81 protein-coding genes are annotated in these 86,267 nt (G+C 61.8%); 24 read left to right on the forward strand and 57 right to left on the reverse strand.

All coding sequences use genetic code 11. From position 1 onward, the window contains the following. Positions 1-150: 150 nt before the first annotated feature. The 3 genes from sppA to rluC are packed head-to-tail and all read right to left on the reverse strand — an operon-like array spanning position 151 to position 2,759. Complete coding sequence (gene sppA / locus EGJ86_RS16385) at positions 151-1,128, reverse strand: signal peptide peptidase SppA (protein ID WP_125835819.1); 978 nt, start codon at positions 1,126-1,128, stop codon at positions 151-153. Then, positions 1,118-1,813 carry an HAD-IA family hydrolase gene (locus EGJ86_RS16390; protein WP_003461958.1) on the reverse strand — a complete coding sequence of 232 codons (696 nt, stop codon included), beginning with the start codon at positions 1,811-1,813 and terminating at the stop codon, positions 1,118-1,120. The genes sppA and EGJ86_RS16390 overlap by 11 nt, the downstream gene beginning before the upstream one ends. Then, positions 1,806-2,759, reverse strand: coding sequence for a 23S rRNA pseudouridine(955/2504/2580) synthase RluC (rluC, locus tag EGJ86_RS16395; RefSeq protein WP_039964819.1), 954 nt, complete (start codon positions 2,757-2,759; stop codon positions 1,806-1,808). The genes EGJ86_RS16390 and rluC overlap by 8 nt, the downstream gene beginning before the upstream one ends. A 579-nt stretch (positions 2,760-3,338) precedes the next feature. Between rluC and rne the strand changes: the two genes are divergently transcribed. Beyond that, positions 3,339-6,407 (forward strand): ribonuclease E, encoded by a 3,069-nt coding sequence (gene rne / locus EGJ86_RS16400; protein ID WP_125835820.1) that lies wholly within the window; start codon positions 3,339-3,341, stop codon positions 6,405-6,407. A 127-nt stretch (positions 6,408-6,534) separates the two neighbouring features. Here the strand turns inward: rne and murB are convergent, their stop codons facing one another. From murB to EGJ86_RS16440, 8 genes are all read right to left on the reverse strand, one after another. Continuing rightward, the gene (gene murB / locus EGJ86_RS16405; protein ID WP_003461965.1) at positions 6,535-7,554 is read right to left on the reverse strand and encodes a UDP-N-acetylmuramate dehydrogenase; all 1,020 of its coding nucleotides are present in this window, start codon (positions 7,552-7,554) and stop codon (positions 6,535-6,537) included. After that, positions 7,551-8,015, reverse strand: a complete 465-nt coding sequence (locus EGJ86_RS16410; protein ID WP_003461968.1) for a low molecular weight protein-tyrosine-phosphatase — start codon at positions 8,013-8,015, stop codon at positions 7,551-7,553. Before EGJ86_RS16410 ends, murB begins: the two co-directional genes overlap by 4 nt. Continuing rightward, the gene (gene kdsB / locus EGJ86_RS16415) at positions 8,015-8,779 is read right to left on the reverse strand and encodes a 3-deoxy-manno-octulosonate cytidylyltransferase (RefSeq protein WP_003461969.1); all 765 of its coding nucleotides are present in this window, start codon (positions 8,777-8,779) and stop codon (positions 8,015-8,017) included. The genes EGJ86_RS16410 and kdsB overlap by 1 nt, the downstream gene beginning before the upstream one ends. Continuing rightward, entirely contained in the window at positions 8,780-8,965 is a 186-nt protein-coding gene (locus EGJ86_RS16420) for a Trm112 family protein (protein WP_003461970.1), read from the reverse strand. Between the two features lie 22 nt (positions 8,966-8,987). Further along, positions 8,988-9,989, reverse strand: a complete 1,002-nt coding sequence (gene lpxK / locus EGJ86_RS16425; protein WP_125835821.1) for a tetraacyldisaccharide 4'-kinase — start codon at positions 9,987-9,989, stop codon at positions 8,988-8,990. Between the two features lies 1 nt (position 9,990). After that, a complete protein-coding gene (locus EGJ86_RS16430) occupies positions 9,991-10,419 on the reverse strand; it encodes a biopolymer transporter ExbD (RefSeq protein WP_003461976.1) in 429 nt (142 codons plus the stop codon). Next, positions 10,416-11,048: a MotA/TolQ/ExbB proton channel family protein gene (locus EGJ86_RS16435; RefSeq protein WP_039964821.1), complete on the reverse strand. Its 633-nt coding sequence runs from the start codon at positions 11,046-11,048 to the stop codon at positions 10,416-10,418. Before EGJ86_RS16435 ends, EGJ86_RS16430 begins: the two co-directional genes overlap by 4 nt. Positions 11,049-11,120: 72 nt before the next feature. Continuing rightward, positions 11,121-13,346 carry a DNA internalization-related competence protein ComEC/Rec2 gene (locus EGJ86_RS16440; protein ID WP_256672460.1) on the reverse strand — a complete coding sequence of 742 codons (2,226 nt, stop codon included), beginning with the start codon at positions 13,344-13,346 and terminating at the stop codon, positions 11,121-11,123. 128 nt (positions 13,347-13,474) lie between these two features. On the opposite strand from EGJ86_RS16440, the gene EGJ86_RS16445 reads away from it, so the two are divergent. Continuing rightward, on the forward strand, positions 13,475-14,002 hold the full coding sequence (locus EGJ86_RS16445; RefSeq protein ID WP_125835822.1) for a DUF2062 domain-containing protein: 528 nt from the start codon (positions 13,475-13,477) through the stop codon (positions 14,000-14,002). 37 nt (positions 14,003-14,039) lie between these two features. Here the strand turns inward: EGJ86_RS16445 and EGJ86_RS16450 are convergent, their stop codons facing one another. From EGJ86_RS16450 to EGJ86_RS16460, 3 genes are read right to left on the reverse strand one after another with little or no spacing between them, the layout of a single operon-like run. After that, positions 14,040-15,284, reverse strand: a complete 1,245-nt coding sequence (locus EGJ86_RS16450; RefSeq protein WP_099526428.1) for a lipoprotein-releasing ABC transporter permease subunit — start codon at positions 15,282-15,284, stop codon at positions 14,040-14,042. Next, positions 15,284-15,970 carry a lipoprotein-releasing ABC transporter ATP-binding protein LolD gene (lolD, locus tag EGJ86_RS16455; protein ID WP_371919635.1) on the reverse strand — a complete coding sequence of 229 codons (687 nt, stop codon included), beginning with the start codon at positions 15,968-15,970 and terminating at the stop codon, positions 15,284-15,286. The genes EGJ86_RS16450 and lolD overlap by 1 nt, the downstream gene beginning before the upstream one ends. Positions 15,971-15,989: 19 nt before the next feature. Beyond that, positions 15,990-17,237, reverse strand: coding sequence for a lipoprotein-releasing ABC transporter permease subunit (locus EGJ86_RS16460; RefSeq protein ID WP_125835824.1), 1,248 nt, complete (start codon positions 17,235-17,237; stop codon positions 15,990-15,992). 278 nt (positions 17,238-17,515) lie between these two features. Here EGJ86_RS16460 and EGJ86_RS16465 point away from each other — a divergent pair, with 278 nt between their 5' ends. The 3 genes from EGJ86_RS16465 to EGJ86_RS16475 are packed head-to-tail and all read left to right on the forward strand — an operon-like array spanning position 17,516 to position 19,126. Continuing rightward, a complete protein-coding gene (locus EGJ86_RS16465; RefSeq protein ID WP_003461983.1) occupies positions 17,516-18,082 on the forward strand; it encodes a PilZ domain-containing protein in 567 nt (188 codons plus the stop codon). A gap of 19 nt (positions 18,083-18,101) precedes the next feature. Further along, positions 18,102-18,410, forward strand: a complete 309-nt coding sequence (locus EGJ86_RS16470; protein WP_125835825.1) for a phosphodiesterase — start codon at positions 18,102-18,104, stop codon at positions 18,408-18,410. Beyond that, positions 18,407-19,126, forward strand: coding sequence for a glycerophosphodiester phosphodiesterase (locus EGJ86_RS16475; RefSeq protein WP_125835826.1), 720 nt, complete (start codon positions 18,407-18,409; stop codon positions 19,124-19,126). The genes EGJ86_RS16470 and EGJ86_RS16475 overlap by 4 nt, the downstream gene beginning before the upstream one ends. Positions 19,127-19,357: 231 nt before the next feature. On the opposite strand, the gene sthA is transcribed toward EGJ86_RS16475, so the two are convergent. From sthA to EGJ86_RS16525, 10 genes are all read right to left on the reverse strand, one after another. Beyond that, complete coding sequence (gene sthA / locus EGJ86_RS16480) at positions 19,358-20,752, reverse strand: Si-specific NAD(P)(+) transhydrogenase (protein ID WP_125835827.1); 1,395 nt, start codon at positions 20,750-20,752, stop codon at positions 19,358-19,360. Positions 20,753-20,848: 96 nt separating this feature from the next. Next, the gene (nqrM, locus tag EGJ86_RS16485; RefSeq protein WP_017677630.1) at positions 20,849-21,079 is read right to left on the reverse strand and encodes a (Na+)-NQR maturation NqrM; all 231 of its coding nucleotides are present in this window, start codon (positions 21,077-21,079) and stop codon (positions 20,849-20,851) included. Continuing rightward, on the reverse strand, positions 21,076-22,101 hold the full coding sequence (locus tag EGJ86_RS16490) for an FAD:protein FMN transferase (RefSeq protein WP_372237973.1): 1,026 nt from the start codon (positions 22,099-22,101) through the stop codon (positions 21,076-21,078). The genes nqrM and EGJ86_RS16490 overlap by 4 nt, the downstream gene beginning before the upstream one ends. 2 nt (positions 22,102-22,103) lie before the next feature. Continuing rightward, a complete protein-coding gene (gene nqrF, locus EGJ86_RS16495; protein WP_106734878.1) occupies positions 22,104-23,327 on the reverse strand; it encodes an NADH:ubiquinone reductase (Na(+)-transporting) subunit F in 1,224 nt (407 codons plus the stop codon). A 15-nt stretch (positions 23,328-23,342) separates the two neighbouring features. Next, positions 23,343-23,951, reverse strand: coding sequence for an NADH:ubiquinone reductase (Na(+)-transporting) subunit E (gene nqrE, locus EGJ86_RS16500; RefSeq protein WP_013714786.1), 609 nt, complete (start codon positions 23,949-23,951; stop codon positions 23,343-23,345). Continuing rightward, positions 23,951-24,625, reverse strand: coding sequence for an NADH:ubiquinone reductase (Na(+)-transporting) subunit D (locus EGJ86_RS16505; RefSeq protein WP_174447350.1), 675 nt, complete (start codon positions 24,623-24,625; stop codon positions 23,951-23,953). Before EGJ86_RS16505 ends, nqrE begins: the two co-directional genes overlap by 1 nt. Beyond that, entirely contained in the window at positions 24,622-25,410 is a 789-nt protein-coding gene (locus tag EGJ86_RS16510; protein WP_125835828.1) for a Na(+)-translocating NADH-quinone reductase subunit C, read from the reverse strand. Before EGJ86_RS16510 ends, EGJ86_RS16505 begins: the two co-directional genes overlap by 4 nt. Further along, positions 25,403-26,614: an NADH:ubiquinone reductase (Na(+)-transporting) subunit B gene (locus EGJ86_RS16515; protein ID WP_125835829.1), complete on the reverse strand. Its 1,212-nt coding sequence runs from the start codon at positions 26,612-26,614 to the stop codon at positions 25,403-25,405. The genes EGJ86_RS16510 and EGJ86_RS16515 overlap by 8 nt, the downstream gene beginning before the upstream one ends. 3 nt (positions 26,615-26,617) lie before the next feature. Further along, complete coding sequence (locus EGJ86_RS16520; RefSeq protein WP_125835830.1) at positions 26,618-27,955, reverse strand: Na(+)-translocating NADH-quinone reductase subunit A; 1,338 nt, start codon at positions 27,953-27,955, stop codon at positions 26,618-26,620. A 305-nt stretch (positions 27,956-28,260) separates the two neighbouring features. Beyond that, the gene (locus EGJ86_RS16525; RefSeq protein WP_106734873.1) at positions 28,261-29,727 is read right to left on the reverse strand and encodes a glyceraldehyde-3-phosphate dehydrogenase; all 1,467 of its coding nucleotides are present in this window, start codon (positions 29,725-29,727) and stop codon (positions 28,261-28,263) included. A gap of 131 nt (positions 29,728-29,858) precedes the next feature. Here EGJ86_RS16525 and mfd point away from each other — a divergent pair, with 131 nt between their 5' ends. Further along, positions 29,859-33,296: a transcription-repair coupling factor gene (mfd, locus tag EGJ86_RS16530; protein WP_125835831.1), complete on the forward strand. Its 3,438-nt coding sequence runs from the start codon at positions 29,859-29,861 to the stop codon at positions 33,294-33,296. A gap of 11 nt (positions 33,297-33,307) precedes the next feature. Further along, a complete protein-coding gene (locus EGJ86_RS16535; protein ID WP_125835832.1) occupies positions 33,308-33,829 on the forward strand; it encodes a CsiV family protein in 522 nt (173 codons plus the stop codon). A gap of 53 nt (positions 33,830-33,882) precedes the next feature. Here the strand turns inward: EGJ86_RS16535 and EGJ86_RS16540 are convergent, their stop codons facing one another. Genes EGJ86_RS16540 through EGJ86_RS16555 form a run of 4 tightly spaced genes read right to left on the reverse strand, consistent with a single transcriptional unit; the run spans position 33,883 to position 36,924 of the window. Then, the gene (locus EGJ86_RS16540) at positions 33,883-34,620 is read right to left on the reverse strand and encodes an S-methyl-5'-thioinosine phosphorylase (RefSeq protein ID WP_125835833.1); all 738 of its coding nucleotides are present in this window, start codon (positions 34,618-34,620) and stop codon (positions 33,883-33,885) included. 9 nt (positions 34,621-34,629) lie between these two features. After that, a complete protein-coding gene (nagZ, locus tag EGJ86_RS16545) occupies positions 34,630-35,628 on the reverse strand; it encodes a beta-N-acetylhexosaminidase (RefSeq protein WP_125835834.1) in 999 nt (332 codons plus the stop codon). Between the two features lie 11 nt (positions 35,629-35,639). Next, positions 35,640-36,167 (reverse strand): L,D-transpeptidase, encoded by a 528-nt coding sequence (locus tag EGJ86_RS16550; protein WP_125835835.1) that lies wholly within the window; start codon positions 36,165-36,167, stop codon positions 35,640-35,642. A gap of 49 nt (positions 36,168-36,216) precedes the next feature. Beyond that, positions 36,217-36,924: a TetR/AcrR family transcriptional regulator gene (locus EGJ86_RS16555; protein ID WP_013714776.1), complete on the reverse strand. Its 708-nt coding sequence runs from the start codon at positions 36,922-36,924 to the stop codon at positions 36,217-36,219. Positions 36,925-37,152: 228 nt separating this feature from the next. Here EGJ86_RS16555 and lexA point away from each other — a divergent pair, with 228 nt between their 5' ends. Next, a complete protein-coding gene (gene lexA / locus EGJ86_RS16560) occupies positions 37,153-37,767 on the forward strand; it encodes a transcriptional repressor LexA (RefSeq protein WP_099526447.1) in 615 nt (204 codons plus the stop codon). A 9-nt stretch (positions 37,768-37,776) separates the two neighbouring features. After that, complete coding sequence (sulA, locus tag EGJ86_RS16565) at positions 37,777-38,250, forward strand: SOS-induced cell division inhibitor SulA (RefSeq protein WP_125835836.1); 474 nt, start codon at positions 37,777-37,779, stop codon at positions 38,248-38,250. A 74-nt stretch (positions 38,251-38,324) separates the two neighbouring features. Here the strand turns inward: sulA and EGJ86_RS16570 are convergent, their stop codons facing one another. From EGJ86_RS16570 to fadB, 6 genes are all read right to left on the reverse strand, one after another. Continuing rightward, complete coding sequence (locus EGJ86_RS16570) at positions 38,325-38,561, reverse strand: hypothetical protein (protein WP_003462072.1); 237 nt, start codon at positions 38,559-38,561, stop codon at positions 38,325-38,327. 80 nt (positions 38,562-38,641) lie between these two features. Next, positions 38,642-39,160 carry a DUF6586 family protein gene (locus tag EGJ86_RS16575; protein WP_125835837.1) on the reverse strand — a complete coding sequence of 173 codons (519 nt, stop codon included), beginning with the start codon at positions 39,158-39,160 and terminating at the stop codon, positions 38,642-38,644. 80 nt (positions 39,161-39,240) lie between these two features. After that, positions 39,241-41,850, reverse strand: a complete 2,610-nt coding sequence (gene topA, locus EGJ86_RS16580) for a type I DNA topoisomerase (RefSeq protein ID WP_125835838.1) — start codon at positions 41,848-41,850, stop codon at positions 39,241-39,243. A gap of 247 nt (positions 41,851-42,097) precedes the next feature. After that, a complete protein-coding gene (locus tag EGJ86_RS16585; protein ID WP_099526451.1) occupies positions 42,098-42,340 on the reverse strand; it encodes a DUF1653 domain-containing protein in 243 nt (80 codons plus the stop codon). 73 nt (positions 42,341-42,413) lie between these two features. Continuing rightward, positions 42,414-43,589 carry an acetyl-CoA C-acyltransferase FadA gene (gene fadA / locus EGJ86_RS16590; protein WP_099526452.1) on the reverse strand — a complete coding sequence of 392 codons (1,176 nt, stop codon included), beginning with the start codon at positions 43,587-43,589 and terminating at the stop codon, positions 42,414-42,416. Between the two features lie 30 nt (positions 43,590-43,619). After that, positions 43,620-45,767, reverse strand: coding sequence for a fatty acid oxidation complex subunit alpha FadB (gene fadB / locus EGJ86_RS16595; RefSeq protein WP_125835839.1), 2,148 nt, complete (start codon positions 45,765-45,767; stop codon positions 43,620-43,622). Between the two features lie 468 nt (positions 45,768-46,235). Here fadB and EGJ86_RS16600 point away from each other — a divergent pair, with 468 nt between their 5' ends. Both EGJ86_RS16600 and EGJ86_RS16605 read left to right on the forward strand, forming a co-directional pair. After that, entirely contained in the window at positions 46,236-47,057 is an 822-nt protein-coding gene (locus EGJ86_RS16600) for a hypothetical protein (RefSeq protein WP_099526454.1), read from the forward strand. Positions 47,058-47,206: 149 nt separating this feature from the next. Beyond that, on the forward strand, positions 47,207-47,656 hold the full coding sequence (locus tag EGJ86_RS16605; protein ID WP_017361528.1) for a universal stress protein: 450 nt from the start codon (positions 47,207-47,209) through the stop codon (positions 47,654-47,656). 97 nt (positions 47,657-47,753) lie between these two features. Here the strand turns inward: EGJ86_RS16605 and EGJ86_RS16610 are convergent, their stop codons facing one another. Together EGJ86_RS16610 and EGJ86_RS16615 are read right to left on the reverse strand one after the other, a co-directional pair. Next, entirely contained in the window at positions 47,754-48,440 is a 687-nt protein-coding gene (locus tag EGJ86_RS16610) for a hypothetical protein (RefSeq protein ID WP_125835840.1), read from the reverse strand. Between the two features lie 18 nt (positions 48,441-48,458). Then, positions 48,459-50,384: an ATP-binding cassette domain-containing protein gene (locus tag EGJ86_RS16615; protein WP_125835841.1), complete on the reverse strand. Its 1,926-nt coding sequence runs from the start codon at positions 50,382-50,384 to the stop codon at positions 48,459-48,461. Positions 50,385-50,623: 239 nt separating this feature from the next. On the opposite strand from EGJ86_RS16615, the gene EGJ86_RS16620 reads away from it, so the two are divergent. After that, on the forward strand, positions 50,624-52,555 hold the full coding sequence (locus EGJ86_RS16620) for a transglycosylase SLT domain-containing protein (protein WP_125835842.1): 1,932 nt from the start codon (positions 50,624-50,626) through the stop codon (positions 52,553-52,555). A 139-nt stretch (positions 52,556-52,694) separates the two neighbouring features. Here EGJ86_RS16620 and EGJ86_RS16625 read toward each other — a convergent pair whose 3' ends face one another. The 3 genes from EGJ86_RS16625 to yegS all read right to left on the reverse strand — a co-directional run bounded on the left by EGJ86_RS16625 (position 52,695) and on the right by yegS (position 55,595). Beyond that, positions 52,695-53,501 (reverse strand): MOSC domain-containing protein, encoded by an 807-nt coding sequence (locus tag EGJ86_RS16625; protein ID WP_125835843.1) that lies wholly within the window; start codon positions 53,499-53,501, stop codon positions 52,695-52,697. A 151-nt stretch (positions 53,502-53,652) separates the two neighbouring features. After that, entirely contained in the window at positions 53,653-54,585 is a 933-nt protein-coding gene (locus tag EGJ86_RS16630; RefSeq protein ID WP_099526458.1) for a chemotaxis protein CheV, read from the reverse strand. Positions 54,586-54,677: 92 nt separating this feature from the next. Next, positions 54,678-55,595 carry a lipid kinase YegS gene (yegS, locus tag EGJ86_RS16635; RefSeq protein ID WP_106734862.1) on the reverse strand — a complete coding sequence of 306 codons (918 nt, stop codon included), beginning with the start codon at positions 55,593-55,595 and terminating at the stop codon, positions 54,678-54,680. Positions 55,596-55,771: 176 nt separating this feature from the next. On the opposite strand from yegS, the gene EGJ86_RS16640 reads away from it, so the two are divergent. Further along, a complete protein-coding gene (locus EGJ86_RS16640; RefSeq protein ID WP_125835844.1) occupies positions 55,772-56,470 on the forward strand; it encodes a pirin family protein in 699 nt (232 codons plus the stop codon). A 136-nt stretch (positions 56,471-56,606) separates the two neighbouring features. On the opposite strand, the gene EGJ86_RS16645 is transcribed toward EGJ86_RS16640, so the two are convergent. From EGJ86_RS16645 to EGJ86_RS16655, 3 genes are all read right to left on the reverse strand, one after another. After that, on the reverse strand, positions 56,607-58,166 hold the full coding sequence (locus EGJ86_RS16645) for an FGGY-family carbohydrate kinase (protein ID WP_125835845.1): 1,560 nt from the start codon (positions 58,164-58,166) through the stop codon (positions 56,607-56,609). Between the two features lie 118 nt (positions 58,167-58,284). Beyond that, positions 58,285-59,865, reverse strand: coding sequence for a glycerol-3-phosphate dehydrogenase/oxidase (locus EGJ86_RS16650; protein ID WP_125835846.1), 1,581 nt, complete (start codon positions 59,863-59,865; stop codon positions 58,285-58,287). A 2-nt stretch (positions 59,866-59,867) separates the two neighbouring features. Next, positions 59,868-61,463: an FAD-binding oxidoreductase gene (locus EGJ86_RS16655; RefSeq protein ID WP_125835847.1), complete on the reverse strand. Its 1,596-nt coding sequence runs from the start codon at positions 61,461-61,463 to the stop codon at positions 59,868-59,870. 125 nt (positions 61,464-61,588) lie between these two features. Here EGJ86_RS16655 and EGJ86_RS16660 point away from each other — a divergent pair, with 125 nt between their 5' ends. Continuing rightward, entirely contained in the window at positions 61,589-62,623 is a 1,035-nt protein-coding gene (locus EGJ86_RS16660; RefSeq protein WP_125835848.1) for an AraC family transcriptional regulator, read from the forward strand. Here EGJ86_RS16660 and EGJ86_RS16665 read toward each other — a convergent pair. The 4 genes from EGJ86_RS16665 to EGJ86_RS16680 are packed head-to-tail and all read right to left on the reverse strand — an operon-like array spanning position 62,620 to position 65,088. After that, the gene (locus tag EGJ86_RS16665) at positions 62,620-63,219 is read right to left on the reverse strand and encodes a DoxX family protein (RefSeq protein WP_125835849.1); all 600 of its coding nucleotides are present in this window, start codon (positions 63,217-63,219) and stop codon (positions 62,620-62,622) included. The genes EGJ86_RS16660 and EGJ86_RS16665 overlap by 4 nt on opposite strands. A gap of 4 nt (positions 63,220-63,223) precedes the next feature. After that, the gene (locus EGJ86_RS16670) at positions 63,224-63,934 is read right to left on the reverse strand and encodes a DUF2063 domain-containing protein (RefSeq protein WP_125835850.1); all 711 of its coding nucleotides are present in this window, start codon (positions 63,932-63,934) and stop codon (positions 63,224-63,226) included. Then, positions 63,931-64,773, reverse strand: coding sequence for a DUF692 domain-containing protein (locus EGJ86_RS16675; RefSeq protein WP_125835851.1), 843 nt, complete (start codon positions 64,771-64,773; stop codon positions 63,931-63,933). The genes EGJ86_RS16670 and EGJ86_RS16675 overlap by 4 nt, the downstream gene beginning before the upstream one ends. Positions 64,774-64,794: 21 nt before the next feature. Further along, positions 64,795-65,088 carry a hypothetical protein gene (locus EGJ86_RS16680; RefSeq protein WP_112210593.1) on the reverse strand — a complete coding sequence of 98 codons (294 nt, stop codon included), beginning with the start codon at positions 65,086-65,088 and terminating at the stop codon, positions 64,795-64,797. A gap of 602 nt (positions 65,089-65,690) precedes the next feature. Here EGJ86_RS16680 and EGJ86_RS16685 point away from each other — a divergent pair. Then, a complete protein-coding gene (locus EGJ86_RS16685; RefSeq protein ID WP_256672461.1) occupies positions 65,691-66,278 on the forward strand; it encodes a hypothetical protein in 588 nt (195 codons plus the stop codon). A gap of 194 nt (positions 66,279-66,472) precedes the next feature. After that, positions 66,473-68,650, forward strand: a complete 2,178-nt coding sequence (locus EGJ86_RS16690) for an SEC-C metal-binding domain-containing protein (RefSeq protein WP_125835853.1) — start codon at positions 66,473-66,475, stop codon at positions 68,648-68,650. 255 nt (positions 68,651-68,905) lie between these two features. On the opposite strand, the gene EGJ86_RS16695 is transcribed toward EGJ86_RS16690, so the two are convergent. The 3 genes from EGJ86_RS16695 to EGJ86_RS16705 form a co-directional block, all read right to left on the reverse strand. Next, positions 68,906-69,139, reverse strand: a complete 234-nt coding sequence (locus EGJ86_RS16695; RefSeq protein ID WP_125835854.1) for an anti-sigma factor — start codon at positions 69,137-69,139, stop codon at positions 68,906-68,908. Then, complete coding sequence (locus EGJ86_RS16700; RefSeq protein ID WP_125835855.1) at positions 69,133-69,735, reverse strand: RNA polymerase sigma factor; 603 nt, start codon at positions 69,733-69,735, stop codon at positions 69,133-69,135. Before EGJ86_RS16700 ends, EGJ86_RS16695 begins: the two co-directional genes overlap by 7 nt. A 215-nt stretch (positions 69,736-69,950) precedes the next feature. Next, on the reverse strand, positions 69,951-71,072 hold the full coding sequence (locus tag EGJ86_RS16705) for a beta-ketoacyl-ACP synthase III (protein WP_125835856.1): 1,122 nt from the start codon (positions 71,070-71,072) through the stop codon (positions 69,951-69,953). 237 nt (positions 71,073-71,309) lie between these two features. Between EGJ86_RS16705 and EGJ86_RS16710 the strand changes: the two genes are divergently transcribed. Beyond that, a complete protein-coding gene (locus EGJ86_RS16710) occupies positions 71,310-72,920 on the forward strand; it encodes an FMN-binding glutamate synthase family protein (RefSeq protein WP_125835857.1) in 1,611 nt (536 codons plus the stop codon). 70 nt (positions 72,921-72,990) lie between these two features. Then, positions 72,991-73,722 carry an ABC transporter substrate-binding protein gene (locus tag EGJ86_RS16715; protein ID WP_125835858.1) on the forward strand — a complete coding sequence of 244 codons (732 nt, stop codon included), beginning with the start codon at positions 72,991-72,993 and terminating at the stop codon, positions 73,720-73,722. A gap of 18 nt (positions 73,723-73,740) precedes the next feature. Here the strand turns inward: EGJ86_RS16715 and EGJ86_RS16720 are convergent, their stop codons facing one another. The 3 genes from EGJ86_RS16720 to EGJ86_RS25375 are packed head-to-tail and all read right to left on the reverse strand — an operon-like array spanning position 73,741 to position 75,337. Beyond that, on the reverse strand, positions 73,741-74,769 hold the full coding sequence (locus EGJ86_RS16720) for an AAA family ATPase (RefSeq protein WP_125835859.1): 1,029 nt from the start codon (positions 74,767-74,769) through the stop codon (positions 73,741-73,743). Position 74,770: 1 nt separating this feature from the next. Then, positions 74,771-75,205, reverse strand: a complete 435-nt coding sequence (gene pnuC / locus EGJ86_RS16725) for a nicotinamide riboside transporter PnuC (RefSeq protein ID WP_256672462.1) — start codon at positions 75,203-75,205, stop codon at positions 74,771-74,773. A 12-nt stretch (positions 75,206-75,217) separates the two neighbouring features. Then, positions 75,218-75,337, reverse strand: coding sequence for a nicotinamide mononucleotide transporter (locus tag EGJ86_RS25375; protein ID WP_256672463.1), 120 nt, complete (start codon positions 75,335-75,337; stop codon positions 75,218-75,220). A gap of 141 nt (positions 75,338-75,478) precedes the next feature. Between EGJ86_RS25375 and EGJ86_RS16730 the strand changes: the two genes are divergently transcribed. Continuing rightward, entirely contained in the window at positions 75,479-76,231 is a 753-nt protein-coding gene (locus EGJ86_RS16730; protein ID WP_125835860.1) for a tetratricopeptide repeat protein, read from the forward strand. Positions 76,232-76,237: 6 nt separating this feature from the next. On the opposite strand, the gene EGJ86_RS16735 is transcribed toward EGJ86_RS16730, so the two are convergent. Both EGJ86_RS16735 and EGJ86_RS16740 read right to left on the reverse strand, forming a co-directional pair. Further along, positions 76,238-77,521 carry an NAD(P)/FAD-dependent oxidoreductase gene (locus EGJ86_RS16735; protein WP_125835861.1) on the reverse strand — a complete coding sequence of 428 codons (1,284 nt, stop codon included), beginning with the start codon at positions 77,519-77,521 and terminating at the stop codon, positions 76,238-76,240. 83 nt (positions 77,522-77,604) lie between these two features. After that, on the reverse strand, positions 77,605-78,030 hold the full coding sequence (locus tag EGJ86_RS16740; RefSeq protein ID WP_125835862.1) for a 3-isopropylmalate dehydratase: 426 nt from the start codon (positions 78,028-78,030) through the stop codon (positions 77,605-77,607). A 184-nt stretch (positions 78,031-78,214) separates the two neighbouring features. On the opposite strand from EGJ86_RS16740, the gene EGJ86_RS16745 reads away from it, so the two are divergent. Beyond that, positions 78,215-78,481: a DUF2790 domain-containing protein gene (locus EGJ86_RS16745; RefSeq protein WP_106734845.1), complete on the forward strand. Its 267-nt coding sequence runs from the start codon at positions 78,215-78,217 to the stop codon at positions 78,479-78,481. A 53-nt stretch (positions 78,482-78,534) separates the two neighbouring features. Here EGJ86_RS16745 and EGJ86_RS16750 read toward each other — a convergent pair whose 3' ends face one another. Beyond that, positions 78,535-78,972: an HIT family protein gene (locus EGJ86_RS16750; RefSeq protein ID WP_125835863.1), complete on the reverse strand. Its 438-nt coding sequence runs from the start codon at positions 78,970-78,972 to the stop codon at positions 78,535-78,537. Positions 78,973-79,308: 336 nt separating this feature from the next. On the opposite strand from EGJ86_RS16750, the gene EGJ86_RS16755 reads away from it, so the two are divergent. Beyond that, complete coding sequence (locus tag EGJ86_RS16755) at positions 79,309-80,010, forward strand: glutathione S-transferase N-terminal domain-containing protein (protein WP_125835864.1); 702 nt, start codon at positions 79,309-79,311, stop codon at positions 80,008-80,010. Between the two features lie 53 nt (positions 80,011-80,063). On the opposite strand, the gene EGJ86_RS16760 is transcribed toward EGJ86_RS16755, so the two are convergent. Next, positions 80,064-81,374, reverse strand: a complete 1,311-nt coding sequence (locus EGJ86_RS16760; protein ID WP_125835865.1) for an NTP/NDP exchange transporter — start codon at positions 81,372-81,374, stop codon at positions 80,064-80,066. A gap of 46 nt (positions 81,375-81,420) precedes the next feature. Then, positions 81,421-82,470: an SDR family oxidoreductase gene (locus EGJ86_RS16765; protein WP_125835866.1), complete on the reverse strand. Its 1,050-nt coding sequence runs from the start codon at positions 82,468-82,470 to the stop codon at positions 81,421-81,423. A 294-nt stretch (positions 82,471-82,764) separates the two neighbouring features. Here EGJ86_RS16765 and EGJ86_RS16770 point away from each other — a divergent pair, with 294 nt between their 5' ends. The 3 genes from EGJ86_RS16770 to EGJ86_RS16780 all read left to right on the forward strand — a co-directional run bounded on the left by EGJ86_RS16770 (position 82,765) and on the right by EGJ86_RS16780 (position 85,585). Next, positions 82,765-83,688: a LysR family transcriptional regulator gene (locus EGJ86_RS16770; protein ID WP_125835867.1), complete on the forward strand. Its 924-nt coding sequence runs from the start codon at positions 82,765-82,767 to the stop codon at positions 83,686-83,688. Between the two features lie 74 nt (positions 83,689-83,762). Then, entirely contained in the window at positions 83,763-84,962 is a 1,200-nt protein-coding gene (locus EGJ86_RS16775) for an MFS transporter (RefSeq protein WP_125835868.1), read from the forward strand. 65 nt (positions 84,963-85,027) lie between these two features. Further along, positions 85,028-85,585, forward strand: a complete 558-nt coding sequence (locus EGJ86_RS16780) for a hypothetical protein (protein WP_106734839.1) — start codon at positions 85,028-85,030, stop codon at positions 85,583-85,585. The last annotated feature ends 682 nt before the right edge of the window (positions 85,586-86,267 follow it).

An 86,267-nucleotide genomic window follows, 5' to 3' on the forward strand; every position in this document is an offset into this window, starting at 1 on the left:
CCCCTCCTCCCTCCTCGTCGTGCCGCCTCGTGTCTCTTTATCTTAAAACACCCCCCCCCACCCCCCCCCCCCCCCCCCCCCCCCCCCCCCGGGCCCCCCCCCCCCCCCCCCGGGGGCGCCCCCCCCCCCCCCCGCCCTACGGGGTACGCCCTAACGCAGCGTCGGCCCCTGAAAGCCCATCCACAACGCGATTCGATCCGCCACACTGGTACCCAGACGCTTGGCGAAGCGATCAAATGGCGTATCACGCTGAGTGAAGTCGACCATCTCTTTCTGGCCAATCACCTCGCGCGCCACATAGCTGGCACTGCCCAACGCATCGACCAACCCCAGCTGCAGCGCCTGCTCGCCCGACCAGACCAAACCCGAGAACAGTTCGGGATACTCGTCCGCCTTGAGACGCTCACCGCGCCCCTGCCTCACGCTTTCGATGAATTGGCGATGCGTGGTCTCCAGCACCCCTTTCCAGAAGCGGGTTTCCTCTTCCTTCTGCGGCTGGAACGGATCGAGAAACGCCTTGTGCTCACCCGAGGTGTAGACGCGACGCTCCACACCAAGCTTCTCCATGGCTTCGACGAAACCGAAGCTGGCCGCCGTGACACCAATAGAGCCGACCAGACTGGCCTTGTCGGCATAGATCTCATCAGCCGCACTGGCAATGTAGTAGGCACCGGAGGCACCCAGATCACTGATTACCGCATAGACCTTGGTCTGCGGATATTCGCCGCGCAAACGACGGATCTCGTCATAGATGTAGCCGGACTGCACCGGGCTGCCGCCCGGGCTATTGATGCGCAGGATCACACCTTTGGTATTGGTGTCCTCGAAGGCGGCGCGCAGACTGCCCACCACCTTGTCAGCACTGGCCTCTTCACGATCAGCGATCATGCCGCGAATGTCGATCAATGCCGTATGCGCAGTGGTGGTCGAGGCCGACTTCAGGTTGAGCGCTGGCAACACCAACGCCAGCGCACCAAACAGGTAAATGAAGGTCAGCAGCTTGAAAAAGATGCCCCAGCGCCGCGAGCGACGCTGCTCCTGAACGCTGGACAACAGCGCCTTCTCCAGCAACTTCCAGCTTTTGGCATCCTCACCAGACGAAGACGATGACTTCCACTCATCCGACATGCTCACTCACCTCTGCAGGACGCTGCGCCTGACGGCCTTCCAGCCATGCACGCAGCTCATTGAATTCATTGATCGTCAAACGCGGCGAGCACTCGCGCAGCACCGACAACGGCTGTGCACCGAAACCTACCGCCACGGCATCCATCCCGGCATTGCGCGCCATCAGCAGGTCGAAGGTCGAATCCCCCACCATCAGCGCGCGCTCGGGCTGCACCCGGCAATGTGCAAGAATCTCATGCAGCATCAGCGGATCGGGCTTGCTCGCCGTCTCGTCGGCGCAACGGGTGATATCGAAGTAATCCAGCCAACCCTTGTCAGCCAGCACCCGATGCAACCCCTTGCGCCCCTTGCCAGTGGCCACGGCAAGACGATAACCCTGATCTCGAAAGACCTCGAGCGACTCGCGCACACCCTCGAACAGTGGCGACGGCTCGGTTTCCAGCGCCAGATACTGCTCGCTGTAGGCACGCCGGATGGTTTCGATTCGCAGCGGCTCATCGAGTTCCGGGTAAAGCGTGCGAATCGCCACACCCAGCTCCAGACCAATGATCCCGCGCACCGCAACATCCGTGCAGCGCGGCACGCACGCCACATCGGCAGCACGGTGCATGGCCTCGACGATACGGCCGATGGAATCCACCAGCGTGCCGTCCCAATCGAAAATCAGTAGCTGATAATCAGACACTCAGACGCTCCAGGGTCTTCGCCCACATCTCATCCACCGGAGCCTCGAGCTTCAGCACGCCACCATCGGGCAGCGGCACGTGCAACTCATAGGCATGCAGGAACAGGCGCTTACCGCCCAGCTCGCGAATCTCGCGGGAGAAGTCGTCGTCGCCGTATTTGCTGTCGCCGGCGATACCATGACCCGCATATTGGGCATGCACACGAATCTGATGGGTACGACCAGTGATCGGCCTGGCTTCGACCAGCGTGGCGAACTCACCGAAACGGCGCAGCACGCGAAATACCGTGAGCGCCTCCTTGCCCTCGGGATTCACCTCGACCATACGCTCGCCGGAGCGCAGGTTGCTTTTCAGCAGCGGCGCGGCGATCTGCTTCTTGGCAGTCGCCCAGTGGCCACGCACCAACGCCATATAGCGCTTGTCCACGCCATCGCCGCGCAGCGCTTCGTGCAGGTGGCGCAGCATGCTGCGCTTCTTGGCGATCATCAGTAGACCGGACGTATCGCGATCGAGACGATGCACCAGTTCCAGATCCTTGGCATCGGGACGCAACTGGCGAAACGCCTCGATCACTCCGTAATTCAAACCGCTGCCGCCATGCACGGCGATACCGGCCGGCTTGTTCAGCACGATCAGCGCCTTGTCCTCATAAACGATGGCGGCTTCGAGGCGCTGCAGCAGCCCCTGCGCCAGCGGCTCGGGCTCATCGCGCTCAGCCAGGCGCAGCGGCGGCACGCGCACCACGTCACCAGCCTGGAGTTTGTATTCGGGCTTGATCCGCCCCTTGTTAACCCGCACTTCGCCCTTGCGCAGAATGCGGTAAATCAGGGTCTTGGGCACGCCCTTGAGCTGTGTCCTGAGGAAGTTGTCGATGCGTTGGCCGGCGAGATCCGGTGCAACCTCGATCAGCTGAACGCCGGAGGTTGGAGAGGCGGGAGTAGTCATTGCGCAATCATAACAATTTTTTATGGAATTGAAGCACTTAATCATTGCTGCTATAGTCGCGAACGCCGCCAAAAGCGGCCTGGCTTGCGGATGAATGCCAAACTTGCCATCCCCTGCCCGCGCAAACGTATTTGGACGTGAGGCCGTCCGACGGATTCTTCAGGTTAGAAAGGCCGCAAAAGGCCACGAAGACTTCGGAAATAAAGCCTTGAGTATGATGCGCGATTCGCCCACCGGGCGGTCGCGGTAACTGACAACCGCTGCGGAATCCGCGCGCGGCACCCGATTTTCAGCGATACGTGTAGGGTGGAGATGTACAACTGTCGGACTGCGTAGCATATCGCTTGATCAAAGACGCCTCATCTCGTCCGCTACCGCCAGTTGATTCCTCTTCCTGACTGAGTGCTTTCTGTCACCACAGCAAGCAGGAGACGTCCGTCGCGACCGCGGCCCGATAATGGCTGACCGTCGCTAGACAGTGGAACGATTTACGACCGTTTCTGACGCGCCTGACACCGACCCTGAGAGTCGTGTGTGCCTAACGTGGCTTCCGCTAGCCCCGGAACCCATTGGTACCACATGAAAAGAATGCTAATTAACGCGACTCAGCCTGAAGAGTTGCGTGTTGCCCTGGTAGATGGCCAAAAACTCTACGACCTGGACATCGAGTCCGGCGCCCGTGAACAAAAAAAGGCCAACATCTACAAAGGCCGCATCACCCGCGTTGAACCCAGCCTCGAAGCCGCTTTCGTCGACTTCGGCTCCGAACGCCACGGCTTCCTCCCCCTCAAAGAAATCTCCCGCGAATATTTCTCCAAGTCTCCTGAAGGCGGCCGCGTCAACATCAAGGACGTGCTCAAGGAAGGCCAGGAAGTCATCGTCCAGGTCGAGAAAGAAGACCGCGGCAACAAGGGCGCAGCCCTGACCACGTTCATCAGCCTGGCCGGCCGTTACCTGGTGTTGATGCCGAATAACCCGCGTGCCGGTGGCATCTCCCGCCGCATCGAAGGCGAAGAGCGCAACGAATTGCGTGAAGCGCTGAATGGCCTCAACGCTCCGGCCGACATGGGTCTGATCGTGCGCACTGCCGGCCTGGGCCGCTCCAGCGAAGAAATGCAGTGGGACCTCGACTACCTGCTGCAACTGTGGAGCGCCATCAAGGAAGCCTCCACCAGCCGCCCTGCCCCGTTCCTGATCTATCAGGAATCCAACGTCATCATCCGCGCCATCCGCGACTACCTGCGCCAGGACATCGGCGAAGTGCTGGTCGACAGCGTCGAAGCCCAGGAAGAAGCGCTGTCCTTTATCCAGCAGGTGATGCCGCAGTACGCCAGCAAGATCAAGCTGTACGAAGACAGCGTGCCGCTGTTCAACCGCTTCCAGATCGAAAGCCAGATCGAAACCGCCTTCCAGCGTGAAGTGAAACTGCCGTCCGGTGGTTCCATCGTCATCGACCCGACCGAAGCCCTGGTTTCCATCGACATCAACTCGGCGCGCGCCACCAAGGGCAGCGACATCGAGGAAACCGCGCTGCAGACCAACCTGGAAGCGGCCGAGGAAATCGCCCGCCAGCTGCGCCTGCGCGACATCGGCGGCCTGATCGTCATCGACTTCATCGACATGACCCCGGCCAAGAACCAGCGCGCCGTCGAAGAGAAGGTGCGTGAAGCCCTGGAAGCCGACCGCGCCCGCGTCCAGGTCGGCCGCATCTCGCGCTTCGGCCTGCTGGAAATGTCCCGTCAGCGCCTGCGTCCGTCCCTCGGCGAGACCAGCGGCATCGTCTGCCCGCGTTGCAACGGTCAAGGCATCATCCGCGACGTCGAATCCCTGTCGCTGGCCATCCTGCGCCTGATCGAAGAAGAAGCGCTGAAGGATCGCACCGCCGAAGTCCGCGCTCAGGTACCGATCCCGGTCGCCGCCTTCCTGCTCAACGAGAAGCGCAACTCGATCACCAAGATCGAACTGCGCACCCGTGCGCGTATCGTGATCCTGCCGAACGATCACCTGGAAACCCCGCATTTCGAAGTGCAACGCCTGCGTGACGACAGCCCGGAAGCCCTGAGCGGCCAGACCAGCTACGAAATCGCCGCCACTGCGGAAACCGAAGAAACCGCCGCCCAGCCGGCCGCCGCCACGCGCACTCTGGTTCGCCAGGAAGCTGCGATCAAGGCCGCACCGCGCAGCAGCGCCCCGGTCGCTGCCGAGCCTCAAGCACCACTGGCTCCGACCAAGGCGCCTGAACCGAGCCTGTTCAAGGGCCTGGTGAAGTCTCTGGTCAGCCTGTTCGCCGGCAAGGAAGAAGAAGCCCAGCCCGCAGCAGTCGAGAAGAAGAGCAACGAGCGTCCGCCGCGCGAAGAGCGCCGCAACGGTCGTCAGCAGAGCCGTAACCGTGGCGGTCGCCGCGATGACGAGCGCAAACCTCGTGAAGAGCGCGCCCCGCGTGAAGAACGTCAGGCCCGTGAACCGCGTGAAGAACGCCAACCTCGCGAAGAGCGTCAACCGCGTGAAGAGCGCGCCCCCCGTGAGCCGCGCGAAGGTCAGGAAAATCGCCGTGAGCGCAAGCCGCGCGAAGAACGCGCCCCGCGTGAAGAGCGCGTGCGTGAACTGCGTGAACCTATCGCAGCCGATACCGATGCCGATGCTGGTAACGAGCAACGCGAAGAGCGTGCCGAGCGCCAGCCGCGTGGTGAACGTCAGGAGCGTCAGCGTCAACCGCGTGAAGAGCGTCAGCCGCGTGCCGAGCAAACCGAGGCCCTGCAGGACGAAGCACTGCCGAACGAAGAGCAACTGCAGGACGACGAGCAGGACAGCAACGATGGCGAGCGCCCACGTCGCCGTTCCCGCGGTCAGCGTCGTCGCAGCAATCGTCGCGAACGTCAGCGTGATGCCGATGGCAACCTGATCGAGAGCGCCGAGAACAGCGAAGCTGCCGGTAACGACGCTCAGACCGTCACCCCGGTCGCCGTGGCTACTGCCGCTGCCGTGGTTGCAGAAAGCGTCGACAGCAGCGAAGCCGTTGCCAGCGAGGCTCCGGTCAGCGAAGCCCCGGCCGTCGAAGCCCCGTCTGTTCAGGTTGAAGAAGCCCCTGCTGCTCAACCGGTCGAGGCGCAAACCGAGGCTGCTGTGAGTGAAGTGGCTGAAGCTGCTCCGGTCGCAGAGAAAGCGGTTGAGGCAGAACCGGCCGCAGTCGAAACCCCTGCTGCCGTTGAAGCGCCAGTTGCCGAGCCGGTCGCTCAAGCTGAGCCGACTGTCGAAGTTGCCCAGGAGCCTGCTCCGGCACCGGTCGAGCAAGCACCTGCTGCCGCAGCGGTTCCGGCCAATGCCACTGGCCGCGCACCGAACGACCCGCGTGAAGTGCGTCGTCGTCAGCGTGAAGCTGAGCGCCTGGCGCGCGAAGCTGCACAGGCCGCCGCTGCAGCCCCGGCTGTAGAAGCTGCCCCAGTAGTCGACGCCGCTCCGGTCGCTGAAGCAAGCGCCCCGGCAGAAGCCGAAGCCGCTGTAGTCGAAACAGCTCCTGTAGTCGAGCCGGTCGCTGAAGCCGAAGCCACCTCTGTCGTAAGCGAGCAACGCGTGAGCGATGCGGTAGAGCAAGCGCAGCCGGAAGAAGAAACGCCAGCCGACAAGGAGGAGGTCAAGCCCCAGGCTTGATCCTCCTGCGGTAAGTAAAAAGGGGATGCCTAGGCATCCCCTTTTTCATTTCCGTGTCTGGCGCTGCAGAAGCGTAGCCGGATGCAATCCGGGAGCGGCAGGCAGCGGATCACGCCCTGCCTACAGTTCAGAGCACGTTGGGCTCGATCTCCAACTCAACACCGAAGCGCTCGAATACATCGCTCTGGATACGCTGCGCCAGCTGCAGCAGTTGCGCGCCCGTGGCCTTGCCGTAATTGACCAGCACCAGCGCCTGCAAACGATGCACGCCGGCATCGCCCTCGCGAAAGCCTTTCCACCCTGCCCGCTCGATCAACCAGCCAGCCGCCAGTTTGACCAGGCCATCACCAGCCGGATAGCTGACCAGATCGGCACGCTCGGCGCGAATGCGCTCGGCCAGCTCGAACGAAACCAGCGGATTCTTGAAGAAGCTGCCGGCATTACCCAGCTCGGTGGGATCTGGCAGCTTTTCGCTGCGGATGGCGCAGATCGCTCGACTGACATCGGTGGCGGTCGGCACTTCGACGCCCATCTCCGCAAGGCGCTGGCGCACCGGGCCGTAGTCAAGGCGCAGTGCAGCCAGACGGCTCAAGCGGAAACGTACGCGCAGGATCAACCAGCGCCCGGCTTCGCGCTTGAACAGACTGTCGCGGTAGGCGAAGGCACAGTCTTCCAGCGCGAAGTCGCGCAGCTCGCCGCTGTGCCGATCCAGAGCGGTCAGGCCGGCAAACAGATCCTTGATCTCCACACCATAGGCGCCAATGTTCTGCATCGGCGCAGCGCCCACGGTACCGGGAATCAGGCTGAGGTTTTCCAGGCCATTGAGGCCCTGCGCCAGGCTCCATTGCACGAACGGATGCCAGGGCTCGCCGGCTTCGGCCTCCACCAGCACCTGCTCGCCGTCGTCCTCGAGGATACGAATGCCACGGCTGGCCATGCGCAGTACCAGCGCCTCGACATCGCGGGTCAGCAGCAGGTTGCTGCCACCGCCGATCACCAGCAGCGGCAAGCCCTGCTGCCCGGCCAGGCGTAGCGCCTCGCGCACTTCGTCATCGTTGTGGGCTGCGGCGAAATGCCGGGCACGCACCTCGACACCAAAGCTATTGAAGGCCTTGAGCGACACATCACTCTGCAGATTCAGGCTCACAGGCGCCCCTTGATTTCCACCAGCAGCGCATCACTGGCTTGCTCGATCAGATCCAGCACCTGCTCGAAGCCATCGTCGCCGCCGTAGTAGGGATCAGGCACCTCATCCAACGCCAGTTCATAGCGACGCAGATAAAGGTCGAGATCAGCCCGAGCAGCCGCCGGGCGCAGCGTCTTGAGATTGCGCAGATTGCTCTGGTCCATGGCCAGGATCAGGTCAAAACGTTGAAAGTCAGCAGCCTCGACTTGACGTGCACGCAGCGCCGACAAGTCATAACCCCGACGCAACGCGGCCTGACGGGTGCGACTGTCCGGCGCCTTGCCGACGTGCCAGTCACCAGTGCCGGCGGAATCCACCTGCACACGACCGTCCAGCCCTGCCGCACGCAGCTTGTGGCGCAGCACGCCTTCAGCCGTGGGCGAGCGGCAGATATTGCCCAGGCAAACGAACAGAACCTTCATCAGGCCCCCAGCAGGTGGCGCACCCGCTCCAGGTCTTCGGCGGTATCCACGCCAGCAGCCGGCGCTTCGAGCGCATCGGCGACATGGATGCGCACGCCGTTATACAACGCGCGCAACTGCTCCAGGCACTCGGTGTCTTCCAGCCAGCACGGGCCCCAGGCAACGAAGTCATGCAGAAAACCCGCGCGGTAGGCATAGATACCAATGTGGCGACGGTATGGCACACCTTGCGGCAGCACATCGCGGCACTTGGCAAAGGCATCGCGCGCCCAGGCCAGCGGTGCACGGCTGAAGGTCAGCGCCAGGCCACTCTTGTCGGCCACCACCTTGACCACATTGGGGTTGAATAGGGAGGTGACGTCCTCGATGGGCTCGGCCAGGGTGGCGATACCGGCCTGCGGATTGGCCGCCAGGTTGGCTGCCACCTGATCAATGATCACAGGCGGAATCAGCGGCTCGTCGCCCTGCACGTTGACCACAATGGCGTCGGCCGGCAAACCGAGCTGGGTGGCGACTTCGGCCAGGCGGTCGGTGCCGGAGTTGTGATCCTCGCGGGTCAGCAGCACCTCGGCGCCAAAGGCCTGGCAGGCTTCGACGATACGCGCATCGTCGGTGGCGATGACCACGCGCTGGGCCGAACTCTTCTTCGCCTGCTCCCAGACATGCTGCACCATGGGCTTGCCGGCGATGTCCTGCAGCGGCTTGCCGGGCAGGCGGGTGGAGGCGTAACGAGCAGGAATGACGACGGTGAAGGCTGCGCTCATTTACTTGTCCAGACGCTCATCGGGGGTCAGGGTGCGCGCTTCGCTTTCCAGCATCACCGGAATGCCGTCGCGGATCGGGTAGGCCACGCCAGCGCCCTTGCTGATCAGTTCAGTCTTGTCTTTGGAAAGCTGCAGCGGGCCCTTGCAGATCGGGCAGGCGAGAATGTCGAGCAGTTTAAGGTCCATGGTGGAATCCTTGCTGGGGTCATCAGGACCCCGGTATGAGGCGGGCCAGCTCTCCATCCAGCCAGTCGACGAACGCCGGCGTGGGCGCGGCGTCGACGGCCAGGTACCACCAGTCGGCGGCGGCGAAGGCCCGGCATTTCACCGCATCCTTCTCCGTCATCAGCAGCGGCAGCGACGGCTCGAAGCTGAGCAGCGTGGCATCGTACTGGGCATGGTCGGCGAAGGGATGCGGAACCGGCTGCCAGTTTAGCGCTTCGAGGGTATTGAAGAAACGTTGCGGATTACCGATACCGGCCACCGCATGCACCGCCTGACCGGGCGGGAAGTGCTCGAGGCCGACACGCTCACCACTGGCAACGTTGACCAGCGCGGTTGGCTGCAGGCGAAAGGCGTAGCCCTCGGCACTATCGGCTTCGGCGCCGTTGAACAACACGGCATCCACCTCACTGAGACGCTCGACCGGCTCGCGCAATGGCCCGGCGGGCAGGCAACGCCCATTGCCCAGACCACGGGCGGCGTCGATCAGTACCAGCTCCAGATCACGCGCCAACCGGTAGTGCTGCAGGCCATCGTCGCAGAGGATCAGGTCAACCGATTCTTCGGCCAGCAGCGCACGTACGGCGCGGCTGCGATCCGGGTCGATCATCAAGGGCACGCCTGTACGCTGGACGATCAGCAGCGGCTCGTCGCCGGCCTGTGCGGCCGATTGATCGGCACGCACCCGCCACGGCAGGCTCGACGGCGTGGCACCATAGCCACGGCTGACCACGCCGACCTTGAGGCCACGGGCGCGGCAATGTTCGATGAGAAAGAGGATCAGCGGCGTCTTGCCGGTACCGCCTACGGTGATGTTGCCCACCACCAGCACCGGCACTGGGGCGCGATAGATATCACCCTCACCGGCCAGGAAACGCGTGCGCTTGCTCTGCACCACGCGACGGTACAGCCACTCCAGCGGCCGCAGCAGCGTCAGCGCCGGGTGACCGCGGTACCAGGCCGCGAGCAAGCGATCAGCAGCGCTCACTTCAGGGGGCTTCCTGTGCTTCCACCGTGGTGATGCGCAGGTGCGAGAAGCCCAGCTTGCCGGCAGCGTCCATGGCGGTGATCACCGCCTGGTGCGGGGTCTTGCCGTCGGCACTGATGATTAGCGGCAGGCTGTTGTCGCCGTCGGACTCCTTCTGCAAGGCAGCCATGAGACTGCTCAGGTTGCTTTCCAGCAGTGCCTTGCCATTGAGCGAAAACGCGCCGTCGGCAGCGATCAACACTTCCAACTGTTTCAGCTCGGTCTGCTCGGGCGGCGTGCCGCTGGCGGCCTCCGGTAGGTCGACCTTGAGCTGGGTCTCGCGGGTGAAGGTGGTGGTGACCACGAAGAACAGCAGCAGGATAAATACCACGTCGATCAACGAGGCCAGGTTGATCTCGACGTTCTCCCGCGGTTTGCGCCGGAATTTCACGCCTTGCCCTCACCCAGGTCGACGTCGCGATCACCCTGCACCATTTCCACCAACTTGATCGCTTCCTGCTCCATGCCGACTACCAGTTCGTCGACACGACGCTGCAGATAGCGGTGGAAGAACAGTGCCGGGATCGCCACCATCAGGCCGGCTGCCGTGGTGATCAGCGCCTTGGCGATACCGCTGGCGAGCATGGAAGCGTTAGCCATGCCCGAGCCCATGAAGGAGCTGAAGATTTCGATCATGCCCAGCACGGTACCAAGCAGGCCCAGCAGCGGCGCGATGCCGGCAATGGTGCCGAGCGCATTGAGATAACGCTCCAGCTCGTGGATGACGCGCGCGGCAGCCTCCTCGATGCACTCCTTCATGATTTCGCGACCATGCTTGGAGTTGGCCAGGCCGGCAGCGAGTATCTGCCCCAGCGGCGAATGCTCGCGCAGCTCCTTGAGCTTCTGGTTGTTGAGTTTCTTGTCCTTGATCCAGCGCCATACCTGGGCCAGCAAATTGGCCGGAGTGACGCGGGCAGGCCGCAGGGTCCACAGGCGCTCGGCAACGATACCGGCAGCAGCGATGGAACAGAGAATGATCGGCAGCATCATCCAGCCGCCAGCTTTGACCAGTTCCCACACGGTAGAGAATCCCCCTCGAAAAAGTCGCGCCACTCTAGCACAGGGCGTAACGCCCGCCGACCGCCGCCGTTCTCATTTTTCCCGCCAGAAACGTGGCTCGCTTCGCAACCCGCGAGGCGCGACCTGTTCGCCCAGACGTAAATGCAGAGCACCGCTCAACGCCGTGTCATGCACCTCGACGCCTGCCGCCTGATAGCGCGCCAACACCTGCGGGTGAGGATGTCCGAAGGCATTGTGGCGACTGCGCGTGATCAGCACATGCTGCGCACCGACCGCATCGATAAAAGCCTGACTGGATGATGTGCGACTGCCGTGATGGGGTGCCAGCAGCCAACGCGAGGCCAGGGGAAAGTCGGCCTGCATCAGCGCGCGTTCGGCGCGGACATCGATATCACCAGTCAGCAACAGGCGCTCACCCGCCGCCTCGATCTGCAATACGCAAGAACGCTGATTGCCGGATACGGCCTTATCCCACTGCCACAACCTGAACGTCACGTCGTTCCATTGCCAGCGCTGTCCCGATTCGCAATCCTCAGCGCCGAGCGTTCTGGCCAGCCGGTGCGGCTCGCCACTGATGACCCGGCTCACCGGCATACCGGTTTTGATCGCGGCAGCCCCGCCGGCATGATCATTGTCGGCATGGCTGAGCAGCATCAGGTCGAGCCGCCTGAGGTTCATTGCCCGCAAGGAAGGCAGGACGATACGCTCCCCTGTATCGAAATCGCCGAACCGTGGGCCTGCGTCGTACAGCAGGCTGTGTTCCCGGGTCCGCACCAGCACCGCCAGCCCCTGCCCTACGTCCAGCACCCAGACATCGGCGCGGCCATCGCCCAGTTGTTTCGGCGGCAACAGCAATGCAGGCAATAACAGCGCAAGGCCGGGTAGACGCAACGGTATACCGGCCGGCAGCAGGAGCAACAAGGCACCTGCCGCCGCCAGTAACCAGGCCCACAGCGGCAGGTTGCTGGGCAACCAGGCAGGTAGCCAAGCAGCGATCACGCTCAGCAACTCGAACAACAGATACAATGCACCACCGGCCAGCCACAGCAAGCTCTCCCCGATCACCGGGACAGGCAGCAGCAAAGTGCCCAGCAAGGCCAGGGGTACGACTACCAGCCCCACCCAAGGCACGGCAACCAGATTGGCCAACGGCCCGCTGCTGCTAACGGGTAGACCGAGAATCAGCATCATCGGCAGCAGGCCGATGGCCATGGTCCACTGCGCGCGTGTCAGCCCGCGCCACCAACCCCAGACGCCTAGCCGACCGCCAAATACCAGAGCCAGAATCGCCACCGCCGAAAACGACAACCAGAATCCCGGCTGCAACGATGCCAGCGGCTCTAGCAGCAGAACCACGATCAAGGCCAGCAACAATGGCCACCAGGCGCCCAGATGACGAAAGCGCATGCGCCAGAGCAGCACCAGCGCAACCATCACGCAGGCCCTGCGCACCGGCACCTCAAAACCAGCCAACATCCCGTAGACCAGCGCCCCGCTCAAGGCCAACGCACAGGCGCAGGGCAACCAGGGCCAGCGCCTTGGCCAGGCACCGACTCTCGCCAGCAACGCCACCAGTCCGTAAAGAAAGCCGGCTAGCAGGGCAATATGCTGGCCGGAGATGACCATCAGATGCACCGTGCCCGTGTGCTGCAGCAGGCGCCAGTCGCTCGTACTCAGGCCGGAGCCATCACCGAGGACCAGAGCAGCAATGGCACCTTCGCGCCCAAAGGCCGGCACAGCCAGCAGATGCTGGCGAAGGCTGTCGCGCCAGCTACCAAAGCCCGTCGCGGAGGATAACCGTTCGCCAGACTTGATCGTGCCCGTGGCGCCGATACGCTGCGCCAGCAACCAGGCTTCGTAGTCGAAGCTCTGCGGATTGACCAGGCCATGCGGCCGCTTCAGGTTGACCGCCACCCGCCAGCGCTCGCCGCCTTGCACCGGCGGCCCGCCATACCAGGCCAAGCGCATTCTTTTCGGCAGCTCGGCGCGCCGCGAGTGCGCCTCTTCGAACTGGAAGCGCACGACACCATCGGCCACTTCAGGCAGGCCGACCACCCGCCCCTCCAGCCACAGGGTACGGCCATCGAGCGGTGGAGCAAGGCGGTCATCCAGTGCCGATTGCGCCGAGCTGCAGGCCCAGGCCAACCCCAGCAAAAAGAACCCAAGCGGATAGAGGCGCGAGAACAGCAAAGCCAGAGCGACGCAGACCGCCACCAGCAACAACCAACTCGGCGGCAGGCTTGGCAGAAAGCGCAGCGTCAATAGCCCCAAGGCCAGCGCCAACATCCCTGTTCGCATCCCCTTCCTCCCTGCTCATCGAACTGCAGCGAACGCGTCCGGCGCTCACCTTCGGTCACAATATGGAAACGCTGGCCAGACCGAATCCGTGCATAATGTCGGCGCTTTTGCCTGCCCAGAGACTCTTCATGCCGCGTCGTTTATTCAAGCGCTACATGCCCAACCCCGACAGCATCAAGGGTAACAAGTCCCTGCGCTTTCTCGGCAAACTCATTCATGATCCCAATCTCTGGCATCTCAACCGTCACTCGGTAGCTCGCGGCATGGCCATCGGCCTGTTCTGGGCGATGATCCCCATGCCGATGCAGATGCTGGCCGCCGCCGCCGTCGCCATCCCGATGCGCGCCAACCTGCCGATTTCCATCGGCCTGGTGTGGCTGACCAATCCCATCACCATGCCACCGATTTTCTACTGCACCTACAAACTGGGCGCATGGATCATGCAGACACCACCGGTGCGTATGCCGCAGACCCTGAGCCTGGAATGGATCACGGCTGAAGTGGCCATCCTGTGGAAGCCGCTGTACCTCGGCTCCTTTGTATCCGGCCTGGTTCTCGCCGCACTGGGGTATGTATTGACCATGCTCTACTGGCGCTGGTGGGTACAGCGTAGCTGGCGCAAGCGTCAGGAAAAGCGCCGCCTGGACCGTCAGTGAAAAGAAAAAGCCGTCTAAGTTGACGGCTTTTTCGTTCTTACTCGTAGCGCAGCGCTTCGGCCGGCTGCACCTGCGCCGCCCGCCATGAGGGGTAGAGCGTGGCGAGGAAGCTCAGGATCAGCGCCGCCGAACAGATCAGCGCCACATCCAGCCACTGCAGATCCGATGGCAGGCTGCTGATGAAGTACACATCGGAGCTCATCACCTGCTGCCCGGCGAACGATTCCAGCCAAGCCACCAGCGCGCTGACATTGAGCGCCGCCAACACACCCAACACCGTACCAATCAGCGTACCGACCAGGCCGATCACCGAACCCTGCACCATGAAAATCGCCATGATCTGCCGTGGCGTGGCGCCCAGGGTGCGCAGAATGGCGATGTCGCCGCTCTTGTCGGCGACCACCATGATCAGCGTGGCGATGATGTTGAAGGCTGCTACCGCGACGATCAGCAAGAGCAGCAGACCGATCATGGTCTTCTCCATCTTCATCGCGCTGAACAGGCTGCCCTGGGTGTGAGTCCAGTCATCGGCACGGTAGTCGGCGCCCAATTGCGCCAGCAGCGCCTTGGATACCTGCGGCGCCTGGTAGAGGTCCTTCAGCGCCAGGCGAATGCCCGGCACCGTGCCTTCCGGCAAGCGCTGCATGGCAGCGGCGTCGACGACGTTGATCAGGGCCAGCGAGCTGTCCAGCTCGGCACCAACCTTGAACACCGCAGCCACGTTCAAGCGCTGCATGCGCGGCGTGACGCCGCCAGGTGCGCTGCTCAGCTCAGGGATGATCAAGGTCAGCTTGTCGCCCACCTGCAAGCCGAAACGCCGCGCGGTGATGTCGCCGATCACCACGCCGAATTCGCCGGGTTGCAAATTGTTCAGGCTGCCCTGGCGGATGTGCTCGGGCAGGATCGATACCTTGCCCTCTTCTGCCGGATCGATGCCGTGAATCTGGATCGGCTGCATCAGCCCGCGATGCGAGAGCATGCCCTCCAGCTCGGCATAGGGTGCCGCGGCCTGCACCTGCGGATTGGCCATGGCTTTGTCCGCCAGGGCGCGCCAGTCGGCGACCGGCTCGGTTCCGTAGAGCATGGCGTGCGGCACCATGCCCAGAATGCGCGAGCTCATTTCCTTCTGGAAACCGTTCATCACCGACAGCACCACGATCATCGCCAGCACACCGAGCGCCAGGCCGATCATCGAAGTCAGCGAAATGAAGGAGATGAAATGGTTGCGGCGCTTGGCCCGTGTGTAGCGAGCGCCGATAAAGATACTCAGCGGACGAAACATCAGAGGGTCACCAGCTTGCCGTCCTGCAGGCTGAGCACGCGATCCATCTGGCGGGCCAGCTGCATGTCGTGGGTCACCACCAGAAACGCGGTGTTGGAATCGCGGCTGAGCTCGCGCATCAGTTCCTGAATGCCCTCAGCAGTATGCTGATCGAGGTTACCGGTCGGCTCATCGAGCAGCACCAGCCCTGGGCGGTTGACCAGGGCACGGGCAATCGCCACACGCTGACGTTCGCCGCCGGACAGCTCTGACGGCTTGTGATTCAGGCGATGCCCCAGGCCTACCCGCTCCAACAAGGCTGTCGCGCGCTGACGCGCCTCGGCGATCGACGTCTTGCCGATCAGCAGCGGCATGCAGACGTTCTCCAGCGCGGTGAACTCGGCCAGCAAGTGGTGAAACTGGTAGACGAAGCCCAGCGCACGGTTACGCAGCAGACCACGCGCGGTCTCGCTCAGTGCCGACAGTTGCTCGCCGGCCAACCAGACGCTGCCCTCGCTGGGCGTATCCAGGCCGCCAAGCATGTTCAACAAGGTGCTCTTGCCGGAGCCGGAGCTGCCGACGATGGCCACGCGCTCGCCCGGGAAGAGTTCCAGTTCGAGCCCATCGAGCACCACCACCGACTCGGGGCCTTCGTCGTAACGCTTGCTCAGGTTGCGGCAACTGAGCACGGCATTGTGCTGTTTCATGGCGTTCTGATTCATGGACTCACTCATAGCGCAGGGCCTCGGCCGGCTGGGTACGCGCAGCGCGCCAGGCTGGATACAGGGTGGCGAAGAAGCTCAGCAGCAACGCCGCGGTGCAGACCATCACCACGTCGGCGCTCTGCAGTTGCGAAGGCAGGTAATCGATGAAATAGACATCGGCGTTGAGAAACTTGATGCCCAGCAGGCGCTCGATGCCGGCGATCAGGCTGCTGATGTTCAGCGCCGCAAGAATGCCCAGCAGCGCGCCGATGACGGTGCCGACCACACCGATCACGGTGCCCTGGACCATGAAGATGGCCATGATCTGCCGCGGCGTGGCGCCGAGGGTACGCAGGATGGCGATGTCGCCCTTCTTGTCGGTCACCACCATCACCAACGTGGAGATGATGTTGAATGCCGCCACCGCGACGATCAGCAGCAGGAGCAGGCCGATCATGGTCTTCTCCATGCGAATGGCCTGGTACAGGTTGCCGTGGGTACGGGTCCAGTCACGGGCATAGAAATCGCCGTCGAGGGTCTGAGCGATCTCCCAGGCACTGCGCGGGGCCTGGAACAGATCGTCGAACTTCAGGCGCAGGCCCTGCACCTGATCCGGCTTCCAGCGCTGCAGGCGAGCCAGGTCGCTGATGTTGGCCAGCGCCAAGGCACCGTCGATCTCACCGGCGCCGACGTGAAAGATGCCGGTGACGGTAAAGCGCTTCAGGCGCGGGAACATGCCCGCCGGGGTCACGGTGACCTCAGGCGCGACGAAGGTGACCTTGTCACCGAGCTTGAGGCCCAGCTTGGCTGCCGCCTTGTCGCCGATGACCATGGCGAAATCACCTGGCTGCAGGCTGTCGAGACTACCCTGCTGGAAGAAACCGTCGATGATCGACACCTTGCGCTCCTGCTCGGGGTCGATGGCATTGATCAGCACCTTCTGCACCTTGCCGTCGTTCGTCAGCAAGCCTTGCATCTGAGTGAAGGGGGCCAGCGCCTCGACGCGCGGATGACGCTCCACCTGGCGCGCCAGAGCCTGCCAGTCACTGACCGGGGTCGGCGACTCGACCGTGGCGTGAGGGATCATCCCCAACACGCGGGTGCGCATCTCGTGGTCGAAACCATTCATGACCGACAGCACCAGGATCATCACCATCACCCCCAGGGTGAGGCCGAGCATGGACGTCAGGGAAATGAAGGAAACGAAATGGTTGCGGCGCTTGGCTCGCGTGTAGCGCGTACCGATGAATACGAACAGAGGTCTGAACATGTCGGAGAGATTCGGGGGAAAGAAAAACGTCCATGTGGCGGGGCCAGATCAGCGGCCTTACACTCAGAAGCAACTCGAAGTCGGCTGCGTAACGGGCCTGCTGCGTTAAAAACACTTGGAAAGCCGCTTACGGCTGGTGCGCTTCAGTGTGGCCCCGAAGGGACGAGCGAAGCGAGCAATGCTCGTTTACCATTCGTAACCGACGCTTGCCTGGCACGCATCCAGCTCGCAAGACTTTCAACAGGGTCTTCGACCACCACCGCTTTCATGGGTTCGCCATGTCGACTAACGATGTAGATGATCGCCGCGAATACTATCGTATCGACGATACGATCGCACTGGAATTCAGCCTGCTGTCGGGGGCCGAAGCCCATGCCAGCGACGCGCTTCACGATCCATCGCCGCTGTTCAACCTGCTCAGCGACCTGCACCTGATGGACTTCGAATCCCAGCATCTGCTGCGTCATATCACTGAACGCGATCGTACCCTGGCCAACTACCTGAAGGTGATCAACAAGCGCATCGACCTGCTCGGCCAGGCGGTGGCGCAAAGCCTGCTACGCGACATCGGCGCACCACGCCAGGTATCGCTGTCCGAAGGCGGTATCAGCTTCAATAACGCCCAGCCCGTGGCGCCGGGTAGCCATCTGGCGATCAAGATGGTGCTGATGCCACAAGCGCTCGGCCTCCTGCTGCGTGGTCAGGTGGTGCACTGCAGCCAACGCGCGGACGGCCAATTCGAGATCGGCACCGAGTTCGAAGCGTTGACCGACGCACAGCGCCAGTTACTGGCTCGGCATATCCTGCAGAAGCAGGCTCTGGAGCGTCGCCAAGCCCGCGAATGACACTCGCCAAGGAACCGCCATGTATCGTCTCGCACTGCTTCTCACCCTACTCGCCCCTACTGCTCTGTTGGCCGACACCCTGACCATTCCCGTGGGCGACCAGGGCGCCGACCTCGACGCCAGCAACCTGCCGCACAAAGGCCAGTCCAAGCGTGCGGTGCTGGAGCGCTTCGGCCTGGCCGATGAAGAGCACAAGCCTGTCGGCCAGCCACCGATCACGCGCTGGGATTACCGCGAATTCAGCGTCTATTTCGAATACGATCACGTGATCGACAGCGTGCGCCATCACCAGCCGCGCCACCTCGACACCGTCAAGGAGAAACAGTGACTCTCATCTATGGCCATCGCGGCGCCAAAGGCGAAGCCCCGGAAAATACCCTGACCAGCTTCCAGCGCTGCCTGGAGCATGGCGTCAATCGTTGCGAGCTGGACCTGCACCTGTCACGCGACGGTGAGCTGATGGTGATCCACGACCCAACCTTGAAGCGCACCACGGGCCTGCGCGGCAAGGTGGTCGAGCACGATGCTGCCGACCTGAGCCGATACGACGCACGCAAGGGCGGCCCGGGCTGGGTGCGGCCCTGCCCGATTCCACGCCTGCAAGACTTGTTCGAGCAGTGCACGTTCGAGCATTGGCAGCTGGAGGTGAAAAGCGCCTCCAAGGTTCGCGCCGCACGCACCGTGCTGGCCATCTCGGAACTGGTCGAGCGCTTCGGCCTACGCGAGCAGATCACCGTCACCTCCAGCTCACGCGAGGTACTCAAGGCCGCACGTGAACTGACTCCGCAGCTGCAGCTGGGCCTGGTTGCCGAGTACGCCTGGCTCGACCCACTGAAAGTCGCGGCGCATTACAGCTGCCATCTGCTGGCGCTGAACTGGACGCTGTGCACCCCGGAGCGCCTGCTCAAGGCACAGAAACAAGGCCTGCACGTGTCGGTCTGGACGGTCAACGAGCCGGCGCTGATGCGTCGCCTGGCTGATTTCGGTGTCGACAGTATCATCACCGACTTCCCTGGCCTGGCGGCACAGACACTGCGCGGCTAAGCCCCATAGCCCTCTCCCCCGGCCCCCTCTCCCGCAAGCGGGAGAGGGGAGCAAGCCAGAACAGCTCAGGCTACGAACATAACGCCCAACAACGATAAAACCGGCACTAGGCCGGTTTTGTCGTTTGCTGCCGCCTGAGACGCTAGAAGCTCTCCCGATTCGGCCAGCGCCACTCGGAAGCCACTACCCAGCCTGTCTCCCCGACCGGCTCAGGCCGCCGGCCGGAGCCGGTCAAAAAAGCCGGTTGAGACCGTCGAACGCGGCAACCCGATAGGCCTCGGCCATGGTCGGGTAGTTGAAGGTGGTGTTGATGAAGTACTTGATGCTGTTGGCTTCACCCTTCTGGTTCATGATCGCCTGGCCGATGTGGACGATCTCCGAGGCCTGATAGCCGAAGCAGTGCACACCCAGCACTTCCAGGGTTTCACGATGGAAGAGGATCTTCAGCATGCCCACCGGCTCGACCGAGATCTGCGCACGGGCCATACCTTTGAAGAAGGCCTTGCCCACTTCGTAAGGCACCTTGGCCTGGGTCAGCTCGCGTTCGGTCTTGCCGATCGAACTGATCTCCGGAATGGTGTAAATGCCGGTCGGCACGTCATCGACGAAACGCCAACTGCCGTTGTCGACGATGCTGCCAGCAGCGGAACGTCCCTGATCGGCAGCAGCGCTGGCCAGGCTCGGCCAACCGATCACGTCACCGGCAGCGTAGATGTTGCTGACTTCGGTGCGGTAATGCTCATCGACCTGGATCTGGCCACGGCTGTTGACCGCAATGCCGATGTTCTCCAGCCCCAGCTGATCGGTATTGCCGGTACGGCCGTTACACCAGAGCAGCGCGTCGGCCTTGATCTTCTTGCCTGATTTGAGGTGCAGGATCACGCCGTTCTCCAGGCCCTCGATGCGCTCGTACTCCTCGTTGTGACGGATCAGCACATTGTTGTTACGCAGGTGATAGGAAAGCGCGTCGGAGATTTCCGAATCGAGGAAACTCAGCAGTTGATCGCGGTTGTCGATCAGGTCGACCAGCACACCCAGACCACTGAAGATCGAGGCGTACTCACAGCCGATCACCCCGGCGCCGTAGATGATCAGGCGGCGCGGCGTATGGCCGAGGCTGAGAATAGTGTCGCTATCGTAGATACGCGGGTGGCGGAAATCGACATCGGCCGGGCGATAGGGGCGCGAACCGGTGGCGATAACGATCTGCTTGGCCACCAGCTTTTCCACTACGCCATTGAGGCAGACCACTTCGACCGTCTGCTCGTCGGCGAAACTGGCGGTGCCGAAATAGGTGTCGATGCGATTGCGCGCATAGTAGCCAGTGCGCGAAGTGACCTGCTTGGCGATCACCTTTTCCGCGCTTTTCAGCACGTCAGGGAAGGAAAACCAGCGCGGCTCGCCGATCTGGCGAAACATCGGGTTGGTGTTGAACTGCATGATCTGCCGCACCGAGTGGCGCAGCGCCTTGGAGGGTATGGTGCCAAGGTGGGTACAGTTGCCGCCGACCAGCGGACGGTTGTCCACCACGGCCACCTTACGCCCGGCCTTGGCCGCGTTCATCGCCGCGCCCTCGCCCGCCGGGCCGGAGCCCAGCACCACCACATCGTAGTTGTAGACCGCCATGTTTACTCCTTCAGATCAGGCCGGAGCGCTTGTGGCGCACCCTCGGCGGGGCCGGCAGTGGTTACAGCTGCCGGCTATCAAAGCATACCGCCTGGCTTAGCGCTTGCTTGCGTCGTAAGCCAGGTCAGTGTTCGGCGCTTCGCCGTTGTCGCGATTGACCTCTTCGCACTTCTCACGACTACCACCACAGATCGAGCATTCCTTCTCGATACCGAGGTTGGCGATGCCACCGCAGGAACCGGCGATGGGTTTACGCCCCATGATCACGCCGACGGCCATCATGCCGACGACCAGAATCATGGCCAGAAATACAACCAGAAAAGTCATTGCTCATCTCCTGCAGCGAATAGCTGCTCGAATGCGGCCGTGCTCTGTGTGACGAAGCCCTCGCCCTCACGCGTCACGAAAAACGCCGCGATAGCGTTGCGCTCGGCGAAGGCCATACCGGCCTCCGGCCCGAGCACCATCAATAGGGTAGACAAGCCATCGGCGCGCAAGGTCGATGGATCTGCCACGGTGACAGCTGCCAGTTTGTGATTGACCGGTTTGCCGGTCAGCGGATCGAGCGTATGCGAGTAGCGCTGGCCGTTCTCTTCGAAGTAATTGCGATAGTCCCCCGAGGTGGAGATACCGTAACCATCGAGCTGCAGGATGCGCTGAGCAACACGCTGATCATTGCGCGGCGCCTCCAGACCGATACGCCAGTGGCTGCCGTCAGGCTTGAAACCAGCCGCCTTGAGCTCGCCGGTGGCCTCGACCAGGTAACTGGTAACGCCCAGCTCGCCCAGACGCGCGACGATCTGATCGACAGCGTAACCGGCAGCGATGCTGTTGAAGTCGACTTCCACGTCGACGTCCTTGCACAGCTGCTCGCCTTCGATGCTCAGGTGCTGCTGGCCAACCCGCTTACGCACTTCGGCCAGACGTTCGGCATCCGGGACGGCTTCGCCCTGCCCTTTGGGCCCGAAGCCCCAGAGGTCGAGCAGCGGCTCCAGCGTCAGGTCGAAGTAGCCCTGGCTCTCCTCGTGCAGGCGATTGCCGGCACGCACGAGATCCAGTACGCCCTTGGGCATGGCCTGGCAGGTACCGGCCGGCGCCTGGTTGAACTGCTCGATCAGCGAATCATCGCGATAAGTGGACATCTGCAGATCGATCTCGGCGAGGATCGCCTCGGTCGCGGCCTTGAGTTCGGCTTGCGGCGCGACACCTTCACTGCGGACGTATTTGATCGAATAGGTGCTGCCCATGGTCGGGCCACCGAACTCTTCGATCCGTTCAGAATGCAAGCAGCCCGTTAGGGCTGCCGCCAGGGCGACAGCGATAACGGGCTGGAGTACAGCAGACCTCATGCTTAGCCGCCGAAGTCGTCGAGGAGGATGTTCTCCGGCTCGACACCCAGGTCGGTCAGCATCTTGATCACCGCGGCGTTCATCATGGGTGGGCCGCACATGTAGAACTCGCAATCTTCCGGAGCCGGGTGGTCCTTCAGGTAGTTCTCGTACAGCACGTTGTGGATGAAGCCCTTGAGGCCGGTCCAGTTGTCTTCAGGTTGCGGATCGGACAATGCCAGATGCCACTCGAAGTTCGGGTTCTCAGCGGCGAGCTGGTCGTACTCTTCGTTGTAGAACGACTCACGCATGGAGCGCGCACCATACCAGAAGCTGATCTTGCGCGTGGACTTCAGGCGCTTGAGCTGGTCGAAGATGTGCGAACGCATCGGCGCCATACCGGCACCACCACCGATGAAGACCATCTCGGCATCGGTGTCCTTGGCGAAGAATTCACCAAACGGCCCGTATACGGTGATCTTGTCGCCCGGCTTGAGGCTGAACACATAGGAAGACATCTTGCCCGGCGGCAGATCGTCCTTGCCGGGGGGCGGCGAGGCGATACGGATGTTGAACTTCACCAGACCGCGCTCTTCCGGGTAGTTGGCCATGGAGTAGGCACGGATCACGGTCTCCTCGACCTTGGACACGTACTTCCACTGGTTGAACTTGTCCCAGTCGCCGCGGTACTCCTCCTGGATGTCGAAATCCTTGTAGTTCACGGTGTGCGGCGGGCATTCCAGCTGCACGTAACCACCAGCACGGAAGTCGACGTTCTCGCCTTCCGGCAGTTTCAGCGTCAGCTCCTTGATGAAGGTGGCGACGTTGGGATTGGACTCGACGGTGCATTCCCACTTCTTGACGCCGAAGACCTCTTCCGGCACTTCGATCTTCATGTCCTGCTTGACCGGGGTCTGGCAGGACAGGCGCCAGCCCTCACGGGCCTCACGCTTGGTGAAGTGCGATTCTTCGGTGGACAGCATCTCACCGCCGCCGGACTCGACGACGCACTTGCACTGCGCGCAGGTACCGCCGCCGCCGCACGCGGAGGACAGGAACACGTTGTTGTTGGCCAGGGTCTGCAACAGCTTGCCGCCGGCCGGCACTACGATGGTTTTTTCGCCGTTGATCTCGATGCTCACGTCACCGCTGGAAACCAGCTTGGCACGAGCAGCGAGGATGATCAGCACCAGCGCCAGGACGATGGCGGTGAACATGCCGATGGCGAGGAAGATTTCGTAATTCATCTGTTCATCCTTTCCTTACAGCTGCACGCCGGAGAAGGACATGAAGCCCAGCGACATCAGACCGATGGTGATGAAGGTGATGCCCAGACCCTGCAGGCCAGCCGGTACATCGCTGTACTTGAGTTTCTCGCGAATACCCGCCAGCGCGGCGATCGCCAGTGCCCAGGACAGACCCGAACCAAAGCCGTAGACGGTACTCTCGGCCAGGTTGTAGTCGCGCTCGACCATGAACAGGGTGCCGCCCATGATGGCGCAGTTCACGGTGATCAACGGCAGGAACACGCCCAGCGCGTTGTAGAGCGCAGGTACGTATTTATCCAGCAGCATCTCGAGGATCTGCACGATGGCAGCGATGACGCCAATGTAGCTGAGCAGGCCAAGGAAGCTGAGATCAACCTCAGGCAAGCCGGCCCAGGCCAGCGCGCCATCCTTGAGCAGGTAGGTATAGATCAGGTTGTTCGCCGGTACGGTGATGACCTGTACCACGATCACCGCGATGCCCAGACCGATGGCGGTCTCGACCTTCTTGGAGATGGCGATGAAGGTACACATACCGAGGAAGAAGGCCAGCGCCATGTTCTCGACGAACACGGCCTTGGCCAACAGGCTGAGATAATGCTCCATTAGTAGGCCTCCTTGCTGGATACCTGAGGCGCCATCTTGTAGGCATTGACCTCGACCTGATCCTTCTTCCAGCTACGGATGGCCCAGATGAACAGACCGATCAGGAAGAACGCCGAAGGCGGCAGCAGCAGCATGCCGTTGGGCTGATACCAGCCACCATCGTTGACCACCGAGAAGACCTCGTAGCCCATCAGTTTGCCCGCACCGAACAACTCACGAATGATGCCCAGGGCAATCAGCATGGCGCTGTAGCCCAGACCGTTACCGATGCCGTCGAAGAACGACAGCACGGGCGGGTTCTGCATGGCAAAGGCTTCGGCACGGCCCATCACGATGCAGTTGGTGATGATCAGACCGACGAACACCGACAACTGCTTGGACAGACTGAAGGCGTAGGCCTTGAGCACCTGATCGACCACGATCACCAGCGAGGCGATGATCACCATCTGCACGATCATGCGGATCGAGCCTGGGATCTGGCTGCGAATCATCGAGATGAACAGGTTGGAGAACCCGGTCACCAGCGTCAGCGCGGCGGACATCACCAGCGCGGTCTGCAGGTTCGAGGTCACCGCCAGGGCCGAACAGATCCCGAGGATCTGCAGGCCAATGGGGTTGTTGTTGAAGATCGGGTTGAGCAGGACTTCTTTAATAGTCGGCTGCGACATGATCAAGCCTCCCCTGCACGCAGGTTAGCGATAAACGGACCGAAGCCGTTCTGGCCAAGCCAGAACTTCAGCAGCTTGTCCACACCGACGCTGGTCAGGGTGGCGCCGGCCAGGCCGTCGACTTGGTGAGTAGCGTTCGGGCTTTGCGGATCGACACCGCCCTTGACGATCTGAACGGCGAGCTTGCCGTCTTCGTCGTACAGGGTCTTGCCGGGCCATTGGCCTTTCCATTTCGGATTGTCCACCTCGCCGCCGAGACCGGGGGTCTCGCCATGCTGGTAGAAGCCCATGCCCACGACAGTGTTCAGATCCCCTTTCACCGCGATGAAGCCGTGCAGGGTCGACCACAGGCCATAGCCACGCACCGGAAGAATCAGGGTTTCCATTTCCCCGTCCTTCTCCACCAGGTAAACGGTGGTGTAACGCTCTTGGCGTTTGATCCCGGCGATATCTTCGCTGCCCTTCAGAGCCTCGGAGGTTTTCGGGTCCTTCGCGGCCTTGAGGGGATCGAAGGTGATCGGATCGAACTTGTCGGAGAACTTGCCGGTTTCCAGATCTACCAGCTTGGCGGTGATGGTGGTGTCGAACAGTTCCTTGACCTTGGCACCGGACATGCCGGCCTCACCCAGGCCAGCAATGGCCAGGATGCTGCGCTGCTTGTCCAGCAGACGGTTTTCAACCTGAGTCGGTTTCAGCGCCACGGCAGCGCCGGCGACGAACACCGAACACACCAGACACACCAGCACCGCCACCGTCAGCGTGCGGACGGTGGATTCTTTTTGACTAGACATTGCGTGCCAGCCTCCGCTTGATATTGGCTTGAACGACAAAGTGGTCGATCAGCGGTGCAAACAGGTTGGCGAGCAGGATCGCCAGCATCATGCCCTCGGGGAAGGCCGGGTTGACCACACGGATCAACACCACCATCACGCCGATAAGAGCACCAAAGATCCACTTGCCGGTGTTGGTCATGGAGGCCGACACCGGGTCGGTGGCCATGAAGAACATGCCGAAGGCGAAACCGCCCACAACCAGATGCCAGTACCAGGGCATGGCGAACATCGGGTTGGTGGTGGAGCCGATCAGGTTGAGCAACAGGCTCAGGCCGATCATGCCCAGCATCACGCCGACGACAATGCGCCAGGAAGCAATGCGAGTCAGCAACAGGACCAGACCACCGATGGCGATGGCCAGCGTGCTGGTCTCACCCATCGAGCCGTGAATGGTGCCGACGAAGGCGTCCATCCAGGTAATGCCGTTGTTGATCACGTTCTCGATGCCGCCGGAAGCAGCCAGGCTCAACGAGGTAGCGCCAGCGAAGCCATCGACCGCGGTCCAGACCGCGTCACCCGACATCTGCGCCGGATAGGCGAAGAACAGGAATGCGCGGCCGGTCAGGGCCGGGTTGAGGAAGTTCTTGCCGGTACCACCGAACACTTCCTTGCCGATCACCACGCCGAAGCTGATGCCCAGGGCGACCTGCCAGAGCGGAATGCTCGGCGGCAGAATCAGGGCGAACAGCACGGAAGTGACGAAGAAGCCTTCGTTGACTTCATGCTTGCGGATCGAGGCGAACAGTACTTCCCAGAAGCCGCCGACGATGAAGGTCACCGCGTAGACAGGCAGGAAATAAGCCGCGCCCTGAATGAAGTTGTCCCACAGGCTATTCGGGTCGAAACCGGCCAGCGAGCCGATCAGGGCGAAGCGCCAGCCTTCCTGGCTCGCCAGCAGCTCGGGGCTCTGAGCGAAGATCAGGTTGGCCTGATAGCCGGTGTTCCACATGCCGAAGAACATCGCCGGGAAGGTGCACAGCCACACGGTGATCATCATGCGCTTGAGGTCGATGCCATCACGCACGTGAGCAGTGGTCTTGGTCACGCTGCCAGGACGATAGAAGAAGGTGTCGATGGCCTCGTAGAGGGCATACCACTTCTCGTACTTGCCGCCCTTTTCGAAGTTGTGCTCGATCTTGTCGAGGAATGCACGAATGCCCACGGATTAACCCTCCTTCTCGATGCGGGTGAGGTTGTCCCGCAGGATCGGGCCATATTCATACTTGCCGGCACACACGTAGGTGCACAGCGCAAGATCTTCTTCGTCGAGCTCCAGGCAACCCAGTTTCTGAGCCATCTCGGTGTCGCCAACGATCAGATAGCGCAGCAGTTGAGTCGGCAGGATATCCAGCGGCATCACGGCTTCGTAGTTGCCCACCGGCACCATGGCACGCGGGCTGCCGTTGGTGGTGGTGGTGAAGTTGAACAGCTTGGCGCTGGCCAGCTTGGAGACGAACACGTTCAGTACCGAGTGCTTGTTAACCCCGGCACGCAGGTAATGCATCATCTCGCGGTCATTGCCTTCCACCAGGCAGGACACCTGGTTGTGGTAACGACCGAGGAAGGCGAAGGCACCCTGAGCGGTACGACCGCCGAACACCGAGCCGGAAATCACACGATTGAAACCTGGTTTGAGCTCACCAGCGGTGAGTTCTTCCAGGTTGGCGCCCAGGCGGGTGCGCAGCAGACGCGGCTGTTCGGCAACCGGGCCGCCGAGTGCTACCACGCGCTCGACGAACAGCTGGCCAGTGGTGAACAGCTTGCCCACCGCGATCACGTCTTGATAACCGATCTGCCAGACACTCTTGCTGGTGCTGACCGGGTCGAGGAAGTGGATGTGAGTCCCCGGCAGACCTGCCGGGTGTGGGCCAGCAAAGGCTTCGCTCTGTACCTTGGCCAGTTTCTCGCCAGGCAGATTGGCGCCGTCGGCCTTGCACAGGAAGATCTTGGCCAGGTTACCGAGAACCTTGAGGCCATTTTCGAAATCAGCGGCATATTCACCGATGATCACAGCAGGATCGGCGGCGAGCGGATGCGTGTCGACTGCGGTCACGAAGATCGAACTCGGTACGGCATCGAGCGCCGGCACCTTGCTGAACGGACGGGTACGCAGAGCGGTCCAAAGGCCGGACTGCTGCAGGTTTTCGCGAACCTGTTCGTCAGTCAGCGAATCCAGCTGGTCGGCAGCATATTGAGCGAAGGTCTCCTGCTCGTCGCCATCAATGTCGATGACCACGGACTGCAGAACACGCTTTTCACCACGATGGATGGCGCTGATCACGCCACCAGCGGGAGCGGTATAGCGCACGCCGGGTGTCTTCTTGTCGGTAAACAGCAATTGACCGAGCTTGACCCGGTCACCGACCTGCACTTCCATCGTCGGCTTCATCCCGTGATAGTCGAAGCCGATGACGGCGACACTACGTACGGGCCTGGCGGCCTCGATACGCTGTGCCGGCGCACCCGTTATGGGCAAATCAAGCCCATGCTTTAGTTTGATCATAGGTTTGCCTAACCACTGATTTAGAAAGCTTTTTATAGGACAGGCGGCGCTACCGAAGGTCTAATAGACCCGACCACGCCAATACGATATGGGCGTGGAGGAAGGCGCCAAACCTGGGTAAAAAATCCGCTTGATTATAAAGACGCCCCCCGGCACTGACCACCCAAGCGCTTGCTTTTTTTGGCCTTTCGGTAACAGGGCGCAACAAACTCGATACTGCTCGAGATCAACTCGACAACTTCGCCAGGCCAGATTTCAGGCATAAAAAAACGGGAGCCGAAGCTCCCGTTTTTTGACCCTGACGCTTAACGCGGGAAGGCTGGCGGATTGACCCCGGCCATGTCTTCCATCACGCGCACCACCTGGCAGCTGTAACCGAACTCGTTGTCGTACCAGACGTACAGTACAACGCGGTTATCGTTGGCGATGGTGGCTTCGGCATCCACTACACCGGCGTGACGCGAGCCGACGAAGTCGGTCGATACCACTTCCTGCGAGCTGACGAAGTCGATCTGCTTCTGCAGATCCGAGTGCATGGCCATCTGGCGCAGGTACTCGTTAATTTCTTCGCGCGTGGTGGCCTTCTCCAGGTTCAGGTTGAGAATGGCCATGGACACGTTCGGCGTCGGCACGCGAATGGCATTGCCGGTCAGCTTGCCCTTGAGCACTGGCAGCGCCTTGGCAGCAGCGGTGGCGGCACCGGTCTCGGTGATGACCATGTTCAGCGCGGCGCTACGACCACGACGACTGCCTTTATGGAAGTTGTCGATCAGGTTCTGGTCGTTGGTGTAGGAGTGAACGGTCTCAACGTGACCGTTGACGATGCCGTACTGATCATTGACCGCCTTGAGCACCGGCACGATGGCGTTGGTGGTGCAGGACGCAGCGGAGATGATCTTGTCCTCAGCGGTGATTTCGCTGTGGTTGATGCCGTGCACGATATTCTTCAGCGCGCCCTTGCCAGGCGCGGTGAGCACGACACGATCGACGCCAGGGCAAGCCAGGTGCTGACCCAGACCCTCGGCATCACGCCACACACCGGTATTATCCACCAGCAGCGCGTTCTTGATGCCGTACTGGGTGTAGTCGACTTCTTTCGGGTCCTTGGCGTAGATCACCTGGATCAGGTTGCCGTTGGCCGTCAGGGTGCTGTTCTCTTCATCGATGGTGATGGTGCCGTTGAACTTGCCATGCACCGAGTCACGACGCAGCAGGCTGGCACGCTTGACCAGATCGTTGCTGGCACCCTTGCGCACGACGATGGCGCGCAGACGCAGGCCATCACCACCACCGGTCTTCTCGATCAGGATGCGCGCCAGCAGGCGGCCGATACGACCGAAGCCATAGAGCACAACGTCGGTACCTTCACGACCGGCGCCGTTCTGCTTGCCGACCACATCGGCCAGCTCGTCCTTGACGAACTGCTCGACGCCACGGCCAGCGCCTTCGGCCTTGAACTTGGCAACCAGCTTGCCCAGATCCACCGAAGCGGCGCCCAGCTTGAGCTCGCTCATGGCCTTGAGCATGGGGAAGGTGTCGTGCACCGACAGCTCGGCTTCTTCAGCCAGGCGGTGACGGGCAAAACGGTGAGCCTTGAGGATGTCGATGACCGAACGATTGATCAGGCCACGGCCGTAGATCGAGGTCACCACATTGTTGTTGCGATAGAGCTGACCAATCAGCGGAATCATCGCTTCCGCGAGGGCTTCACGATCGATCCATTCACCGAGACACTGGTCGGGCTTCTGAGTCACGGGCAGTACCTTCCACATGTAGGGGCTGAAAAAAGGGGCTACATTATGACGGTGCGCGCGAGCATGAGCAATGCGCGCCTGTCGCGACTGACATTGACCAGCAAGCCCCGCTACAATTCCCGGCCTTTCGTCACGACCGTGAGCCGCCCGTGTCCGTACTGCGTCTTCCGTCTCTACCGGCCAGCGCCGGCAAACAACAGTGGGGCAACCTGCCCGGGGCCGCCCTGTCCCTGACCATCGCAGAAGCGGCCAGCGACGCTGGACGCTTCACCCTGGTGCTCACCGAAGGCAGCCAGAGCGCCGAGCGGCTACAGGAAGAGCTGGCGTTCTTCGCCCCCGACCTGCCAGTGCTGCACTTCCCCGACTGGGAAACCCTGCCCTACGATGTGTTTTCGCCGCACCAGGACATCATTTCGCAGCGTATCGCAGCGCTCTATCGTCTACCGCAGCTGAGCCGCGGCATCCTCGTAGTGCCGATCACCACAGCCCTACACCGCCTCGCACCGAAGCGCTTCCTGCTGGGCAGCAGCCTGGTGCTGGATGTCGGCCAGAAACTCGATGTGGAGCAGACGCGCACGCGACTGGAGGCGGCCGGCTACCGCTGCGTGGATACGGTGTACGAGCATGGCGAGTTCGCTGTGCGCGGCGCATTGATCGATCTGTTCCCGATGGGCAGCGACACGCCCTACCGTATCGACCTGTTCGACGACGAAATCGAAACCCTGCGCACCTTCGACCCCGAAACCCAGCGCTCGGTGGACAAGGTCGAGTCGATCCGCCTGCTGCCAGCGCGTGAGTTTCCGCTGGAAAAGAAAGCCGTCACCGATTTCCGCGGGCGCTTTCGCGAGCGCTTCGACGTGGATTTCCGTCGCTGCCCGATCTATCAGGACCTTTCCACCGGCATCACCCCAGCTGGCATCGAGTACTACCTGCCGCTGTTCTTCGAAGAGACGGACACCCTGTTCGACTACCTGCCGGGCGACACCCAGGTATTTTCCCTACCCGGTATCGAAAAAGCCGCCGAGCAATTTTGGACAGATGCGCGTAGCCGCTATGAGGATCGCCGAGTCGATCCAGAGCGACCATTGCTACCGCCTGCCGACATCTTCCTGCCGGTGGAGGACTGTTTCGCCCGCTTGAAGAGCTGGCCGCGGGTGGTGGTCAATCAGGACGATATCGAGCCTGGCGTCGGCCAGACCCGCTTCGACGCCCGCGCCCTGCCCGACCTGGCGATCCAGGCCAAGGCCGGCGAGCCGCTGGCAGCGCTGCGCCGCTTTATCGAAGAATATCCAGGCCGTGTGCTGTTCTGCGCCGAATCGGCCGGGCGCCGCGAAGTGCTGCTGGAGCTGCTCGCTCGCCTCAAGCTCAAGCCCAATGAAGTCGAGGGCTGGCCAGCCTTCGTCGCCAGCAGCGAGCGCCTGAACATCTGCATCGCACCATTGGACGAAGGGCTGCTGCTCAACGACCTGGCGCTGATCGCCGAGAGCCCGCTGTTCGGCCAGCGCGTCATGCAGCGCCGGCGCCGCGAGAAAGGCCGCGAAGGCGGCGACAACGTGATCAAGAACCTCACCGAGCTGCGCGAAGGCGCACCGGTGGTGCATATCGATCACGGCGTCGGCCGCTACCTGGGCCTGGTGACCATGGAGTTCGATGGCCAGGCCGCCGAATTCCTCGCCCTGCAGTACGCCGACGAAGCCAAACTCTACGTGCCCGTGGCAAGCCTGCACCTGATTGCCCGCTACACCGGCAGTGACGATGCTCTTGCGCCGCTGCACCGCCTCGGCTCGGAAGTCTGGCAGAAGGCCAAGCGCAAGGCCGCCGAGCAGGTGCGTGATGTTGCCGCCGAGCTGCTCGATATCTACGCCCGCCGCGCCGCCCGCGAAGGCGTCGCCTTCCAGGACCCGGCGCAGGATTACGCCACCTTCAGCGCCGGTTTCCCCTTCGAGGAAACCCCGGACCAGCAGGCCGCCATCGACGCCGTGCGCAGCGACATGCTGGCCGGCAAGCCGATGGATCGCCTGGTTTGTGGCGACGTCGGCTTCGGCAAGACCGAAGTGGCCATGCGCGCCGCCTTCATCGCCGTACACAGCGGCAAGCAGGTCGCCGTGCTGGTGCCCACCACCCTGCTCGCCCAGCAGCACTACAACAGCTTCCGCGACCGCTTCGCCGATTGGCCGGTAAAGGTCGAGGTGATGAGCCGCTTCAAGAGCGCCAAGGAAGTCGGCGACGCCGTGCAGCAACTGGCCGAAGGCAAGGTGGATATCGTCATCGGCACGCACAAGTTGCTGCAGGATGACGTCAAGTTCCAAAACCTCGGCTTGGCCATCATCGACGAGGAACACCGCTTCGGCGTACGCCAGAAGGAGCAGCTCAAGGCCCTGCGCAGCGAGGTGGATATTCTCACCCTGACCGCCACGCCCATCCCGCGCACCCTGAACATGGCCGTGGCAGGCATGCGCGACCTGTCGATCATCGCCACCCCGCCGGCGCGGCGCCTGTCAGTGCGCACCTTCGTCATGGAGGCCAACAAGCCGACCATCAAGGAAGCGCTGCTGCGCGAACTGCTGCGCGGCGGCCAGGTGTACTACCTGCACAACGACGTGAAGACCATCGAGAAATGCGCCGCTGACCTCGCCGAGCTGGTGCCCGAAGCACGTATCGGTATCGGCCATGGACAGATGCGCGAACGCGATCTCGAACAAGTGATGAGCGACTTCTACCACAAGCGCTTCAACGTGCTGGTGGCCTCGACCATCATCGAGACCGGCATCGACGTGCCCAGCGCCAACACCATCATCATCGACCGCGCCGACAAGTTCGGTCTGGCCCAGCTGCACCAGCTGCGTGGCCGTGTCGGCCGTAGCCACCACCAGGCCTACGCCTATCTACTGACGCCCCCACGTAAACAGATGACCACAGACGCCGAGAAACGCCTGGAGGCCATCGCCAACGCCCAGGATCTCGGCGCGGGCTTCGTCCTGGCCACCCACGACCTGGAAATCCGCGGCGCCGGCGAACTGCTCGGCGACGGCCAGAGCGGACAGATTCAGGCCGTCGGCTTCACCTTGTACATGGAAATGCTCGAACGCGCGGTCAAGGCCATCCAGAAAGGCGAGCAGCCGAACCTCGACCAGCCACTGGGCGGGGGCCCGGAGATCAACCTGCGCGTACCAGCGCTGATCCCCGAAGACTACCTGCCCGACGTGCACGCCCGCCTGATTCTCTACAAGCGCATCGCCAACGCCAGCGACGAGGATGGCCTTAAGGAGCTGCAGGTGGAGATGATCGACCGCTTTGGCCTGTTGCCGGAACCAACCAAGAATCTGATGCGCCTGACCCTGCTCAAGCTGCAGGCAGAGAAGCTGGGTATTACCAAGGTCGACGCCGGACCACAGGGCGGCCGCATCGAATTCGCTGCAGAGACCTGCGTCGACCCGCTGACGCTGATCAAGCTGATCCAGGCCCAACCGAAACGCTACAAGTTCGAAGGCGCCACCGTCTTCAAGATCCAGGTGCCCATGGAGCGCGCGGAAGAGCGCTTCAACACCCTGGAAGCCCTGCTCGAGCGCCTCGCGCCCACCACCTGAAGGACTCCTACATGCGCCCATTGCACCTGATCGCCCTGCTGCTCTGCCTGCTCGCCCCGAGCGCCTTCGCCGAACGTCTGTATCAGGTGGAACTGCTGGTATTCCGCCAGGCCGGTGACACGGTGATCGCGCCGAAGATCGCCCCCGACGACTGGGCCGGCACCGCCCTGCCGATCGCCGGCAGCGAGCGCCCCACCAGCCTCGACAGCGAAGCAGCCAAGCTCAACTCGGGTAATGGCTATCAGGTTCTGCTGCACAAGGCCTGGAGTCAGACGCTGAGCAACTCGCCCAGCCGCGTAGCCGTCAACAGCGGCGAGGCGCACCTCGGCCACTACCCGGTCGAAGGCACCCTCGCCTTCACCCAGGATCGCTTCGCCGATCTGGACCTGGAACTGTGGATCAACCGCTTCAGTGCCGACGGCCTGCTGGAAAGCAGCGAACACATGAAAGTCGCCCAGCGCCTGAAGGACAACAGCTTGACCTACCTCGATCACGGCAGCCTCGGCGCCCTGGTGCGCATCAGCCCGCTGTAAGGGGAGGTAACGAAAAGGGCCGCTAAGCGGCCCTTTTCATTTGCTTAGAGAAGCTAGTCACTCAGCACTCGCGCCAATACCGCCTTGATCGTGCCCATGCCCTGCTCCAGCACCCGTTCGATTTCGCCCATGGTGATCAGGCCACTGGTCTTGCCCGCAGCAGGATTCACCACCAGCGCCAGACAGGCATAAGGCAACGCCAGCTCACGCGCCAGTGCAGCCTCGGGCATTGCGGTCATGCCGACCAGATCACAGCCGTCACGCTCCATCCGCACGATCTCCGCCGCCGTTTCCAGGCGCGGCCCCTGCGTGCAGCCGTACACGCCATGGCTGCTGAATGCAGCACCTTCAGCGGTCAACGCCGCGATCAGGCGCTCGCGCAATGCCGCATCGTAGGGGTAACTGAAATCCACGTGCGTCACGTGATCCAGCTCACCCTCGAAAAAGGTGTGCGCACGACCGGCCGTGTAATCGATGAGCTGATGCGGCACGCAAAAATGTCCCGCCCCCATCGCCGCATGAATGCCACCCACAGCATTGACCGCAACAATCTCGCGCGCCCCTGCATGCTTCAACGCCCACAGGTTGGCGCGGTAGTTGATCTGATGCGGAGCAATCCGATGCGGTTGGCCGTGACGCGCCAGAAACAACACCTCGCGCCCGCCGTACTCGCCACGCAGGATATCGGCCGAGGGCGTGCCGTAGGGCGTATCCAGTGTCATCGCCTGACGAATCACCAGGCCTTCGAGCTGCGTCAGGCCGGTACCACCGATGATTGCATAAACGGTCATGTTGAGCCCTCAGTCGAGCAGATGCGCCGCTCTGAGCGCAGCCACCGCCGCAGACCAACGCGGCGCCTGACGATAATCGGTGCACGCGTGGCCGCGCCCACACATGCGCTGCAGTCGCTCGGCCGGGGTGACCTGCAAGCGCTGCAATGCGCTGAGGGCCAGTTCCGCCGAGCCCCGATCATTGCACACCAGGCCCATGTCACAGCCAGCAGCGAGCGCCGCCTCGATACGCTTGCCGGCATCGCCAACCACGTGTGCACCGGCCATGGACAGGTCGTCACTGAAGATCACGCCGTCGAAGCCCAGCTCGCCGCGCAGGATGTCCTGCAGCCAGCGACGAGAAAAACCCGCCGGCTGCTCATCGACCTGCGGATAGATAACATGCGCCGGCATCACCGCATCCAGCTCGCCAGCCAGACGCTTGAACGGCTGCATGTCACAGGCGCGAATCTCATCGAGGCTGCGCTCATCGACCGGAATGGCCACGTGAGAGTCCGCCTCGGCCCAGCCATGCCCAGGGAAGTGCTTGCCGGTCGCTGCCATACCTGCCTGATGCATGCCGCGGATGAACGCAGCAGCCAGCGTGGTTGCGCGCTGCGGGTCGCCCTCGAAAGCGCGACTGCCGACCACCGCACTGCGCTGATGGTCGAGATCGAGGACCGGAGCGAAGCTGAGATCCAGCCCGACGGCCAGCACCTCGGTCGCCATCAGCCAGCCGCAATGCTCGGCAAGCACTTCGGCATTATCGTTGTCGGCGATCGCACGCATCGCCGGCAGACGCAGAAATCCCTGGCGCAGACGCTGCACCCGGCCGCCCTCCTGGTCCACGGCCAGCAGCAGGTCCGGGCGCACGGCACGAATGCTCTGACACAACTCGCGCACCTGGCGTGGCGATTCGATGTTGCGGGCGAAAATGATCAAGCCACCCACCTCGGGCTGGCGCAGCATCTGGCGATCCTCGGCGGTCAGCCAGGTGCCGGCGATGTCCATCATCAAAGAGCCTTGCATAAACCTATTCCTTACGTGAAATCTTGGCCTGTGCTCCACTGCGGGCAGGCCGCTTCGTCGATACGCACCCTGCAGTGCGGCGGCACGCGATCAAAAAGCGCCAGCATGTCGGCGTTGCGCAAACGGATACAGCCATGGGACAACGGCTCGCCCATGGGTTCCGTGTCCGGGGTGCCGTGAAGATAGATGTAGCGACGGAAGGTATCCACTTCTCCCATGCGGTTACGCCCCGGTTCGAGACCGCTTAACCAGAGAATGCGGGTGAGAATCCAGTCACGCTCGGGAAACTGCTCGTGCAACTGCGACGACCACACTTCGCCCGTCCAACGACGGCCGCGCAGCACGGCTGCCAATGGCAAACCGGCGCCGACCTTTACGCGAACCTGATGCAACCCTCGCGGCGTACAGCCCGAGCCATTGCGCTCGCCCGCGCCGTTACGTGCAGTGGATACGGACAAGCGCACTACCAGTTGCCCGTCACTAAAGCCATAGAGCAACTGGTCGGCAATGGAGATGTGGAGTAAATCGAGATCGGGCATGGGCCGCTAGCTTAGCCGAAGGGCGAAGCCAAGCCCAACTGCTGAGCTGTCAGACCTTGGGCGCGGCGCTCGGCGTCTTGCTACGCGGCTTGAGCTGCGCACTGGCCAACGCCGGATCGTTGATCCCGGTTTCCGAGCGCATACCCGCAGCCAGGAACGGCACCATCATGCGCATCACCTGCTCGATCGAGGTATTGACCCCGAAGTCGGTTTCGGACATCGCACGCAAGGCTTTGATGCCCGACATGCTGAACGCGGCAGCGCCAAGCATGAAGTGCACGCGCCAGAACAGCTCAAGCGGGGGAATACGCGGTGCGGCGTCATGCACCAGCAGCATGTAGCGGCGGAATACCTTGCCGTACACCTCTTCGAGGTACTTACGCAGGTGCCCCTGACTCTGACTGAAGGCCAGGCCCAGCAGACGCATGAAGATGGACAGGTCGTTGCCACTGCGCGGCTTCACCGCCAGCGCCTGCTCGACCAGCAGTTCGAGCAACTCTTCCAGGGAAACCTGAGTGTCGGACTTGGCCTGACGGCGATCGAGTTCTTTTTCCAGGCTGGCACAGAAAGGCCCGAGGAAGCGCGAGAAGACCGCTTGAATCAGCGCCTTCTTCGAACCGAAGTGATAATTGACGGCAGCCAGGTTGACCCCAGCCTTACTGGTGATCAGCCGCAATGAAGTTTCGGCGAAGCCTTTTTCCGCGAACAGCTGTTCCGCAGCATCGAGAATGCGTTCAACGGTTTCCGACTGAGCCATGAGCTATCACCTGACAAACACTTGTTTGAAACATACGTTTCATCCCACTGAATTGTCAAGCCGCATGAGCCGTCTTTTGGCCGGCTGGTCACAGCTTACAACAAGCAGAGACGCAGATTACTCGGCATGGGTAACAAGCCGGGCGACAGGCATCTGCAAAATGGGCGTTGCCAAGAGTCGCTTACTGTATATAATCCCAGTCACTGTATAAAAAGACAGAGCCCAGCCATGCTGAAACTGACGCCACGCCAAGCCGAGATTCTCGCCTTCATCAAACGCTGCCTGGAAGACAACGGCTACCCACCCACCCGTGCGGAAATCGCTCAGGAACTGGGGTTCAAATCACCCAATGCAGCAGAAGAGCACCTCAAGGCCCTCGCACGCAAGGGGGCCATCGAAATGACCCCAGGCGCTTCGCGCGGCATTCGCATTCCTGGCTTCGAGGCAGGCGCGGCGAACGAGGACGAAGGCCTTCCAGTCATTGGCCGCGTTGCTGCCGGCGCACCGATCCTCGCCCAGCAACATGTCGAGGAATCCTGCCAGATCAACCCCGCGTTCTTTCAACCCAAAGCCGACTACCTGCTGCGTGTGCGCGGCATGAGCATGAAGGATATCGGCATTTTCGATGGCGATCTGCTCGCCGTGCACACCACCCGTGAAGCCCGTAACGGCCAGATCGTCGTCGCCCGTATCGACGATGAAGTGACGGTCAAACGCTTCAAGCGCGAGGGCAACAAGGTCTGGCTGATTGCCGAGAACCCCGAGTTCGCCCCGATCGAAGTGGACCTGGAAAACCAGGATCTGGTCATCGAAGGTTTGAGCGTCGGTGTAATCCGCCGCTGAGGAGACACCATGTACGTGCAGCAGTCGTTCGAGCGCCCACAACTTCCCCTTTTTGACGCGTTCCTTGGCCGAACGCCGAATGAGCCACTGGTCGCAGCCCATGACATCTCTCGCAGTGAGGATGATCAGGCGTTTAGCGAATTGGCTCTACGTGGCGCTGCTGGGCACTGCCTGCACTTACTGGCGCCGATTCTGCGAGAGCTGAGCCAGAATCAGGACGCACGCTGGCTGACCTTGGTAGCGCCGCCGGCAAGCCTCACGCAAAGCTGGCTGCGCGATGCAGGGCTGAACCGTGAACGAATCCTGCTGCTGCATCCGCGACAAGGGCAGAATGCCCTGGAATTGGCCGAAGAAGCTCTCAAGCTGGGTCGCAGCCATACCGTGATCAGTTGGTTGCATCCGGTCGAGAGCAGCACTCGCCAGCGCCTTGCACAGGCGGCCAACACTGGTGGCGCGCAGAGCCTGAACATCAGCCTGGGTTAGCTGACCACGACTTCGCTTGCGGAAATGAAAACGGGGCTCCAATGGAGCCCCGTTTTTCGTTGAGACGCAGTAACTCAGTGGAGAACGCGCGAGCCTTCTTCTTCACCACTGAAATCACCCTCAGCCATTCGACCAGCCATCTGCACGCCAACATTGAGCATGGCCTTGGCCACCTCGATGTGTTGCCCCTGCAGGAAAGCCTTGGCATCAGCGGAGAAATCCAGGGTCACCAACGCCTCTTCATCCTCTGCGCGACGCAGGGCAATGCGCCCATCGGGCAGTTCGACGATTTCCAGAAAGGATGTAGGCATGGCTCAGTCTCTGTGCAAAAACACGACATTGTAACAGCCAGCCGGGATCACCCCCAGCCCACTGGTCCAGTTAAACCCAATCAGCACTCGCTCAGGCCTTCGCGGAAACGCAGCACCAGCGCCTTGAGCTGCTGCCGCCAGGCATCGACATCATCGATGCTCAGCTCGGCCGGCTCCTCGCCAACACTGACGGCGGTGATCAACGGCATGGACGGATCGACCTTGGCCTTGCGCTCCTCACGCGGCGGCTGGAACAAGCCAGCATAGGCCGCCAGCAGTTCGGCCAGCCAGGTTTCGCGTTGCTGGGCCAACTCCACCAACTCGGCCAGCTCGGGGCTGGGCGCCCCTTCGAGTACGGCCTGCTGCACGAACGCCTCGACACGCGAAGGCGCGGCGTCGTTCATGCGGTAGTAACCGGCGATCTCATGACACACCCCAAGAAGCCCACCGTACAGGTGAAACAGCGCAGCTTCTCGCTCGGCCTGCACCAGCGCCTGCATGTTGAACGCGGTGGAAGCCTCGGCCTTGCGCCAGTTATCCAGGGCGATACCGGCGAAGAAGATCTTCTGATTGGTGCGGGTATAGATTTCTTTGGCCATTGCGGCGACCTCCACAGCAGATCGGGTCATGATACGCGCGTCGCACCAAGGCAGACGCGCTTCTCGTCAGAGCGCAGAGATCAGCGCTTGTCCTCGACCTTCCATTTGCCGCCATCGAAGAACGCACGCCAGCCGGTCGGTTTGCCATCGACCTCGGACTGCACGTACTGCTCCTTGGTCTTGCGGCTGTAGCGAATCACCGCTGGGCGGCCATCAGGGTCCTTCTGTGGAGCATCGCAAAGGAAGTGGTACTTAGGATCGATCTCATGCTTGTGCGGAACGATTTCCAGCACCAGAGGTGCACGCGTCTCGCGATTCTTGGGGAACTGGCTGGCGGCGAGGAACAGGCCCGATGCACCGTCACGCAGCACGTAGGTGTCATCCACCTTCTCGCACTTGAGCTCGGGCATCTCCACCTTATCCATCTTCGGCGGCGCCGCTTCGCCGTTCTTGAGCAGCTTGCGGGTGTTCTTGCAGCTGGCATTGGTACAACCGAAGAACTTGCCGAAGCGGCCCGTCTTGAGCTGCATCTGACTGCCGCACTTGTCGCACTCCAGGCTTGGCCCTTCGTAGCCCTTGATGCGGTACTGACCCTGCTCGATCTCGTAACCCGTGCAATCGGGGTTGTTGCCACAGATGTGCAGCTTGCGGGTTTCATCCAGCAGATAGGCATCCATGGCCGTGGAGCAGATCGGGCAACGATGCTTGCCAAGCAACACGCGGGACTCGGACTCACCCTCGTCGTCGGCAGCAATCTCGTCGCCCGGCACCAGGTTGATGGTGGCCTTGCAGCGTTCCTTCGGCGGCAGCGCATAGCCGGAGCAACCAAGGAACACGCCGGTGGAGGCAGTGCGGATCATCATCGGCCGGCCGCACTCGCGGCAAGGGATGTCGGTCAGCGTCGGCTGGTTGGCACGCATACCGCCCTCGCCCGCCTCGGCCACTTCGAGCTTCTTCTTGAAGTCACCGTAGAACTCGTCGAGCAGGTGCTTCCACTCGCGCTCACCCTGGGCCACATCGTCGAGATGCTCTTCCATGGTGGCGGTAAAGCTGTAATCCATCAGGTTGGCGAAGCTCTCGTCGAGACGCTCGGTGACGATGTCACCCATCTTCTCGGCATAGAAGCGACGGTTGTGCACCGTGACGTAACCGCGATCCTGAATGGTGGAAATGATCGCTGCATAGGTGGACGGCCGGCCGATACCGCGCTTTTCCAGCTCCTTGACCAGGCTCGCTTCGGAATAGCGCGCCGGCGGCTTGGTGAAGTGCTGGCTGGGGTCGAGCTGGATCAGCTTGAGGCCCTCGCCCTCCTTCATTTCCGGCAGGACGTCGTCCTCGCCCGGCTTGCTCTGCTGCGGCAGCACGCGGGTGTAACCGTCGAACTTGAGAATACGGCCCTTGGCGCGCAGCTCGAAGTTGCCGGCAGCCACGGTGACGCTGGTGGACAGGTACTCGGCCGGCGGCATCTGGCAGGCCACGAACTGACGCCAGATCAGGTCATAAAGGCGCTCGGCATCACGCTCCATGCCGGACAGCTGGGTCGGACGCAAGTTGACGTCGGAGGGACGAATCGCTTCGTGTGCTTCCTGAGCGCCTTCCTTGCTCGAATACAGATTGGGCTTACCCGGCAGGTACTTGTCGCCGTACTCGCTGCCGATGAAGCCACGAACCATCTCCACAGCGTCGTTCGACAGGTTGGTCGAGTCGGTACGCATATAGGTGATGTAACCGGCCTCGTAGAGACGCTGAGCCATCATCATGGTCTTCTTCACGCCGAAGCCCAGACGGTTACTCGCGGCCTGCTGCAGGGTCGACGTGATGAAAGGCGCCGACGGCTTGCTGCTGGTCGGACGATCTTCGCGCTTGACCACGCTGTAGCTGGAAGCCTTGAGCTTCTCCAGGGCCGCCATGGCCTGCGCTTCGTTGACCGGTTTGAAGGCCGAGCCATCTTCACGCACGACTTCGAAGCGCACCTTGGCGTTCTTCGCGGTGCCAAGATCGGCGTGCACTTCCCAGTATTCTTCCGGGACGAAGGCACGGATTTCTTTTTCACGCGCAACGACCAGCTTCACCGCCACCGACTGCACGCGACCGGCAGACAGGCCACGGGCGATCTTGGCCCACAGCAGCGGCGAAACCATGTAGCCCACCACGCGGTCGAGGAAACGCCGTGCCTGCTGGGCGTTGACGCGGTTGATGTCCAGCTCACCAGGCTTGGAGAAGGCTTCCTGAATCGCCTTCTTGGTGATCTCGTTGAACACCACGCGCTTGTAGCGGCTGTCGTCACCACCGATGGACTCGCGCAGGTGCCAAGCGATGGCCTCCCCTTCGCGATCCAAGTCGGTTGCGAGATAGATGGTGTCAGCATCCTTGGCCAGACGGCGCAGCTCTTCGATCACCTTTTCCTTGCCAGGCAGGATCTCGTACTTGGCCTTCCAGCCATGCTCGGGGTCGACACCCATGCGGGTGAACAACTGGCGTTTGGCCTTTTCCTTGGGCGACAGCGCAGGCGCCTCACCGGCAGTAGCCTTGCCACGCTTGGCAGGCTCCTTGGTGGCGCTTGCCGAGCCGCTGGTAGGCAGGTCACGGATGTGGCCGATGCTCGACTTCACCACGTACTGGCTGCCCAGGTACTTGTTGATGGTCTTGGCCTTGGCCGGGGATTCCACGATGACCAGCGATTTGCCCATGGATCAGAAAATTCCTGAATTGCGAAATATAGAAGGCTGGGAGCCATATGAGCCTGCTCACGAGCTCGTGAGCTAGAGTGATACAAGGCAAAAACAAGCGAGGAAGCGGAGTTTACGACTGGTAAATGAGCATTCCGAGCTTGTTTTTAACGCAGTAGCGCCGACGCGCAACAGATCGTGAACAGGTTCTAAGGCCCCGCTATATATAGTGGCGACCGAGCGAAGGTCAAGCGCAGGGGTTGCACAGTCAGGCTTGCGAAGCGCCGATAGGGCTGACTTCGGCCTGAATCAAAGCAAAGCGTGGAACGCGCTTGCCGTCCACCTCGATCTCTTCACAGAACATGCTCAGCGGCCGCACCCACAGGCCAAACTCGCCGTACAGGGCCTGGTAAACCACAACCTCTTCCTCGTTCTCGGAATGGCGCGCCACCCCGAATACGCGGTACTGCGGGCCTTTGTAGTGGCGATAGAGTCCTGGCTGCAACTGCATGAGCGGTTCCCGAAATAAAAAGCCGTAAAAAGCAAAACCGGGGCACTAGGCCCCGGTTTCTGTCCGCTGACGCTTAAACGCGCTCGAAGACGGTGGTGATGCCTTGGCCAAGGCCCACGCACATGGTGGAGACACCAAAGGTGCCGCCGTTCTGTTTCATGACGTTGAGCAGGGTACCGGAGATACGGGCACCGGAACAACCGAAGGGGTGACCCAGGGCGATCGCGCCGCCGTGCAGGTTGACCTTCTCTTCCATCTTGTCGAGCAGCTTCAGATCCTTCAGCACAGGCAGGGCCTGAGCAGCGAAGGCTTCGTTAAGCTCAACGAAGTCGATGTCAGCCATGCTCAGGCCGGCGCGCTTGAGCGCCTTCTGCGTGGACGGCACCGGACCGTAACCCATGATCGCCGGATCGACACCAGCAACGGCCATGGCACGAACCACGGCCATCGGCTGGATGCCCAGGTCCTGGGCGCGCTGGGCGCTCATGACGATCATGCAGGAAGCGCCGTCGGTGATCTGCGAGGAAGTCCCTGCAGTCACGGTGCCGCCTTTCGGGTTGAACGCAGGCTTCAGCGCAGCCAGGCTTTCAAGGGTGGTTTCCGGACGAATGGTTTCGTCGAAATCGAACATCTTCAGGAAACCATTCTCGTCGTAGCCTTGCATCGGGATGATTTCATCCTTGAACTTGCCTTCGACGGTGGCCTTGTGCGCCAGACGGTGCGAACGCTCACCGAAGGCGTCCTGCTGCTCACGGCTGATGCCATGCATCTTGCCCAGCATTTCAGCGGTCAGACCCATCATGCCGGACGCTTTGGCGGCGTACAGCGACAGGTGCGGGTTCGGGTCGACACCGTGCATCATGCCGACGTGGCCCATGTGCTCCACACCACCGACCACGAACACGTCGCCGTTGCCGGTCTGGATCGCCTGCACGGCAGTGTGCAGGGCGCTCATGGACGAACCACACAGGCGGCTGACGGTCTGGCCAGCGCTGGTGTGCGGGATCTGAGTCATCAGCGACGCCATGCGCGCGATGTTCCAGCCCTGCTCCAGGGTCTGGTTGACGCAGCCCCAGATCACGTCCTCGACCTCAGCCGGATCGACCTTGGCATTACGCTCCAGCAGCTTGCTGATCAGGTGCGCGGACATGGTCTCGGCGCGGGTGTTGCGGTGCATGCCGCCCTTGGAACGACCCATCGGGGTACGACCGAAGTCGACGATCACTGCATCTCTAGGATTCAGGCTCATATTTCTACTCTCGCTCTGTTCGCTGCACGGTTAACCGAAGAACTTCTGGCCCTTGGCGGCCATTTCGCGAAGTTTTGCGGTCGGGTGGTACAGGGCGCCCAGCTCGGCATACTTGTCAGCCAGGGCGACGAATTCAGCAACACCGATGGAATCGATGTAGCGCAGCGCACCGCCACGGAAGGGAGGGAAGCCGATACCGTAGATCAGGCCCATGTCGGCCTCGGCTGCGGTGTCGACGATGCCGTCTTCCAGGCAACGAACGGTTTCCATGCACAGCGGGATCATCATGAAATTGATGATGTCCTCGTCGGTGACTTCACGCTCTTCGACCACGATGGACTTGAGCAGCTCGTAAGCAGCCGGGTCAGTGACTTTCTTCGGCTTGCCGCGCTTGTCGGTCTCGTAGGCGTAGAAACCCTTGCCGTTCTTCTGACCCAGGCGATTGGCGTCATACATCACGTCGACGGCAGTCTTGCCTTCCACGGCCATACGGTCCGGGAAGCCTTCAGCCATCACGTCACGGCCATGGTGGCCGGTGTCGATACCAACCACGTCGGAGAGGTAAGCCGGGCCCATGGGCCAGCCGAACTTCTCCATCACCTTGTCGATACGCACGAAGTCGACGCCGAAGCCCAGCAGCTTGGAGAAGCCGCCGAAGTACGGGAACAGCACACGGTTGACCAGGAAGCCCGGGCAGTCGTTGACCACGATCGGGTTCTTGCCCATTTTCTTGGCGTAGGCAACGGTGGTGGCAACGGCCACTTCGCTGGACTTCTCGCCACGGATGACTTCCACCAGCGGCATCATGTGCACCGGGTTGAAGAAGTGCATGCCGACGAAGTTTTCCGGACGCTTGAGCGCCTGGGCTAACAGGCTGATGGAGATGGTCGAGGTGTTGGAGGCCAGGATGGCGTCTTCACGCACCACGCCTTCCACTTCTGCCAGCACGATCTGCTTGACCTTGGGGTTCTCCACCACGGCTTCGACGACGATGTCGACATTGCCGAAATCACCATAGGACATGGTCGGGCGGATGGCGTTGAGGGCTTCAGCCATCTTCGCAGGGGTCATACGGCCCTTCTCGACGCGCTTGCCGAGCAGCTTGGAAGCCTCGTTCAAGCCCATCTGGATACCCTCTTCACGGATATCCTTCATCAGGATCGGCGTACCTTTGGAAGCCGACTGGTAGGCAATGCCACCGCCCATGATGCCGGCGCCGAGTACGGCAGCCAGTTTCACGTCCTGGGCGATTTCGTCGTGGTGCTTGGCTTTCTTTTTCAGCTCCTGATCGTTCAGGAATAGACCGATCAAGCTCTCGGCAACCGAGGTCTTGGCCAGTTTGACGAAACCGGCAGCTTCAACTTCAAGCGCCTTGTCACGGCCGAAGTTGGCGGCTTTCTGAATGGTCTTGATCGCCTCGACCGGAGCCGGGTAGTTCGGGCCGGCCTGGCCAGCAACGAAGCCCTTGGCGGTCTCGAAGCACATCATCTGCTCGATGGCGTTGAGCTTGAGCTTTTCCAGCTTGGGCTGGCGCTTGGCCTTGTAGTCCAGCTCACCGGAGATGGCGCGCTTGACCAGATCCAGAGCGGCGGCCTGCAGCTTGTCTGCACTGACCACAGCATCGACGGCGCCCACTTTCAGGGCGTCTTCGGCGCGGTTTTCCTTGCCCGATGCGATCCACTCGACGGCGTTGTCGGTACCGATCACGCGTGGCAGACGCACGGTGCCGCCGAAGCCTGGGTAGATGCCCAGTTTGACTTCTGGCAGGCCGATCTTGGCGCTATCGCTCATGACACGGTAGTCACCGGCCAGGCACATCTCGAAACCGCCACCCAGGGCGATGCCGTTGATGGCGACGACGGTCGGCACGGCGAGGTCTTCGAAATCACTGAAGATCTTGTTGGCTTCCAGGTTGCCAGCCACCAGTTCTTCGTCGGGCAGTTTGAAGTTGTCGACGAATTCGGTGATATCGGCACCGACGATGAACACGTCTTTGCCGCTGGTGACAATCACGCCCTTGATCGAACCGTCAGCCTTGATCGCGTCGACGGAGGCGCGCAGCTCATTGAGGGTAAGACGGTTGAATTTGTTGACGGACTCACCCTTGAGGTCGAACTTCAATTCGACGATGCCGCTCTCAAGAGCCTTAACCGTGATGGCTTTACCTTCGTAAATCATCAACTGATCTCCACGGTATGGAAGCTGAACAGTACACATCGGAGCCAACCGGCAGGCCAGCCTGCGGCAGCGCCGCACGAGCATAGCCCCAATCGGTACGACACACCCACCGACGCGATATTCGGGCTGTAATGGCGCGCCTAACAAGGCAAACGCTCAATTCATACGCCCGTTTGATTTGGGTGTGCACACCTTCAGGGAAAACCCTGCACTTGTCAATTGGCCTCTTTTCGTCGATTTCCCGACGATTTCTGCAGGCCTGGTCATTCGTGGCCTCCAGCCGATTTCGATAAACAGCGTCAATAACGCACTATTGCAAGCGTTTTACTGCTTGATACGGGCACTCCCGGATGCCTAGCCAAATCGCTACGCTCCGGGTACAGTCGTCTCACTTTCAGCTGGCACAGCGCCACCTGAAGGCAATACAAAAACAAATCGAGCCCCACGATGGGCCATATGGAGTCACCAATGTCGAGCCGCCGTTCGCTTGCATTCCCCCTGAGCGCCCTGCTCGTTTTTCTCTTCACGCTGCTCTCCCCTCCCCTGCTCAGCGCCGCACCGGCCGATGATCTGCTGCGCTTGCACCAGTTACGCCTGGCGACGCAAAAAAGCCTGGGCGACTTCTACATGTACAACGGCATGGAAGGTGATCAACGCTACGCGCGGATGATTGGCGAATCCCTGCAGGCAGGCCAATCGCACCTGGACGGCATGGGCGAAATGCCCGGGGATGCGAGCAAGGCGCTGCGCGCGCAGCTGCAAACCAATTGGCAAAGTTACCGCAGCGGGCTCCAGACACTGATGGACGCCATGCGCAGCCAGGGCTTCACTGACCTGCAACCCGTCGCCGATCTGGCCGAGAACAACCAACGCATCATGGCCATTAGTCAGGAGCTGTATCTGAAGATTCAGCAAGAAAGCGGTTTCAGCGTACCGCAGCTGACGCAGAAGAGCCGTGAGCAAAGCCTGCTGATGCAGAATATCGCGCTGGACTATGCTTCACGCAGTGCCTCGGTCGGCGCCAGCTTCTTCGGCGGCGGCGAAGAACGCGCCATCGATGAGCTGGCAGGCGAATTCGCCAGCAAGTTGGACAATCTCAGCACCGCCCAGCAGAACACTCCGGAGATCAGCGCAGCGCTGAACTCCATCGGCACCAAATGGCGTTACATCGAGAAATCCCTGCGCAACTACAACGAAAATACCGTACCTTTCCTGATCAGCAAGTATTCCGACAGCATCATCGAAGGTCTGGAAGGTGTTGCGGCCCAATACGCTGCCTCCCAGCATTGATGCCCCAGATTTCCGGCCTGCCTGGCCCAACTATTGCCCGGTGCTCGCACCGGGCTTTTCTTTGCCTTATTTAACGACCAGTCGCCCTGCCCCACACAATGGGGCCATACTTGATACAGAGCCATTTGCCCCTTTGAGGAGAACTCACCATGCCCTACCAGCACATTCTGGTCGCCGTCGACCTGACCGAGGAATGCGACCCTGTAGTGGTACGCGCGCAGAAACTGGCGCAGGCCAGTGGCGCCAAAATGTCCCTGGTACATATCGTCGAACCGATGGCCATGGCCTTTGGTGGTGACGTACCGATGGACCTGTCGATGCTGCAGCAACAGCAGTTCGAGCAGGCCCGCGAGCGCCTGGACAGCTTCACCGGCAAGTATCCCGAACTGACCGCGGACCAGCGCCACCTGGCTTATGGCCAACCGCGCCAGGAAATTCACCGCCTGGCTGAAGAACAGGGTTGCGATCTGATCGTGGTTGGCAGCCATGGCCGCCACGGCCTGGCGCTGCTGCTGGGTTCCACCGCTAATGACGTGCTGCATGGCGCGCCCTGCGACGTGCTCGCAGTGCGCCTGAAGAAAGGCGAAAAAGGCGCTTAAGTGTAGGGTGCGCCATGCGCACCAGATGCAGCACTGACGGCATCGAGACCTTTGCAACTGTGGTGCGCGCAGCGCACCCTACGAAGGCCGCAGTTGCCTACTCGAACGACTCGCCCGCACTCATGACCAGCGGGCGGATCTTCTGCAGCTGGGTCTCCAGCGACACCGTCATGCTCGATGACATCGAGAAGAAGGTCAGGAAGGCCTTGAGGTTGGAGTCGCCTTCGCAGGTGTCGTGAATACGCTGCCAGAAGGCCTGGTTGACCAGTTTCAGTTGCTGGAACAGGCGCACCAGCCCTTTCAGCTCCCAATCGGCCAGACGCCCCTCGCGCATATTGAAATACTGCCGCGACAGGTACAGCGATACCGCACGCAGGATGAATTCCTGATTGTTGGCAAACGGCAGATGGTGCTGCGCCATCGGCTTCAGGCGCGCCAGCACTGGGCAGGCGCTGGTGGCCATGATCACGCCGAGCAACGCACGCAGGCCCTCTTCCAAGCCGACATGCTTGGTGTACTCACGCTCAGGCGTGCGTACCCAGACGCTGGCTTTTTTAAATGCCGGCAGGCCACGAAAATCCTCGATCACCCGATGCAGATCGACCGCTGCCGGACAATGGCTGAACTGGTCGCGACTCAGTGGGCAATTGCTGCACTGCTGATGCCCAAGGCGCGTCCAGGCGGGAGCCTGTTGCGCCTGAATGGGGTCATACTCGCGATTCAGCTCGATCCGATAGCTGAACTGATGATTGTCGTCGAGAGTAATGCGGTACTCGATGGCCATTGCCCGTTCGTTCCTTCGTCAGCCTTCCAGCTCTGCCCAGCGCTCGAGCAACGCGTCCATTTCCGTCTGCAAGCGCTCGAGACGCGCCAATACTTCCGTGGTGATCTGCGCCGGCTGCTGATAGAAGGCAGGGTCGGATACCTGCTCCTGTACCGCAGCCATTTCCTGCTCCAAAGCATCGATCTGCCCGGGAATCGCTTCCAGCTCGCGCTGCAGCTTGTAGCTTAGTTTCTTCTTCGCAGGCTCTGCGCTCTCTTGAGCGGGAGTCACTGCGGCCGGGGTCGGCGCTTCGACGATGGCCGTGGCCAGTTCGGCCTTGCCGGACTTGCTTTCACCCACGCCGAGCAACCGCGGCGAGCCGCCCTGGCGCAGCCAATCCTGATAGCCACCGACGTACTCGCGCACCTTGCCTTCGCCCTCGAATACCAGGGTGCTGGTCACGACGTTATCGAGGAAGGCACGATCGTGGCTGACCATCAGCACGGTGCCAGGGAAGTTGAGCAGCACTTCTTCGAGCAGTTCCAGGGTTTCTACGTCCAGATCGTTGGTCGGTTCGTCCAGCACCAAAAGGTTAGCCGGCTTGCTGAACAACTTGGCGAGCAACAGTCGTGCCCGTTCGCCACCTGATAGTGCTTTTACAGGGGTACGAGCACGTTGCGGACTGAACAGGAAGTCGCCCAGATAGCTCAGCACATGGCGGTTCTGGCCATCGATAGTGATGAAGTCGCGCCCCTCGGCAACGTTGTCGATCACCGTCTTTTCCGGTTCGAGCTGGTGACGTAATTGGTCGAAATACGCCACTTCCAGTTTGGTACCGACCTCGATCTTGCCACTACTCGGTTGCAAGTCGCTGAGCAGCAGCTTGAGCAGGGTCGTCTTGCCGGTACCGTTGGCGCCAAGCAGACCGATACGGTCACCGCGCTGCAGGACCATGGAGAAATCCTTGACCAGGAAGGGACCGCCGGCGTGAGCGAAGCTGACGTTCTCCGCCACCATCACCTGCTTGCCGGACTTGTCCGCCGTATCGAGCTGGATATTCGCCTTGCCCTGGCGTTCGCGGCGCTCGCTACGTTCCGCGCGCATCGCCTTGAGCGCACGCACGCGCCCCTCGTTACGGGTGCGGCGGGCCTTGATGCCCTGGCGAATCCACACTTCTTCCTGCGCCAGGCGTTTGTCGAACAGCGCGTTGGCGGTTTCCTCGGCAGCCAGTTGCTGCTCCTTGTGCACCAGGAAGCTGGCGTAGTCGCCATTCCAGTCGATCAGGCCACCACGATCCAGCTCGAGGATGCGCGTAGCCAGGTTCTGCAGGAAGGAACGGTCGTGGGTGATGAACAGCACGGCGCCGCCAAAGTCTTTCAGCGCCTCTTCCAGCCAGGCGATGGCGCCGATGTCCAGGTGGTTGGTGGGCTCGTCGAGCAGCAGCAGATCCGGCTCGGACACCAGTGCCTGCGCCAGCAGCACGCGACGGCGCCAGCCGCCGGAGAGCTCGGCCAGGGTCTTGTCCGCCGGCAGTTGCAGGCGGCTCAGGGTGCTGTCGACCAGCTGCTGCAGGCGCCAGCCATCTTTGGCTTCCAGCTCCTGCTGCACGTGCATCAGTTGCTCGAGGTCGTCATCGCCCTGGATGTTCTGCGCCAGGTGGTGATAACGCGCCAGCAGCTCGCCAACACCGGCCAGGCCTTCGGCGACCACATCGAACACCGTGCGCTCGTCGGCGCGCGGCAGTTCCTGCGGCAGCTCGCCAATCTTCAGCCCCGGTGCACGCCAGATCTCGCCGTCATCCGGCATCTGGTCGCCCTTGACCAGGCGCAGCATGCTCGATTTGCCAGTGCCATTACGGCCGATGATGCACACCCGCTCACCCCGCGCGATCTGCCAGGACACTCCGTCGAGCAGGGGCATGGCGCCATAGGCGAGGGATACGTCGGCAAACTTGAGCAGGGTCATGGGCATCTCCAGAAACAGGCGGCGCATTCTACCCGAGTTACAGGTTGACTGTGGCCGTTTCCACCCCAGCAGCGGGCACCTCGGCAAAGCACTCGCAATAGCACTGCGCCATGCATTTTTTCTGCATGTGTCCATCTGGCGCGACGGCATTCACCGCGCCCCGCTGAAGCGCTAAGCTAAGGGCATGCAACGATATGGAACCTGTTGCCCCCACTCTCTGCTTGCCCCCTGGAAATGCCATGCGCGGTCGCCTTCTTTCTGTAGTTTCCTGCCTGATTTTCACCACCACTGCTGGCCTGGCCAGTGCCGAAGCCGCCAACCTGGCGCAGCAGCGCCAGTACTACGATGAAGCCAAGCGCGCCCTGGCCAAGGGCGACAGCGGCCCCTATCGCCAGTACGCCAGCGCCCTGCGCGACTACCCACTGACGCCATATCTGGCCTATGACGAGCTGACCAATCGTCTGCGATCAGCGAGCAATGCGGAAATAGAAAAGTTTCTGGCCGAACATGGTGACCTGCCTCAGGCCAGCTGGATGAAGCTGCGCTGGCTGCGCGCGCTGGCCGAGCGTGGTGACTGGAAGCCGTTCCTCGATCACTACGATGCCAAGCTCAACTTCACTGAACTGGATTGCCTGTATGGCCAGTACCAGCTCAGCCACGGCCTGACTGCCGAAGGCAACGCTACCGCCGAGAAGCTCTGGCTGGTGGGCAAATCCCAGCCCAACGCCTGTGACCCCCTGTTCGAGCGCTGGGCCGCCAATGGCCAGCTCACCGAACAGCGCCGCTGGCAGCGCACCAAACTGGCGGTGGAAAGCGGCAACTACGGCTTGGCCAACTTCCTGATCAAGGGCATGCCAACGCTTGGCGAGCGCGGCAAGCTGATGGTCGAGGTCGCACAGAAACCGCAACTGCTGAAAAACACCGCGCGTTTCGCTCCAGCCGATGACGCCATGAGCGACGTGGTCGGCCTCGGCCTGCGCCGCCTGGCCCGGCAGAACCCCGAAGACGCCCTGGCCCTGCTCGACGGCTACGCCCAGCGTATGAAGTTCTCCTCGGACGAGCAGGTCGCCATCGCCCGCCAGATCGGTCTGCGCCTGGCACAACGCTTCGACCTGCGCGGCCTGCAAGTCATGGCCAAGTACGACCCGCAACTGCGTGACAACACCGTCAGCGAATGGCGCGCGCGCCTGCTGCTGCGTCACGGCCGCTGGGAAGAAGCCTATCAGCTGACCCAGAAGATGCCGTCCGATCTGGCCAGCAGCAACCGCTGGCGCTACTGGAACGCGCGCAGCCTGCAACTGGCGCAACCCAACAGCCATCAACCGGAAGTACTGTTTCAGGCCCTGGCCAAGGAGCGCGACTTTTACGGCTTCATGGCCGCCGATCAGGTCAAGGCACCTTACTCGTTGAACAACCAGCCGCTGGCACTCGACCCGAAGGTGGTGCAGAAGGTACGCAACACCGCCGGTATCAAGCGCGCCATGGAATTCCATGCACGCGGCCAGATCGTCGATGGTCGCCGCGAGTGGTATCACGTCAGCCGCCTGTTCAGCCGCGATGAACTGGTGGCCCAGGCGCGCCTGGCCTACGAAATGGAGTGGTATTTTCCAGCCATCCGTACCATCAGCCAGGCCCAGTACTGGGACGACCTGGAAGTGCGCTTCCCCATGGCTCACCGCAGCGAACTGGTGCGTGAAGCCAAGCGCCGCGATCTGCATTCGAGCTGGGTTTTCGCCATTACCCGCCAGGAAAGCGCCTTCATGGCCGACGCCCGCTCCCACGCCGGCGCCATGGGCCTGATGCAACTGATGCCGGGTACAGCCAAGGAAACCGCACGCAAGTTCGGCATCCCCTTGGCATCGCCGCAACAGGCGCTCAACCCTGACACCAATATCCAGTTGGGCGCCGCCTATCTGAGTCAGGTATATGGTCAGTTCAATGGCAACCGCGTACTCGCCTCGGCCGCCTACAATGCCGGGCCCGGCCGCGTACGCCAGTGGCTGCGCGGCGCCAATCACCTCAGTTATGACGTTTGGGTGGAGAACATCCCGTTCGACGAGACCCGCCAGTACGTGCAAAACGTGCTGTCCTACTCGGTGATCTACGGCCAGAAGCTCAACGCACCGCACCCACTGGTGGCGTGGAACGAGCGCTTCTTTGAGGATCAGTAAAACAAAAGCCCCGATCGGACTGGGTGTCTGATCGGGGCTCGCTGCTCCATACGCCTGGGCCGGACCGCGCTTCGGTTCAGTGCCGCGTTAGCCTCAGCCCAGCGACCGTACGCAGATCACGCGGCGCGCATGGCGCACCCTACTCCAGAATTTCAACCGGCATACCGATCTGTAGCTCACCCACACCTCGTGGCAAAAGATTCTGTCCGAAGTACACATCGCCATCGCGTTCCCGATAGGTCTTGAGCGTGGCCAGCGGCTCACGCTGGGCGTTGCGCTCGCCGGTCTGTGGGTCGATGGTGGTGAGGATGCAGCGCGAGCAGCCCTTGGCCACGTCGAACTCCACCTCGCCAATGCGGATGCGCTTCCAGCTGTCTTCGGCGTAAGGCTCACTGCCGGTGACGACCAGATTGGGGCGAAAACGCAGCATCGACAGCGATTGCCCGACGCGCTGAGAAAGATCGTCCAGCGACGCCTGGCCGATCAGCAGCAGCGGGAAACCGTCGGCAAAGGCCACGCGATCGCCCGGTTGCGCATAGGCGGTATCGACTTGGCGAGTGCGGCCTTCCGGCACCTGCACCAGGCGACAAGACTTACCTAGCATTTCGCTGAGCCAGGCAGCCGCTGCATCGCCCGCATCCGGCACGCGCAGGCTGTCACGCCAGACGATGACGCCACGCAGGTCCTGCTCGGGATCGGGCAACGCCACGGACAGATCCTCACGCCCCGGCGCACTCAGAGTCAGCCCACCGCGCGCATCGTACAGAGCGCTCAGGTGACTCATCTGCGGTAGCAGCCGTTGGGTGATGAAGCGGCCGTTGTCAGCGTCGACCAGCATCCAGCGCCGATCACCCTGCAGGCCGAGACCGTCGACCGCACTGCGCTGCAACACTTCGCCGCGGCCGGACTTGAGCGGATAACGGTACAGCCCCGAGAGACTCAGCATGGGTCAGGTTCCTGTTGGCAAAACGCCGTTATACGAGGTGACGGCGATGCTCACAAGCAACAAAACTCGGGAAATTTTGCAGATCAGTAACGCTCGCTCGGGCACCGGCAGCCATCGACGCTCGGCGGGTTGCACCCACCCTCCAGCAACTTTAGCGGGGTTCGTCCAACTCGAGGCGTTGACGTACCACGTCGACGAGCTTGTCCGGCTGGAATTTGGAGAGGAAGTTGTCGCAACCGACCTTCTTCACCATCGCCTCGTTGAAGCTGCCGGACAGCGACGTGTGCAGCACGACGTAGAGGTCCTTAAGGCGCGGATCGTTGCGAATCTCGCTGGTCAAGCGGTAGCCGTCCATCTCCGGCATTTCGGCATCGGTGAAGATCATCAGCAGCTTGTCGGTCATCACTTCGCCGCTATCCGCCCACTTCTTCAGCAAGTTCAGGGCTTTCAGACCATCGCCCGCCATGTGCAGGCGCATGCCCAGTTGGGTCAGGGTGTCGCGCAACTGGCTCAGCGCCACGCTGGAGTCGTCCACCAGCAGCACTTCACGACCGCGCGCCTTCTCCAGCAACGGATCGGCAAGTTTCTCTTCGGAGACCTTGGTGCTCATCGGCACGATCTCGGCCAGCACCTTTTCCACGTCGATGACCTCGACGATCTGCTCGTCGACCTTGGTGATCGCGGTCAGGTAATGCTGACGACCGGCGCCACCGGGCGGCGGTTGGATCGACTCCCAATTGAGGTTGAGGATGCGATCCACGCTGCCGACCAGGAAGGCCTGCACAGAGCGGTTGTATTCGGTGACGATGATGGTGCTGCGCTCATCCGGCACCAGCGGACGCATGCCGATGGCCTGGGACAGATCGATCACCGGCAGGGTCTGGCCACGCAGGTTGACCACACCGCAGACGAAGCGGTGACGCTGCGGCATCAACGTCAGTTTGGGCATCTGCAGGACTTCCTGCACCTTGAACACGTTGATGGCGAACAACTGCCGACCGGCCAGGCGGAACATGAGGATTTCCAGGCGGTTCTCGCCGACCAGTTGCGTGCGTTGATCTACTGAATCGAGGATGCCAGCCATCATGCGCTCCGAGGTATATAGATTGAGTCTAGTCTGCCGTTCGGGTTATCGGCGAACTGCCGGCATACTGAAGCCTTGCTGGCGCGCCGCCATCATGCCTCAGCCCCAGGCGCCTGACCAGCGAGCAAAGGCGAATGCCGGGGTAGATGCAGACGCAACGCGCCAGGTTGTGCGCTGAAGCGCAGACGCTTGCTTTCCATCGGCTCGCCATCGAGGTTCAAATCCAGCCCTTCCTGCGCCTCCACTTCCAGCCAGGGCAGCCGCGCGCTGACCGCGACGCTCTGCACACCATGCATCCCGCCCGAGAGCAATGTGCCCAGGGTGCTCACCACATCCTGCGCCGCCGGCACGATACAGACGTCCAGCAGGCCGTCGTCAATGGTCGCCTCTGGACAGAGCAGATGCCCTCCCCCAGCCTGGCGCCCGTTGCCGATGCCCAATGCCAGGAATTCGCCCTGCCACTCGAAGTCCGGCCCGTGAAACCGACCGGCGGCCGCACGCACTTCGGAAAAGCGGCTGAGCCCGGTGAGCAGATAGGCGGCGCCACCGAGGACCTTCTTGAGTTCCTCCGGCGTGTTGGCGGTGATGTTGGAGCCGAAACCGCCCGTGGCCATATTGAGGAAAGCGCGTTCACCGGCCATGCCCACGTCAACGGCCACCGGCTCGACCTCCAGCAGTGCCAGCGCGGCAGCCGGCGTCAGCGGTATGCCAGCAGCGTGGGCGAAATCATTGGCCGTGCCCAGCGGCAGCAGAGCCAGGCTCGCATCGGCCTGCGCCTTGACCAGCGCTTCGACCACATCACGCAGGGTGCCATCACCACCACCGGCAATCAGCGTCGGGTAACCAGCAGCCAGCCCTTCCTCGACCAGCCGCTCGGCGTCCCCGCCTTCCCAGGTCAGGCGCACGGCCAAATCCCAGCCACGCTCACGCAGGCCGCTCACGGCCGTCCTCACCTCTTCGTTCAACGCCTGCTTGCCATGCAGGATCAACCAGGCTTTGCGTTCGCGCATTGCACTGCTCCTTGAAGGAATCAGCGAAAGCCTAGTGCCTGGCCTTCGCGAAAATTAATCAAATTAATAGATATTAAAGCCGTAAATATTGCGCTTTTAAATCGATTACACGAAATAGATCATAGCGCCATCGACGTTGCGCGGGACTCACCTCGCGCACGACTGGAGGATTGACCATGATCGATGTACGTCCGTTCGAACAACTCGGTGGTGCTCATCACGGCTGGCTCAACGCCCGTCACCACTTTTCCTTCGCCGAATACAACGACGCCGAGCGGATGAACTGGGGCCGACTGCGCGTGTGGAACGACGACGAGATCGCTCCACATTCAGGCTTCCCGCCGCACCCACATCGCGACATGGAGATCATCACCTACGTTCGCGAAGGTGCCATCAGCCATGAGGACAACCTGGGCAACAAGGGTCGCACCGAGGCTGGCGATGTTCAGGTAATGAGTGCTGGGACCGGTATCGCTCACAGCGAGTACAACCTGGAGGATGAAACCACCAAGATCTTCCAGATCTGGATTCAGCCGAACCAGGCTGGCCTACCGCCCTCCTGGGGCACCACGCCTTTCCCGAAAGGCGACCGCTCAGGATCGTTCGTCACCCTGGCCAGCGGTTACGAGGAGGATGTCGATGCATTGCGTATCCGCACCGACGCACGCCTGGTGGCCGCCACGGTCAAGGCCGGACAGAGCGCCGAGTACGCCCTGCAGCCGGGTCGCAAAGCCTACCTGGTGGGCGCAACGGGTGCATTCAGCGTCAACGGCGTGAACGTCAAGGCACGTGATGGCGTGGCCATCGCCGATGAAGCGCTGATCCGCATCGAGGCGCAGGAAGACAGCGAGATCGTGCTGGTGGATGTCGCCTGATGCACACACCATCGCCCTCCACTTCGGAGGGCGACTGGTTTCTGTAGGAGGGCTTTAGCCGCGACCTTGGTGTTACTCGGTCGCGGCTAAAGCGGAGCGCCGCCCGGCCCCTCCCACAAATCCCCTTTTAATCACCTCACGCCGGATAACCGGTGATCTTGCGAATGCGCTGGTACAGCGGCTTGAGCTGGCGGTACATGCGCTGATAGACCTGCGCGTAGAGCTGCTGGTAAACGTGCTGGGCCTCCGGGTTCGGCTGGAACACCTGGCCAACCCGAGTCATGGCGGCGATGGCGCTCGGGTAATCCGGGTGCAAGCCCAGACCTACCGCGCAGTTGATCACCGCGCCCAGCCCGCTGGTTTCGTAGAGGTGCGGTCGCTCGGCCGGCAAGCCGAAGATATCGGCCGTCAGTTGCATCGCTGCATCGCTCTGCGAACCGCCACCGGAAACGCGCAGGCGCTCGATACGGGTGCCGGAGCGCTTTTCGATACGTTCCTTGCCCTGACGCAGCGCATAGGCCAGGCCTTCGAGAATGGCGCGATAGATATGTGCACGGGTATGCACGTCGCCGAAACCGATGATCGAACCCTTGGCCTCCAGCCCCGGCTCACGGATGCCTGGCGTCCAGTACGGCTGCAACATTAGGCCCATTGAGCCAGGCGGTACGGCGTTGACCAGCTCGTCGAATAGCGCCTCGGGCGACACGCCCAGCGCCTCGGCACGCTGCATCTCGCGCAGGCCGAATTCGCGCTTGAACCAGCTGACCATCCAGAAGCCGCGATAGATCATCACCTCGGTGTTGAAGTGATCCGGCAGCGCCGCCGGATAGGGCGGAATCAGGCGAACGGTTTCCAGGTAACGGCTGCGCGTGGTGTTGATGGTCGCCGTGGTGCCATAGGACAGGCATGCCGTGCTGGGCTCTAGCGCACCGGAACCCAGCACTTCGCAGGCCTTGTCGGCGCCAGCAGCAATCAGCGGCAGGCCTTCCGGAATACCGGTATGGCGGCTGGCCTCGGCGCTGATCTGACCCAGTCGTTCCCCCGGTTTGAACAGCTCGGGCAGTTGCTCACGGCGTACCTTAAGCGCTTGCCACTTCCAGTCGCCAGGCGTAGCCCAACGCAGGCGCTTGTAGTCGAACGGCAGGTAGGCCACGCAACTGCTGGTGGAATCGACGAAGCGGCCACACAGACGATGGGTGAGAAAGCCCGAGAGCAACAGTACCTTGTGCGTGCGGTCGGCGATGTCCGGCTGATGCTGGGCGACCCAGTTGACCTCGGCCTGGCCACGAAAGTGATCGACCGCCTCTTCGGCGCGCACCAGCTTGAACAGCCAGCCCCACAGGCCCTTTATCCGCCCGGCCACTTCGGCACGACGCTGATCGAGCCAGAGAATCGCCGGGCGCAGGGGCGTGCCCTGCTCATCGACATGAATGATGCTGCCGCGCTGAGTGGTGACGGCGACGCCCTTGATCTGGCTGCGGTCGATAGTCACCTGCTGCCACAGCAGTCGGCAGGCCTCGCCGAGACTGGCCCAGTAGTACTCGGGGTCCTGCTCGGCCCAGCCTGGCTGGCTGGAGAAATAGGGGTCGAGCTCGACCTTGCCCTTGGCCAGCAGGTTGCCGCTGGTATCGAACAGCAACGCACGCACGCTCTGGGTGCCGTTGTCGATGCTCAGCAGGTAGCTTGGTTCGCTCAAGGTGTGACCTCTGCTTGGAATGCACGGTATTGCTGTAGGAGCGAGCTCTGCTCGCGAACGGGGGAGGCGCAAAAGTTTCGCGAGCAGAGCTCGCTCCTACGGATATTTGGCAACGTCATCATTCAGCACCCGGCAAGCTATAGCAGCGTTGCCATAGCGCCAGGTAGTTGGTTTCTTCGTTCTGCCAGCGTGCATCGCTCCAGCCCAGGCGCGACTGGCACAGCGCGCGGATACGCGGCAGGTCGGCGCGGCCGCCTTCAGCCAGCAACAGGCCCAGGCGCGTGCGCCTTAACAGCAGATCGTCCAGATGCAGCACCAGCTCGCCTTCGGCAGCCCAAGCCAGTTCGGCCCACAGGGTGTCGGTACCGGCAACGCAATCAGCGCCGATTTCGTCGATCAAACGCAGTACCTCATCCAGCTGGCGGCCATGGCGCCCAGCCAGGCGGCGTTGCTGCGCCGGGCTCAAGGTCGGCATCGGTGTCGGCGTATTCGCAGCGAAGACTGCACCGCCTTGATCATCCACTGGCTTGCCAACGAAACCCGCGCAGGCACGCAGCACCTCCAGCGCCAGCAGGCGGAAGGTGGTCAACTTGCCGCCGGCCAGGGTCACGCTGCCCGGCTCGATCCACAGCGCATGCTCGCGCTTTTCGTCGGAGGGTTTCAGTGCGCCGCCACCATCGCTCACCACAGGGCGCACGCCCGCCCAGGTCGACAGCACGTCGGCACGGCTCACCTGCGCAGCCGGGAACTGCTGGTCGCAGGCAGCCAGCAGGTAGTCGACCTCCTCGACGCTGATGGCCGCTTCATGATCGAGCTTGTCAGCATGATCCAGATCGGTGGTGCCGATCACCGTCGCGCCTTCCCAGGGGAAGACGAACACCGGCCGGCCATCGGCCGAGTGCATAAAGCTGAAGGCATGCGCCACCGGCAGGCGCCAGCTAGGCAGCAGCAGGTGGCTGCCGCGCAGCGGACGGATGCGACCATTGCCAGGCTGGCGCAGGCGATCGGCCCAGGCACCGGTGGCTTGCGCCACGGCGCGGCTGCGCAGGCGGTATTGCTCGCCCGTTTCCACATCCTCGGCGAGCACACCGACCACCTGCCCCGCTTCACGCAACAACTCGACCACGCGCATGCCATTGAGCGCCTCGCCGCCTTCGGCGCGCGCTTCGCCCAGCACGCGCTGCACCAGGCGGGCATCGTCGGTCACCGCATCGAAGAAGCGCGTGCCACCGAGCAGGCCGTCCTCGCGAATGCCCGGCGCCAGGTAACGCAGTTGCTGCAGCGGATAGAACAGATGATTGCGCTTACCGGCCAGCGCGTCGTAGAGGCTGAGCAGGCCGCCGAATACCTTCGGCCCGGGAAAACCGCCGCGGTAATGCGGCATGACGAAGCTCAGCGGTTCCACCAGCCCCGGCGCCTCGCCGAGCAGGCGCTGGCGCTCGCGCACCGAGTCGCGGGTCAGCCCCAGCTGCCCCTTGGCGACATAGCGCAGGCCGCCATGCACCATCTTCGACGAGCGGCTGGAGGTACCCCAGGCGAAGTCGCGCTGCTCCAGCAACAGGCAGCGCCAGCCACGCCGCGCCGCCTCACGCAGGATGCCGGCGCCGCAGATGCCGCCGCCGCTCACCAGCAGATCCCAGTCGCGCGCGGCCAGGTCAGGCAGCGCGCGCGTGCGCCAGGTGGCGTTCCAGGGTTCCATGCTCAGTCCTGCAGCAACACGCCAGGCGCCAGGCGCTGGTCGGGGTCGAAATGCGTGGCAAGGCTGCGCAGCGTGGCCATGCCCAGCTCGCCCTTCTCTGCTGCCAGGTAAGGCGCGTGGTCACGACCGACGCCGTGCTGGTGGCTGATGGTGCCGCGATTCTCGGCGATGGTGCGGCTGGCCGCTGCCTTCAAGCGCTGCCAGCGCGCCATGGCCTCGGCGTAGTCGGCACCGGGGCGGAACACGTAGGTGGTGTAGATGCTCGAACCTTCGCCGTAGACGTGCGACAGGTGGGTGAACACGTGCACCCGCTCGCCCTCGCCGGTCAGCTCGTCACGCAGGCTGGCCTCGACCTTGTTCAGCAGGTTATCGACGTTGGACCAGTCGGTGGCGGTTTCCAGAGTGTCCACCAGGTAGCCGCGCTCCCACAGACCATGGCGCAGGTAGGGGAAGCGAAAACGGTTCTGCTCCCACTTCTTGCCCAGCAGGGTGCCTGTGAACACTCCGTCAAAAACTTTCAACAGGCGCCGCGCCTGTTTCAGCGAGGCGGCGTTCTGCACCCGGCTGCCGGTGACACCGAAGGTCAGCATGCATTTGCCGTCGCGGGCGCCACGCAGGGCCAGGTATTTTTCCAGCAGCGCAATCTGCTGCGGGTGACCGGCCAGGGCCAGTTGGGTACGGGTTTCGATGGCATTGGACAGGCGCAGCATGGACAGCGGCACACGTGCCTGGGCCAGGCTGCGAATGGCGCTCAGCGCCTGCTGCCAGTTGGGCAGGAACACCGCGTAGAAGCGCTCCTGCTCGGCCAGGCGACTGATGCGCACGCGCACCTCGGAGATCACCCCGAGGCGCCCTTCCGAGCCCATCACCAGCTCACGCAGATCAGGGCCGGCGGCCGACGCCGGGAAGGTGGGAATCTCCAAAGTGCCGGCAAAGGTCTCCAGCTTGCCGCCGGCGAACAATTGCTCGATGCGCCCGTAACGCAGCGACTGCTGGCCGCTGGAGCGGCTGGCGACCCAACCACCGAGGGTCGACAGCTCCCAGGACTGCGGAAAATGGCCAAGCGTATAGCCACGCGCGCGCAGTTGGCTTTCCACCTGCGGGCCGTTGGCGCCGGGGCCGAAGGGGGCGATCAGGCTGTCCTCGTCGATATCCCGCAGGCGCGTCATGCGCTCCAGCGACAGGGTCAGCACGGGGCGCTGGCCGGCCTGCGGGTTGATATGGCCGGCCACCGAGGTGCCGCCGCCGTAGGGAATAAGGGTCACGTCATGCTTTTGCGCCCAAGCCAGCAGCTCGCGGATCTGCTCGGCGCTTTCCGGGCAGGCGACGCCATCGGGAAACAGGCCGAACTCGCCGGAGCGCATGGCCAGCCAGTCCGGCAGGCTCTGACCACGGGCATGGCGCACGCGCACTTCGGCATCAACGCAGATCAGCGGATGCGGCGCCCGGCGCGACGCCGGCACGCCCGCCAGCACACCCTGCAGGCTGGCGTCGGCCAGACGCTGGCCTGGCCCGACCAGCTCGGCGAGAAAGGCCTCGCCATGGGCCGGCAGTTCCACTTCGGTCGCCTCGTCACCCCATCCGTTCCAGCGTCGCATCGCATCCCCCATTCCGATCAGCACTTATGGCTGCCTATACTAGCCAGCCGCCGATTTCCGTCACTGTCGAATCGGGACAAGCACTATCGCCAATCAAGACAGGCATCGCAGAACAAGAAGAATCCATGGAAAACCTCGGCTATACCTCGGTTCCCGCCCTGCTCAAATACCTGCGCCAGGCCGAACAACTCGGCCTGGACATCGACCGCGCCCTGGCCGCTGCCGGGATTGCCGCGCAGGACCTGGCCGACAATGGCAAACGCATGCCCAGCGAAGTGCATGAGCGCCTGCTGGCGCATCTGATCGAGGTATCCGGCGATCCCCTGTTCGGCCTGCACTCGGCGCGTTTCGTCCAGCCCGGCTCGTGGAGCGTGCTCGGCTACATTGCCATGAATTGCGCTACCCTCGGCGAAGCCATGGGCCGCATCGTGCCCTACGAGAAACTGGTGGGCGACATGGGCACCAGCCGTATCGAGGCAGCCGAGGATCACGTGCGGCTGATCTGGAGCTGTCGCCATCAGGCGCCGGACGTGCGCCGCCATATGGTCGAGAACGTGCTCGCCTCCTGGCTGCTGTACGCCCGCTGGATCGCCGATTCCGAACACTCGCCGCGCGAGGTGTGGTTCGAGCACGCGCAACCGGCCGCCACCGAACTGGCCGAATACCAGCAGCTGTTCGGCTGCGCGGTGCTGTTCGAACAGCCCTGCAACGCTCTTCTGGTGCCGCTGGATTACCTTGGCGTGCCGCTGCGCCAGGCAGACGCCAACCTGCTGCGCACGTTGGAAGAACACGCCCTGACCCTGATGGCCGGGCTGGACGACAACGAACCGCTACCGCGCCGGGTGAAGAACGCCCTGCGCCTGCTGCTCAAGGACGGCCTGCCGCGCAAGGAACGGGTGGCAGAGAAGTTCGACATGACCGTGCGCACCCTGCAGCGCCACCTGCAGCAGGCCGGCACCAGCTACCAGCAGATTCTCGACGAGCTGCGCCAGGAGCTGGCCGAGCACTACCTGCTGCGCAGCGACCTGGCGATTCAGGACATCGCCTGCTACCTCGGTTTCACCGAGTCACGCTCGTTTCACCGCAGTTTCAAGGGCTGGACCGGGCAGACGCCGGGCGAGTTTCGCGAGAGCCGGCGCCGGGACAACCCATTGGGCTAACGGGAAATTCTGAAACGCCTTGCCAGCCAGTAATCCAGGCTCAACCAGCGCCCTGCCCCGCTGAAGAACAACGCCACCAGCATCACCAGGTAGGTGGCGGCGAACTCGATACCGTTGTTCAACACCACGAACTTGCCGCTGCCGGTCAGCCAGTCGTAATTGCCGTGCTCGCGCAGAATCGCCCGCGCCCGTTCGATCTTCTCCGCCGCCGCCAGCACGCGCTCGTTGGCAAAGGGCGCGGACGGATCGGCAATTGCTTGCCAGCCATAGGGCCAGTGCACGGCGAAAATCGCCACCAGCATGGTGACGATCAGCGGAATGCTGATCCAGCGCACAGCAAAGCCGAACAACAGCAGGATGGCGCCACCAGCCTCGGTCAGCGCCGCCGCCCAGGCCAGCAGTTCGGGAAACGGCAGGCCCAGGCCCCAGTCCGGGTTGCCGAACCAGGCCGCGGTGGCGTCGATATCGGACAGTTTCTGCATGCCGGCCATCCAGAACACCGGCACCAGATACAGGCGCAGCAACAGCGGGCCGAGAAAATCCAGGCGCCGGGTAGCCTCCAGCGCGTCCTGGAAGCGATTGAGCAAAGTGATCATGTGGTCAGTCCTCGGGATGCGGAAACCAGATATCGCGCGCCTGCCAGTCATCCAGCAGCGCGCGGGCGTTAGCGAAATAATTGCGATCAGCGGCCAGGCCATGGGCCGTGGCCAACTCCAGCTGCGCCTGCACAGGCGGCTCGCCGGCCTGCAGCCGCAGCGCCAACTGATAGGCGAACGGCGCCAGTTGCATAAAGCGCACCTGTTCCTGGCGATCGCGCCAGACCAGCAGGCAGGTCGGCTCGGCAGAAGGCTGTGTGGGGCAGTGATCGGCACCGATCATCTGCACAGGCCAGCAATAGGCCAGCGGCCAGGCCAGTGGCGACCAGCCACGCTCGGGCAACTGCGCATCGCTGACATCCAGCGCCAGCTCGACCCACTCGTAGTGCGCCAGCTCCAGCATGAACGCAGGGTCGTCAGGCTCGGCGCGATAGCCCTGCTGCAGCCAGACGATGAACTCCTGGCTGATCTCGAGAAAGTACGGCGTGCTCGCCTGGTGCTCGGTGAAGAACGCGCGCAGCAACCGCTGCCAACGCTCGGCCCCGAGAACCCCGCGCAGCACCGGAAAGGCGCCTCCGACCAAGCTGGCGACGTTGTTGAAGAACAGCTCCTCGTAGACAGCCATGCGCTCGGCCGTGATGCCGGGCAGCAAGGCCTGCGCCTCAGGCTGGCGAATACGTGCAGCGAAGTCGCGCTGCTGCTGAACGCCGCTCATGTGCCGTACCTGCTCAGCGGTTGTGCGGCCTGTTGCAGGCTGCGGATATGCGCCAGCTCGGCATACAGCTCGGCCAGAGGCGGGAAATTGAAGTCGCGCTCCAGCAGCGTCGGGCGCACACCATGCCGCGCGTAAGCGCTGCTCAGCAGTGCCCACACCGGGTCGATCACCGGCGCACCATGGGTGTCGATCTTCAGGTCTGCCGCCTGGTCGTAATGCCCGGCGACATGCAGATAGGCGATGCGCTCACTGGGCATCGCGGCGATATAGGCTTCGGCATCGAAGCCGAAGTTCAGGCTGTTGACGTAGACGTTGTTGACGTCCAGCAGCAGCTGGCAGTCGGCACGCTCCAGCACCGCGCGAACGAAATCCGTCTCGTCCAGCTCGCCGGGCAGGCGCGCATAGGCCGAGACGTTCTCGATGATCAGCGGGCGCTCCAGCACGTCCTGCACGATGCGCACGCGCTCGGCGATGCGCGCCACCGACTCCTCGGAAAACGGCAGCGGCATCAGGTCATACAGCTGGCCATCGTCGGCGCAGGCCGACAGGTGCTCGCTGTAGGCCAGCACGCCATGCGCGTCGAGAAAGCCCTTGATGGCGCACAGCAGCTCCAGGTTCAGCGGCGCGAAGCCACCGAGATTGAGGGACAGACCATGGCACAGCAACGGCCGGCGCTCGCTCAGGGCGCGCAACTGCTTGCCCAGCCGGCCACCGACACCGATCCAGTTCTCCGGCGCCACTTCGAGAAAGTCGGCGCCGCTGGCACCATCACCGATCAGCTCGGCGAGCAGCCCGCGACGCAGGCCGAGACCGGCACCGGTGAGGTTTGCGAGGTGCATGATCCGTCCTCCCCTATGCCCTTACTCGCTCTTCTCGCCGCCGCACTTGCCTTCGCCACATTTACCCTCGGCGTCAGCCTTCTTCTCGGCACCACACTTGCCCTCGCCGCACTTGCCTTCCTTGTCGGCTTTCATCTCGCCACCGCATTTGCCTTCACCACAGGAACCTTCCTGCGCCTTCTCGGCAGCGGCCAGGCTGTAGCCGCTGGCCAGTTCCTGCGCAGCGAAGGGGTTGCTGGCGGCGTGGGCGGTGAACGCCATGGAAGTCAGCAGTGCGGCGCCCAGGGTGGCAGTCAGGGTATTGAGTTGTTTCATGGCATCTCTCCATCGGTTTCGAATACGGCGCCAGGTTGGCGCCCTCGCAGCAATGGACGAAGCAGGGATGCGGGCGTTACAGCGGGCGGAAAAAGTTTTTCGTAGCCCGAATGAAATCCGGGGGGAGCGTTGCCCGCTGCCAGTCGCGGCTACGACTGCATGGATGCAGGAGGTAGAGCGAAGCAGGATGCCAGAGCCGAAAGCCCCTCCCACAGGTACAAGAAAATCCACCGCACCGTGGGAGGCGCTTTAGCGGCGAGGCTTTCGATAGCCAGTAGCCCGACCAGCCATGGCAAACGGATGACAAAAGCGTCATCCACCCGCACGGTGTGCCGGGCGTAATGCTGGAGCCAAAAGAGGAGGTCAAGCGAATACACAAGACTGCCGGCACATAGCGGTAAGACTATGATCGAGAAAGCTTTTTAGTGCTAAGCGAAGCGGGAGGGTGCGGAGTTAGATGGAAGGCTCTACTATCGGATTAGTACCGCCATCCATCCAATCACTGTTAGGCAATTATGAAAGACATACTTCCAGGCTTAGTAATAGATTCACTTCGAGATAGGTATTTAGCCGCTGTTTCAGACGCTGAAAGTACATTCGACATGAACTATGGCGATGAGGACGCATTGACTGGAGCATTTGGCCAAGCCATAGCGATGCCTAGAAACCAAATTTTTTCAACTCCAGAAGGAATTTATACGGTTGATATCGGGTATACCAAACTTAGAGGTCGCGGGAAAAACGCTCCCGAACGCACATATGGGTCTGACGGCATATTCCAGATTAAGGTCTTTGATAGCAGTGGAAATGTCATTCGCTCGAAAGGTCTACCCTTTCAATCTAAGAAGAACTGGAAAGGCACAAACAGCAAGCTTTCTGATCAAGCTAAAGATATGGAGCGCTTTACTCCCGGCGGCATAGTGATCGACTTTAATAGTTCAGGTTACAAAGCATGTCTGGCGAACGACGTAGCTCTAGCTAGCGGCAACCGTTCGCAACTTAACAAAGAGGGAAAACTGCAAAGACTTGGTCAACTGCTGGGTAATGAATTCCTGAATTGTGAAATCGGAACATTAAACTTATTCTATGACCCCAAGCAGGAGCTTTACAAAATTGACGGTGGTAATTTCCACATCATCTCAACCAACATAGAAATGCCTGACAAGGCATTGCAGCGGACTAGCCGCTGAATGCGTAAAAAGGAGACCATTAAAAATGGTAAAAAGGGGACATATTTATTTATGGCACAGCACTATCGACCTAAAAATAAATCTGTCCCCTTTTCCTACTACCAGTCCCGGGACCACTTCTCTGCCGCTCCGCAGCTACAAACTGGCCCGTGGCTTTGAACGCTAGGCGACTGCCAAAAAATCGGTATATCTCAATGAATGACGTCATAAAAACTGAGCAAGAATTGTTTGATGAGCTTGAGTTGCTATGCAAATCTCCAGGCTACTTACATGCCATAGCTTATTTTTGCTTCAGAGATAACACCATTCGATATAAAGATGGTGAAATGGTTGTTGATGATGTAGTTCAGCAATTCTCACTTGAGAGACTTGTCCGCACTGAAATTTCCACACTAATAGGCTTGGCGTGCAAGAAACAAATTGATATAAACCACCCTGGACCGAAATGTATTCAGGAATATATTGACAAAACTGAGACTCTATTAAAAAACCTGCATAAGACCATGATACCGCCCCTAGAGGAAATATTTGATAAAAGAAAAATTGGAGACCCTAGTTTCAATCCTTTCAGGACAGGAAAGGCGTTAAGAGAATCGATTTTCTATGGAGGAGAAGCCGCCTATAACTTTCAATATCGAGACCTCGCTTTAATAAAGTATAAAAATGACAGCGCTTGGTTCCAGAAGAACAAAGGATACTCAATTGGAGATGCAGCAAAGATAGTATCATCTTTGCTTATTTTACAGAACGATAAAATCAGCAATCTGATACCCACTCAACTAAAGACGCTATCTCCTGAAGAATGGACAATGCTTCCCGCGTTTGTTTTTTCCGATAAGGAATTATCAGAAAAATCAGGCGTAGATCTAAAAACCACAAAATCATTCCTTGACTCGTTTGTTTGTCCGCCAGAAATTGATAGAAATCAGTTCTCTGCTTTAGATGATTTCAACCCTATGAATGCTTACCCAATTATACGGGCAAGTGAAAGTGAATTCATTTTGCTTCAAAATTATGGGTTGCTAGAGGCCCTATATGAAACGCCTTTCTTTTGGTTCAATGCGGATGACACCTACAAAGTAAAGGCCAGAGAAAATAGAGGGCTATTTACCGAAAGCTTTTCGGAAAAACGGCTTAAAATCGTATTTGGTGAGGACAGAGTTTTTACCAATATCGACATATATAAAGACAAGCAAACGAGAGTTGGAGAAATAGATGTACTTGTTATTTTTTCCAACAGAGCAATTATTCTACAAGCAAAGTCAAAAAAGTTAACTATTGCCGCAAGAAAAGGAAACGACAATAGCCTTCAAGAAGACTTTAAAAAGGCAGTGCAAGACTCGTATAATCAAGCATACCAATGCGCCGAATATTTAAACAATGAAAACTATCGACTAGTAGACTCCTCTGGAAACGAGTTAAAGATATATAGAAAATTTGAAAGCATATACCCTTTTTGCGTAGTCTCAGATCATTATCCTGCTCTAAGCTTTCAAGCACGACAGTTTTTAAAATACCAAGCGACGATAGTGATCAAGTATCCATTTATCATGGATGTGTTTCTCCTGGATGTGATGACTGAAATGTTACAATCTCCACTACATTTCTTGAGCTATGTAAACCGAAGAGTCGAATATGCGGAAAGGATTTTATCTAATCATGAGTTAACGATTCTTTCCTATCACTTAAAGCAAAACCTATGGATTGATGATGATACTTCTATGATCCAGTTAGGAGATGATATCTGTGCCGATCTAGATTTGGCCATGCTAACCAGAAGAAACGGTGCCCCGGGAATTGAAACCCCAGAAGGCATATTGACAAAATATAGAGACACCTCCTACGGACAACTAATAGCTGAAATTGATCGCCTAGACGACCCTGCGACCATTGATCTTGGCTTTATGCTCCTTTCATTGAGTGGAGAGACAATAGAACAAATCAATGAAGGGATTGATCAGCTATACAAACTACATAAAGAGGATGGAGAACACCATGATTTAACACTGTGTATAGATCAAGGTAAAACCGGACTAACTATACACTGCAATAGTGACAAGACAAATATTTCTGCCACCAGGTTAAAGATTCACTGCGAAAAAAGAAAATACACTTTAAAAGCCGATACTTGGTTTGGACTTTGCCTAGACCCAGTAAGCCGAAAAATTAAATTCGGGCTTGAGTTAGAATTTGATTGGGTGCAATCCGATGAAATGGATCAAGCAACTAAAAACCTTCCAAAACCTCAGAATATTAAGAATGATGGACGAGTGAACTTCTCCACAAAAAGGAAAAATGAAAGGAAAACAGGCCGAAATGATCCATGTCCCTGCGGCAGTAAGAAAAAGTATAAAAATTGTTGTCTGGCTTAGGTGTGGCCGGTGTATCGCCTAACAAGCACATGTTGTCGGCGTGGTTTTCCGCTGCGCTCCAAACCAGCCTTAAATACGAGCGTTAGGGATTGCTGCATGGGTGTAAAAGAAGCGAAAAATAGGGACAGATTTATGTATATCACAGCAAGTAGCCCGAACAACCACCGCAAACGGTGGATGAAAAAAGCGTCGGCTACGCGCCCCGATCCGCCCTACGCCTGAGGACGCAGCCAAGCCGTCCACCAAGCACGCAGTTCACCCCTGATTGCGCCGGTTATGCGCCAGGCGCTCGGCCAGGGTATCGAGTTCGGGCAACTCGCCCTCCGGCATCTGCCGGATCACCGCCTGGGTCAGTTTCATCTGGCGGATAAAACGCCGGCAGTTGCCGCACATCGCCAGGTGTGCGCGTACGGCCAGGCGCTGGCGCAACGTCAGTTGGCCGTCGAGATAATCGCTGGAGTGAGCGACCAATTCCTTGCAGGTCAGCATTGGCCTGTCTCCTCGAAATGTTCCAGGGTGGCAAAGACTTTCAGGCGTGCCCGGTGCAGCAGCACACGTGCATTGGAGAGCGAGATGTCGAGAAGATTACAGATCGCCTCCAGCTCCAGACCCTGTCGCTCGCGCAGCACCAGCACGCTGGCCTGCAACTCGGACAGGCTGGCCAGGGTGTGTTCCAGGCAATCGCGCAATTCGTCCTCGGTGAGCAGGGCTTCGGGGCTGTCCTGATGCCAGGCATGTGGTGCCAGCAGCCAGTGGCCGTCATCAGAGAAACGCTCGTCACCCACCGTGCCATGCGGCGCGGCGAGGTCGTCGAGCAGCACCTCGCGACGGTTGTGCTTGAGACGGGTCTTGGCGGTGTTGGCGGTGATGGTCAGCAGCCAGGTCTTGAGGCTGGAGCGCCCCTGGAAGCCTGCCAGGCTGCGCACTACGGCGAGCCAGGCATCCTGCACCACCTCATCGGCGTGGCGACTGCCGACGATGGCGTAGGCCACCGCTCGCATCGCCCCCTGATAGCGAGCGACCAGCTCGCGATAGGCCTTCTGCTCACCGGTGAGCAGACGATCCAACAGATCGGTATCGGACATAGAACTCCCATGGTAGGGCCTGGCGCGCACGAGCAAACCCTGTACGAACCTGTTCACGATCTGCTGCGCGTCGGCCATGCTGCGCTGAAACCAACCTCAAAATACTCATTTACGGCTCGTAAACTGCGCTTTTTCGGCTGTTTTCGCCTTGCCTGGCTCTAGCTCGCTAGATCGTGAAACAGGTTCTACGCGCGTCAGGCATTCCTACAGAGAGTTCAGCGCTTGCGCAAAATTACACTGCCGATCGAATAACCGGCGCCAAAGGAGCTTAGAACACCCAGGCTGCCCGCCGGCAGGTCGTCCTGATTCTTGTGCAGGGCGATCACCGAGCCGGCCGAGCTGGTGTTGGCGTAGGTGTCGAGGATTACCGGTGCCTCGTGCGGCTCGGCGTCGCGACCGAGCAGCTTGCGCGCGATCAGCAGGTTCATGTTGAGGTTGGCCTGGTGCAGCCAGAAGCGCTTGACGTCGCTGACGTAGAGCTGGTTTTCCGCCAGGTGTGCGGCGATCAGCTCGGCGACCATCGGGCAGACGTCCTTGAACACCTTGCGGCCTTCCTGCACGAACAGTTTGTCGCGGGCGCCAACGCCCTCTTCCGCCGCACGGTTGAGGAAGCCGAAGTTGTTGCGGATGTTGTTGGAGAACTGGGTCAGCAGCTTGGTGCTGACCACGTCGAACTGGTGCTGGGAGGTAGCCAGGTCGGCACGTTCGATGATCACTGCGGTGGCGGCGTCACCGAAGATGAAGTGGCTGTCGCGGTCGCGGAAGTTGAGGTGACCGGTGCAGATTTCCGGGTTGACCATGAGGATGGCGCGGGCCTGGCCGGTCTGGATCGCGGTGGTCGCGGCCTGGATGCCGAAGGTGGCCGAAGAGCAGGCCACGTTCATGTCGTAGCCCCAACCATTGACGCCCAGCGCGGCCTGCACTTCGATGGCCACCGCCGGGTAAGCACGCTGCAAATTCGAGCAGGCGACGATCACCCCGTCGATATCGGCGACGGTCTTGCCGGCACGCTCCAGCGCCTGCTTGGCAGCGCCTACGGCCATTTCGCAGAGGATGCCCCAGTCTTCGTTGGAACGCTCAGGGATACGCGGCACCATGCGCTGCGGGTCGAGGATGCCGGCCTTGTCGATGACGAAGCGGCTCTTGATGCCCGACGCCTTCTCGATGAAGCCGCTGCTGGACTCGCTCAGCGCCTCCACCTCACCGCGGGCAATGGCCTCGGCGTTGTCGGCGTTGAACTGCTGCACATAAGCATTGAAGGATGCCACCAGCTCGTCGTTGGAAATGCTGTTGGCCGGGGTATAGAGGCCGGTACCACTGATGACGACGTTATGCACGCTCATTCCTCTTCTCGGCCGCTGGCGGCCTCAGGCAGTAGGCCGGCGACAATGGCGCAGGCCGAAAATCGGGAGACTTGGGCCAAGCTCTTGCGACGGTTGGCTCCGGGCCACTGAGTGTGCCACAGGGCGATGGGGTTCGTCCTTAGCCCTTGAGAGTGTCTAGGTGGACAGAACATGACCCAATATAGCCGTTTGGTCTAAAGTCTTATCTTGATCCGCGCACCTGGAGTTTGCATGAACCTCTCCCTGCTCAGCCGCTACGCTTTTTTCGCCTTCTGCGTGCTGTTCACCCTGGCCAGCCTGCCTTTCCTTGGTCATCAATGGCTGTGGCCGCTTACCCTGCTCACCGGCGTGCTCAGCCTGATCGGTATCGGTGACCTGCTGCAGACGCGCCACGCGGTGCGGCGCAACTACCCGATCCTCGGCAACATTCGCTACCTGGTCGAAGGTATCCGCCCGGAGATTCGCCAATACCTGCTCGAAGGTGACGCCGAGCAACTGCCCTTCTCCCGCGCGCAGCGCTCGCTGGTGTATTCCCGCGCCAAGAACGAAGGTGCCGACAAACCCTTCGGCACCCTCAGTGACGTGTACCAGAACGGCTTCGAGTTCATCAGCCACTCCATGCGCCCGGCGCCGCTGACCGACCCCTGCAGCTTTCGCGTGGAGATCGGCGGGCCGCAATGCAGCCAGCCGTACTCGGCGTCCCTGTTCAACATCTCGGCGATGAGCTTCGGCTCGCTCAGCGCCAATGCCATTCGCGCCCTCAACGAAGGGGCCAAGCTCGGCGAGTTCTACCACGACACCGGCGAGGGCAGCATCAGCCCCTATCACCGTGAGCACGGTGGCGATCTGGTCTGGGAACTAGGCAGCGGCTACTTCGGCTGCCGCGCCTCGGACGGCCGCTTCGACCCCGAGCGCTTCGCCGTCCAGGCCGCCAGCCCGCAGGTGAAGATGATCGAGATCAAGCTCAGCCAGGGCGCCAAGCCGGGCCACGGCGGCATCCTGCCCAAGCACAAGATCACCGAAGAGATCGCCAACACCCGCGGCATTTCCATGGGCGAGGATTGCGTCTCGCCGTCGCGCCACAGCGCCTTTTCCACCCCGGTCGAGCTGCTGCAGTTCATCGCGCAATTGCGTGAGCTGTCGGGCGGCAAGCCGGTCGGTTTCAAGTTCTGCCTGGGTCACCCGTGGGAGTTCATGGGCATCGTCAAGGCCATGCTGGAAACCGGCATCCTGCCGGACTTCATCGTCGTCGACGGCAAGGAAGGCGGCACCGGCGCGGCGCCGCTGGAGTTCACCGATCACCTGGGCGTGCCGCTGCGCGAAGGGCTGCTGTTCGTGCACAACACCCTGGTCGGCAGCAACCTGCGCGACAAGATCAAGCTTGGCGCCAGCGGCAAGATCGTCAGCGCTTTCGACATTGCCCGCGTGCTGGCCATCGGCGCGGATTGGGCCAACTCGGCGCGCGGTTTCATGTTCGCCATCGGCTGCATCCAGAGCCAAAGCTGCCACACCAACAAGTGCCCAACCGGCGTGGCGACCCAGGACCCGCTGCGCCAGCGCGCTCTGGTGGTCGAGGACAAAGCCCAGCGCGTCTTCAACTTCCACCGCAACACGCTCAAGGCACTGGCCGAGATGCTCGCCGCCGCCGGCCTCGATCATCCGTCGCAGATCGATGCCAAACATCTGGTGCAACGTATGTCCGCCACCGAGATCAAGCTGTTCTCGCAGCAGCATGTGTTCCTCGCGCCGGGCGAGTTGCTCAGCGGCCAGATCGAAGGCGAGTTCTACGAACGCATGTGGCGCATGGCGCGCGCCGACAGCTTCGAGTCGGCGCCGGCCTGAGCGGCCATCGTCCAGTCTGTTACGGCCAAGCTCGGCGCGACCTCGCTTAACGTCTTGAACCGGTAACCGCATGCGCCTTTCGCTATCCGCTCTGCTGCTTCTGCTGTGCCTCGCAGCCTCGGCCGAGGAGCAGCGCCCACTGCGCTTCTCGGTGACCGAGAGCTGGGCCATGCCGATGATAAAGATCGTCGATGGCCAGGCCACGGGCGGGATTCTCTACGATCTGCAAATGCGCCTGGCACAGAAGGTCGGACGCAGCGCAGAGATGCTGGTGCTACCACGCCTGCGCGTTCAACGGTTGCTGGTCAGCGGCGGAATCGACGTGCGCTGCTACGTCAATCCTGACTGGCTCGTCGAATCCCATCACCAGTACATCTGGAGCCTGCCCTTCATGGTGCAGCGCGACCTGATCGTCGCGCGCAACGCCGACCCTCACTTCAAACTGGAACAGTTGCGAGATGAGCGCGTGGGTACGGTGCTGGGCTTCAGCTATCCAAATCTGGAGCCGCTGCTGACCACTGGGGCGATACACCGCGAGGACGCCCGCACCCAGGAACTGGCCCTGGAGAAACTCGAGGCCGGCCGCTACCGCTATGCCGTCAGCAATCACCTGGCGTTGGCCTGGTTCAATCGCGACCTGCAACCCGACCAACGCTTGCATGCGCTCGGTGAAATCAGCGCTGACCTGATCGCCTGCATCGTCCGCGACGAGCCGGATGTACCGACCCAGGCGCTGCTGCGTGCCCTGGTGCAGATGAGGCAGGATGGCGAGTTCGACGCCATTCTCTCGCGCTATCGCTGAAGCGCACGACGAGCGCGACTAGCCGCTCAGATGCCGCAACACCTGCTCGACTCGCTGCTGCAGCGAACCGCGCAAACAGGTGAATCCCCAGCTACGCCGATTCAGCTCCTGCTCGTACCACTGGTTCTGCCGGCGGCGAAAGGTCTCGTCCTGACGGGTGCCGTCCTGCACGAAGGGGAAGTCATCGGCGCACAGGAACAGGTGGTGATAGTGTCGCTCGGCCAACTGCTCCAGCTCGGCCTCGACACGCCCGAACAGCTCGCGGCAATAGAACAGCGTGGTAAGCGGCGTGGTGTCGCAAACCAGGTAGCGCTGGCACTGCCCGGCCAGGCTCTGCTCACGAGCAACCTGAGTGCGGCCGATGCGCAGCAGGTCGTCATAGACAAGTACACCGCCCTGCTCTTCCCACAGTTCACGGCCGTATTCCGCGGCATGCCGCGTGCCCAAGGCCTCGGCCAATGCCAGGGCGAGGCTGCTCTTGCCGGTGGACTCGCCACCGAGCAAGGCGATGCGCTCGACGAAATCGCCGTAGACCTGCGGCGCCAGGTAGTGGCGCAAGCCATGAATATCGGCACGCAGACGCGTACCGGACACCGGCACCTGGATACGCGCGCGGTCGACCTCTACATGCTGCACCGGCCGACCGAAACATCGGCTCAAATGCGTGGCAAAACCATCGCCGTAGGCCTCGCTGGTAAACACCGCGTCGACCGGGTGGCCGAGCACTGCCAGGCAAAAGTCGGCAACGAACTGGCGCTGCGCGGCATCCGACTCGGATTCGTGGGGAAGGTCCGGCAGCGCCAGGCCGCGTGCGCGTTGCTGGGCAACCCACTCGGGCGTCACCACCCAGCTGCGCAGTTCGGGAAAGCGCACCTGCAACCAGTTCGCACGGCGCTCGGGCTCGCAGCCGGCAAGTTCCGGGCGCGCCCAACTGAGCAGTACCAGCTGTTCGCATTGCTGTTGCGCCTGGCGAATCAACCATTCATGCCCCAGGTGCAACGGCGCGAACTTGCCGACCACCAGCCCACAGGCGAATCGCGTGCTCATGTCAGACGGTCTGCGCGTTCAGTTCGCGGCGCCAGCGGTACAGGCCGTACCAGGCGTTGCACCAGAACAGCAGGTAAATGAACGCCGTCAAATACAGCTCGCGCGAGGCGAACAGCGGCACTGCCAGCGTGTTCACCAGCAGCCAGCCATACCAGGTTTCCAGCTTGCGGCGCATCAGCAGCAATTGCGCCAGTACGCTCAAGGTCAACACCAGCGAATCGATGAAGGGCGCATAGGCGTCGGTGAAATGGTGCAGCAGGGCGCCGTATGCGCCCGCCACGACCACCGCGAGCAGCAGCGCCAGGCCCAGTCCGGCCGTGCTGGCACGGCTGATCGGCAGCGCCTCGCCCTGGCGACCGCGCCGCCAGCTCCACCAACCCAGCAGGCTGGTGGCGATGAAGAAGATCTGCAAGGTGACATCGGCATACAACTGCACGCTGAAGAACAGTCAGCCGAACAGCACACAGCCGACCAGGCCAACGGCCCAGGTGTGCACCGAGTTGCGCGCCGCCAGCACGACCGAAACCAGATAAAAGAGGTTGGCGAAAATCTCCAGCGACGACGGCATGCACGCATCCTTATGAACATGGAATCAGCCGCGCAGCCTACCACGTGACGTGCGCCACAGCCGTGCATGCGTCACCTGACAACGGGGCCGATCCATGCTCTGATAAGCCTCCCCTCGCACTCCAAAGGACTGGATCGCCCCATGCCTCTGCTCGCTCTGTTAGTCATCGCCTGCCAAGTCACCTGTGGCCTCCACGTGGTGCGCAGTGGCCAGGAACGCTACTGGCTGTACCTGATCATCGCCCTGCCCGGCCTCGGCTGCCTGATCTACTTCCTCGGTATCATGCTGCCGGACCTGCTCGGTAGTCGTCGCGGCCGCCGCACGCTCAACCGCCTGCATGACAGCATCGACCCGCAGCGTCACCTGCGCGCCCTGCGCGATGAGCTGGATATTCGCGACACCCGCGATACTCGCGTCAACCTGGCCGATGAGCTGCTGCGCATGGGTCAGGCCGAAGAAGCGGCCACGCACTATCAGATGGCATTACGCGGCATTCACAGCGACGCCCCGGACATCCTCCTCGGCCTGGCCAGGGCCCGTTTCGCCCAGGGCGATTTCGCCGGTTGCCAGACAAGCCTCGATCAACTGATTGCCCACAATCCCGACTTTCGCTCCAGCGACGGCCACCTGCTGTATGCCCGTGCATTGGAAGGCCAGGGCAACGACCTCAAGGCCGAAGAGGAATACCGCGCCCTCGGCAGCTACTGCGCCAGCCCCGAAGCCAACTACCGCTATGCCCTGCTGCTACAGCGACTGGGACGTCAGCGCGAGGCCATCGAACTGCTGCAACAGATTCAGACCCACGCCCGCCGCTCCGCCCGGCACTATCGAGTGCTACACAAGGAGTGGCTGGACCTGAGCCAGAAGGCGCTGCTCGAGCTGCAGCGCGGCTGAGCGGCCCTACTCCCAAGCCTCCCGCTCGCCCGTCCAGGCATGCAACTCGCGCTTCTGCGCCCCCGACCATAACCAGCCGCCGCGTGCACCGACCAGCGTGCTGACAGCATGCTGGCGGCCGAAGCGGTTGTGCCGAGCCAACATCAGGGCGATATCGCGTAACACCGCCAGAGTATTGCTGTTGGACTGGAACAGCGGCGTCAGCAAGCGGCTGGCCTGGCGGTAGTAGCGCAGGTGGTCACGGCGCGTATCACCGTAGCGAGTGAAGATGGCGTTCCAGTCGAGCGCGTGCTGATGCTGGTCACCGGCATTGCCGAGCGCATCGGCCAGTGCAGCGGCATCGACCAAGGCCATATTGGCGCCCTGCCCCAGTTGCGGGCTCATGGCGTGGGCGCAATCACCGATGGCCAGCACGCGACCATCGTTCCAGCGCTGCATGCGCACGTCCGCATAGGCCGCCAGGGTGAGTTGTGAGGGGTCATCGATCTGCTGCAGATAGACCTCCGAAGCCTCGCCAGCGAGGTTGCGAACGCGAGTTTTCCAAGCCTGCAGGCCGCTCTTGCGCCACGCTTCATGTTCACTTAGCGGCAGGCTCCAGAACAGGCTGGTCAGCGAAGTGTCACGTGCCTGATGGGTGCAGCCGGTCGGCATCAGCCCGAACATCTCGCGGCAGCCTCGGTACCACTGGCGCAGCTCGCCGGACTCGGTCGCCGGTGAGGTCGGCAACATGCTCCACAGCGCACCCCACGGATAAGGCCGCGACCACTGCCGCACCTGCATCTGCGCGCGCAGGGTCGAACGTGTGCCATCGGCCAGGATCAGTGCGGCGAAGTCGCCCAGGGGTTGTTCACTGCCATCCGCCTGCTCCTGCAGCAGGCGAACATGGCCGCTGGCCTGCTCGAAGCGGCTCACTACCACACCGGTGTCCACCTGCACACCGGCGCGCTGAGCGGCCTTGAGCAATGCCGTCATCAACACGCCGCGGTGAATGCCAAGGCCGAAACTGCCTGGCTGCCAGTCGTGATAACGAGTGTCGAGGATCACCCGACCCTGGCAACTAGTGCCGTACAGGCGGCTGACCGGAGCTCCTAGTGCGGTGCATTCGGCGAGCAGACCCAGGCGTTGCAGCACAGCCAGACCGGAAGGCTGCAAGAGGATACCGGCGCCCACCGGCTGTAGTTGCTCAACCCGCTCCAGCACGCGCACCGCATAACCCTGGCGGGCGAGGAATATCGCCGTGGCGAGACCCGCGGTACCCGCCCCTACGATGGCTATCGGCAATCCATTCACGTTCATGCTCCCTGTTCGGATGCAGGGAATACTAACCGCCTGGCGTCATGCTCGATATGACCGATCGCACAGCGGCAAAGCGGTCAGGGCTTGTCCGGGCGAATATCGAAGCCACCCTTGTTCTGGCTGACGATGCGCAGGTGCTGGGTTTCCCCGGCTTTCACCGGCACCGCCACTTCGCGTAGCAAGCGGCCCATGCCGCACAGGGTGTCATCCATGCGATCCGGCGTGATGCCGACCACACGCGTGCCTGGCGGTACCTGGAAGGTTGCGACCTCGCCGACGCCGATGCGCGCTGCGACCTTGCGATCCACCTCGATGGCCACGAAGCAGCCGCCGCCCATCACCCCGAAATCGCGGTTGACCACGATCTGCGCGCCGTTCGCCTGCGCCTCCTGAAACGCCAGCAGGCGATCTTCCGGTACCGGTTTGACGTTCTCGGGGTCACCCCGGTATGACGAACAACCGGCCAACAGCAACAGCGGTAGAGCGATGAGGATCGAACGCATGAAGCCCTCCATGGGCAGATAAGTGCTGCCTGAGTATTGGGGTTGGCGAGCCGGCGGGCAAGGTATCGATAACATCGATGCCCAAAAGCAAAAGCATCGATTTCTGTAATGATCGGCGCAATGTTTTCATCTCTCTCGACCCCAGCGCCAACTTCTTCGGCGCAACTGATCGGAGATTACCCAGATGAAATTCACAGCGCTCAACGCCACCCTCCTCGCCGCTTTCACTCCTATCGCATTCGCCAGCGAGAAAGCGCCAGACAGCACCAAAGTGAACGTACAGGAATATCAGTACGGCATGCAGCTGGACATCGACCAGGTTCTGCAGCGCACCGACAACAGCCGCAAGAGCGGTGTCGTACCCAGCGTCATGGTCTACCGTGACAGCCAGGGCGAAGTGCACGCCGTGCGTTTCGTGGAGTGGGGCGGCCTGAGCAACCAGAACGGCTAAACCACAGGTTGCCTGATGCCCCGGCCGAGTCACTCGTCCGGGGCAATGCCGTTTCAGCCTTGCAGGCGCTTGACCAGTCGTGCCTGCAGCGCTTCCAGCTCGGCCGGGTCGGCCTTGCTCGCCGCGTGAACACCCAGGCCTTCGCCCTCGAAACGCGGGATCACGTGCATGTGGATGTGGAACACCGTCTGCCCGGCAGGCGCGCCGTTGAACTGCGCGACTTGCACGCCAGCCGGCTGTAACTCATCGACCACGGCCTGGGTGACCTTCTTCACCACGGCCATGACCTTGGCCAGGCTGGCATCGTCGATTTCCAGGATATTGCGCGCGGCCGCGCGCTTGGGAATCACCAGGCTGTGACCCTTGGATTGCGGGAACAGATCGAGGAAGGCAAGTACATCGTCGTCCTCATAGAGTGTGTAGCAGGGCAAGTCGCCACGAATGATCTGGGCGAAGATGTTCTGGGAGTCGTAAGTACCGTGCAGGCTCATGCCGATGGGCTCCGGGCCGGGTGGATGAAAAACCGCACCATACCGCCTCGTTCACGTACAGGGAACCGGGCAGGATTGCTCGAGTCGATGACTACTAGCAGCTGGATCGATTTCCTGCGCTCAGGCTACTCGTGTTCTGATCGCTCCTTTCGTAGAGGCTGTTCAGGATCTCGCGAGCTAGAGCGATACAAGGCAAAAACAAGCGAGGAAGCAGAGTGTACTTTTGTACATGAGCATTCCGACCGGGCTGGCGATCCAGCTTGTTTTTAACGCAGTAGCGCCGACGCGCAGCAGATCGTGAACAGGCTCTTTGGCCCATTCGACATGGAACCCCACATGACCGACCTCAGCCCATTCCACATCACCCGCAAATGGCCTGCCCAGCATCCCGAGCACCTGCAGCTGTATTCGCTGCCCACACCCAATGGGGTCAAGGTCTCGATCATGCTGGAAGAAATCGGCCTGCCCTACGAACCGCACCTGGTCGACTTCGGCAGCGATGACCAATTCAGCCCCGAGTTTCTCTCGCTGGCGCCGAACAACAAGATTCCCGCCATCCTCGATCCCGACGGCCCCAATGGCCATCCGCTGCCGCTGTTCGAGTCCGGCGCGATTCTGATCTACCTGGCGGAAAAGACCGGCAAGCTGCTGCCGCAGGATGCCGCTGCACGCTACGAGACGATTCAATGGCTGATGTGGCAGATGGGCGGCCTGGGGCCGATGTTTGGCCAACTCGGTTTCTTCGTCAAATTCGCCGGCAACCAGTTTGAAGACAAGCGTCCACGCGACCGTTACGCCGCTGAATCGGCACGCCTGCTGGGCGTACTCAACCAACACTTGCAAGGCCGTGACTGGATCGCTGGCGAATACAGCATCGCCGACATCGCCGTATTCCCCTGGATTCGCACCCTGGCGGATTTCTACCAGGCCGGTGATCTGGTGCAACTCGAGCGCTTCACCAACGTGCGCCGCGTGCTCGATGCCTTCCTCGCTCGCCCGGCGGTGCAGCGCGGCCTAAACATCCCCGCACGAGGCTGATGCAGTTGTGGGAGTCGGCCACCGACTCCCACATCGTTTCTCTCGCACTTGCCTCAGGTAGCCGCCGCCACCTTTTTCTCGGCACTGCGCTGATCGGCCTGCCCGCCCAGGTACCAACCCAGCAGTCCCCACAGCGCCGCACTGGCAGCCCCCACCAACGCCACCAGCCAGGCGCCCTGGGCCAGCATGTCCAGCAGGCTCTTGAGCCAACCACTCATGGCGTCGCCCGCGCGATAGATCACGGTGTCGATGAAGTTTTTCGCCTTGTACTTGCTCTCGGCATCCAGCGGCGCGAAGAGCATCTCCCGCCCAGGCCGCACGAAGGCATATTCACCGATACGCCGGACGATCATCAGCGCCGCCAGCATGGCGAAGGTCGGCATCAACGCCAGGCCGATGAAACCGACACACACCATTAGCGGCACACAGGCCAACAACACTCGCACGCCCATACGCCGCGCGATACGCCCGGTGATGAACAGTTGGGCAATCAACGCGCCGGCCTGCACCACAAAATCGATCACGCCGAACACCCGCACCTGCGCCGCGCGATCCGGGAACAGCTCGGCCATCAGACGCGCCTGCTCGAAGTAGAGAAAGGTGCTGGCCGTGGCCAGAAGAATCACGAAGCCGGCGATACCCAGCAGATAGGGCGAAGCCAGTACCCGGGTCAACCCGCTGAACGGATTACCCGGCACGGGCCGGCGTGGGCTCTCGGCCTGAACCGCACCGGCACGTCCCGCACCACCCTGCTCTCGCCAGCGCATCAGCACCTGCTTGAGCGTCAGCGCGACAGCCAGCAATACAGCGGCCAGCAGAATCAACCCGGCCTGACCAAGCGTGCCGATCAACAGCGTACTGAGCGCGGGTCCTGCCAATCCGCCGACACTGGCTCCCGCGGCGATGAAAGCGAAGAGCCGCTTGGCCTGTTCGCTGTCGAATACATCCGCCATCAGGCTCCACGCCACCGACACGACGAACAGGTTGTAGACCGAGATCCACACGTAAAAGCTACGCGCCAGCCATACACTTTCATCAGCGCTGAAAAACAACAGGGCGAACAGCGCGAGGTTCAGGGTGAAGAAACCGTACACCCAGTCGATGAAATGAATCCGCGGCACCCGCGAACTGAGCCAGGCGAACAAGGGCACCGCGATCAGCATCACCACGAACGTGGCGGTGAACAACCATTGCAGGTTCTCCACGCCGGAGACGATGCCCATCGCCTCGCGGATCGGTCGCAGCATGAAGTAGCCCGAGAACAGGCAAAAGAACAGGGCAAAACCGGCCAGCGCCGGCCACAACTCGTTGCGCTGCGCGTTGATGGCCACGGCCACGCGCTGCGCCATCGTTGACGATGACATGGGAAATTCCTCGAACGGGCGCGCCAGCACGGCGCGCCGGCATCACTCAGCCGTATCTGACGCCAGTCAGACGCTCGGCTACCGACCACAGGCGCGCCGCAGCGTCCGCATCGGCTGCCGCATCCGGCACCTTGGCCAGGCCTAACGGGCCGCGTTTTTCATCTTCGCCGGTCGGGCCGTAATAACGACCGCCCTCGGCTTCGGCCGCCGTCGCCGCGAACAGCGATGACAGCGCACCTTGCGCTGCCGAGTGATAGACGTCGCGGTCCTTCGCCCACTCGCGAGCGAACTCGCTTTCCAGTCCAGGACCGCGTTCGACCAGTTCGGTGACAGCCACGCCAGGATGCGCGGCCACGCTGCGGATGCCCCAGTCATTGGCCAAACTGCGCCGTTGCAACTCGAAGGCCATCATCAGGCAGGCCAGCTTCGACTGGGCGTAGGCGACATAGGGGTTGTAGTTGTTCTGCGACTGCAGATCATCGAAATTGATGCTGCCACGGTTCACGGCGATGCTCGCCAGGGTCACCACACGCGGATCGGCCGACTTTTGCAGCGACGGCAGGAGCAAACCGGTCAGGGCGAAATGGCCGAGGAAGTTGGTCGCCAACTGCATCTCGAAACCATCGCGGGACACGCCACGCTGTGGTGGCGCCATGATCGCCGCGTTGTTGATCAGTACGTCCAGTACCTCACCCTCGGCATTCAGGCGCTGAGCCAGGCTGCGCACCGAGGCCAGGTCGGCCAGATCCAGCTGTTCGAAGCGCAGACGCGCATCCGGCACCTGCGCACGAATACGCTCGATGCTCTCCGCACCGCGCTGTGAATTGCGCGCAGCGATAATCACCTGAGCACCCGCGCGGCTCAGGGCCAGGGCATCCTCGAAGCCCATGCCGCTGCTGCCGCCAGTGACCAGCATGCGTTTGCCGGTCAGCGAGGGCATGTCGCTCGCCTGCCACCCCGGTGAGGTACTGGCCCAGGCGAATGTCGGTACACCGCCCAACACCCCATGCAAGGCCAGGCTGCCGCCCACCATGCCGAACAGTTTCAGGGCATCACGACGCGAATGGCCTCGCCCCACAGCATTCTTCTTGTCCATCGGCTGATTCCTCGTGTCCGTTGACTCAATGCGCCAGACCCGGCGCACGTACAGGACATAGGGTGCAGGCAGATGGCACGTACGATAAGCCGGCCAAAACCGAACAACGCATACGGTCAGGCGGACAGTTACCAGGTGTTTCGCGGACGCGAAGCGTAATCCGGGGATGAGTGCCGCCACAGCGAAGAGCGCGGCTGAAGCCCCTCCCACGCGCTCCCAAGTCTCCACTCAGGATTGGCAAAGTGGCCGCTGCGCCGCATTATCGGACCCTTCGTAATAATCCAGCCGCCGCCCATGCGCCAACCGAATCTATCCGATGTTGCCCTGTTCGCTGCCGTGGTCGAGGCCGGCGGCTTTCGCGTTGCCGCGCAACGCCGCGGCATGTCGGCTTCGTCGCTGAGCGATTGCGTACGCCGCCTGGAAAAGGAGCTGGACGTGCGCCTGCTCAACCGCACCACGCGTGGCCTGACGCCGACGGAAATCGGCGCGCGCCTGCTTGAACGTCTACGCCCCGCGCTGGACGAGATCAACACGGCGCTCAACGACCTGCAGGAAGATCCGCAGAACCCCGTCGGCTCACTGCGCCTGCATGTGCCCGGCGTGATCGCGCGGCACATCCTGCCGCAACTGCTGGATGGCTTTCTCGCTCGCTACCCCGGCATCGCGCTGGAGGTGAACATGGACAACACCTTCATCGACGTCATCGGCGCCGGTTATGACGCCGGCATCCGTTACGAGGAAAGCCTGGCCAAGGACATGATCGCCATCCCCATCGGGCCGCGCCGGCAATGTTTCATGGCAGTGGCAGCACCCAGCTACCTGCAGCGCCATGGCACGCCACAACACCCCAGCGAACTGAGCGAGCACCGCCTGCTCGGCTACCGTTTCGCCAGCGGCAAGCTCGGCGTATGGGAGTTCGAGCAGGATGGACGCACCCTGCGCATCAGCCCCGAGGGTCGCCTGGTCAGCTCGTCGCAGGACCTGCTGATCGCAGCAGCCTGCGCCGGCCACGGCATTCTCTACACCTTCGAGGAATACATCGCAGCGCCCCTGGCCAGCGGCCAGTTGCAACCCTTCATGCAGGACTGGTGGCAGCACTTCAACGGCCCGTACCTGTACTACCACAGCAGGCGCCAGGTGCCAGCGCCGCTGCGCGCCTTCGTCGACTACGTGAAGGACTTGAACAACGCCGACCATTCGTCTCAAAGCCCGATATAGAGCGGCCGCCAATACCCAAGCAAGGCGCTGGGAGATTATAATTGCGCGCTTGCTTTCCCCCCTCCAGGTCACTCATGAACAGCTCTGCATCAGGCGCCGCGACCACTCTGTCGCCGGGCGCGATCCTTCTCATTCAACTCGCCCTGGCCCTTGGCGGCTTCGCCATCGGCACCGGCGAGTTCGCCATCATGGGTCTGATGCCCAACGTCGCCGCCGACCTTGGCGTCAGCGAGCCGCAAGTCGGCCACGTGATCAGCGCCTACGCTCTCGGCGTGGTGGTCGGCGCACCGGTGCTGGCCCTGCTCGGTGCGCGCCTGCCACGGCGCATTCTGCTTCTGCTGCTGATGGGCTGCTTCGCCCTCGGCAACTTCGCCAGCGCCCTGGCACCCAGTTATGAGCCGCTGCTGATTTTCCGCTTCATCGCCGGCCTGCCACATGGCGCCTACTTCGGTATCGCCATGTTGGTGGCGGCCTCCATGGCGCCGCCGCACAAACGCGCCAAGGCGGTGAGCCGGGTGCTGGCCGGCCTGACCGTGGCCATCCTGATCGGCAACCCGCTGGCTACCTGGCTCGGCCAATTCATGAGCTGGCGCTACGCCTTTGCCCTGGTCGGCATCATCGCCATCACCACCATCGCCATGGTCGCGATCTTCCTCCCGGCTGACCCCAACGAGCAGCGCAGCAGCCCCTTGGGCGAGCTGCGCGCCTTCAACCGCGCGCCTATCTGGCTGGCCCTGGGCATCGGCTCGATCGGTTTCGCCGGGATGTTCTGCGTGTTCAGCTACATGGCGCCGACCCTGCTTCACGTCACCCAGGTAGGCCCCGGCTGGATTCCGCTGGCCATGGGTGTGTTCGGTGCCGGATGCATCGTCGGCAACAGTGCCGGCGGCTGGCTGTTCGACCGCCTGCGCCTGCGCGCCGTGGCCTGGATTCTGGCCTGGAGCACACTGGTGCTGCTGGTCTTCCCGTTCGCCGCGCACAGCCTGTGGACGATCCTGCCGGCGATCTTCGCCCTCGGCACCATGATCGCCCTCGGCCCGGCGCTGCAGACCCATTTGATGGACGTTGCCACGGGCGCGCAGACACTCGCTGCCGCGTCCAACCACGCCGCGTTCAACGTCGCCAACGCGCTCGGCCCCTGGCTCGGCGGCCTGGCCATCAGCGCCGGGATGGGCTGGACGGTGACCGGCTACATCGGCGCCGCGACCGCCATCGGCGGCCTGCTTTTGTTTGCCTGGGCGTGGCAGGTGCAGCAGAAGAACGCCGCGATCTGAACAGGTGCGTGAGGTGACTCGGGCAAGGTATCTTCTACCTCCCGAGCCACCAACGAACCCGCCCGATGATTGTTCAGCGTTTACGCGTCGCCCTGATCGCCACCACCTTGTGCACCGCCCTGAACGTCCAGGCGCAGGTCGAAGTCGAGGCCAATGCCGGCCTGCTGGCAGCGAAAATTTCCGAAGAGATCGTTCCCGGCGACTACGAGAAACTGCTGCAGGGTTTGCGCGCCAACCCAGGCAAGCACACGCGCAAGATCGTGCTGCTCGACAGCATCGGCGGCAGCGCCCCGGAGGCCATCCGCATGGGGCGCCTGCTGCGCGAAACCGGCTTCGAGGCGCTGGTGCCTTCAGGCGGCATGTGTCAGGGCAGCTGCATCTATTTGCTGGCGGCTGGCAGCAAACGCACGGTCAACGGCCACGTTGCCCTGCGCCGTCCACCCTTCCCCGCCGGTGACTCGGCATTGGCGCAGGCCGCCCATGGTAGCCAGGCGTTCAGCCCGGCCAAGTACTTTCGCGACATGGGCGTCGACGTAAGCCTGGCCGAAGCGATCTACCAGGCCCCACCAGGTCGCTTGCGCCTGCTGAGCCAGGATGATTTGCGACGCTATCGGCTGAAATAGCGATACGGACTTGCGGGGATAAAGCCCCGGCATCGCGCGATGCCGGGGCTTTTTTCAGATTCTTAGCACTCTCGCGGGGGGATACGCCGGCACCGGGCTGGTAAGTGTGTGTGCGTATTGCTCACGGGCTTAGCACTATCCATTACCGAGTCCACTGAACGTTTGGGTTGCGCCCCTTACGGGCGCCACACCTTGATTCGCTGCGCTCACCCTGCGGGCCAGCCTGCGGCTGTTACTCCGCTTCGCTGCGTTTCCTCGCTCCGGCGCTGCTCCGGGGCCGGCTTACAAGGGCCATCCATGGCCCATTAAGCGGGGCCGCCATCGGTATTTCGCCGCATCCATGCGGCTCGCTCCCCTACGCAACACCTCTGCTCGGCCTCCTGAAGGGGACCGGGTCGCGAGCTTGCGTAATCTTCGCAAAATTGAAATTAACGGCGTCTGTGCTTTGCCTTTGCTCTTCAACTGCGATGGTACAGACGACGCCCATGCCCCTTCAGGAGGCCGAGTGGAATCGCCGCGTAAGGGGTTGAGCGACATGGATGTCGCGAGAGCCACGATGGGCCAGGGATGGCCCTTCGTGGCGTGCCCCTGGAGCGGTGATGGAGCGAGGGAACCCCGGCGCAGCCGGGGCCGGATGGTGGGGTGCCCTTCTCTTTGGTTACTTTCTCTTGGGCAAGCAAGA

This window comes from Pseudomonas sp. o96-267 (assembly GCF_003935465.1).
In the GTDB taxonomy this organism is placed as follows: Bacteria; Pseudomonadota; Gammaproteobacteria; order Pseudomonadales; family Pseudomonadaceae; genus Aquipseudomonas; species Aquipseudomonas sediminis.

Bases quoted from the DNA above. Each gene is read 5' to 3' on its own strand.
- EGJ86_RS16625 (WP_125835843.1), bottom strand. From the start codon at position 53,501: ATGCTGAGTCTCTCGGGGCTGTACCGTTATCCGCTCAAGTCCGGCCGC.
- EGJ86_RS16660 (WP_125835848.1), top strand. From the start codon at position 61,589: ATGGAAAACCTCGGCTATACCTCGGTTCCCGCCCTGCTCAAATACCTG.
- EGJ86_RS16770 (WP_125835867.1), top strand. From the start codon at position 82,765: ATGCGCCAACCGAATCTATCCGATGTTGCCCTGTTCGCTGCCGTGGTC.
- EGJ86_RS16445 (WP_125835822.1), top strand. From the start codon at position 13,475: ATGCCGCGTCGTTTATTCAAGCGCTACATGCCCAACCCCGACAGCATC.
- sulA (WP_125835836.1), top strand. From the start codon at position 37,777: ATGTACGTGCAGCAGTCGTTCGAGCGCCCACAACTTCCCCTTTTTGAC.
- EGJ86_RS16680 (WP_112210593.1), bottom strand. From the start codon at position 65,088: ATGAAACAACTCAATACCCTGACTGCCACCCTGGGCGCCGCACTGCTG.
- kdsB (WP_003461969.1), bottom strand. From the start codon at position 8,779: ATGAGCGCAGCCTTCACCGTCGTCATTCCTGCTCGTTACGCCTCCACC.
- nagZ (WP_125835834.1), bottom strand. From the start codon at position 35,628: ATGCAAGGCTCTTTGATGATGGACATCGCCGGCACCTGGCTGACCGCC.
- EGJ86_RS16440 (WP_256672460.1), bottom strand. From the start codon at position 13,346: ATGCGAACAGGGATGTTGGCGCTGGCCTTGGGGCTATTGACGCTGCGC.
- lolD (WP_371919635.1), bottom strand. From the start codon at position 15,970: ATGAAACAGCACAATGCCGTGCTCAGTTGCCGCAACCTGAGCAAGCGT.
- EGJ86_RS16620 (WP_125835842.1), top strand. From the start codon at position 50,624: ATGCGCGGTCGCCTTCTTTCTGTAGTTTCCTGCCTGATTTTCACCACC.
- EGJ86_RS16600 (WP_099526454.1), top strand. From the start codon at position 46,236: ATGTCGAGCCGCCGTTCGCTTGCATTCCCCCTGAGCGCCCTGCTCGTT.
- rluC (WP_039964819.1), bottom strand. From the start codon at position 2,759: ATGACTACTCCCGCCTCTCCAACCTCCGGCGTTCAGCTGATCGAGGTT.
- EGJ86_RS16550 (WP_125835835.1), bottom strand. From the start codon at position 36,167: ATGCCCGATCTCGATTTACTCCACATCTCCATTGCCGACCAGTTGCTC.
- EGJ86_RS16710 (WP_125835857.1), top strand. From the start codon at position 71,310: ATGAACCTCTCCCTGCTCAGCCGCTACGCTTTTTTCGCCTTCTGCGTG.
- nqrE (WP_013714786.1), bottom strand. From the start codon at position 23,951: ATGGAGCATTATCTCAGCCTGTTGGCCAAGGCCGTGTTCGTCGAGAAC.
- EGJ86_RS16670 (WP_125835850.1), bottom strand. From the start codon at position 63,934: ATGAGCGGCGTTCAGCAGCAGCGCGACTTCGCTGCACGTATTCGCCAG.
- EGJ86_RS16690 (WP_125835853.1), top strand. From the start codon at position 66,473: ATGAATGACGTCATAAAAACTGAGCAAGAATTGTTTGATGAGCTTGAG.
- EGJ86_RS16755 (WP_125835864.1), top strand. From the start codon at position 79,309: ATGACCGACCTCAGCCCATTCCACATCACCCGCAAATGGCCTGCCCAG.
- EGJ86_RS16780 (WP_106734839.1), top strand. From the start codon at position 85,028: ATGATTGTTCAGCGTTTACGCGTCGCCCTGATCGCCACCACCTTGTGC.
- fadA (WP_099526452.1), bottom strand. From the start codon at position 43,589: ATGAGCCTGAATCCTAGAGATGCAGTGATCGTCGACTTCGGTCGTACC.
- topA (WP_125835838.1), bottom strand. From the start codon at position 41,850: ATGGGCAAATCGCTGGTCATCGTGGAATCCCCGGCCAAGGCCAAGACC.
- EGJ86_RS16715 (WP_125835858.1), top strand. From the start codon at position 72,991: ATGCGCCTTTCGCTATCCGCTCTGCTGCTTCTGCTGTGCCTCGCAGCC.
- EGJ86_RS16695 (WP_125835854.1), bottom strand. From the start codon at position 69,139: ATGCTGACCTGCAAGGAATTGGTCGCTCACTCCAGCGATTATCTCGAC.
- EGJ86_RS16585 (WP_099526451.1), bottom strand. From the start codon at position 42,340: ATGCAGTTGCAGCCAGGACTCTATCGCCACTACAAAGGCCCGCAGTAC.
- lexA (WP_099526447.1), top strand. From the start codon at position 37,153: ATGCTGAAACTGACGCCACGCCAAGCCGAGATTCTCGCCTTCATCAAA.
- EGJ86_RS16570 (WP_003462072.1), bottom strand. From the start codon at position 38,561: ATGCCTACATCCTTTCTGGAAATCGTCGAACTGCCCGATGGGCGCATT.
- EGJ86_RS16630 (WP_099526458.1), bottom strand. From the start codon at position 54,585: ATGGCTGGCATCCTCGATTCAGTAGATCAACGCACGCAACTGGTCGGC.
- EGJ86_RS16525 (WP_106734873.1), bottom strand. From the start codon at position 29,727: ATGTGGAAGGTACTGCCCGTGACTCAGAAGCCCGACCAGTGTCTCGGT.
- yegS (WP_106734862.1), bottom strand. From the start codon at position 55,595: ATGCGCGAACGCAAAGCCTGGTTGATCCTGCATGGCAAGCAGGCGTTG.
- EGJ86_RS16470 (WP_125835825.1), top strand. From the start codon at position 18,102: ATGTATCGTCTCGCACTGCTTCTCACCCTACTCGCCCCTACTGCTCTG.
- sthA (WP_125835827.1), bottom strand. From the start codon at position 20,752: ATGGCGGTCTACAACTACGATGTGGTGGTGCTGGGCTCCGGCCCGGCG.
- EGJ86_RS16610 (WP_125835840.1), bottom strand. From the start codon at position 48,440: ATGGCCATCGAGTACCGCATTACTCTCGACGACAATCATCAGTTCAGC.
- EGJ86_RS16655 (WP_125835847.1), bottom strand. From the start codon at position 61,463: ATGCGACGCTGGAACGGATGGGGTGACGAGGCGACCGAAGTGGAACTG.
- EGJ86_RS16650 (WP_125835846.1), bottom strand. From the start codon at position 59,865: ATGGAACCCTGGAACGCCACCTGGCGCACGCGCGCGCTGCCTGACCTG.
- EGJ86_RS25375 (WP_256672463.1), bottom strand. From the start codon at position 75,337: ATGCCGTCGTCGCTGGAGATTTTCGCCAACCTCTTTTATCTGGTTTCG.
- EGJ86_RS16450 (WP_099526428.1), bottom strand. From the start codon at position 15,284: ATGTTTCGTCCGCTGAGTATCTTTATCGGCGCTCGCTACACACGGGCC.
- EGJ86_RS16460 (WP_125835824.1), bottom strand. From the start codon at position 17,237: ATGTTCAGACCTCTGTTCGTATTCATCGGTACGCGCTACACGCGAGCC.
- sppA (WP_125835819.1), bottom strand. From the start codon at position 1,128: ATGTCGGATGAGTGGAAGTCATCGTCTTCGTCTGGTGAGGATGCCAAA.
- EGJ86_RS16775 (WP_125835868.1), top strand. From the start codon at position 83,763: ATGAACAGCTCTGCATCAGGCGCCGCGACCACTCTGTCGCCGGGCGCG.
- EGJ86_RS16745 (WP_106734845.1), top strand. From the start codon at position 78,215: ATGAAATTCACAGCGCTCAACGCCACCCTCCTCGCCGCTTTCACTCCT.
- EGJ86_RS16575 (WP_125835837.1), bottom strand. From the start codon at position 39,160: ATGGCCAAAGAAATCTATACCCGCACCAATCAGAAGATCTTCTTCGCC.
- EGJ86_RS16685 (WP_256672461.1), top strand. From the start codon at position 65,691: ATGAACTATGGCGATGAGGACGCATTGACTGGAGCATTTGGCCAAGCC.
- EGJ86_RS16540 (WP_125835833.1), bottom strand. From the start codon at position 34,620: ATGACCGTTTATGCAATCATCGGTGGTACCGGCCTGACGCAGCTCGAA.
- EGJ86_RS16700 (WP_125835855.1), bottom strand. From the start codon at position 69,735: ATGTCCGATACCGATCTGTTGGATCGTCTGCTCACCGGTGAGCAGAAG.
- nqrF (WP_106734878.1), bottom strand. From the start codon at position 23,327: ATGAATTACGAAATCTTCCTCGCCATCGGCATGTTCACCGCCATCGTC.
- EGJ86_RS16750 (WP_125835863.1), bottom strand. From the start codon at position 78,972: ATGAGCCTGCACGGTACTTACGACTCCCAGAACATCTTCGCCCAGATC.
- EGJ86_RS16510 (WP_125835828.1), bottom strand. From the start codon at position 25,410: ATGTCTAGTCAAAAAGAATCCACCGTCCGCACGCTGACGGTGGCGGTG.
- EGJ86_RS16465 (WP_003461983.1), top strand. From the start codon at position 17,516: ATGTCGACTAACGATGTAGATGATCGCCGCGAATACTATCGTATCGAC.
- EGJ86_RS16740 (WP_125835862.1), bottom strand. From the start codon at position 78,030: ATGCGTTCGATCCTCATCGCTCTACCGCTGTTGCTGTTGGCCGGTTGT.
- EGJ86_RS16615 (WP_125835841.1), bottom strand. From the start codon at position 50,384: ATGACCCTGCTCAAGTTTGCCGACGTATCCCTCGCCTATGGCGCCATG.
- EGJ86_RS16555 (WP_013714776.1), bottom strand. From the start codon at position 36,924: ATGGCTCAGTCGGAAACCGTTGAACGCATTCTCGATGCTGCGGAACAG.
- EGJ86_RS16605 (WP_017361528.1), top strand. From the start codon at position 47,207: ATGCCCTACCAGCACATTCTGGTCGCCGTCGACCTGACCGAGGAATGC.
- rne (WP_125835820.1), top strand. From the start codon at position 3,339: ATGAAAAGAATGCTAATTAACGCGACTCAGCCTGAAGAGTTGCGTGTT.
- EGJ86_RS16765 (WP_125835866.1), bottom strand. From the start codon at position 82,470: ATGGACAAGAAGAATGCTGTGGGGCGAGGCCATTCGCGTCGTGATGCC.
- EGJ86_RS16410 (WP_003461968.1), bottom strand. From the start codon at position 8,015: ATGAAGGTTCTGTTCGTTTGCCTGGGCAATATCTGCCGCTCGCCCACG.
- EGJ86_RS16490 (WP_372237973.1), bottom strand. From the start codon at position 22,101: ATGAGGTCTGCTGTACTCCAGCCCGTTATCGCTGTCGCCCTGGCGGCA.
- EGJ86_RS16665 (WP_125835849.1), bottom strand. From the start codon at position 63,219: ATGATCACTTTGCTCAATCGCTTCCAGGACGCGCTGGAGGCTACCCGG.
- EGJ86_RS16535 (WP_125835832.1), top strand. From the start codon at position 33,308: ATGCGCCCATTGCACCTGATCGCCCTGCTGCTCTGCCTGCTCGCCCCG.
- fadB (WP_125835839.1), bottom strand. From the start codon at position 45,767: ATGATTTACGAAGGTAAAGCCATCACGGTTAAGGCTCTTGAGAGCGGC.
- EGJ86_RS16730 (WP_125835860.1), top strand. From the start codon at position 75,479: ATGCCTCTGCTCGCTCTGTTAGTCATCGCCTGCCAAGTCACCTGTGGC.
- EGJ86_RS16675 (WP_125835851.1), bottom strand. From the start codon at position 64,773: ATGCACCTCGCAAACCTCACCGGTGCCGGTCTCGGCCTGCGTCGCGGG.
- EGJ86_RS16520 (WP_125835830.1), bottom strand. From the start codon at position 27,955: ATGATCAAACTAAAGCATGGGCTTGATTTGCCCATAACGGGTGCGCCG.
- EGJ86_RS16640 (WP_125835844.1), top strand. From the start codon at position 55,772: ATGATCGATGTACGTCCGTTCGAACAACTCGGTGGTGCTCATCACGGC.
- EGJ86_RS16720 (WP_125835859.1), bottom strand. From the start codon at position 74,769: ATGAGCACGCGATTCGCCTGTGGGCTGGTGGTCGGCAAGTTCGCGCCG.
- EGJ86_RS16420 (WP_003461970.1), bottom strand. From the start codon at position 8,965: ATGGACCTTAAACTGCTCGACATTCTCGCCTGCCCGATCTGCAAGGGC.
- EGJ86_RS16760 (WP_125835865.1), bottom strand. From the start codon at position 81,374: ATGTCATCGTCAACGATGGCGCAGCGCGTGGCCGTGGCCATCAACGCG.
- nqrM (WP_017677630.1), bottom strand. From the start codon at position 21,079: ATGACTTTTCTGGTTGTATTTCTGGCCATGATTCTGGTCGTCGGCATG.